At 41.3% G+C, this 114,431-nt stretch carries 114 protein-coding genes, 2 pseudogenes and 1 CRISPR repeat array (2 of these 117 only partly in view); of the genes and pseudogenes, 56 read left to right on the top strand and 60 right to left on the bottom strand.

Annotated features, from left to right (window positions below):
- From ACR5KR_RS16040 to ACR5KR_RS16025, 4 genes are all read right to left on the bottom strand, one after another.
- A protein-coding gene (locus ACR5KR_RS16040; protein WP_445631493.1) for a ribonuclease HII crosses the window boundary here: on the bottom strand, positions 1 to 40 show its start. The gene continues 617 nt to the left of window position 1, outside the view; only the first 40 of its 657 coding nucleotides appear in the window; it begins with the start codon at positions 38 to 40; its stop codon lies off the left edge, out of view.
- A gap of 23 nt (positions 41 to 63) precedes the next feature.
- Positions 64 to 2,208 (bottom strand): Rne/Rng family ribonuclease, encoded by a 2,145-nt coding sequence (locus ACR5KR_RS16035; RefSeq protein ID WP_448267180.1) that lies wholly within the window; start codon positions 2,206 to 2,208, stop codon positions 64 to 66.
- Between the two features lie 934 nt (positions 2,209 to 3,142).
- The gene (locus tag ACR5KR_RS16030; RefSeq protein ID WP_448267179.1) at positions 3,143 to 5,869 is read right to left on the bottom strand and encodes a TIGR03960 family B12-binding radical SAM protein; all 2,727 of its coding nucleotides are present in this window, start codon (positions 5,867 to 5,869) and stop codon (positions 3,143 to 3,145) included.
- Positions 5,870 to 6,020: 151 nt separating this feature from the next.
- Positions 6,021 to 6,350, bottom strand: a complete 330-nt coding sequence (locus ACR5KR_RS16025; protein ID WP_289795322.1) for an STAS domain-containing protein — start codon at positions 6,348 to 6,350, stop codon at positions 6,021 to 6,023.
- 470 nt (positions 6,351 to 6,820) lie between these two features.
- Between ACR5KR_RS16025 and ACR5KR_RS16020 the strand changes: the two genes are divergently transcribed.
- Positions 6,821 to 7,021 (top strand): hypothetical protein, encoded by a 201-nt coding sequence (locus ACR5KR_RS16020; protein WP_292724859.1) that lies wholly within the window; start codon positions 6,821 to 6,823, stop codon positions 7,019 to 7,021.
- 258 nt (positions 7,022 to 7,279) lie between these two features.
- The gene (locus ACR5KR_RS16015; protein WP_448267178.1) at positions 7,280 to 7,576 is read left to right on the top strand and encodes a hypothetical protein; all 297 of its coding nucleotides are present in this window, start codon (positions 7,280 to 7,282) and stop codon (positions 7,574 to 7,576) included.
- A 150-nt stretch (positions 7,577 to 7,726) separates the two neighbouring features.
- Here ACR5KR_RS16015 and ACR5KR_RS16010 read toward each other — a convergent pair whose 3' ends face one another.
- Positions 7,727 to 8,092 (bottom strand): hypothetical protein, encoded by a 366-nt coding sequence (locus ACR5KR_RS16010; protein ID WP_322683624.1) that lies wholly within the window; start codon positions 8,090 to 8,092, stop codon positions 7,727 to 7,729.
- A gap of 295 nt (positions 8,093 to 8,387) precedes the next feature.
- Here ACR5KR_RS16010 and clpS point away from each other — a divergent pair, with 295 nt between their 5' ends.
- The 4 genes from clpS to ACR5KR_RS15990 all read left to right on the top strand — a co-directional run bounded on the left by clpS (position 8,388) and on the right by ACR5KR_RS15990 (position 10,703).
- Positions 8,388 to 8,669: an ATP-dependent Clp protease adapter ClpS gene (gene clpS, locus ACR5KR_RS16005; protein ID WP_012410249.1), complete on the top strand. Its 282-nt coding sequence runs from the start codon at positions 8,388 to 8,390 to the stop codon at positions 8,667 to 8,669.
- 72 nt (positions 8,670 to 8,741) lie between these two features.
- Positions 8,742 to 9,575: a CPBP family intramembrane glutamic endopeptidase gene (locus ACR5KR_RS16000; protein ID WP_448267177.1), complete on the top strand. Its 834-nt coding sequence runs from the start codon at positions 8,742 to 8,744 to the stop codon at positions 9,573 to 9,575.
- Positions 9,572 to 10,111: a hypothetical protein gene (locus tag ACR5KR_RS15995; protein WP_448267176.1), complete on the top strand. Its 540-nt coding sequence runs from the start codon at positions 9,572 to 9,574 to the stop codon at positions 10,109 to 10,111. Before ACR5KR_RS16000 ends, ACR5KR_RS15995 begins: the two co-directional genes overlap by 4 nt.
- 31 nt (positions 10,112 to 10,142) lie before the next feature.
- Positions 10,143 to 10,703: a type IV pilin-like G/H family protein gene (locus tag ACR5KR_RS15990; protein ID WP_445631499.1), complete on the top strand. Its 561-nt coding sequence runs from the start codon at positions 10,143 to 10,145 to the stop codon at positions 10,701 to 10,703.
- A gap of 148 nt (positions 10,704 to 10,851) precedes the next feature.
- On the opposite strand, the gene ACR5KR_RS15985 is transcribed toward ACR5KR_RS15990, so the two are convergent.
- The 4 genes from ACR5KR_RS15985 to ACR5KR_RS15970 form a co-directional block, all read right to left on the bottom strand.
- Positions 10,852 to 11,094: a hypothetical protein gene (locus ACR5KR_RS15985; protein ID WP_448267175.1), complete on the bottom strand. Its 243-nt coding sequence runs from the start codon at positions 11,092 to 11,094 to the stop codon at positions 10,852 to 10,854.
- A 57-nt stretch (positions 11,095 to 11,151) separates the two neighbouring features.
- Positions 11,152 to 11,790 (bottom strand): pentapeptide repeat-containing protein, encoded by a 639-nt coding sequence (locus ACR5KR_RS15980; RefSeq protein ID WP_445631501.1) that lies wholly within the window; start codon positions 11,788 to 11,790, stop codon positions 11,152 to 11,154.
- Entirely contained in the window at positions 11,787 to 13,184 is a 1,398-nt protein-coding gene (locus ACR5KR_RS15975) for a DICT sensory domain-containing protein (RefSeq protein WP_448267174.1), read from the bottom strand. Before ACR5KR_RS15975 ends, ACR5KR_RS15980 begins: the two co-directional genes overlap by 4 nt.
- Positions 13,185 to 13,271: 87 nt before the next feature.
- The gene (locus tag ACR5KR_RS15970; protein WP_448267173.1) at positions 13,272 to 14,864 is read right to left on the bottom strand and encodes a photosystem II high light acclimation radical SAM protein; all 1,593 of its coding nucleotides are present in this window, start codon (positions 14,862 to 14,864) and stop codon (positions 13,272 to 13,274) included.
- A gap of 589 nt (positions 14,865 to 15,453) precedes the next feature.
- Between ACR5KR_RS15970 and ACR5KR_RS15965 the strand changes: the two genes are divergently transcribed.
- The 4 genes from ACR5KR_RS15965 to ACR5KR_RS15950 all read left to right on the top strand — a co-directional run bounded on the left by ACR5KR_RS15965 (position 15,454) and on the right by ACR5KR_RS15950 (position 17,879).
- Positions 15,454 to 15,849: a DUF1830 domain-containing protein gene (locus ACR5KR_RS15965; RefSeq protein WP_445631504.1), complete on the top strand. Its 396-nt coding sequence runs from the start codon at positions 15,454 to 15,456 to the stop codon at positions 15,847 to 15,849.
- Positions 15,850 to 15,981: 132 nt separating this feature from the next.
- Positions 15,982 to 16,443, top strand: coding sequence for a DUF4079 domain-containing protein (locus ACR5KR_RS15960; RefSeq protein WP_448267172.1), 462 nt, complete (start codon positions 15,982 to 15,984; stop codon positions 16,441 to 16,443).
- A 68-nt stretch (positions 16,444 to 16,511) separates the two neighbouring features.
- On the top strand, positions 16,512 to 17,078 hold the full coding sequence (locus ACR5KR_RS15955) for a hypothetical protein (protein ID WP_448267171.1): 567 nt from the start codon (positions 16,512 to 16,514) through the stop codon (positions 17,076 to 17,078).
- 27 nt (positions 17,079 to 17,105) lie between these two features.
- On the top strand, positions 17,106 to 17,879 hold the full coding sequence (locus tag ACR5KR_RS15950) for an ABC transporter ATP-binding protein (protein WP_448267170.1): 774 nt from the start codon (positions 17,106 to 17,108) through the stop codon (positions 17,877 to 17,879).
- A gap of 89 nt (positions 17,880 to 17,968) precedes the next feature.
- Here the strand turns inward: ACR5KR_RS15950 and ACR5KR_RS15945 are convergent, their stop codons facing one another.
- Complete coding sequence (locus tag ACR5KR_RS15945) at positions 17,969 to 18,742, bottom strand: response regulator transcription factor (protein WP_445631508.1); 774 nt, start codon at positions 18,740 to 18,742, stop codon at positions 17,969 to 17,971.
- Positions 18,743 to 19,324: 582 nt separating this feature from the next.
- Between ACR5KR_RS15945 and ACR5KR_RS15940 the strand changes: the two genes are divergently transcribed.
- The gene (locus tag ACR5KR_RS15940) at positions 19,325 to 19,573 is read left to right on the top strand and encodes a DUF6761 family protein (RefSeq protein ID WP_194042008.1); all 249 of its coding nucleotides are present in this window, start codon (positions 19,325 to 19,327) and stop codon (positions 19,571 to 19,573) included.
- 346 nt (positions 19,574 to 19,919) lie between these two features.
- On the opposite strand, the gene grxD is transcribed toward ACR5KR_RS15940, so the two are convergent.
- The 7 genes and pseudogenes from grxD to ACR5KR_RS15905 all read right to left on the bottom strand — a co-directional run bounded on the left by grxD (position 19,920) and on the right by ACR5KR_RS15905 (position 24,878).
- Positions 19,920 to 20,243, bottom strand: coding sequence for a Grx4 family monothiol glutaredoxin (gene grxD, locus ACR5KR_RS15935; protein WP_445631509.1), 324 nt, complete (start codon positions 20,241 to 20,243; stop codon positions 19,920 to 19,922).
- Positions 20,244 to 20,348: 105 nt separating this feature from the next.
- On the bottom strand, positions 20,349 to 20,606 hold the full coding sequence (locus tag ACR5KR_RS15930) for a BolA family protein (RefSeq protein ID WP_292776142.1): 258 nt from the start codon (positions 20,604 to 20,606) through the stop codon (positions 20,349 to 20,351).
- Between the two features lie 226 nt (positions 20,607 to 20,832).
- Positions 20,833 to 21,441, bottom strand: coding sequence for a hypothetical protein (locus ACR5KR_RS15925; protein WP_448267169.1), 609 nt, complete (start codon positions 21,439 to 21,441; stop codon positions 20,833 to 20,835).
- An 808-nt stretch (positions 21,442 to 22,249) separates the two neighbouring features.
- Entirely contained in the window at positions 22,250 to 23,005 is a 756-nt protein-coding gene (locus ACR5KR_RS15920; RefSeq protein ID WP_448267168.1) for a lysophospholipid acyltransferase family protein, read from the bottom strand.
- Between the two features lie 112 nt (positions 23,006 to 23,117).
- Complete coding sequence (tadA, locus tag ACR5KR_RS15915; protein WP_448267167.1) at positions 23,118 to 23,603, bottom strand: tRNA adenosine(34) deaminase TadA; 486 nt, start codon at positions 23,601 to 23,603, stop codon at positions 23,118 to 23,120.
- Positions 23,604 to 23,942: 339 nt separating this feature from the next.
- Positions 23,943 to 24,257 (bottom strand): annotated as a pseudogene (gene grxC, locus ACR5KR_RS15910) (glutaredoxin 3).
- 48 nt (positions 24,258 to 24,305) lie between these two features.
- Positions 24,306 to 24,878, bottom strand: a complete 573-nt coding sequence (locus tag ACR5KR_RS15905; RefSeq protein WP_445631514.1) for a DUF981 family protein — start codon at positions 24,876 to 24,878, stop codon at positions 24,306 to 24,308.
- Positions 24,879 to 25,234: 356 nt separating this feature from the next.
- Here ACR5KR_RS15905 and glpX point away from each other — a divergent pair, with 356 nt between their 5' ends.
- The 4 genes from glpX to ACR5KR_RS15885 all read left to right on the top strand — a co-directional run bounded on the left by glpX (position 25,235) and on the right by ACR5KR_RS15885 (position 29,096).
- Positions 25,235 to 26,272: a class II fructose-bisphosphatase gene (gene glpX, locus ACR5KR_RS15900; protein ID WP_445631515.1), complete on the top strand. Its 1,038-nt coding sequence runs from the start codon at positions 25,235 to 25,237 to the stop codon at positions 26,270 to 26,272.
- 240 nt (positions 26,273 to 26,512) lie between these two features.
- Complete coding sequence (locus ACR5KR_RS15895) at positions 26,513 to 27,799, top strand: glutamyl-tRNA reductase (protein ID WP_448267166.1); 1,287 nt, start codon at positions 26,513 to 26,515, stop codon at positions 27,797 to 27,799.
- A 99-nt stretch (positions 27,800 to 27,898) separates the two neighbouring features.
- Positions 27,899 to 28,459 carry a DUF2087 domain-containing protein gene (locus ACR5KR_RS15890; protein ID WP_445631517.1) on the top strand — a complete coding sequence of 187 codons (561 nt, stop codon included), beginning with the start codon at positions 27,899 to 27,901 and terminating at the stop codon, positions 28,457 to 28,459.
- Positions 28,460 to 28,505: 46 nt separating this feature from the next.
- The gene (locus ACR5KR_RS15885) at positions 28,506 to 29,096 is read left to right on the top strand and encodes a Uma2 family endonuclease (RefSeq protein ID WP_445631518.1); all 591 of its coding nucleotides are present in this window, start codon (positions 28,506 to 28,508) and stop codon (positions 29,094 to 29,096) included.
- Positions 29,097 to 29,184: 88 nt separating this feature from the next.
- Here the strand turns inward: ACR5KR_RS15885 and ACR5KR_RS15880 are convergent, their stop codons facing one another.
- The 4 genes from ACR5KR_RS15880 to ACR5KR_RS15865 form a co-directional block, all read right to left on the bottom strand.
- Positions 29,185 to 29,760 carry a Uma2 family endonuclease gene (locus tag ACR5KR_RS15880; protein WP_448267165.1) on the bottom strand — a complete coding sequence of 192 codons (576 nt, stop codon included), beginning with the start codon at positions 29,758 to 29,760 and terminating at the stop codon, positions 29,185 to 29,187.
- 62 nt (positions 29,761 to 29,822) lie between these two features.
- The gene (locus ACR5KR_RS15875; protein ID WP_448267164.1) at positions 29,823 to 30,386 is read right to left on the bottom strand and encodes a YfbM family protein; all 564 of its coding nucleotides are present in this window, start codon (positions 30,384 to 30,386) and stop codon (positions 29,823 to 29,825) included.
- A 132-nt stretch (positions 30,387 to 30,518) separates the two neighbouring features.
- On the bottom strand, positions 30,519 to 31,301 hold the full coding sequence (locus tag ACR5KR_RS15870) for an ABC transporter ATP-binding protein (protein WP_445631521.1): 783 nt from the start codon (positions 31,299 to 31,301) through the stop codon (positions 30,519 to 30,521).
- A complete protein-coding gene (locus ACR5KR_RS15865; RefSeq protein WP_445631522.1) occupies positions 31,291 to 32,424 on the bottom strand; it encodes a branched-chain amino acid ABC transporter permease in 1,134 nt (377 codons plus the stop codon). Before ACR5KR_RS15865 ends, ACR5KR_RS15870 begins: the two co-directional genes overlap by 11 nt.
- 303 nt (positions 32,425 to 32,727) lie before the next feature.
- On the opposite strand from ACR5KR_RS15865, the gene ACR5KR_RS15860 reads away from it, so the two are divergent.
- From ACR5KR_RS15860 to ACR5KR_RS15850, 3 genes are all read left to right on the top strand, one after another.
- Positions 32,728 to 32,925, top strand: coding sequence for a hypothetical protein (locus ACR5KR_RS15860; protein ID WP_322715232.1), 198 nt, complete (start codon positions 32,728 to 32,730; stop codon positions 32,923 to 32,925).
- Positions 32,926 to 32,986: 61 nt separating this feature from the next.
- Complete coding sequence (locus tag ACR5KR_RS15855) at positions 32,987 to 33,244, top strand: cytotoxic translational repressor of toxin-antitoxin stability system (RefSeq protein WP_251959737.1); 258 nt, start codon at positions 32,987 to 32,989, stop codon at positions 33,242 to 33,244.
- Between the two features lie 272 nt (positions 33,245 to 33,516).
- Positions 33,517 to 35,103 carry a glucose-6-phosphate isomerase gene (locus ACR5KR_RS15850; protein ID WP_448267163.1) on the top strand — a complete coding sequence of 529 codons (1,587 nt, stop codon included), beginning with the start codon at positions 33,517 to 33,519 and terminating at the stop codon, positions 35,101 to 35,103.
- A gap of 256 nt (positions 35,104 to 35,359) precedes the next feature.
- On the opposite strand, the gene ACR5KR_RS15845 is transcribed toward ACR5KR_RS15850, so the two are convergent.
- From ACR5KR_RS15845 to ACR5KR_RS15830, 4 genes are all read right to left on the bottom strand, one after another.
- Positions 35,360 to 36,019: a Nif11-like leader peptide family natural product precursor gene (locus tag ACR5KR_RS15845; RefSeq protein ID WP_445631524.1), complete on the bottom strand. Its 660-nt coding sequence runs from the start codon at positions 36,017 to 36,019 to the stop codon at positions 35,360 to 35,362.
- Positions 36,020 to 36,673: 654 nt separating this feature from the next.
- Positions 36,674 to 38,233, bottom strand: coding sequence for a DUF1802 family protein (locus tag ACR5KR_RS15840; RefSeq protein ID WP_448267162.1), 1,560 nt, complete (start codon positions 38,231 to 38,233; stop codon positions 36,674 to 36,676).
- Positions 38,234 to 38,235: 2 nt separating this feature from the next.
- Positions 38,236 to 40,209, bottom strand: a complete 1,974-nt coding sequence (locus ACR5KR_RS15835; protein WP_448267161.1) for a P-loop NTPase fold protein — start codon at positions 40,207 to 40,209, stop codon at positions 38,236 to 38,238.
- A gap of 55 nt (positions 40,210 to 40,264) precedes the next feature.
- Complete coding sequence (locus ACR5KR_RS15830) at positions 40,265 to 40,909, bottom strand: hypothetical protein (protein ID WP_448267160.1); 645 nt, start codon at positions 40,907 to 40,909, stop codon at positions 40,265 to 40,267.
- A gap of 331 nt (positions 40,910 to 41,240) precedes the next feature.
- Between ACR5KR_RS15830 and ACR5KR_RS15825 the strand changes: the two genes are divergently transcribed.
- Together ACR5KR_RS15825 and ACR5KR_RS15820 are read left to right on the top strand one after the other, a co-directional pair.
- The gene (locus ACR5KR_RS15825) at positions 41,241 to 41,723 is read left to right on the top strand and encodes a hypothetical protein (protein WP_445631529.1); all 483 of its coding nucleotides are present in this window, start codon (positions 41,241 to 41,243) and stop codon (positions 41,721 to 41,723) included.
- A gap of 90 nt (positions 41,724 to 41,813) precedes the next feature.
- On the top strand, positions 41,814 to 42,206 hold the full coding sequence (locus tag ACR5KR_RS15820; RefSeq protein WP_448267159.1) for a translation initiation factor: 393 nt from the start codon (positions 41,814 to 41,816) through the stop codon (positions 42,204 to 42,206).
- A 105-nt stretch (positions 42,207 to 42,311) separates the two neighbouring features.
- On the opposite strand, the gene ACR5KR_RS15815 is transcribed toward ACR5KR_RS15820, so the two are convergent.
- The 5 genes from ACR5KR_RS15815 to ACR5KR_RS15795 form a co-directional block, all read right to left on the bottom strand.
- Positions 42,312 to 42,620 (bottom strand): hypothetical protein, encoded by a 309-nt coding sequence (locus tag ACR5KR_RS15815; RefSeq protein ID WP_448270209.1) that lies wholly within the window; start codon positions 42,618 to 42,620, stop codon positions 42,312 to 42,314.
- On the bottom strand, positions 42,617 to 42,832 hold the full coding sequence (gene ndhO, locus ACR5KR_RS15810; protein WP_194042991.1) for an NAD(P)H-quinone oxidoreductase subunit O: 216 nt from the start codon (positions 42,830 to 42,832) through the stop codon (positions 42,617 to 42,619). Before ndhO ends, ACR5KR_RS15815 begins: the two co-directional genes overlap by 4 nt.
- A 110-nt stretch (positions 42,833 to 42,942) precedes the next feature.
- Complete coding sequence (locus tag ACR5KR_RS15805) at positions 42,943 to 43,827, bottom strand: DNA-formamidopyrimidine glycosylase (RefSeq protein WP_448267158.1); 885 nt, start codon at positions 43,825 to 43,827, stop codon at positions 42,943 to 42,945.
- Positions 43,828 to 44,078: 251 nt separating this feature from the next.
- Entirely contained in the window at positions 44,079 to 44,294 is a 216-nt protein-coding gene (locus tag ACR5KR_RS15800) for a photosystem I reaction center subunit IV (protein WP_094349537.1), read from the bottom strand.
- Between the two features lie 307 nt (positions 44,295 to 44,601).
- Positions 44,602 to 45,186 carry a PAP/fibrillin family protein gene (locus tag ACR5KR_RS15795; protein ID WP_448267157.1) on the bottom strand — a complete coding sequence of 195 codons (585 nt, stop codon included), beginning with the start codon at positions 45,184 to 45,186 and terminating at the stop codon, positions 44,602 to 44,604.
- 244 nt (positions 45,187 to 45,430) lie between these two features.
- On the opposite strand from ACR5KR_RS15795, the gene ACR5KR_RS15790 reads away from it, so the two are divergent.
- Both ACR5KR_RS15790 and mraY read left to right on the top strand, forming a co-directional pair.
- The gene (locus ACR5KR_RS15790) at positions 45,431 to 45,673 is read left to right on the top strand and encodes a DUF3134 domain-containing protein (RefSeq protein ID WP_322711499.1); all 243 of its coding nucleotides are present in this window, start codon (positions 45,431 to 45,433) and stop codon (positions 45,671 to 45,673) included.
- A gap of 79 nt (positions 45,674 to 45,752) precedes the next feature.
- The gene (gene mraY / locus ACR5KR_RS15785) at positions 45,753 to 46,856 is read left to right on the top strand and encodes a phospho-N-acetylmuramoyl-pentapeptide-transferase (RefSeq protein ID WP_445631533.1); all 1,104 of its coding nucleotides are present in this window, start codon (positions 45,753 to 45,755) and stop codon (positions 46,854 to 46,856) included.
- A gap of 194 nt (positions 46,857 to 47,050) precedes the next feature.
- On the opposite strand, the gene ACR5KR_RS15780 is transcribed toward mraY, so the two are convergent.
- From ACR5KR_RS15780 to ACR5KR_RS15760, 5 genes are all read right to left on the bottom strand, one after another.
- Positions 47,051 to 48,802: a diguanylate cyclase gene (locus ACR5KR_RS15780; protein WP_448267156.1), complete on the bottom strand. Its 1,752-nt coding sequence runs from the start codon at positions 48,800 to 48,802 to the stop codon at positions 47,051 to 47,053.
- A gap of 130 nt (positions 48,803 to 48,932) precedes the next feature.
- Positions 48,933 to 49,436: a MogA/MoaB family molybdenum cofactor biosynthesis protein gene (locus ACR5KR_RS15775; RefSeq protein WP_445631535.1), complete on the bottom strand. Its 504-nt coding sequence runs from the start codon at positions 49,434 to 49,436 to the stop codon at positions 48,933 to 48,935.
- Positions 49,437 to 49,537: 101 nt separating this feature from the next.
- Entirely contained in the window at positions 49,538 to 49,879 is a 342-nt protein-coding gene (gene psb28, locus ACR5KR_RS15770; RefSeq protein ID WP_445631536.1) for a photosystem II reaction center protein Psb28, read from the bottom strand.
- 103 nt (positions 49,880 to 49,982) lie between these two features.
- Positions 49,983 to 50,435, bottom strand: a complete 453-nt coding sequence (dtd, locus tag ACR5KR_RS15765) for a D-aminoacyl-tRNA deacylase (protein WP_445631537.1) — start codon at positions 50,433 to 50,435, stop codon at positions 49,983 to 49,985.
- 363 nt (positions 50,436 to 50,798) lie between these two features.
- On the bottom strand, positions 50,799 to 51,923 hold the full coding sequence (locus ACR5KR_RS15760; RefSeq protein WP_448267155.1) for a CobW family GTP-binding protein: 1,125 nt from the start codon (positions 51,921 to 51,923) through the stop codon (positions 50,799 to 50,801).
- A gap of 137 nt (positions 51,924 to 52,060) precedes the next feature.
- Here ACR5KR_RS15760 and cysS point away from each other — a divergent pair, with 137 nt between their 5' ends.
- The 3 genes from cysS to ACR5KR_RS15745 all read left to right on the top strand — a co-directional run bounded on the left by cysS (position 52,061) and on the right by ACR5KR_RS15745 (position 56,656).
- Positions 52,061 to 53,506, top strand: coding sequence for a cysteine--tRNA ligase (gene cysS, locus ACR5KR_RS15755; RefSeq protein WP_448267154.1), 1,446 nt, complete (start codon positions 52,061 to 52,063; stop codon positions 53,504 to 53,506).
- A gap of 110 nt (positions 53,507 to 53,616) precedes the next feature.
- On the top strand, positions 53,617 to 55,056 hold the full coding sequence (locus tag ACR5KR_RS15750) for a TldD/PmbA family protein (RefSeq protein ID WP_445631540.1): 1,440 nt from the start codon (positions 53,617 to 53,619) through the stop codon (positions 55,054 to 55,056).
- Positions 55,057 to 55,309: 253 nt separating this feature from the next.
- Positions 55,310 to 56,656 carry a TldD/PmbA family protein gene (locus tag ACR5KR_RS15745; RefSeq protein WP_448267153.1) on the top strand — a complete coding sequence of 449 codons (1,347 nt, stop codon included), beginning with the start codon at positions 55,310 to 55,312 and terminating at the stop codon, positions 56,654 to 56,656.
- Positions 56,657 to 56,802: 146 nt separating this feature from the next.
- Here the strand turns inward: ACR5KR_RS15745 and ACR5KR_RS15740 are convergent, their stop codons facing one another.
- From ACR5KR_RS15740 to coaD, 4 genes are all read right to left on the bottom strand, one after another.
- On the bottom strand, positions 56,803 to 57,417 hold the full coding sequence (locus ACR5KR_RS15740) for a hypothetical protein (protein ID WP_448267152.1): 615 nt from the start codon (positions 57,415 to 57,417) through the stop codon (positions 56,803 to 56,805).
- 50 nt (positions 57,418 to 57,467) lie between these two features.
- Entirely contained in the window at positions 57,468 to 59,000 is a 1,533-nt protein-coding gene (locus tag ACR5KR_RS15735; RefSeq protein WP_448267151.1) for an AAA family ATPase, read from the bottom strand.
- Positions 59,001 to 59,292: 292 nt separating this feature from the next.
- On the bottom strand, positions 59,293 to 59,961 hold the full coding sequence (locus ACR5KR_RS15730; RefSeq protein ID WP_322696300.1) for a DivIVA domain-containing protein: 669 nt from the start codon (positions 59,959 to 59,961) through the stop codon (positions 59,293 to 59,295).
- A complete protein-coding gene (gene coaD / locus ACR5KR_RS15725; protein WP_445631546.1) occupies positions 59,871 to 60,422 on the bottom strand; it encodes a pantetheine-phosphate adenylyltransferase in 552 nt (183 codons plus the stop codon). Before coaD ends, ACR5KR_RS15730 begins: the two co-directional genes overlap by 91 nt.
- Before the next feature lie 295 nt (positions 60,423 to 60,717).
- Between coaD and lgt the strand changes: the two genes are divergently transcribed.
- From lgt to ACR5KR_RS15695, 6 genes are all read left to right on the top strand, one after another.
- Entirely contained in the window at positions 60,718 to 61,593 is an 876-nt protein-coding gene (gene lgt, locus ACR5KR_RS15720; protein WP_445631547.1) for a prolipoprotein diacylglyceryl transferase, read from the top strand.
- Positions 61,594 to 61,905: 312 nt separating this feature from the next.
- On the top strand, positions 61,906 to 62,664 hold the full coding sequence (cobM, locus tag ACR5KR_RS15715) for a precorrin-4 C(11)-methyltransferase (protein ID WP_445632105.1): 759 nt from the start codon (positions 61,906 to 61,908) through the stop codon (positions 62,662 to 62,664).
- A 22-nt stretch (positions 62,665 to 62,686) separates the two neighbouring features.
- Positions 62,687 to 63,127 (top strand): hypothetical protein, encoded by a 441-nt coding sequence (locus ACR5KR_RS15710; protein WP_445631548.1) that lies wholly within the window; start codon positions 62,687 to 62,689, stop codon positions 63,125 to 63,127.
- 84 nt (positions 63,128 to 63,211) lie between these two features.
- Positions 63,212 to 63,565: a phenylpyruvate tautomerase MIF-related protein gene (locus ACR5KR_RS15705; RefSeq protein ID WP_445631549.1), complete on the top strand. Its 354-nt coding sequence runs from the start codon at positions 63,212 to 63,214 to the stop codon at positions 63,563 to 63,565.
- A 79-nt stretch (positions 63,566 to 63,644) separates the two neighbouring features.
- Positions 63,645 to 64,736 (top strand): 23S rRNA (adenine(2503)-C(2))-methyltransferase RlmN, encoded by a 1,092-nt coding sequence (gene rlmN / locus ACR5KR_RS15700; RefSeq protein ID WP_445631550.1) that lies wholly within the window; start codon positions 63,645 to 63,647, stop codon positions 64,734 to 64,736.
- A gap of 485 nt (positions 64,737 to 65,221) precedes the next feature.
- Positions 65,222 to 65,677 (top strand): hypothetical protein, encoded by a 456-nt coding sequence (locus tag ACR5KR_RS15695; protein WP_445631551.1) that lies wholly within the window; start codon positions 65,222 to 65,224, stop codon positions 65,675 to 65,677.
- Positions 65,678 to 65,769: 92 nt separating this feature from the next.
- On the opposite strand, the gene ACR5KR_RS15690 is transcribed toward ACR5KR_RS15695, so the two are convergent.
- Both ACR5KR_RS15690 and uvrC read right to left on the bottom strand, forming a co-directional pair.
- Complete coding sequence (locus ACR5KR_RS15690; RefSeq protein WP_322728673.1) at positions 65,770 to 65,949, bottom strand: replication restart DNA helicase PriA; 180 nt, start codon at positions 65,947 to 65,949, stop codon at positions 65,770 to 65,772.
- 789 nt (positions 65,950 to 66,738) lie between these two features.
- Positions 66,739 to 68,616 (bottom strand): excinuclease ABC subunit UvrC, encoded by a 1,878-nt coding sequence (gene uvrC / locus ACR5KR_RS15685; protein ID WP_448267150.1) that lies wholly within the window; start codon positions 68,614 to 68,616, stop codon positions 66,739 to 66,741.
- Between the two features lie 661 nt (positions 68,617 to 69,277).
- Between uvrC and ACR5KR_RS15680 the strand changes: the two genes are divergently transcribed.
- Positions 69,278 to 69,457 carry a hypothetical protein gene (locus ACR5KR_RS15680; protein ID WP_335006579.1) on the top strand — a complete coding sequence of 60 codons (180 nt, stop codon included), beginning with the start codon at positions 69,278 to 69,280 and terminating at the stop codon, positions 69,455 to 69,457.
- 21 nt (positions 69,458 to 69,478) lie between these two features.
- On the opposite strand, the gene ACR5KR_RS15675 is transcribed toward ACR5KR_RS15680, so the two are convergent.
- From ACR5KR_RS15675 to ACR5KR_RS15645, 7 genes are all read right to left on the bottom strand, one after another.
- Positions 69,479 to 69,901, bottom strand: a complete 423-nt coding sequence (locus tag ACR5KR_RS15675; RefSeq protein ID WP_445631554.1) for a response regulator — start codon at positions 69,899 to 69,901, stop codon at positions 69,479 to 69,481.
- Between the two features lie 669 nt (positions 69,902 to 70,570).
- Positions 70,571 to 72,190 carry an NF038130 family PEP-CTERM protein gene (locus ACR5KR_RS15670; RefSeq protein WP_448267149.1) on the bottom strand — a complete coding sequence of 540 codons (1,620 nt, stop codon included), beginning with the start codon at positions 72,188 to 72,190 and terminating at the stop codon, positions 70,571 to 70,573.
- A gap of 403 nt (positions 72,191 to 72,593) precedes the next feature.
- The gene (locus tag ACR5KR_RS15665) at positions 72,594 to 73,826 is read right to left on the bottom strand and encodes an LL-diaminopimelate aminotransferase (RefSeq protein WP_448267148.1); all 1,233 of its coding nucleotides are present in this window, start codon (positions 73,824 to 73,826) and stop codon (positions 72,594 to 72,596) included.
- A gap of 222 nt (positions 73,827 to 74,048) precedes the next feature.
- Complete coding sequence (locus ACR5KR_RS15660) at positions 74,049 to 74,384, bottom strand: thioredoxin family protein (RefSeq protein WP_322696316.1); 336 nt, start codon at positions 74,382 to 74,384, stop codon at positions 74,049 to 74,051.
- Between the two features lie 174 nt (positions 74,385 to 74,558).
- Positions 74,559 to 75,335 (bottom strand): PspA/IM30 family protein, encoded by a 777-nt coding sequence (locus ACR5KR_RS15655; RefSeq protein ID WP_448267147.1) that lies wholly within the window; start codon positions 75,333 to 75,335, stop codon positions 74,559 to 74,561.
- A gap of 161 nt (positions 75,336 to 75,496) precedes the next feature.
- Positions 75,497 to 76,243, bottom strand: coding sequence for a PspA/IM30 family protein (locus tag ACR5KR_RS15650; RefSeq protein WP_445631558.1), 747 nt, complete (start codon positions 76,241 to 76,243; stop codon positions 75,497 to 75,499).
- A 298-nt stretch (positions 76,244 to 76,541) separates the two neighbouring features.
- Positions 76,542 to 77,903 (bottom strand): hypothetical protein, encoded by a 1,362-nt coding sequence (locus ACR5KR_RS15645; protein ID WP_445631559.1) that lies wholly within the window; start codon positions 77,901 to 77,903, stop codon positions 76,542 to 76,544.
- A gap of 257 nt (positions 77,904 to 78,160) precedes the next feature.
- Here ACR5KR_RS15645 and ACR5KR_RS15640 point away from each other — a divergent pair, with 257 nt between their 5' ends.
- Both ACR5KR_RS15640 and ACR5KR_RS15635 read left to right on the top strand, forming a co-directional pair.
- The gene (locus ACR5KR_RS15640) at positions 78,161 to 78,715 is read left to right on the top strand and encodes a DUF721 domain-containing protein (RefSeq protein WP_445631560.1); all 555 of its coding nucleotides are present in this window, start codon (positions 78,161 to 78,163) and stop codon (positions 78,713 to 78,715) included.
- 427 nt (positions 78,716 to 79,142) lie between these two features.
- A complete protein-coding gene (locus ACR5KR_RS15635) occupies positions 79,143 to 79,454 on the top strand; it encodes a hypothetical protein (RefSeq protein ID WP_335234149.1) in 312 nt (103 codons plus the stop codon).
- Between the two features lie 127 nt (positions 79,455 to 79,581).
- Here the strand turns inward: ACR5KR_RS15635 and menB are convergent, their stop codons facing one another.
- Complete coding sequence (gene menB, locus ACR5KR_RS15630) at positions 79,582 to 80,415, bottom strand: 1,4-dihydroxy-2-naphthoyl-CoA synthase (protein ID WP_448267146.1); 834 nt, start codon at positions 80,413 to 80,415, stop codon at positions 79,582 to 79,584.
- 187 nt (positions 80,416 to 80,602) lie between these two features.
- Between menB and ACR5KR_RS15625 the strand changes: the two genes are divergently transcribed.
- A complete protein-coding gene (locus ACR5KR_RS15625; RefSeq protein ID WP_448267145.1) occupies positions 80,603 to 81,427 on the top strand; it encodes a DUF2887 domain-containing protein in 825 nt (274 codons plus the stop codon).
- Positions 81,428 to 81,670: 243 nt separating this feature from the next.
- Here the strand turns inward: ACR5KR_RS15625 and ACR5KR_RS15620 are convergent, their stop codons facing one another.
- Entirely contained in the window at positions 81,671 to 81,808 is a 138-nt protein-coding gene (locus ACR5KR_RS15620; protein ID WP_448267144.1) for a hypothetical protein, read from the bottom strand.
- 100 nt (positions 81,809 to 81,908) lie between these two features.
- Here ACR5KR_RS15620 and ACR5KR_RS15615 point away from each other — a divergent pair, with 100 nt between their 5' ends.
- Positions 81,909 to 82,577, top strand: a complete 669-nt coding sequence (locus ACR5KR_RS15615; RefSeq protein ID WP_448267143.1) for a hypothetical protein — start codon at positions 81,909 to 81,911, stop codon at positions 82,575 to 82,577.
- A gap of 109 nt (positions 82,578 to 82,686) precedes the next feature.
- Here the strand turns inward: ACR5KR_RS15615 and ACR5KR_RS15610 are convergent, their stop codons facing one another.
- On the bottom strand, positions 82,687 to 82,869 hold the full coding sequence (locus ACR5KR_RS15610; protein ID WP_448267142.1) for a hypothetical protein: 183 nt from the start codon (positions 82,867 to 82,869) through the stop codon (positions 82,687 to 82,689).
- Positions 82,870 to 82,924: 55 nt separating this feature from the next.
- A complete protein-coding gene (gene menD, locus ACR5KR_RS15605) occupies positions 82,925 to 84,685 on the bottom strand; it encodes a 2-succinyl-5-enolpyruvyl-6-hydroxy-3-cyclohexene-1-carboxylic-acid synthase (protein ID WP_448267141.1) in 1,761 nt (586 codons plus the stop codon).
- A 167-nt stretch (positions 84,686 to 84,852) separates the two neighbouring features.
- Here menD and folB point away from each other — a divergent pair, with 167 nt between their 5' ends.
- Positions 84,853 to 85,221, top strand: coding sequence for a dihydroneopterin aldolase (folB, locus tag ACR5KR_RS15600; protein WP_335006609.1), 369 nt, complete (start codon positions 84,853 to 84,855; stop codon positions 85,219 to 85,221).
- Between the two features lie 975 nt (positions 85,222 to 86,196).
- A complete protein-coding gene (locus ACR5KR_RS15595) occupies positions 86,197 to 87,480 on the top strand; it encodes a diguanylate cyclase domain-containing protein (RefSeq protein WP_448267140.1) in 1,284 nt (427 codons plus the stop codon).
- Between the two features lie 131 nt (positions 87,481 to 87,611).
- Here the strand turns inward: ACR5KR_RS15595 and ACR5KR_RS15590 are convergent, their stop codons facing one another.
- On the bottom strand, positions 87,612 to 87,992 hold the full coding sequence (locus ACR5KR_RS15590) for a calcium-binding protein (protein ID WP_445631584.1): 381 nt from the start codon (positions 87,990 to 87,992) through the stop codon (positions 87,612 to 87,614).
- 301 nt (positions 87,993 to 88,293) lie between these two features.
- Positions 88,294 to 89,286 (bottom strand): DUF1517 domain-containing protein, encoded by a 993-nt coding sequence (locus ACR5KR_RS15585; RefSeq protein ID WP_448267139.1) that lies wholly within the window; start codon positions 89,284 to 89,286, stop codon positions 88,294 to 88,296.
- Positions 89,287 to 90,302: 1,016 nt separating this feature from the next.
- Here ACR5KR_RS15585 and ACR5KR_RS15580 point away from each other — a divergent pair.
- Positions 90,303 to 91,511, top strand: a complete 1,209-nt coding sequence (locus ACR5KR_RS15580) for a glycosyltransferase family 4 protein (RefSeq protein WP_445631586.1) — start codon at positions 90,303 to 90,305, stop codon at positions 91,509 to 91,511.
- A gap of 242 nt (positions 91,512 to 91,753) precedes the next feature.
- Positions 91,754 to 92,608: a class D beta-lactamase gene (blaOXA, locus tag ACR5KR_RS15575; RefSeq protein WP_448270207.1), complete on the top strand. Its 855-nt coding sequence runs from the start codon at positions 91,754 to 91,756 to the stop codon at positions 92,606 to 92,608.
- On the opposite strand, the gene thiS is transcribed toward blaOXA, so the two are convergent.
- Positions 92,605 to 92,817 (bottom strand): sulfur carrier protein ThiS, encoded by a 213-nt coding sequence (gene thiS / locus ACR5KR_RS15570; protein WP_445631587.1) that lies wholly within the window; start codon positions 92,815 to 92,817, stop codon positions 92,605 to 92,607. The genes blaOXA and thiS overlap by 4 nt on opposite strands.
- Before the next feature lie 123 nt (positions 92,818 to 92,940).
- Positions 92,941 to 94,056, bottom strand: a complete 1,116-nt coding sequence (locus ACR5KR_RS15565; RefSeq protein ID WP_448267138.1) for a thiamine phosphate synthase — start codon at positions 94,054 to 94,056, stop codon at positions 92,941 to 92,943.
- Between the two features lie 633 nt (positions 94,057 to 94,689).
- Here ACR5KR_RS15565 and ACR5KR_RS15560 point away from each other — a divergent pair.
- The 4 genes and pseudogenes from ACR5KR_RS15560 to ACR5KR_RS15545 form a co-directional block, all read left to right on the top strand.
- Positions 94,690 to 96,573, top strand: coding sequence for a DUF1565 domain-containing protein (locus ACR5KR_RS15560; protein WP_448267137.1), 1,884 nt, complete (start codon positions 94,690 to 94,692; stop codon positions 96,571 to 96,573).
- Positions 96,574 to 96,920: 347 nt separating this feature from the next.
- Positions 96,921 to 97,214 (top strand): hypothetical protein, encoded by a 294-nt coding sequence (locus ACR5KR_RS15555; protein ID WP_448267136.1) that lies wholly within the window; start codon positions 96,921 to 96,923, stop codon positions 97,212 to 97,214.
- 10 nt (positions 97,215 to 97,224) lie between these two features.
- Positions 97,225 to 97,380 (top strand): hypothetical protein, encoded by a 156-nt coding sequence (locus tag ACR5KR_RS15550; protein WP_448267135.1) that lies wholly within the window; start codon positions 97,225 to 97,227, stop codon positions 97,378 to 97,380.
- Positions 97,381 to 97,401: 21 nt separating this feature from the next.
- Positions 97,402 to 97,626 (top strand): annotated as a pseudogene (locus ACR5KR_RS15545) (PIN domain-containing protein); the annotation flags it as partial.
- 134 nt (positions 97,627 to 97,760) lie between these two features.
- Here the strand turns inward: ACR5KR_RS15545 and ACR5KR_RS15540 are convergent.
- Entirely contained in the window at positions 97,761 to 97,910 is a 150-nt protein-coding gene (locus ACR5KR_RS15540) for a hypothetical protein (RefSeq protein WP_448267134.1), read from the bottom strand.
- 60 nt (positions 97,911 to 97,970) lie between these two features.
- Here ACR5KR_RS15540 and ACR5KR_RS15535 point away from each other — a divergent pair, with 60 nt between their 5' ends.
- From ACR5KR_RS15535 to ACR5KR_RS15525, 3 genes are all read left to right on the top strand, one after another.
- On the top strand, positions 97,971 to 98,213 hold the full coding sequence (locus tag ACR5KR_RS15535) for a hypothetical protein (RefSeq protein ID WP_448267133.1): 243 nt from the start codon (positions 97,971 to 97,973) through the stop codon (positions 98,211 to 98,213).
- Positions 98,213 to 98,638: a type II toxin-antitoxin system VapC family toxin gene (locus tag ACR5KR_RS15530; RefSeq protein WP_448267132.1), complete on the top strand. Its 426-nt coding sequence runs from the start codon at positions 98,213 to 98,215 to the stop codon at positions 98,636 to 98,638. The genes ACR5KR_RS15535 and ACR5KR_RS15530 overlap by 1 nt, the downstream gene beginning before the upstream one ends.
- Positions 98,639 to 99,192: 554 nt before the next feature.
- Positions 99,193 to 99,450, top strand: a complete 258-nt coding sequence (locus ACR5KR_RS15525; protein WP_448267131.1) for a DUF7219 family protein — start codon at positions 99,193 to 99,195, stop codon at positions 99,448 to 99,450.
- 191 nt (positions 99,451 to 99,641) lie between these two features.
- Here ACR5KR_RS15525 and ACR5KR_RS15520 read toward each other — a convergent pair whose 3' ends face one another.
- Positions 99,642 to 100,268, bottom strand: coding sequence for a DNA-directed RNA polymerase subunit alpha C-terminal domain-containing protein (locus ACR5KR_RS15520; protein ID WP_448267130.1), 627 nt, complete (start codon positions 100,266 to 100,268; stop codon positions 99,642 to 99,644).
- A 635-nt stretch (positions 100,269 to 100,903) separates the two neighbouring features.
- Here ACR5KR_RS15520 and ACR5KR_RS15515 point away from each other — a divergent pair.
- On the top strand, positions 100,904 to 101,317 hold the full coding sequence (locus tag ACR5KR_RS15515) for a hypothetical protein (RefSeq protein ID WP_448267129.1): 414 nt from the start codon (positions 100,904 to 100,906) through the stop codon (positions 101,315 to 101,317).
- A gap of 331 nt (positions 101,318 to 101,648) precedes the next feature.
- Here ACR5KR_RS15515 and ACR5KR_RS15510 read toward each other — a convergent pair whose 3' ends face one another.
- The gene (locus ACR5KR_RS15510) at positions 101,649 to 102,878 is read right to left on the bottom strand and encodes a TetR family transcriptional regulator (protein ID WP_448267128.1); all 1,230 of its coding nucleotides are present in this window, start codon (positions 102,876 to 102,878) and stop codon (positions 101,649 to 101,651) included.
- A 256-nt stretch (positions 102,879 to 103,134) separates the two neighbouring features.
- Here ACR5KR_RS15510 and ACR5KR_RS15505 point away from each other — a divergent pair, with 256 nt between their 5' ends.
- From ACR5KR_RS15505 to dusB, 3 genes are all read left to right on the top strand, one after another.
- Positions 103,135 to 103,992 carry an acyl-CoA desaturase gene (locus tag ACR5KR_RS15505; protein ID WP_448267127.1) on the top strand — a complete coding sequence of 286 codons (858 nt, stop codon included), beginning with the start codon at positions 103,135 to 103,137 and terminating at the stop codon, positions 103,990 to 103,992.
- Positions 103,993 to 104,113: 121 nt separating this feature from the next.
- On the top strand, positions 104,114 to 104,923 hold the full coding sequence (locus ACR5KR_RS15500; RefSeq protein WP_448267126.1) for an Rpn family recombination-promoting nuclease/putative transposase: 810 nt from the start codon (positions 104,114 to 104,116) through the stop codon (positions 104,921 to 104,923).
- Between the two features lie 75 nt (positions 104,924 to 104,998).
- Positions 104,999 to 106,054, top strand: a complete 1,056-nt coding sequence (gene dusB / locus ACR5KR_RS15495; protein WP_445631598.1) for a tRNA dihydrouridine synthase DusB — start codon at positions 104,999 to 105,001, stop codon at positions 106,052 to 106,054.
- 1,034 nt (positions 106,055 to 107,088) lie between these two features.
- Positions 107,089 to 108,723: a CRISPR direct-repeat array (repeat unit 37 nt; unit sequence GTTTCAATCCCTAATAGGGATTTTAGTTAATTGCAAT).
- 301 nt (positions 108,724 to 109,024) lie between these two features.
- On the opposite strand, the gene ald is transcribed toward dusB, so the two are convergent.
- Positions 109,025 to 110,116, bottom strand: a complete 1,092-nt coding sequence (ald, locus tag ACR5KR_RS15490; protein ID WP_448267125.1) for an alanine dehydrogenase — start codon at positions 110,114 to 110,116, stop codon at positions 109,025 to 109,027.
- A 480-nt stretch (positions 110,117 to 110,596) separates the two neighbouring features.
- Between ald and ACR5KR_RS15485 the strand changes: the two genes are divergently transcribed.
- From ACR5KR_RS15485 to ACR5KR_RS15465, 5 genes are all read left to right on the top strand, one after another.
- A complete protein-coding gene (locus ACR5KR_RS15485; protein ID WP_099099534.1) occupies positions 110,597 to 110,767 on the top strand; it encodes a hypothetical protein in 171 nt (56 codons plus the stop codon).
- A 366-nt stretch (positions 110,768 to 111,133) separates the two neighbouring features.
- On the top strand, positions 111,134 to 111,427 hold the full coding sequence (locus ACR5KR_RS15480; RefSeq protein ID WP_292776335.1) for a hypothetical protein: 294 nt from the start codon (positions 111,134 to 111,136) through the stop codon (positions 111,425 to 111,427).
- 78 nt (positions 111,428 to 111,505) lie between these two features.
- Positions 111,506 to 112,570, top strand: a complete 1,065-nt coding sequence (locus ACR5KR_RS15475) for a WD40 repeat domain-containing protein (RefSeq protein ID WP_448267124.1) — start codon at positions 111,506 to 111,508, stop codon at positions 112,568 to 112,570.
- A gap of 682 nt (positions 112,571 to 113,252) precedes the next feature.
- Positions 113,253 to 114,305, top strand: coding sequence for a permease (locus ACR5KR_RS15470; protein ID WP_445631603.1), 1,053 nt, complete (start codon positions 113,253 to 113,255; stop codon positions 114,303 to 114,305).
- A gap of 109 nt (positions 114,306 to 114,414) precedes the next feature.
- Positions 114,415 to 114,431, top strand: partial view of a TIGR03943 family putative permease subunit gene (locus ACR5KR_RS15465; RefSeq protein WP_445631604.1) — the start only. Its footprint extends 757 nt past the window's final position; 17 of the gene's 774 nt are visible here — the first part of the coding sequence; its start codon is at positions 114,415 to 114,417; its stop codon lies off the right edge, out of view.

The raw sequence follows: 114,431 nt of genomic DNA, 5'->3' as shown, positions 1-114,431 counted from the left end.
AAGTGGATTGTTCCAAAGGCGTTGGCGATGTTTCTACCATAAATTAAATTAATTAAAATTAAATTAATTATCCTCGATCGCTGAAGAACGACGGCGGCGGCGACGGCTGGCTGTGGCGCTACTATTAGCTTCACTTTCATCTGCGATTTCTTTGGCCGCAGCAGCTTTTGCAGACAAGCGTCCCGAAGGATTCACAGTTAACTCCGATGGTGGTTCAGTTGTCTCTTCGAGCAAAGATTTTTGTTCTGGCTCAATAACTTTTGGTGTCGGTATTTTGCTTGCAGTTATTTCAGGTGTTGCCTTTTGGGCAATAGTGATTATTTCAGGTGTTGCTTTTTGGACAATAGTTGATTCTGAGGTTGATTCAATTGGGGTCGTTGGTTTTTGACCGGGCTGAATCACATTAATAATCACAGACTTGGTATTTTTAACCTCTTGCTCTAACTTCACTAAGGGAGATATTCCCATCAAGGCAAATATATCCTGTTCTTGGAGGCTCATTTCTACAGTTCTAATCTCCGGTGGTTCTACCACTGGCTTAACTGGTTCTGCCTTGATAATTTTAGTGCGCTCTACTCTTTCACTCCAGCCTGGTTTACCAAGGGTGGGCGAGGGAATTTCTGGTGCAACTCCTAGTTCTGGTTCTACATCCAGGTCTAAATCTGGCTCGTTAACAAAAGCCAGGGGATTGGGAACAATCCGAGCTTCATCTTTCCCGTTTAACCCATTGACACCAATTCGACTGCGGCGAGTTCGGGTACGGCGCTTATCATTAAGTTCCTGATAACTAGGATGATTGATCAGATTTAGGTTGCTCAATTCCGAGTCGCCGTCAAATCCTTCCCCAAATCCATCATAGGTTTCTCGTGGTTCCGGGATACGCGCAGATGGCTGACGTGGTTCTCGGTGAGGCAAGGATACAAAACGCTCGCGCTCTGGTGTCTCTGTAGGTATCGGTAATCGGTTTTCGAGTTCTCCAGGCAGACGCACGGTATGTCCTAAACCGCCACAGGTGGGGCAAGTTTCACCAAACAATTCATAAATATTTTGGCCCTGACGTTTGCGGGTCAGTTCTACTAAACCCAGTTCGGTAAGTTGGGCAATCTGGGGACGAGCTTTGTCTGCTTTGAGTGCTTTATTAAAGTGTTCGAGAACTTGTAGTTGGTCGCGTCGCGATTCCATATCGATAAAATCAACGACGATCACCCCAGCGATATTTCGCAGACGCAACTGGCGAGCGATTTCTGTTGCTGCTTCACAGTTTGTCCACAAAACTGTTTCTCTAGCTGTTGCCGATCGCGTAAACGAACCTGAGTTAACATCGATTACGGTTAATGCCTCCGTCGGCTCGATGATAATGTAACCGCCAGAAGGTAGGTCTACCCTTGGTTTCAGGGCTTCTCTAATGGCAGCAGTGATGCGGAAGTACTCTAAAATTGGGGAGCGATCGCGATGATGGTCAATCAACAATCCCTGCGGTGTTTGACCGCCACTCCAATTCTGCAAGTACTGTTTGACGCGCTTCAAACCAGTACTGGAATCTACCACAATCCGATTGACATCCGCGCCGTACATATCCCGCAATACGCGCTGGATAAAGTCATCGTCTCGGTTGAGCAGTGCTGGCGCACGGGTAGAATGGGCTTCTTGCTGGATAGCCTCCCATTGCTTTTGCAGCAACTCCAAATCTTCCATAATCGCTTCTTCGGGTTTACCTTCTGCTTCTGTACGCACAAGCAAACCCATTCCCGCCGGCTTGACCAAAATCGCCAGCGCTCGCAAGCGGTTGCGCTCACTTTCACTTTTAATCCGTCGGGATAAATTTACGCCTCTGCCGTATGGCATCAGTACTACGTAGCGTCCGGGTAAAGTAATATTCCCCGTGAGCCTGGGACCTTTTGTCCCCGTTGGCTCTTTCATTACTTGCACCAAAACTTTCTGTTGTGGTGCAAGTAGTTCTGTAATTGCCGCTGCGGTACGCTTGAGCTTCAATGGTCCCAAGTCGGTAACATGAATAAAACCGTTGCGCTCTGGGTCGCCAATATTCACAAAAGCCGCATCTATCCCAGGTAATACGTTTTCTACTACTCCTAAGTAGATATCACCTATTTGATGATGACCCGTAGCAACAACGAGTTCCTGTATTTGATCTTCAGAAAAAACCGCAGCAATTTGGTGCTGCTCCGCGATGATAATTTGTTTCGGCATTCAATTTCCTCAAAAATTGGCAGCACTTATAGGTTTGAGGTTTGTTGTATCAAGTCCGGTTAATTACTTAATAATTCAAAACTAATTGCGTCTTTGCATCAGTTTGAATTCCCAGTGTTTTCTCGGTTTGATATTATACTTTCGCTGTCCTCGCAACCCTCAAAAGGCGCTACTGATAATAAAAATCGCAAATCTGAGCTTCTAAGTTAAATAGCTATTGGCGCTCTTAAGAGCGTTTTTACGGCTGATTATTCCAGAACTGCTGCATATCGTTTAAGCTATTAAATCAACCGTTCGTGGTTGATTTGTGATGCAATACTCTCAAATCTTGAGAGTTCTGAGTTGAAGTTCTAAATCCTGAGTGAGCATTGTAACTCAGGATGTTTTCTTTGAGAGTAACCTATTGAATTCGTTAAGAAAAAGAAACTATTTCTATTTTCCATTCCCTGGATTTATCTTAGGGTTATACTCAGCAGACACAGTTGCTACCCTGCCTTGAGCCGCTCTAAACTAAGACAAGCACCGCTTTGCGCGTCTCGCGAACGTCTACAAGTAAGCAGAACCGACAGCAGTTGCTTTAACTCTAAAAAAGTAATGCACTAGCTCTTGGGCACTACGTGGATTAGACATTCAGCAGTTGTTTAAAAAGCATGAATTTAGAGAAGCTAACCGAGCCTGCTGTTAGTTACTGATTCACAAGGTAGCTATATAGATGTGCATTCTTTTATCTGCTTTTTGTTTGTCTAGGATAAAATCCTAGAAGTTGCACTCTAATATCTTTACTTTCGCCCCCTGAATACCAGGGTAGTGAACCAGCTAATTCAATGCAGCGCCAGAAAATTTCTCTTCACCCTATTCTAACGCAACCTTGCTAAAAATCAATTCCTGTGAGCTGCCATTTTAGGACAACTACTAGCGAGTTGCCCTACAGGGATTATACCCCTAAAATTAGCCGATTGCGGTGGATGTGCAGGAGTTGAAATTCTACACCAGCCACTGTCTCTAGCATAAACAGGATTTGTTCGGGACGCAACAGCAAACCGTCCTGGCGATAGCTACCTAAATAACGGATTACAGATGACATAGATTCTGCAATGCTATTGTGGGTTTCTACTAATTCCAGTTCAAATAAGCGATCGCGCAGATTTATTAACTGGCTCTTGCCTGATTTAGTTGTTTGCTCGTACCAAAGTTCCTCTTTTGCTTTGATTGTATCAATCCAGGTTTGCCATTGTATGGGTGTTGTTTCTGCTAGTGCTGTTACAGTAATTAAATACTCTGCGGACTCTAGCAGTTGGGTAGCGGCACTAGCTTTTAAATCTATCTGCTCCACATTATATATAGGTATGTCTGTGGGCATTTCATGAGCCAACTTTCTGAAGAAAGTATCAACTTCCACTGGCACAGTTAACTCAAAATCTGCAATTTCACCGCTGCTAGTAGCCCCTAGAGCCAAAGCAGTTGCTAGAGAAATCCGTGGCATTGGATGAAACCCACCAGTAAAAGCAATTGGTAAGCCGGATCGCCGCACAATTCGGTCAAACAGACGGATTAAATCAAGATGGCTCATTAAAGCCATATTACCTTGTTTCCCAAACCAAACTCGCAGTCTTTGCGCCTTAGTTGTGTTGGGGACAAATTCGCCAGCAAATTTTGGGATAACAGGTGATTTAATCACCACGTTGTGCCCAAAATCAGTGCCACAGACGCCACAATGAGAACAACCTTCAAAAGAGCAGTCTGGTACAATTGCAGCTTCTAGAGCGCGTTGCAAGTCTTCTTGGAGCCACTTTTTGTCAATCCCGGTATCAATATGATCCCAAGGTAGGGGAATATCGAGGGAGTGGGAAGAGACGCAATTAATGGCGTCTGTACTAGAGAGTGAGGAGTTAGGAGTTAGGAGTTGGGTATTTTCTTCATCTTCTGTGCTCCTGGGCGCCTCTGCGTGAAACAAATTCCATTCGCCATTTTCTACTTGGCGGTATTTCCAATCTAAATCAGCTTGGGCGATCGCAGATCCCCAAGCGCTAAAAGCTCGATCTAAATTTTCATACCAGGAATCCATACCTGCACCCAATTCCCACGCCAGGCGGACTACTTTGCTCAAGTTGCGATCGCCTCGTCCCACAAAATCTTCCATTGCCGAAATGCGGACATCGGTAAAATTTACCTTCACTGCCTTGATTCGGCGGAATTCTTGCCGCAACAGGTTTTGTTTTCGCTTAAATTCAGCGGTAGAAACTGAGTGCCACTGGAATGGTGTATGGGGCTTGGGCGTAAAGTTAGAAATTGTCAGGTTAAAGTTCAGGGGTTTTCTGCCCTTACCCCGACATTCTCGCTGTAGCCAGCTTACCGTTTCCGCAATGCCCACAACGTCAGCATCGGTTTCACCTGGCAAGCCAATCATAAAATACAACTTGATTTTATCCCACCCTTGCTCCCAAGCGGTTTTTACTCCCCGCAACAATTCTTCATTCGTCAACCCCTTATTCACAATGTCTCGCATCCGCTGAGTACCAGCTTCTGGAGCAAAAGTCAGTCCACCTTGGCGCGTACCTCCCAGGATATTGGCAATATTCTCATCAAATCTGTCTACCCGTTGGCTTGGTAGAGTCAGAGAAATATTTTCATTTTTTAAGCGATTTTTGATTTCCATCCCCACTGCTGGTAGGGACAAATAATCAGAACAACTCAAAGATAGGAGGGAAAACTCATTGTAACCAGTTGCCCGCATACCCTGTTCAATTGCTTCTACAACCTTATCGGGTTCTACATCCCGTGCTGGTCGAGTCAGCATTCCTGGTTGACAGAAGCGACAGCCACGAGTGCAACCACGCCGAATCTCAATGGTCAAACGGTCATGCACCGTTTCTACATAAGGAACTAACCCAATGGAATATGCTGGTATGGGAGTTGCAACCCGTCGCAGAATTCGCTTCGGCACATCTGGACGAAGAGGGTGAACTGAGCCATCCTCTGCCATATCGTAAAACTGAGGCACATATACACCTGGTATCTGTGCCAAATCCAGTAACAGCTGTTCCCGACTTAATCCTGCTTGTTTGCCTTCTTCTAACACCAAACCAATTTCTGGCAGCAGTTCTTCTCCATCTCCAAGGGCGATAAAGTCGAAGAAGTCAGCATAAGGCTCAGGATTTGATGTCGCTGTTTGCCCACCAGCAAAAATCAACGGAAAGTATGACTGGGTATCGATAGATTCCCTGACTCCCTGCCCCTCTGCTCCTCTGCTTCCCTGCCTTTCTTGCCATGTCAAGGGAATTCCAGCCAAATCCAACATTTCGAGGATATTAGTTGCACCCAGCTCGTAACTGAGGCTAAAGCCTAAAATGTCGAATTCTGTCAGCGATCGCTTTGACTCTACCGCAAACAATGGCGTATTAGTTTCGCGTAGTTTGGCTGCCAGGTCTTTTCCTGGGAGGTAGGCGCGATCGCACAATTGACGCGGTTGGGCATTCAAGATGTTATAAAGGATGATGTGCCCTAAATTAGATGCACCGACTTCATATACTTCTGGGTAGGTTAAAACCCAACGTATTGCTGTCGTATCCCAATCTTTGTGTACCGCTAACAGCTCGTTACCTAAGTAACGTGCTGGTTTTAAAATATCCGACGTTATTAATTTTTCAACTGCAACAACCACTGTGCTATCTTCTAGCTACCTTAATTACAGCTACCTAAACCCAACATTAGCATTGAATTAGGTCTTCTAACAGATTTTATCGTTGCAACTTACAACTCCTTTACATAAAGTCCACTTAATTATTGCTCGAACCTTTGTCTTTTACATAAAGTTATATTTGGGTCAATTTGGCTTCAGCGTCTAATATTTCAAATACCCTATCGAGTTGCGTCAGTTCAAAAATCATTCTAATTTGTGGGGCAACAGCGCTAAGTTGACAACTTCTTCCTAAAGTAAGAGCCAGCTTGTGTGTAGATAACAATGCCATCAACCCCGCGCTGTCTAAGGATTCTACTGCTGCGAGGTCTACTACCAAGGTGGAAATACCATTTTGCGCCAACGCTGTAGCCATATCTCGTTCAAATTCCAAGGCGTTTGCAGCATTTAAACACCCTTGGGGGCGAATAACTGCAATCTTGGGATAGTTAAGCACTGCCTGCATAGTTACATCCTATTAAGAATTTTGAAGCGTCAAGCTAAGGATTATTTGAACATAAACTCTATTTTGTTGCATCGACCATACGTCTTAGCTCTCTTTGCTGAATCTTTATTGCTTTAGGATGTCTGTTTAAAGATTGTTATAATTCCAGGTTAAAATGTGTTTATATATACTTTTTTTTTATGTCACTTCAAAAACAATCAACTATAGACGGCCATAAAGCAGACAATCTATCAGTAACTATGCTGAGAAAGCTTGCTTAGTCTATAACTAAAGCTAATTTAGCCAAGTCTTAACAGTAGGTTAAATCTTACACTTTAGCGTTGCTGATGGCATACAGCAAAGTCATAGTGAATTATCTCTCTAACTAATTAAATTGTGATATATATCACTACTAAGTTAGTATTTGATCGCTCTTTATACTGAGGCCAATCTGGGATTATTAGTGTCATATTACAGTTGGGTTATTACTTATGAAAACTCAGTACGCTATTCGTAAATTGGTAGAAAAAGCTCTTGACATTAAAAAACTAACTCCTGAGATAGAGAATGAAATCAACTCAGAACTGACGGAATTAGGGTACATTTCTGATGTTGATTACGAAGCCTTAGAATTATTAATGGCAGAGATGGATGCTGGGCGAATCCAGTTGGTTCCTAGTCTGGGATTTTAAAATAATTCATAATGACGCTCTTTCTACGTTCGTGCAGGGTGTCGCAGACAGAACTTCTGTGTAGCTTGCTTCTCTGTAAGAAGACGCGGACTCACTAACGTAATTCGTAATTAAATCTAGCAAGGGGGATAAAAGGGCGATATGATTAGCTAGTATTTTTCGATGAGGTTGATTATTTAAATACTTAAAGTGGCGTAAACTGTACTAAAAAACCTCTACATTGTGCATTCTATCGAAAATCGCCATACAGTTCGCTAAATGCCTAAAAAAATTCCTCCCAATCTGTTTGCTGAATTTGTCTACAAGTGGAATGAAGTCGTTGCTAAGGGAGTTGATATCATCAATATGGCTACTGGCGAGCCAGATAAACTGACTTCTAGTCATATCCTTCAGGTGATGCATGAAGCGATTGACGACGATGCTAACCACAATTATCCACCTTACGACAAGGACGAAATAATTTCTGGTGCGAAGGATGTAGCGATCAAATTTCACAGTCTTCAACGCATGAAAAATGCTGGTATTCGCTACAGTGAGGAAGATGTTGAGAATTAGAGACTGGGGGCTGGGAAGACAAGGGGACAAGGGGACAAGGGGACAAGGAAGACAAGGAAGAATTATTCAAGAAGTCTCTATATTGTCTATTCCCAATGCCCAATACTTCGGCTCCGCTCAGTACAAGTGCCCCACGCCCCATGCCCCATCCTAATCCCCAATCACCAATCCCTCTTGATATGCTTGCCAAAGTTGGTGAATAAACTGATTAAGTTGCTGCTTGGCGGCTGAATCAGGTTCAGTTTTTGGTTCTTTCGCTAAAAGTTGGCTCAAGAAGGTAATTACTTCTGTGTCTAATGCTGGGCGAAATAAATTGGCAGGCCAAAGTAAGTCAGATGCGTCTCGCAAATCGGTAATTAGGGGTGATTCTTCTATGAAAGTAACCATTAATAAAGGACGCACCCAGCACAACTGGCGGGAAACTACAAATTGAATGACTTCTGCATACAGGTTCCTGTCGCCATACTCTAGAGATACAATTTGTCCCGTTTGAAGAAAATCTAGGCTCATGTCCATCTTGGGCAGGGGCAAGGATTGTTTTGCTTGCAACTTTCTTAATCTTAAAAGTGAAAATGCGCTACGTTTAAGAAAAGCTTCTGTAAGATTAGGGTAGCACTCTTACGGCAGCCATGTCTTAGACGTGTGCCTTAGCAAGTGGCTACGCAAAACTAATACAACCAATCCCTGGCAGCAAAGGGTTTTCCTAGCATAGTATCTGAGCAGAAATACTATAGAATAGGAAAACAACTGTTGAGCGATCGCAAAACAGAGACTTTGTTGTAGTGAAGTAACGAGAAAAGAGCAAAGAGCCGTGTCAGTTGAAACTATTCAAAAGCCTTCCACAACCCGCAAGCTCGCGCCTCGGTATCGCGTTTTGCTCCATAACGACGACTACAACTCTATGGAGCATGTTGTACAGTCGCTAATAGCCACTGTACCTAGCCTTACCCAACCCCAAGCTGTGAGCATCATGATGGAAGCCCATACTAACGGGCTAGCTTTAGTCATTACTTGCGCCTTGGAACACGCTGAGTTTTATTGCGAAACATTGATAAGTCACGGTTTAAGTAGCACGATTGAACCTGATGAATAGTCATTGGTCATTTGTCATTTGTCATTGGTCATTAGTCAAAATATAGAGTGTTGGCTGGTGACTGATATTAGTATGAAAAAAAACCTTGTCCGTTTAGCTGAACGCCCTGCCCCTATTAGGCTGGGTGCTTTTATTTTGACTTTATTGTTGCTATGGTTGCCATTGGCTACACCAATATACTTACTAGTGGATGATTCAAACTTAGAAAGTATATTGACATTAGTGATATTATATGCAGTATTTATTCTCCTCCTGAGATTATCGGGTAAATATGTCTACCAGCAGCCCCAAATTCTGCGGCATTATGGCTTAGAATTCACGCGGCAAAACGGTGTGGATTTAATGCGTGGCTTGGCTCTGGGGATAATTAATATTTTGATACTTTTTGGGGTAGAAGGTTTGTTGGGTTGGTTGGTGTGGCAACAACCGAAAGTTTTTTTGCTGAAAGTTGTTTTAGAGGGTTTACTTGTTGGCTTAGGTGTTGGATTTGCTGAGGAGTTGTTATTCCGAGGCTGGTTGCTAGATGAATTACAACGAGATTACAGTCTGCGTGTGGCACTGTGGACAGATGCAACTGCGTTTGCTACATTGCACTTTATTAAACCTTTGGAGGCAATTATTCATACACTGCCGCAATTTCCAGCTTTAGTACTGCTGGGATTAACGCAAGTATGGGGAAAGCGTTGGCGGAGGGGACGCTTGGGTTTTCCAATTGGTTTACATGGTGGTTTAGTTTGGGGTTACTACATTATTAATGTAGGTAAATTAGTGAAATATTCTGGTGAAGTTCCTGATTGGGTAACTGGTGTGAATAATAATCCCCTACAAGGAGTGATGGGGGTGTTGTTAATGAGTGTACTAGCTTTGGGGATACGGGGGCGAACTGAGCGATCGCGTCATATATGAAAATAAAAATATTAATCGTATCAGCTTTAGTACTAATTATTCCACTAAGCTTCCTTTTTACTGGGTGTAATAATAAAGACGAAAATAAGGCAATGGATGAAAAGATATCAAAACTTGAGAAAGAAGCAGAAAAGCATATTATATATAAGATTCAGGAGCAACAGAGTTACTTCTCCAAACACAAAACCTTTTTTAAACCTCCTGATGAACCAGGAACTAAATATGGTTACTTTCCACCAATTTTCGGAAGAGAAATTTGTTATGGTTACTATACTGAGATAAATGCTGACGTTATCTCTAAGACAACTACTGATGCTGTTTATAGCTATGCCGTTCAAGACTATTGTAATGGAAAGTGGGGCTTTGAGCTTAAGTCGTATGTTGGAGCAGTCTTTGCTGTTCCCATTACTGGAGATAAACAACTGAAAACGCTAAGTATTGTTTGTAAAAGCGTTGAAAGTTTTGCCCCACCCTCTCGCCCAAAATACATTAACGGCATAGTAAAATGCCCCAATAAGACAACGAAAGTATATTAACGCGAGGAAGGACTGAGCGATCGCGTCATATATGAAAATCAAAATATTAATGTTATTTTATAATATTATTTTAATTAACTTGCTTGTCGCTGGATGTGCTGAGATATATTCACCAGGTGAGGAACCACAATATGAAAAAATTGCAGAAGATAATATTATATCTATGATTCAGACTCAAAAAAACTACTTTTCAACCCATAAAACTTTCCTGAAACCACTTGATAAACCATTAAAATCAAATTCATCTTTTTTCAAAACTGAAAAATGTTATGGTTACTACACTAAAACTATTCCTGAAATTAATGGTACATCAACTGTAAACGGTATTTATATTTATGCAAGACAGGAAGCATGTGATGGCAATTGGGGCATAGATTTGAGTTCTTATGTCGGTGGTGTTTTTGTAATTCCTGTTATTGATGCTAAAGAAATAAAAGTGGTAAATATCGTATGTAAAAGTACTGGGCCAGGATATGCACCCTTAAATTATCGACCATACTATACAAATGGTTTAGTAGATTGCCCTCCAAAAGCCGAAAAAGTATATTTAGAAACTGAATTATTTAATAAGAAAAACGATGACGCAATCTAACACTATTAAACAGCAGCAAGTGCAAAGAATATTAGAATTATTTGCGAACAAAAATTTTAACAATACCTAAGAATACTGCAAAACGGCGAAGCAATAACCTTCGGATGGGAATAAAACGATCGCCATAATTCACATTGGGCGATCGCACCTACGCCACATTTTTGACTGAGATAATTCCTTCACCACACCACTGAATCAATAACCATCTGTCAGAATCTTTATCCAGTGCTGACTTGAGACGGAAATTAAAAACCTCTTGCCATACCTCTACACCATACTGGGATACAAAATCTGCCTCCAGTTCTTTGAACTGTTCCCATTGCCGATTTGCGATCGCAGTCAACATGGAAATCATGGTGGTGATTGAAACTTGGGAGGCGACGGTTGTCATTCTGGGTAGTCCTCAACAATACAACTAATCGGCATAGGTAGTTTTTGAATGCAATATTTACGCCGATGTCTCAACCACAGTACCCACTACACACGCCTTATTCAAATTAACGCCGCTCAAATTTGCACCTTCTAACTCTGCACAGAGTAAATTCGCCCCCGTCAAATTCGCCCCTGCCAAATTCGCCCCCCGCAAATCAGCCTCTTCCAGGTTTGCTTCACTCAACAACGTCCCTTGCAAATCGGCGCGACTCAAATCTGCACCTTTGAGATTTGCCGCTGTCAGGTTTGCACCGCGCAAGTCAGCACCGCGCAAATCAACGCCTTGCAAGTTCACATTCATCAAATTAGCACCACTCAAGAAAGCACCCACCAATGACACATCACTAAGTCTGGCTCCCATCAAGTTAGCGCCACGCAAATTGCTACCCCGCAAGTCAGCACCGGTTAAATCTGCTTGCATCAAGTTTGCTCCCATTAAATTCGCCCGCAAGTCAGTTTGTTGGAGGTTCGCCCCCATTAAATTTGCCCCCTCCAAATGCCCTCCTTCGAGTTTGGAAGCAGCAAAATTAGTGCCAACAAGGGTAGCACCAGCAAGATTAATCCGGCTTAAATCCAGTCGAGAGAGTTCCTCGTCTTCTAAATTTGCCCCTGGAAGTTGTTTGAGTTTTCCTAATTTAATGGCTTCAATGTTCATGTAAAGTAACTACCAATCTGCTCACTTATCTTGCTGTGGCTGTCCCATTGAGAATCAAGTATCCAAATGCCGGCGCTGACTTTGGGTGTCATGATAGGTAAGTCGAGTCCCTGTTGTAAACCCATCACCAATAAAGTTAGGGTATCTACAAGTTTAGGGTCAAAGCGGGTAGATTGTTGCTGTCTGCACTCATCTAAAGCTTGAGTAAATATCTGTTCCCGGCTTTGATTTGACGATTTTCGCTCATTGACTCGCCACTGAAAGTCTGCCAATAATGCCAAAATCCTCGACTCTAGGGGAATTTCATCTCCAGATAAACCTGCTGGTTCCCCTGTGCCATTCCACCACTCGCTTTGGTGAGTAATAATTTGGGCAACTGCTCGTAATCGTGGCATGGTTCGCAATACTTGCGCCCCTGGTACTAAGGGACAAGTTAAGGGACAACTAGGGGCATCTTCTTGGTAGCGTGTGGATATACCGTCAGTGAGAACGCTTTCTGCTTTCTGTAACGGATCTATGCGATGCAACAAAGCCGCCAAGCGCAATCTTTTAATCTGCCATGCGGGAAGATCCAAAAGCTGGGCGATCGCTTCAGCAAGTCCTACCACTTCCGCAGCTGCCATTGGATTGTTGACATCTGCCATATCCATTAGTTGCGCCATTCGCAAAAAGGCTTGGATTTCGTTGGAAACCAAGTTGCGATCTAGGGTTTGTTGGTGAGACGCTGTTGGGATGGATAAATTATCTTGCCCAGTCTGGAGGTAATCTACTACACGTGAGACAACTGCACCTAAATTTTCCGATCTCGCCATTGACGGGACAATTTGTTGTTTGTCGGCTGTGAGTTTTTCTGCCAGTTCTGGGTTGTATTTTTTGATGTGAGCGATCGCTATTTCTGCTGTCTCTTGTACTAACTCCGGCTCAAATGTCCACAAGCCATAGAATTTACGCTCTAAGTCCGATGTCGGTACTCCAGCGCTGCCATAGTCAGCCTCTGATAATTCTTGACAAATTACCATTGCTGTGTATTTAGGCGATAAAATAATTAAGTGCCACTCTTGCGCCACTGGATCGCCTGCATCTAATCCCACTAAGTCTACATTGGGGAGCTGGCTGGTAGGATGTTCAGCAAAGCCAGATTCAGCAGCAGCCATAATGGCAATATGGCGGCTGTACTGGGCGATGTCTGCATATCGTTCAGCTTCTTGTAGATACCATTTCCCCTGTTGAAAGGCTGTGATGACTAAGGGTGTACCGTCATCGGCTAAGATATGATCTTCTAAAGCGTGGCACAGAGCAACTAAGGTATTTTTATAGTAAACACCGAATCGAATTGGCCTGGTGGTATGGCGATGGGCTGTTTCTAGCTTTTGTAGTATTGAACCTTCTAACATGGGATTTGGTAAAAATAACCGCAGAGGCACTGAGTAAGAAAGAGGGAGAAATTCAAAATTCTGAATTTCTTCATATTTTAGTGTTTTCTAGGATACACCTGCTAACTGTTTTTCTTTCGTCTCTAATGGTGCTGTCAGTGCTGCTTCTAAGTCAGCACAACCCAGCTTTTCTTCTAAGATGTTCATGACTTCGCGTCCGAAGTCGTTGGGATTTTGTTGCCAAGCTTGCAAGCAGACTTCGCCGAAGAATGAACCAAGGGGTTCGGGATTCCAGAGAAGTTTTTTGGCTGTCCACGGCATCAAACTCATTGGATCGTACCCTGGCTTGAGGATGCCTTCTTTGAAAGCATATTCTTCCAAATGGGTATGGGGTTGTAGTCCAATAAAGAAGATAGCAGGTTCGACTTTATCAGCACCAAAAATCCGTTCTAGTTCGCGGTGGTAAGCGATGGTTTGGCGGATGGTTTCGGGACGTTCGTCAATCACATTAAAGGAGTAGTTGACGGAAACTAAGTCGTTGAAACCAGCGGCTTTTAAGTCACGGCAGTTTTGCAAGACGGTTCGCAGGTTGTAACCCATCCGCATTTTCCGCACAAGTTCTTGAGAACCACTGGTAATCCCGATTTCAAAGTAGTTCATTCCGGTTTTCGCCATCAACTCACACAATTCCGGTGTCAAATTGTCGGCTCTGATATATGCTGCCCAGTGGATATCTGTCATACCAGAATCGACGATTTTTTGCAACAATTCTACAGCATCGGCGATAAATTTTTTCGCGGGGATGAATTGAGCATCGGTAAACCAGAAATTGCGAATGCCGCGATCGTATAATTGGCGCATCTCAGCAACTACTTCATCTGCTGGGTTGATGCGTACTTGTTTGCCTTCGACGACGGTGTAGACGCAATAACAACAGTTGTGGGGACAACCACGTTTAGTTTGTACACCTATATAAAAGTCTTGCTCTTGCAGGTAAAAGTTAAATTCCGGCCAGATGCTTTCGATATAGTCGTAGTTACAAGCTGTTTTTTCTATTGGGGTGGGTTGTTCGTGAATTAGCCGTTGACGTGGTTGAGTTTCTCCGGCAACGTAACAGCGTTCATCTCGAAAATCTCTGCCACTTAGAAGTTTTTCCAGCAGGGTTTCGCCTTCACCCACAGAAATAATTGTTCCTTGGGGTAAACTTTTACCCAATTGTTCATAAAATACACTGACTGCACCACCACCGACAACTACGCGAGCATTGGAATTATATTTTTGGGCACGCTTTAAACCGCGTTTGATTAAGCTCTGGTTTCGCCACAACTCTACATAATAAGCGATGAAGATTCGCAAACCGCCCAATCCGCCGCGTAGTTTTAATAAAGGATTCTTGGCATAGTAAAATTCAAAGGCGTTTTGCAACGGGTTGCCACCACGTCCGCCAACTGGGGCATAAATTTGAATATCCCGCCAAGAAAATACTAGCAGTGTCGGTTTAAATTCATCAATACAGCGATCCAGAGCTGAACTGTAATCTAAAGGTGGCACTGTTCCCAAATCAAAGATGCGCTGTTCAATATTAGGAAACTGCTTGTGCACATGATCGCTTAGGTAGACAACCCCAATAGGAAAGATGGGGTTACAAGGAAGGCGAACGTAAAGAATTCGATTTTCCATCATCTGTGTTTTAACTTCCATCTTGCCAATCTGTGGAGAAAGCGAGAAAAACATTCAGCTTTCAAGTGTGTGCTTGTTTTATTTGGTTTTATCGATCGCAATCATGCTTGACATTTCAGCCGATTATTGATAGCCGCTAACCTGCCGTTAACAACTGCCAAAAACGCTAAAATTGCTGTGCATAAAACATACATGGAATCTATAGAGAGCTTTCTGAAGACATTTTTTCATATAGCTTTACCATAACATTGAGTTTATTCATTAAGCGATGATCCCTGCCGATTAATCCTGGGATAGATGAAAGAGCAAAACTCACTTCCTCGCTATGCTAAAAGCTAGGGGATCGTTATTATGTCAATTCCCTAACAATCTGCTTTCAGAGAATAGAAACTTTTATACCAGCAAAAAATCTCAAAAACTTTTCTTTATAGTGTATAATTCCGAAAAAGGTGTGAATAATTACAAAATTTTCATAACTGAAAATATATCTTTAGACAGAAATAATCTACAAAGACTCAGTTGGTATTCGCAGTTACAACAACTGGGGATCAGTGGGTGTTAGGCTTGGCTAGTGTAATGTAAAATTGTGGCGTAAAGCTCCTCAGCAGTTATGGCTCAAATATTAGATCCTCTACCACCTGAGCAATCAGGAAAAATTCTCTGCTGCTACATTAATGCCACGAGCAAAATACAGGTAGCTCGCATCTCCAATATTCCCAACTGGTATTTTGAAAGGGTTGTTTTCCCTGGACAACGTTTAGTTTTTGAAGCTCCACCAAAAGGTCAAGTGGAGATTCATACAGGGATGATGGCAAGTGCAATTTTATCCGATAAGATTCCGTGCGATCGCCTGATGCTCGAAGAACCCAGTACTAATGAGTTTGATACAGACTCATCAGATGAAAAAGACCCTTTTAATACCAAACTAATGGTGCAGCAAATTAATACAAAAATTGGAGATACTACAAAACCCTTGCAAATCCTTGGTTTAGCCTCGGTTGATTAAAAAAACAATTTTATCTAAATTTAAGGGTTGCTAATTTAGCAGCCCTTTTTGTTTACTTTTTGTTTATTATTTATTGGGTATGGGGCATTGGTTATTCTCATTGTCTCCCTCATCTCATCTACAATCATTCTTATGAATCTGCCTTCATTTCTTTGGTTGTGGAAAATAGCCGCCTGGTCGATGGGGTTGTCCCTGCTGGCATATCTAATGTTAGCAATCACCGGCGTTTGGATGTTTCGGGCGAGAACTTCGCAACAATTTCCTTTTATTACGCCATTTATGGGCGGTAATAAAGGGGTGCGATCGCTTCACTATACAATGGGCATCAGCATGGTAAGTTTAGTGCTACTACTGCTAGCGATCGGCATTGTTGGCACTTTAGGGCACTTTGGTTCTTTAGGTCACTCGTCACACCTGGTCTCAGGATTGATAGTGGTAGCATTAGTTTTACTATCTGCTTTTAGCGCCACCCAAATTAGTGCTAGACGACCTTGGGCTAGACCCTTACACATCGGCGTAAATATTATTCTATTTATAGGATTTGCCTGGGTATCCCTTACTGGTTGGATTGTAGTGCAGAAGTATTTACCGTGAACTGCCATACATCAACTACCAGGGACATAGACCTATCCTACAATGAAGAAAAGCATTGTAATTGAGCCGTGACAGCAAACTCAGCCTATATCTCAGCTTCTGTTTTTCGTCTATCTCCTTTGATTCGGATAACGTTGCTGAGTCTATACATAGCACTCACAGTCCCATTACCCTTTTTATCGCAGGTAACAGCTGCACCCGTACCTCCAGAATTATTGTGGATAGGGATTGGCATCGGTTTAGTTGCCTTGTACGCGGTATTAACTGAACAAGTAATGGTAGATGACGAGGGAATTCAAGTTACTTACCCCGCCTGGGTGCCTCACTTTTTTCGTAAAGGCTGGTCTTTACCTTGGTCACAAGTCAAAGAGTTAAAACCCCGCAGTACTGGCCAAGGAGGGCTAGTTTATTACTTCCTCAGCCAGGATGGGAAAGCTTATTTACTACCGATGCGTGTAGCTGGATTTGCCCGTTTGGTGCAAATTGTCCAAGCAAAGACGAGTATTGACACCACAGATGTTCGCCCTTTAGCGCAGCCTTGGATGTACCTGATTTTACTAGTATTCACTCTGCTGCTACTATTAGTCGATGGCTGGGCGATCGCTACAGCTTTAACTAGTACACAATTAACTTAGGTTATTTCTCTGCAATCCTCAGTCCCGTTGAATACAGCAAAAGCCACACTCAGGCTAGAGCAAGTTAATCTGTTTACAAAGCTGAAAACCCAACTTCCCGGCAATCAGCAAGGGTATCCCATATTGCGAGATATTGACTTGGAGGTATTTCAGGGCGATCGCATTGCCATTGTAGGCCCAGTAGGCGCTGGGAAAACTTCGTTATTACGCCTCATCAATCGCCTAATTGAACCCACGAGTGGTAAACTCTATCTTGAAAATCAAGAATATCGCCAAATTCCCGTCATCCAGCTACGGCAGATGCTTGTACTTGTATTGCAAGAGTCAAAGCTGTTGGGGATGACAGTTGGGCAAGCCTTGGCTTATCCTTTAGTTTTGCGTGGTTTACCCAAACAGACAATTCAGGAACGAGTCAATCACTGGACAGACCAACTGCACATTCCCCATGAATGGTTAGGGCGAACAGAGGTGCAACTTTCTGCGGGACAACGAGAACTAGTAGCGATCGCTCGTGCCTTAGTCATCCAGCCTAAAATATTACTATTAGATGAGCCAACCTCTGCCCTCGATCCTGGTACGGCTTCTCATCTAATGCAAGTCTTAATCCAGTTGAGTCAAACTCATCAAACCACGATTGTGATGGTAAATCACCAACTGGAGTTAGCCCAGATGTTTTGCACTCGGTTATTACACCTACAACAAGGTCATTTACTCGCAAATCAAAGAGCCTCGGAGATAGACTGGATTGAATTACGAAAAAGCCTGATTCAAGCAGCAGCTCAAGACGATTTTGGATTTTAAATTTTGGATGAGACAGGAATCAGGAATCGTTTTCTTACTCCCCCTCACCCCAGTACTCAATGTCCAATGCCCCATGCCCAATGCCCCATTCACACCTGACTACTAGTAAGTGTTGAACGTTGATTATTAAATCTCTCTCTAGCTAACTTTGTTGTTTGTGACAGTGAAATATTCGTATTCAAAATTTCCATGTTAAAACGGTATCCAACATTACGGATAGTTTGAATCAAATTGGGTTGCCGGGGATCGAGTTCAACCTTTTTCCGCAGCGATAAAACGTGAGTATCAATGGTACGAGGGTTATCAATAGCGTCAGGCCAAGCACGACGCAGCAATTCCGATCTACTTAGAGGTACTCCTCCAGCTTGTGCTAAAACGTACAGTAAACTGAATTCTTGAGGCGTTAAGTCAATAAACTCCCCTTGAAAGCGGACGCGACGCTGAACTAAATCTATTTGCAAAGTGCCATAATCCAAATAAGCTGGTGCAATAGGTGTGCGCTTCCGCCGAATCAGTGCCTCTACCCGTGCCAAAAACTCTTGCATTCCAAAAGGTTTGCTCAGGTAGTCATCTGCACCCGCCTTTAAACCTGCAACTATATCAGCTTCACTATTACGCGCAGATAGCATTAAAATTAGAGGTTGCTGCTGACGATGCAACCAACGACAAAACTCAATGCCATCACCATCAGGCAGGTCTGCATCTAAAACTACCAGTGTTGGTTGATGGCTTAAAAATACTTCCCTTGCTTGATAAATACTGGCAGCTTGATGCACGCGGTATTCCAGTTGTTGCAAGTGCCAACCCAACAACGATCTCAAATGGGGATTCCCCTCAATGATTTCTATACAAACCGAACCCACGGCGGCAAGACCCCTTAGCGTCGATGACTTTCAAAGTAACAAGCCCATCTCTAAGGTTTTGTAGCCTTTGTTACTTCAATTGCAATTAACTTTACATTTCCTAATAAAATGAGTGGCAATATCTTTAATCTATGCCTTGCTGATAGGCGATTAGAAATATTATTAAATTTTTATTAAATTTCTCGAAAGTGTTGTTAGACTTATAAAAAGTTCTTTTAGCTTAACATTTTGCTTTTAGATGGGTGTTATATGACAAATATCTAGAACCCAACTAGCTAACCCTGCTACAACAGCTTTTCAACTTGATGATGAAAGTCAATTTTATCGCAAAAATTTAGTGCTTCATCCAGGAATATAACATCAATACAATTGGGCTGTTGATTGTGAAAATCAAAAAAATAACTTAGCAGTTAACTAGAATCGATGTTTTCTGGAATAGGATTAAAGTAGCTTGTAGCTGCTATGAGGGTAATACCCAAAGTAGATGTGTTGACCTTGAGTTGATGCCAAAGTGAAATTACACTTCACTTTTTAGCGTGAATCATTTACAATTCTCATTCCAAAGAGATTAATACAGCAGTTATGCTCCAAGACACACAAACCATCCGCTATTACCAAAGACTTACCGATGCCTTCATCGAGCTATGGAATCGCGGTTATCGCACGGATGATATGCGGATGTATTTGGATGGATATCTAGCCGCACTGCGACATAGCAATGTCATTGAACCTTATCTGATTCATCGCCTAGAAGAGGAGGCCAGCCGCTTCTTGTACGATGGATCGAACTTTGCAGTACCGCAACCACAGCCACAACCCGATTACTACTAAGTACCATTTGCCTGGTCGTTGATAGTAACCGTTAATTACCGCAGATGATTATAGCATATTATCTGTATTCGTCAACGGGTTGTCGTGGTGTGAAATTTTGGAGATATTGTATTGATTAAACGCATCCCCTCAGCCCTATATTGGTTTTGCCAATTAGACTGAGGGGATTGTTGTTTAGCAATAAAATCAAGTCCAACAAAGAGTATTTTTGTCATAAACCGATTAAAAAACCCTTGAAAGGGGAAATAAATAGTATCTCTCCTTTCAAGGATATTAAAAACGGCACATTAACTCGATTGCGAAGTGCAAATTCAGCAACATACCCTTTAGTTTGGCTAAAGAGAGCTTAAGAAGCTAATGCTACTTCTACCTTTTCTTGCAATTCACCTTTTTGGTACAGTTCAATCAAGATATCAGAACCGCCAAGGAATTCACCATTAATATATACTTGGGGAATTGTCGGCCAGCTAGAGTATTCTTTAATACCTTGACGAATTTCCGGGTCTGAGAGAACGTCAACCGTCTCAAAGGGAACTCCCAAGGTATTGAGAATCTGCACAACATTGTTGGAGAAACCACATTGGGGCATTAACTTGTTTCCCTTCATAAAAACTAAAATCTTGTTTTCTTGTACCAAGCTATCAATTTTGTCTTTGAGTTCTGGTGTCATGGTAATTATGTTTCCTATGTTGCATTAATAGAGTGAGGAGTGAAGAGTGAGGAGTTAAAAATTCATAATTCATAACTCTTAACTTCTAACTTCCAACTCCTAACTTTAGGAACTTGCTGTTGCTTGCCAAGCTTCGGGAGTGTATGTTTTCACCGCCAAGGCATGAATCGCTTCAGTTGACATCGCTTGACCCAACGCACCATAAACTAACTGGTGCTGTTGCACTAGTCCTTTACCTGCAAAGTGCGATGAAACTACTGTTACTTGATAGTGGTCGCCGCCACCAGTCAAGTCTTGCACCTGAACCTGTGCGTCTGGCAGTTCCGCCTTGATCATTTCCTCAACCTGTTGCGGACTAATCATCGCAATTCCTGAAAAAACTTACTTTTCTATTATTAACAGATATAGAGCAAATGCCTGTGCCAACTTCAGGCTTTGGCAAGGCTGTAGATACACGCGCCTCTAAGGTGTATTTTTGAGAACGCTCAGGTTTTGGCTGCGGCGGATAGCTCTATCCTAGCACTGGGGCGTTCCCAAGCGACTGGTTAAGGAAATGTGGGTAGGGAAAAACAGGTAACAAAAATTTAATTTATTTTTTTGGGGATGAGGAAGATGAACTACCACCTTCTCTGGGATAGGGAGAATCAACAAAACCCAACTCAAATAACTGTTTATAGGCTTTCTTGCCTAAATCCCGCGTCGGGTTTTGACTCTTAATTATTTGAATCAACAATGGTACAGCTAATTCTGGCTGATTTTGTGCCCGATGTACCAATGCTAGCTGAAAAGTGGCTTCATCTCGCTTTTGGGCTGTTAATAGAGCTTTTTGACGCTGAGAATCAGAAACTCTGTTGTCAATTCCCGAAAAGCTAGAATTTAACTCTTGATAAAAATTAGATAGCTGATTATAAACTTGACGTGCTTCTTGCAGTTTCTTAGCAGCTAAGGTGTAGTTTTGAGCAGAAACAGCTTGTTCTGCATCTTTTACTAAGCGATCGCCACCTGCAATGCTCAAAAGGCTGTTATTTTCGGTTATGGGGCGGAGGTTATTAGGATCGTTGGGGTCAATGAGTTGTGGTTGGCTGGTAGTGCCTGGTGACTGTAATACCTGAGCATTCACAGGTGATAGCAGGCTGAGGACTGCTATAACTGATAAAACAGTACGGTGCATCAAGGTAACAGCGACAGCAGTGTTCATGGGATCAATTAGTGCGACAACTATACAAAAGAGTTATGGAAACTTCGGGTATCTTAACTCTGTTTTGGTCTTGGACAAAGCAAAGTTACATCCTAAGTATCTCTGATTTAGACTAAAAATCAGTTTAATAGAGTTCCCATTACCCCTGTATACTAATAAACTTATATCGCTGTGATAAGTGATACCTACGGGAGAGTGCGTCACCGTCTGCTTAACTACCAGCTTTCCTCCCCAATAATTAGACTTCTTGCATAAGTCGGGAAAAGGGGAAGGGGGAAGGGGAAAAGGTTCTGCAAAAGTCCCCTTCCCCTTTAACCAAAACCTTTTCCCCCAAGAGTGCAAAAAGCACAAATGCCAAGAGGTATATTATCTCTGGTTAACTGGGATATTTGGCAGGAGAATTTTTCCAAAGCATTGCTTGAAGTTTTTGCGTAGGCGTAGCCCGCACTTCTGCTGCGCTCAGTGACCGCCGTAGGCATCGCACCAAATTATTTCAGATTAGCGATGTCTTCAGTCGGCGCTTCCTAACTTTTATTTAACTGTCTGACCGAATGTGAAAATATTTATCATCAAGCAATTCAGTAGTTTGCAGACAATTAATTAGCTATTGGCTCAAAAAAATGCCAATTTGGCTGAATATATTATTAATAGAGCGTAATCTATATATATACATCCTCAAAGGTTGCAAAATACTACTGATGTTTTGTGACTTACTCAGGATGAATATAGCAGTTAGTAATTAGTGTCAAATATTGGATTTTGCAGTTTCTTAATTATGCACGGTCAATAATTATGAGGTTTTACTAAATCAAGAATTAGTAATTTCTGCAAATGCGTGATTAGTAACTTTTGTTTCTTGATGGCTCAATTGTTGCAATGCCTTTGCTAAATCAGTTGTGATGCTTTTTGCATCTTGTTTTATACAGCCATTCATGTAATCTGCGACTCTAATTGGGGAGCCAATGTCAATACTAACATCTGTACCCCAATTGGGATAAGGTTGGCTGTAGTTAATTCCTATGGGTATAATTTTCACTCCCAGCCCGGAATGACTAGATTCAGCACTCAAAGCAAGACGAGCAATTCCCGGTTTCAACTGATGAACTTGGCCATCACGAAAAATGTTGCCTTCTGGAAAGATTACCAGGCTTTTGTGCTGCTGAAGTAGCTCTACTCCATGTCGTAGCGTGCGGATTGATGGATGCTTAGAATTTACAGGAAACCCACCCAAACGTTGGACAAACCAGCCTTGCAAACCTTGGCATTCGTCAACTGTTACCATAAATCGCAAGTCTTGCTTTCTCAGACAAGCGGTAGCGTAGGGTACAAGCAAGGCATCCCAACGCGCCCGATGGGTAGGCGCGAGAATCACAGGCCCAGTTGTGGGGATATTTTTTTGTCCGGTTATTCTAATTTGTCCAAAGAATAATGGTAATAGGCAGTGACGCCCTAATAAATATGCCAGAGGACTTAACCAAGGAGAAACCCTTGAGGTAGTACCAGCTACCTGATGATTTGCTGGTGTGTGCTGGCAGGTATCGGATGAAGAGTAAAATTCCATCATGACTGATGCAGCTGATTGACGGGTAAAATTTAACGAAAAGTCTGATTAGTTACACCGTAGATTCTCTTGCGTGACTTGTCTGGTACTAGATGGACAGTTTTACCTCTGTCCGTTAGTTTACTTTACCTCGCTTAGTAGCAAACCAAGCTTGTAATTGTCGACGACAAGCTGACTCTAGAATGCCTCCGATTACTTGAAGACGGTGATTAGAAGCAGCGCTATCGGGTATGTTAATAACTGTACGAATTGCGCCAGTTTTTGTATCGTCTACTCCATATACCAGTAGTCCTAGTCGTGATTGGACGATCGCACCTGCACACATCGGGCAAGGTTCGAGAGTTACGTAGAGGGTGCATTCATTAAGATGCCAATTTTGTAAAGTTGTTGCAGCTCTCTTGAGAGCGAGAATTTCCGCATGAGCGGTAGGATCTTTGTCACGCTCTTTTCTGTTTTCTCCTTGTGCTAGCAATTTGCCTGTTGAATCAATGATAACAGCACCTACAGGGACTTCACCTGCATCTCCTGCTGTTTTTGCTAATTCTAAGGCATAACTCATCCATTGTTGATGTATAAGATATTCTGTGTATTTAGTTAGCATATTCTTATCAATATAAAAATTTCAAAATTCCACACATTTTCTAGGATGAGTATCTCTCCTATCTAACAAGAAATAAAAAGCATATAGCCCGCAGCTAGAAGTCTGGGGCTAAACTATAAATCAAAATTCTTAAATTTAGCGTTACCAAGCCAGCCATTGGGGGCTAATTTGATTTCTAAATCAATACGCTTGGGTTAGCGCCAAAAATCTTAAACTGCGTAGGTTGGGTTGAGGAAGGTAGCAAGATCCCAAAGGCTAACCCAACATTTTCGGGACTTTGTTGGGTTGCGCTTTGCTTAACCCAACCTACAATTTTCCTTAACTGAACCGTATTGATTTCTAAATAGCGACTTGGGCTAAAAGGGGATCGAGTTGACTTTGTGTGTCTAGCTGATAGAGGTCATCGCAACCGCCAATGTGCTGGTTATTGATAAAAATTTGTGGTACGGTACGTCTTCCGTTAGCGCGTTCTGCCATTTTAGCTCTGGCTGCTTCGTCACCGTCGATTTTATATTCAGTGAAATTTACACCTTTCCACCACAGCAGCATTTTGGCACGAATGCAGTAGGGGCAAGTTTGTCAGGTATAAAGTTCGACGTTGGCTTTGAATCGCTCTGGATGGCGATTTAAGAGGGGATTAAGAAAGTCCAGCATATTGATCTTAAGCAATGTTTTAACTATGTCTCTAGCCTAGAACATTGCTTACCGCATCGGCGCTGGAACCCACTTTTGGAAACCCTCTAAATGACTCCAGTAAGCCAAATATCCAGTCAATGCCCAAATTAAAGCGGCTACTATCAGCACTGCTACGCCAATTAACCGCCAGGTTCGGTTGGGTTTCCAATAGAGGGTTGGCGCTGCAAAAATACCACCTAAGCCAGTTAAAATAAAGCCGATTCCCGATAAAAGCGGTTGCTTAGTCAAATTCAAGTTGATGATGCGAATACCCACTACGATCGCAACTACACCAGCAAAGAAGCCGTAAATTGCGATTGTCAACAAATCCCAACTTTGAGCAAGAGAAATCGCAGCCGCCACAAACAAGATTCCAAATAGGATACTTGTTTCACCGAAGGCAATATTGAAGCTACCCATTATTGGCCAGGTGAAGCTCATGTGTAAACCAGTTGTGAGTGCGATCGCACCCGTAATTCCGAAACCGGGAATCCACTGTCTCTGATTAGAACTATCTATACCACGATACACATAGTCAGCCAGTAGAAATAGCCCAGCTACCATGTTGATTAACATCAGTGTGATGTAGTCGATAAACACGATTAACCTCTGAATTTGACAAGCTTTTTACTTTGCGTCTCGTTTTTTAGTTTTTAGTGAATTCACCAGCTTTTTTTCTTTATTATTTTATACCTAAAGATAAACACTGAATAAAAGCAATGTTTTAGATATACACTGCTACCTATTTGTGCTAGTTCTTAACTTAGTTGCTTTTGAACACGCTTTATACTGGAGTAGTTAGGGGTGAAAAATGAGGATGTGTTAACTGGCACTTTTCTAACGAGTTAGCAGTAAAACTTAACTTTCTTCCACGTGTATCCGCCCTTTGGTAGACTTGAAAACTGAAATGGCCAGATAAAGCAGCGGAAATTCAAGCAGTTGAGAGGGCAGACTCTGTGGAAAATACACTTGGGTTAGAGATTATTGAAGTAGTAGAGCAAGCGGCGATCGCATCCGCAAAGTGGATGGGTAAAGGCGAAAAAAACACTGCTGACCAAGTAGCTGTGGAAGCTATGCGGGAGCGGATGAATAAAATCTATATGCGGGGTCGCATTGTGATCGGGGAAGGCGAACGCGATGACGCGCCGATGTTATACATCGGGGAAGAAGTTGGTATCTGTACCCAACCAAATGCCGAAGCTCTCTGTAACCCCGATGAATTAATCGAAATTGACATCGCCGTTGACCCCTGTGAAGGTACGAACTTGGTAGCTTATGGACAACCTGGTTCGATGGCTGTCTTGGCAATTTCTGAAAAAGGTGGATTATTTGCTGCTCCTGACTTTTACATGAAAAAGTTAGCAGCACCTCCCGCCGCTAAGGGCAAAGTAGACATCAACAAGTCAGCAACAGAAAACCTCAAGATTCTCTCTGAGTGTCTAGATCGCTCGATTGAAGAACTCGTGATCGTGGTGATGAAGCGCGAACGCCACAACGATTTAATTAAAGAAATCCGTGAGGCTGGAGCGAGAGTCACCCTAATTTCAGACGGTGATGTGGGTGCAGCTATAAGCTGCGGTTTTGCTGGAACTAATATCCACGCGCTGATGGGTATCGGTGCGGCTCCTGAAGGTGTAATCTCGGCAGCTGCAATGCGTGCTTTGGGTGGACACTTCCAAGGTCAACTGATTTACGATCCCGCAATCGTAAAAACAGGTCTGATTGGAGAAAGCAGAGAAGCCAATATCGATCGCTTAAAGTCTATGAATATCAATGACCCCGATAAGGTCTATGATGCTCATGAATTGGCATCTGGTCAAACTGTTCTGTTCGCTGCTAGCGGCATTACCAGTGGTAATCTCATGCAAGGTGTACGTTTCTTCAACGGCGGAGCCAGAACTCAAAGCTTGGTAATTTCTAACCAGTCAAAAACTGCTCGATTTGTTGATACAATTCACATGTTTGGTGAAGGCAAGACTCTCCAACTGAACTAATTTTTAGGGGATGGGGAATGGTAAAAGTAGAGGTGAAGCATTAGGAAATAAATCTTTCTAGAAAATGGAAAAATAGTCAACCAAATGCTTCATCGTTACACTAGTTAGTAGTTAGTATTTAGTGATTAGTTATTGTTTATTAGTTGGAAAAATTATCAACCAATAAACAAAAATTCCCCATTCCCTATTCTCACTCAATGCCCTATTTTCAACTACCAACTAGTAACTACGATTTAGCAAATGAATATAGCAGTGGTGGGGTTAAGCCATAAAACAGCCCCAGTAGAAGTCCGGGAAAAACTGAGCATTCCAGAACCACAAATTGAAGGTGCGATCGCTCAACTGGCCAGCTATCCCCATATTGATGAAGTTGCAATTCTTAGTACTTGTAACCGTCTGGAAATTTACATTGTTGCCAGTGAAGCAGACCAAGGTATTCGGGAAGTAACGCAGTTTCTTGCGGAATACAGTAAATTACCCGTGCTTTCTCTGCGACAACACTTGTTTATGCTGCTACATGATGATGCAGTGATGCACGTTATGCGGGTAGCAGGTGGTTTAGATAGTCTGGTACTCGGAGAAGGTCAAATTCTGGCTCAGGTGAAGACTACTCACAAACTGGGACAGCAATATAGCGGTATAAAAACCATTTTGAATCGATTATTTAAACAAGCGCTGACAGCTGGTAAGCGGGTTCGCACTGAAACGAGTATTGGTACTGGGGCTGTCTCTATCAGTTCGGCAGCTGTAGAGTTAGCACAGATAAAAGTGGCAAATTTGGCAGCTTGCCGAGTGGTAATTCTGGGTGCTGGTAAAATGTCGCGCCTCTTGGTGCAACACCTAATTTCTAAAGGTGCTGTGGAAATTAGTATTGTAAATCGCTCTCGCGATCGCGCCCAAGAATTAGCAAAGCTGTTCCCTCAACAACCGATCAAAATTCATCCACTATCGGAAATGATGAGCGTAATTGCCGAAAGCGATCTAGTGTTTACAAGTACTTCGGCAACAGAGCCAATACTTGACCGTGCCAAATTAGAAATGGTTTTAGAAGTTCAGCGCTCTTTAATGTTATTTGATATTTCTGTGCCGCGTAATGTTCATGCGGATGTAAATGAATTGGAAAATGTGCAAGCGTTTAATGTGGATGATTTGAAGGCTGTTGTAGCGCAAAACTACGAAAGCCGTCGCAAGATTGCACAAGAAGCCGAGCGACTCTTAGAAGAAGAAGTGGAAGCCTTTGATATTTGGTGGCGCAGTTTAGAAACTGTTACCACTATTAGCTGTCTGCGAAATAAAGTAGAAACCATCCGCGAACAAGAGTTAGAAAAAGCTTTGTCGAGATTGGGTTCGGAATTCGCCGAAAAACATCAAGAGGTGATTGAAGCATTAACACGGGGAATTGTCAATAAAATTTTACATGACCCGATGGTGCAATTGCGATCGCAGCAAGATGTTGAAGCTAGACGGCGCTGTATGCAAACTCTGCAAATGCTGTTCAACCTCGATGCAGAAGAACAATTTAGTTAAATTTAACAACAAAATCCCCAGCTTCTGTGAAAAGTTGGGGATCTGAGCTTTCAATTAGATATACTTCTAATTAGATATCTATCTAATTAGAAGTTAGTTATGCAACCAGAGCAATTTAATATCTTACTGCGCTTTTTCAAGGCATTAGCGGATGATAGCCGATTGAAGATTGTAGGTATTTTGGCGAATCAGGAGTGCAGCGTTGAAGAATTGGCGGCGCTACTGCAACTTAAGGAACCGACGGTATCCCATCATTTAGCGAAACTTAAAGAGCTAAATTTGGTGACAATGCGTCCTGAAGGTAATAGCCGTCTATATCAATTAGATAGTGAGGCTTTGCAAAGCATTAGCAAGGAAATTTTCACACCTGAGAAGATAGCATCCTTGATTGAGGATGTGGATACTGAAGCTTGGGAAAGCAAAGTGTTGAAAAACTATTTCGAGGGTAATCGCCTCAAAGAAATTCCTGCTAGTCGGAAAAAGCGCTTAGTAATTCTCAAATGGTTAGCAAACCAGTTTGATATAGGAGTCAACTACCCTGAACGCCTGGTAAATGATATTCTCAAACGCTACCATATCGACTGCGCCACCCTGCGACGAGAGTTGATTGCTTGCCAGTTAATGCAGCGAGAAAATGGGATTTATTGGCGTATAACGTAGATATGAAAGATGAATAAGCAACCCCATAATCATAGGTCGTATATTTATGCAATTAGAAACACAAAAATTATATTACACACCTGAAGAGTATTTAGAAATTGAAGAAAAGGCAGAATACAAAAGCGAATACCGTGATGGAGAAATTGTACCAATGACGGGTGGCACTACAAATCATAATAAAATTGCAGGCAACTTTTATGCTTATTTGAAGTTTGGGTTGAGAGGCAATAATTATGATGTTTATATTGGTGATGTGCGTTTATGGATACCCCGTTATCGGCAGCATACATATCCTGATGTGATGGTGATTGAAGGACAACCTATTTATACAGGAACCAGCACAACAACGGTTATGAACCCGATGTTAATTGCTGAAGTTTTATCTAAATCGACTAAAAATTATGACCAAGGCGATAAGTTTCTTTATTATCGCTCTATTCCCGAATTCAAGGAATATATTTTAATTGACCAATATCAATATCATGTGATGCAATATGTAAAAACTGCGGAAAGTCAATGGTTATTTACTGAACTTGAACATGAATCTGCAATTTTATCGCTGCAAACAGTTGATTTTCAAATTGAATTGCGCGACCTTTATGAGCAAGTCAATTTTGCAGAAAATAACGAAGATTAAAAAATAAAGCTTTGATTCACCCCGGATGCTGATTTATCCAACAAAATTAACTTGGAATTGTTTAGGGAGTAGCTACCAAAATCCTTCACTAAATTTGTATTTCTTCCTCGGTAAAGATAGGAGGCCACAATTCAGTAATGGGTAATTCCCAACCGGGAAAAAGTTCTGGTATAGTTAAAATTTCGCCATTTTCTAAAACTGTCGGTTCACCTGTAGAGCGATAAATTGTAACTGTCTCTTCATCAGGGTCAATTAAAATACCGACGATCGCTCCTAGTTCTATAAATTTTAAAATCTTGGCTACTATAAGTTTAATTTTATCGCTCTGAGATTTAATTTCTACCACCAAGTCAGGGACAAGTTCTCCAAAGTAACGAGGACTTTGGAGAAGTCGGGAAGCACGAACAAAGGAAACATCGGGTGCTTTGAGGTTTGTATCTGGCATGATAAAACCGCCAGCAGAATCAAAGACTCTTCCCCAGCGACGAGGATTTATCCAAGCAAAGAGAAAGGCGATGAGACGACTACTGATTTCGCTGGATACAATATCTGACGGGCCCATGACTGAAATTTTCCCATTTTCGAGTTCCAGCTGGTAATCTAAACCTGCTTCGGTAAAAGCGGTTTGAACTTGCTCTAAATCTTTGACTGTCATCATTGACATAAAAAGCTTTTTCCACTGAGATATACAACTCGATTTTAACAAGAGCCAAATTTGCAAAAAAATTAATTAGATGAGAGCAAAACAATATCACCTTCTTTTGCAGCATTCTGAAAAAACTCTACCAATTTTGGATATAGTTCAAACAATGGCTCTATCTCCTCTTCTTCCCATCCTCCAGGGCTAGGATTTGGGTAAATTTCCGCTTCATTAAATACAGTAGAATTAAATCGCCTCTTCAATTCTTCAACAGAAATTTGACTTAAAGCATTGGCAACATCTCGAACCTCTTCAAGTGTGAGATAGCGTACAAATCCGTAACCCGCTTCAAACTGTGTCGGCGTACCTCCCATGACTACATTACAAAGAGGCGGTAATGCTTGGGTATCACCTTCCAAACTTGACTCTCCAGTGAGAAGAAAATGTAGTGCGTGCCAATCTTCAAGGCTGAAGTAATGTTCATCGCTTCGTTGCTCTTGTAATTGGGCAATCATTGCCTGTGGATTACTAAAATCAAAAACTAAATTATCTAAATCAGGATTAAAAAAAGATGCTGCTGCTTCAGTATCATTCTGAATTTCTGCAAACTTTTGTGGCGTAATGCGTTTATAGCTAGCTGTAATACCCATAATATTTACTCTAATCTAAACACCATTAATAGTGTTAACTTGAACTTTGGACAAGTCACAGTATTTATGTACTTTTATTTGTCCAAAGTCAAATCACTAAATACATTGCATAAACAGAAAGCTAATCACATTCTATTTTCCCAAATAAGCTTCTAGAACTTTGGGATTAGTTTGAATTTCTGCGGGTGTCCCGTCAGCCAAATTCTGTCCTTCGGCAAGTACCCAAACGCGATCGCACAAGGACATAACCACATCCATATTGTGTTCAATAATCAGAAACGTCATCCCATCTTGGCGGTTCCAAGTAATAATGCGATCGCAAATATCATCAATCAGTTTCGGATTCACCCCAGCCGCCGGTTCATCCAACAAAATCAACTTGGGATTAGTCATCAGCGCCCGTCCCATTTCTAGCAGCTTGCGTTGTCCACCAGACAAGCCACCAGCGTAATCGTGTGCTTTTTTTGCCAAGCCTACTGATTCTAACAGGAACATTGCCCGCTCTTGCAGTTGCTTTTCTTCCTTAGCTACGATGTGCGGTTGCAACTGCACCTGCCAAAAATTTTCACCCGTTTGTTTTTGCGCCGCCAGCAGCATATTTTCTAACACCGATAACCGCGAGAGAGTTCGTGCAACCTGAAAGGTACGGATTACTCCCTGCTGGGCAATTTGATATGGTTGCAAGTTGTGAATCGGTTCGCCGTCAAAAATGACTCGTCCCTTATCAGGGCGGATGAAGTTTGAGAGTAAGTTAAATAAAGTAGTTTTACCAGCGCCATTGGGGCCAATCAAGCCCGTAATGCTGCCTTTAGCAACTTCGATTCTGGCCTCATTAACTGCTTTGACACCACCAAAGCTTTTAGAAAGTCCACTGGCTGCCAAAAGGGGAAGTGGAGATGAATAGTTATTTACCAAGGGTGAGTTCCTCTTTTTTCCCTAAGATACCTTGAGGACGCCAAATCATCAGTACCATCAAAATTAATCCGATTACCATGATGCGAAATGCGCCCAAACGTGCTTCATCAAGGGAAACGATTCTGGGTAAGACTTCTCGCGTCAGGGCATCGTAAGCAAAGAAAATTACTGCACCTAAGATTGTGCCAACATTATTCCCAGAACCGCCTAAAATCACCATAATCCAAGTGTCAAAGGTGATCTGCGGTTGAAAATTATCAGGGTAGATAGCGCCCAGTTGCCAAGCGAAGAAAGCACCAGCGATACCTGCGATCGCACCGCCTAACATCAGAGATTGTAATTTATACCAAAAAACATTTTTTCCCAGCGCTTTAGGAATTTCTTCATCTTCGCGGATGGCTTTGAGAATTCTACCCCAAGGCGATCGCACCAAAATTTCTAACCGCCAGTATACAAATGCTAAAACCAACAGCAACACCAGCATTAAACCCGCTTTTGGGTTGTAATTATACAGTCCAATCGCCCCAGAAATATAAATCGCTACCGCCAAAATTGCTAACACAATTCCCACACCCAAGCGGGATATAAATTCTTGTTTGCTAGTCGTCCTTTTGCCTAAATCAGTAGTCCGAGATATTTGAGTGGTGCGAATCCATTGCCACAAAGTAAAGAAAGTTACAGCAGCCAGCAGGGTTAAAAGCCCAATCATGATTAATCTGACAAACAAACTTGGCTCTGTGGATAGGGGTATGGGGTAACTTTGTACACCAAACGCCCCAGAAATCCAGGTGTCACCCACAGGTAATTCCTGATTATTCACCACCAAACGAATTAATTCGCCCGTACCAATGGTGACAATTCCTAGATAATCTTCTCGTAAGCGGAGAGTTACAAAACCAATTATCAAACCCAACAAAGCAGCGACAATTGCCCCAGCCAGTGCTGATACAAGTAAGGGTACACCCTTTAAGCTTAACAATACCGTTGTATATGCTCCCAGAGTCATGAAAGCAATATGACCAAAGTTAATTAATCCCGTAAAGCCCCACTGTAAATTCAGTCCTAGTGCGAATAGAGCAAAAAGCGCCGTAGAAATTGCTAAGAAAATTAGATAGTCAACCATATTAAATTATTTGGGAATTGGTCATTTGTCATTTGTCATTTGTCATTTGTCATTTGTCACTTGTACTGAGCGAAGCCGTTGGCGCAGCCTCTCGTAGAGAAGTATTTGTCATTTGTCATTGGTCAATAGTTATTTATTATTCTCCCCTGCTCCCTGCTCCCTGCTCCCTGCCCCCCTGCTCCCTGCCCCTCTGCTCCTCTGCCCCCCGCGCCGGGCGAATAAATTTTAGCGTAGCTTGAGCGGAGCTAATTTTATGGGAATACTATTTATTGTTGGTGTTTGGTGGTAGGGAATAATTAACGTATGAATTTACTGCGACTTAGAATGCATCACTTAATCGAGCAATTAGGCGATGACGATTTGCAAGACATTTGGAATGTTCTTGAAGCATTATATTATGACTTTTATATGCTCAAAGCGATACAAAAAGTCAAGCGATCGCAGCAACCGTGGGATATCTTAACCCATGAAGAAGCTGTAAGACTGTTGATGTTTTTTTAATTCAGCAGCGCTTTTGAGCTAGTGCCAGTGGCCCCTCAAGTTTTGGTGAAGGTAACGCCCAGTGAGTCTGGAAATGCGCTATGCCAGGTCTTTTTTGCTAGACCTGAAGAATTTAGAACCTGCCGCCTACGAGCGGGTGCATGATTTTGTTTTTATTGAATTAGCCCAAAAGTGGCAGTTGAGCGATCTAAAAGAACTGCGACAGCTTGATAGTGAAGGCATTTTTCACCGCTTCACCCTAGACAATTATCTGATTGGTATAGAAATTAGGGGTGAAATTGTGAAATTTCTGCGTGTCATCCCTATGCCAGATGTTTAAAGTCAAAAGTCAATCAATTTTGGATTTTGGAATTGCGGATTTTGGATTTGTTCCACCCACATTCGCTTTCTTGGCACATTCGCGGTAGCGTCTGGTAAAGAAGTGCGGGGCATCAACCGAAATAATTTTTAATCTAAAATCTAAAATCTAAAATCTAAAATTGGCACGGTCAAGGGAACACTTAAAACTGTAAACTGTATAAGGCTAGGCAGGGATCGCTATAACCTTACATTAAACTGGTTTTTGAAAAACACTTTATTTGAGATTTCCCTATGGATGCTAGGGCACTTTGGCAACGATACCAAAACTGGTTGTATTTCCACGAGGGATTGGGACTGTACTTAGACATAAGTCGGATGCGGTTCGATGATGCCTTTGTGGATTCGTTGCGGCCGAAGTTTGACAAGGCGTTTGCAGATATGGCTCAACTAGAGAAGGGTGCGATTGCAAATCCTGACGAGAACCGCATGGTTGGACATTACTGGCTGCGAAATCCTGATTTAGCGCCAGCTCCAGAACTTACACAAGAAATAGTTCAAACTCTAGAACAAATCGAAGCCTTTGCGGAAAAAGTCCAAACAGGTGCTATTCATCCTCCTAGAGCAAGCCGCTTCACGGATATTATCTCCATCGGCATTGGTGGTTCCGCTCTCGGCCCCCAATTCGTCGCAGAAGCTCTCGCTCCTGATTTTCCGCCCCTGAAAATTCATTTTATCGATAACAACGATCCCGCAGGTATCGATCGCGTTCTCAATCATCTACGGAATAGCCTCGCCAGCACTTTGGTATTGGTAATCTCCAAATCTGGGGGAACACCAGAACCCCGTAACGGCATGATTGAAGTTAAAAAAGCTTACGCCGGACACAATTTGGAGTTTGCCCAGTATGCGGTAGCAATTACCAGCGTTGATAGCAACCTCGATAAGCTGGCCAAAGAAGAAGGCTGGCTGGCCAGATTTCCGATGTATGACTGGGTAGGAGGACGCACCTCAGAAATGTCTGCTGTGGGGCTAGTACCAGCAGCATTACAAGGCATTGATGTTCGCGCTATGCTAGATGGCGCCAAAGAGATGGATGATGCTACCCGCGTCCCAGATATAAAAAATAACCCAGCAGCCTTGCTTGCTTTGTCTTGGTACTTTGCAGGTAACGGAAAAGGCGAAAAAGATATGGTTGTTCTACCTTACAAGGACAGCTTATTTTTATTCAGTCGCTATTTGCAACAGCTGGTGATGGAATCCTTGGGTAAGGAAAAAGACTTAGATGGCAACGTTGTTCATCAAGGTATTGCCGTTTACGGCAACAAAGGCTCAACAGATCAACACGCTTATGTCCAGCAGTTACGCGAGGGTGTAGCGAATTTCTTTGCTACCTTCATCGAAGTGTTGGAAGATCGTCAAGGCCCATCCACTGAAATAGATCCAGGAGTTACATCAGGCGATTATCTTTCCGGTTTTCTCCAAGGAACCCGACAAGCGCTTTATGAAAATCACCGCGATTCGATTACAGTCACGATTCCCCAAGTTAATCCTCGAATTGTAGGGGCATTAATTGCTTTGTATGAGCGTGCTGTTGGTTTATATGGTAGTTTGGTCAACGTCAACGCCTATCATCAACCAGGCGTAGAAGCTGGCAAAAAAGCTGCTGCTTCCATTCTTGATTTACAAACACGAGTGATAGCAGTGCTACAAAAAGAAAAAACTCCCCTTACTCTTGACGAACTCGCCGAGAAAGCAGGCGCATCAGACCAAGTTGAAGCAATTTACAAGATTTTGCGTCACATCCATGCCAATCAGCGGGGTGTAGTTTTACAAGGCAATCTTCAGAAACCCGGTAGTTTGACCGTTTCTGCTAGCTGATAACTCTAATCTAAATCTTAGATTTTGTCTAGAATTGTTGTTGAGACAACAATTTTTTATTGTGAAGCATCCTAAATAGAAGATATATCTTCTGTCTAGGATGCTTCACCGTATAATTCGTAATACTTCTCTACGAGAGGCTGCGCCAACGGCTACGCTCAGTACAAGTTCGTAATTCGTAATTAAGTTTTATCACTCAATACCGTTTCGTCTAAGTGTTGCTTTCTTCTCTTCCTTTGCCTAATTACGAATTATTTTAATTATGAATTGCCATCAGGCGTTGATTAAAGTAACTCTTGGGTAAAAAACAGCGATCGGGTAAAAAAGGATTGTTGAGATTTTGACATAAGAAAGTGCTGGGTTTATCCCGATGACAAAATGGTGGCACGATTCCCCAATGTTCTGCTAGCCAAATCCAGTATCCTGTTTCAATTCTGCCGTAGCTTGATACTGTGAGAATTTCTCCAACGCTGTTGTTAATAGATACTAAATCTGATGATGATTTGATGTCAATTAGCAGCCAAGCTAACTCATCAGCAGAAAAGTAATAGCCATTTTCGGCAGCAATATCGACGAATTGCTGCGGATCTTTAGCTATTAGTAATTCTTCTTTGAGAGATGGCGTTTTTTGGGCAACATCGAAAAGATCCCAAATCTGTCTTCTCGTAACTAGAAACCAGCCAAGTTCTTCTGCGGTCAAATTATAACCGTTTTCTCTTGCTAATTTGAGAAATGGCTCAAGGCTATCGGTTTCTGCTAGTTGACTTTTCAACTGGAAAGTTTGCTCTACTAGTGACAAGAAATCAATAATCTTTTGCCATGTCACTTTGTCAAAGTTTTTGTTAACTTTTATTTTTTCTTTCCAATAGATGTATTTATCTTCTTTAAGAAAGAAATTCCAAATTTGATAATACATGGGTCATCTTGCCTAAGTTGTAAACTTGGTAGAGGTTTATGATTAATGAACACCAGTGTAGTAAGTATAATGTGTTTCTTCGACAGTACTAAATCTGTAAATGAAATTACACAGTGGTTAAGTATGAACTTATTGTAAAGTTTGTCACCATAAATAATATTTACTGAGGGAAACATGAAAGATTACGATGCCTTGGGGCGGTCTGCAACTAAGATTTTTATTGCTTCTCATAAAATAAAATTAAGTCAAGAGATAGTATTAATTATTCATGAAGCAATTAATTGTAAAGCAATCTGTACTTTAGTTATTTTGAAGCGAATCAGATATTCCTACGGGGAAGAAAGCTAAGTATAGCATCTTGTAGAAAAAAGATTAAGTATATTTTAAATTTATGTACAGGTATAATTACATAGATAAATCAAGCGTTCGCCTTTGTCTTCCTCTAAAATAAAGTTAAGGCAGCATTAAAAAATGGGATTATTGAATTATCAGGCTGTGTATATTAACTTTGAGATAAATAGAATCGCGATCGCTCAAACTTCAGTTATTTTTAAACGAATCGCCTACTCCTACGGAGAAGCAAGCTAGCAAGAGCGTCTCGTAGAGAAGACGCAGAGAACTTAGAGGGAAGAAAAGAGATATATTGTACTATTTTTAGTTAATAAGTAAATCGCGGAGAAAGTAAAAGCGATCGCTATTCCCACTACTACCTTTAATTCGCCCCAAGTAACCTGTTAAAGGTGAGGAAAGTTCTATCAGTAAATCGTGAACAACTTCATCATTTAGGCGGGGATTATGAGTAGCATTGTAATGAACACGAATTTCTGTAACTGTGAAACTTGGATGTGTAGCTTTTGAAGTTTCGTTGTCTTGTTCAGAGAGTTCTTTGGCTGCTGTGATGATCTGCGATCGCAATTTAATCTCTCTCTCAGCTTTATCAATATATTCATCAATTTTATAGTCAATTTGCCCAGGTTCTAGATATTGCTGTAATTCGACTAAGTTAATAGCACCTGGATATTTTGCTTTTAATTCAACGAGTTTTTGTAAAGTCATAGCATTTATAATACTTACTTCCCATTCTTTAGCAGCTTTTAGTGTATCTGTCGATGGATTACCAGGGCCAATTACTAACTTAGCTGAAGTTAATACTTGAGTTTTACCTAAGTGCATTCCACCAAGTTTGAGTAATTCCTCAACAGTACGACTCGGAATAAGCTTACCCGCTTTACACTCACAAACAATAGCGTAAGGTTTTGAACAATATAAATCTAAGCCTCCAGCGCCACCTTTGAAAGCACTTTCAACTTTGAAGCCTAAAAACTCCAGGCTTTGACGTGCGATGTTTTCAAAATCTGTACCAGCTTGGTAGTTGCTTTTTTTCTCATCTTGTTCGATACTGCGATCGCCCAATTTTGCAATATCATTTATCCAAGCTAAATTTGCATTGGGTTGTTTAATTAGCTTGTCACTACTCCAACCCAAAAATACTTTGATATCGTCGTCTAATTGTTTGGCGGCTGGTTGGCTAATGGTTAGGGATGCGATCGCACTCTGCAATTCTTCCAATTTAGGGTGGAGTGGAGGTTCTAGCTTTTCTAGTTGATGCTTGCGTTGGGCGAAGGTGCGATCGTTTAATACTGGTATTGCGTCAGAAGCACCAATATTAGGTAAACCCACAAATTTACCTAGTTTTTCTTCAATATTTGGATTAGCTGCAACTTCACAGAACTCAGGCAAATTATAAACACGTAAGTAAGCCAAAAAAATATGCGGTTGTTTCTGTAATATTGCCTCAAATGCTTCTGGTTTCCATATTGTTAGCTGAGACAAAATATCTAAATTTTTAGTTTTATCAAGTATTTGGCAACCTTCACATTTAGCCCAAGCTTTAATTGAAACTGTCTTATGAGGTAAAAGGGGTAATTGTAACTGTTCTTGATTTTGAAGCAACCTTATTTGCTTAGGTTGTAACAAAATACCTTTGCTATTTAACTGTGTCAAAGCACTTTGGGCAATAGGTAAAAAATTTGGGTGGTAGTATTGCTTGATTGAAAGCTGATTTGTTGAATAATCAAGGGGGTAAAGAGCAAATCTTTGCCCATTGTTAAGCAATTTACGAGGCATTGCCACAATGATTCGACCTTGTATTAAAGCTTCAATATCGGCAGCAGGTAAACACAAGGCATTATAAATTAAAATTAATTCACTCATGTTTAACTAAATAACTCGTTCAATTCATCTGAGTCATCTATTTCACCCATATTTGAATAATTGAGGAAATTATCTATTAGTTGGATATCTTCTTCATCATCAACGGTAGGTATATTTCCAGATGGATTACTTAAAATTTCTCTAAGCAAAACATTATCAAACGTTATCTTATTCTTACTGATAACATCAAAAATATGATCTTCTGTTAATTGATAATGTAACCGCTTTTGATAGACAGCTAAAAGTCCTATAATTGGACGAATTTGCTCTTTTATCAAATCGATATGTTCACCACCTTTTTCTGATATAAGTTCGTTCAGCAGTTTATATGCTTCTGAATTTTTCTTCATTTGTTCTATCTTGGATTGTGAACGAAGCAAACAACCACGAGTAAGTTCAAATGTTTCATAGTCAATCAAGCGTTTTAAAGCAGCTGTTAATGTAAACTGAGAGTACTGTATTACAGAAACCCCTATTTTTACTGGTTTCGCATTTTCACTACCAATAATTTTGAAGTTTATAAAAATTTTATCCTGTGATCTAGGTTTATTCTGTGATTTATGTTGGATATCGCTTGTAATCTCTTCAATCAAAACTCCTTCTAAAGTCTGACCTTTCAAAGTATCAAAGCCGAAGTACAGAGCTTCAGCAATTAAGGAACTATCCTCTATATAATCTCCAATATCTGACTCGCATTCCTTTTGAAATGCCAGTTCAAACCTCTCAAATGGATCAGATGGAAGAGGTTCTTCATAAATTTTAAAATTGTCTGCACACCATCGCAAAGCTTCCCTTACGCTTGGTTTACTTACTTTGCCATATTCCTTCAGCTTACTTTCTTCAAATGGATAGAGTGGATAAGGAGGAATTAATTTTTTTGAGATGTAATACTCTTGCAACCAAACAGTAACTAATTCAACTATAGAATCACCACTAATGTATTTTAATTCTATAGGTTTTCTTTGTGTGTACTTTGAAATTCTATCAGGTGTACCACCTGACATTGAGTTTACCTTGTCTCTCCATGTTTCTGGCAACATTACTGTCAGAATAACAATCCCTTGACTAAGTTCACAATTTTCGAGAGTATCATGAAGAATTTTGACTAAATTAGCAATGACGCTTTCTGTTGGCAATCCATCATCAGTAGAATTGTTTTTAACATCTATTTCGTCAAAACAAATGACAACTGGGTTATGGTAACTAACCAAGTTTAAAATTTGCTGAATATTTTTAAGAGCTTCAGCTTCTCTATCTTGATTTGTTTTGCTAGGATTTGGTAATCCTAACTCCTCAGCATTAAACTCAGCTAATTCTTCACCAGATAACCATTTAATTGCAAAAGGTAATTGAGTTTCTGAAAGCGTCCACAAAATAGCCCAAAGAATATAGAGGTCTGCATTAGGTTTGTTTTTAAGAACTTGTTTTTGCAGAGCATTCATTAAGTTTTTATTTTGGGCCAAACTATTTGCATAGGCTTGATCAAATCTTTTGACTAACTCTGCTGGAGTGGGAGAATTTTCACTTCTACCTTCGTTTGCTATGGCTGCTGCTACTTCTTGCCACTGCATAACCCACTGACTACCAGTTTTGCTTAAACTATCTGCCAAGGTTTGCTGGAATTGGTACTTAACCAGATTTAAATCTGTATAGTTATTACCGCCCGCATAGACGAATAAAGCGCCACCTTCTTTTTCGAGATGATGACGAATACGGCTAAGGAGGTGGGTTTTACCAACTCCCTGCTGTGCAGTTATAGCAATTGAAGTCACCTTGTCTTGACTAGATTGACTTGTTCGCACTAATTCAATTGCTCGAAAAACTGCATCAGAAGCATGGGCATTTAAGGTAGATACATCTGGCGATTTTTTTTTCCAAATATCCTGTTCTTTGACAATGCCAGCATTGATAAATGGATTATGGCTTTGAATAGCAGCATTGACAGCTTCTATGGGAGACGTAGGGTTATTCGTCATAGTGATTCTGTAAGTTGTGAGTTAGTACACAGGGAATGGTTTAGTAAGAATCTGATTAATTCAAGCGCTTGGCGTAAGAGCGCAATCCTACTCCAGGTATGGTGATTGAGTCGTCACGTTTATCAGAATTAAAGTCTTGTATCTCTCCAGTCATCAGCTGAAAAATATCATCAGCTTGCATTTCCAGTAGCCACTCACTGAATTCTGTACGACTGACCTGATCGCCTATTTCTCTCCTGATGCGATAAATTGGCACCAGATCGTCTAGGTTGTAGTTTCGGTTCAACTTGTCGTAGACTTCCAACGCCACAGATTTAAACTCGTCATAAGAAGCGATCGCACCCTTCCGATTAACTGGTACATCTGCACCAACTACCGCAACATCAATCTGACTAATCCATTTCACCAACGCATTCGCCGCCCAAGTTCCGACAATCGTCCCTTCAAACTTAAACTTGCCACTCCTCAAACCCTCACCCAATACCTCTAAACCTTTGCCAGATGTCAGAGAGTATCCCTTTTTGGAAATTGCGATCGCACCCTGCTTCTGTAATTCCTCGAATATGCCCTGATAATCTGCTACCCTCTGGCTTTTGGCTACAATTCGCTTAGTGAGTTGACTTTTCTTAACTTCCTGCTGCGTTCCTCCCAAATCCCACAAAGCCAAAAGAAGACGAGTGCTAGTATTTTTTGATGTCATATTGAGTGTACTTTTTGACAAAAAGCATCATAGTAACTGTATCTTTGTAAATTATTTATGCACAAAAAATAACCGAGAAATTGCTGAATATTTCAGCTAAATAGATTAATAAAGAATCAACAATATATTTCCTTAGGATGAATGCAGTTTCTCTCAAAGGCGGGATGGAATACTTGAGAAAATCGCCGATTATGAACAGAGAAACGCTGTAGCTGCGCAGTTGTAAATTGAGTGGTATATGTTTTTTCAATTCCCAGGGAAATAACAGGAATTCCAACTTTGTTTTTGCAACAGCAAGGCTTTTAGCAAATACAGGTGAGAACGAAATCCAATGAACACAATATATAAAGAACGTAAAATAGTTTCGCGTCTATTTGCAGTGCTGCTTTCGGCATTGCTAATGGTTCCCTTGCTGAGTAGCTGCGGAGGCGGTTCCCAAAAAGCTAATGTACCACCACCTGTTGATGATACCGTCGGTAGAACAGTGAGCGATCGCCAAACCGAAGCGAAAAAGGGCTTGTCTACAGGACAGAAAGTTGCTATTTTGGCGGGTGCTGCGGGACTTTATTACCTCTATAACCAACATAAAAATGCTCCCCAAGATGGAGCGCAAGGTAAGTACTATCTTTCCAAGAACGGACGTGTATATTACCGTGATGCTGAACATCGCGCTCACTGGGTAACGCCACCAGCAGAAGGAATTCGAGTACCAGAATCTGAAGCACAAAAGTATCGGGAATTCCAAGGCTATAACCGGAGTGCTACAGGTCGCGATCTAACTGGTATAACTTCATCCGCAGCTCCAGCACTCTAGATCGGTGAAGCGTGTGTATAAAGCGGGTTTCCCGGAGGATAACGCCGATCGCGCCCGTCGGAAACACGAACTTAAATCAGGAGACAGATTATGGTAAATGAATTTTTCCGAAAGGCGAAAGACTTACTTTTGGGATCGAACAGCGAGCAAGCCGATCAAGATGCCGAATTCCGCGATCGCAATGTACGTCCAGCTAGCGAAGATCCCTACGGCGATCCCGCAGACCCGGCATCTTACGGCAATGTTCGCCCAGCTAGTGAAGACCCTTACGGCGACCCCGCAGATATCGCATCTTACGGCAATGTTCGCCCAGCTAGCGAAGACCCTTATGGCGATCCCGCAGATATTGCGTCTTACGGCAATGTTCGCCCAGCTAGCGAAGACCCTTACGGCGACCCCGCAGACACAGGGGAGTTTGGTGATGTCCGCCCAGCCAGCGAAGACCCCTACGGCGACCCCGCAGATCAGGATTACCGCCGTTAACGCAAAACCAATCTGGTGATATTGGTTTTCATAAGGTTTGGAATAACAAATAAGGCAGTGGGATTAGAACCTACTGTCTTTTATTTTGGCTGCTATTTATACAAATTACGAATTACGAATGATTTCTTGCGATCGCTCAATATTTTGACGCACAGATCGAGCCGAAGTATGCAAACCCTCTCTTTCTTCATCAGTCAGCGTCAATACCAAAATACTCTCAATTCCACCGCATCCCAACCGACAAGGAACGCCAATTACAACATCTTCTAAACCGTATTCACCTTGCAGATACGCCGCCACAGGCAACAACCGCGACTGATTTAATAAATAAGATGCGATTTTTCTCAGCAATAATTCAGGAGTCAGAATAAATGCTGAATTCTGACTTCTGACTCCTGAATTCTTTTTACTTATTTAAACTCTTCGAGTTGATCCACACGTAACCAAATATTAGGTGTTGGCACTTTCCCAAACTTAATCAAGGCGTAATCACCTTTAATATCGACAATTTCGCCCTTGGTTTCAAACAAATATGAAGGAAAGCGAGCATCACTGGCTTTAGCCTCCAGACTGTTTTCTAGTTTCTCGCGCACAGCGCGAACCATATCTCCTTTTTTAACTGCCATAAGTTCCTCTCTCAAATTAACGTCTTTCACCTGCATTTTAAAAGAGTTCCGAGTTAGAATTCTTAACTCTTGTAAAGACCCGATTAATCGCGTCTCTTGTACAGACGCGATTAATCGCGTCTCCTAACTCCCCCTAGCGTTTGACACTCAAAGCAAAAATGACTAGATCGCCCAGCTAACCTGATCCGTTGAATTGCTGTACCACAAACTCGACAGGGTTCTCCAGCGCGGTTATAAACCCAGGCTACACCACCATAATTGCCATTAGTACCTTTAACATTCAAAAAATTACTAAATGTCGTACCACCAGCCTCAATGCTGGTTTCTAACACCTGAATTATCGCTGTTCGCAAACGTTCAATTTGCTTTAGCTGCAAATCTATACACAAGGTTTCAGGTAAAATTCCACTCTTAAATAATGCTTCATCAGCATAGATGTTACCTAATCCCGCCACCACGGATTGATCTAGTAGCGCAGTCTTAATCGGACGGCGACGGTTTTGGAGTTTGTTTGCTAGATATTCAACAGTAAATTCTGATGAAAATGGATCTGCTGCCAGTTTTGCCAAACCAGTGATAATGCTTTCTACAGCAACACCAGGCGGAACCCACCATATTTTACCGAAGGTTCGCTGGTCAACAAAGCGTAATTCTTGTCGATCCCCAAAGAATAATCTAACCCGCGTGTGCTTGTGTAATGGTTCATCTCTATCCAGCCATAATAGTTGACCGGTCATTCGCAAATGAACCCCTAGCCAGCCGGAAGACGAGGAGAGTTCGGCGAGGAGATATTTACCGCGACGATGCCAAGTAGCGATGGCTGCGCCAACCCCTCCGGGGTACGCATTATTTTTAATTCCATTAACAAACTCACCAACAGAAAACGGGTAGGCGATGGTGCGATCGAGCAACACATCTCCTCCCGTAATTTCTTGGTTGAGGGTCAATTGATTTAGACCCCTTCGGACTGTTTCAACTTCAGGCAGTTCGGGCATTCAAGCTGAGTTAAGCAGGCAATTGTGATTTATTTGAGGGTTCGAGCTAGAAAAGATGGGGTAGTAACTTACATAGCCGTAGATGGCTCGTATTACTACCCAAAAGAAACCGTAAATACCCGCAGGGCGGCTCTCGTAGATTAGGGTAGGCTAGGACAAAGAATGAATGAACTGAAATTTTCAGACTTCATACTTCAGACTTAAGACTACCCTTCATCATCGCATCAAACAACCCCCTTGTAGCTTTGCTGCTATTTTTTCGGTGCTTTAGCCTTTGGTGCTTCAACCTCGACTAATTCATCCTGGGCAAAGTTGTTGGTATTGATACCAGAGTAATTGACCTTTTCAAAGCGGACAATTACAGGGTATTTGATGCCGCTTTGGTCGATGGAAGCCACAGTTCCTAGATCCTGAAACCAGTAGGATTCAGGGCGGAGAATACGTACTTTAGAACCACGTTGAACCATGATTATTTTCCCTTTTAGTTATCAATCGCCAATCTAGAGGGCTAATTGATTTCACTCTACAACCTCAAGGTCGCAGCAAGAGTCTTTGTTAAGTTATTTGTCTGAATTGAGGAGCGGGCATTGGATTAGGGGAGAGGTTACAGGTGAAAGGTGATAGGGAATAATCTGTACCCTGTAACCTGTACCCTATTCCCTTCTTCACTCCCGACTCCATACCACATCCAAAATTACAAAAGGTATTAAACCCTACTTGACAAGGTAAACGTTATAGTGTACCTTCATTCGCAAATAGCTATTTTGTAAAAGCTTATGTTTTAGTTAAGACAAACACACTTCCCTCATTACCTCTGCCGATCCGTAGGTCGTTATCTATATAAGTGATATCTAACCAGCCTTGCTGTTTGTCACTGTTTATGGCAATATCAATTCCGGGAAATTTTCTACCTGCTTCAATTTGTTGGATAAAAGTTACCGGAGAATTGTATTCTATTAAACGTTGTAAGCCGATAATAGAACGCTCAAATTTTACTTGGACACGCCGACCTGAAACTGGCTCAAATTTAGCAGCAACGCTGACTAATCCTTCTAAATAAGGTAAGCCATAAATCTCAGCTATGTTGTAAACACTGGTAGTATCTACCCGGATATACTGATAGATTTGACCTAGTTTACATAAAGGTAAACGATCTAAGTTTAAAAGAGCCTTGCTATTGGTGTATAGTAATCGCCAATTGCCATCTAGCAAATTACTAGCTTCCACCGGACGGGGTGTAGGATTAAAGTCTTCTAAATAGGCGATCGCGATTAAGATAGCCTGTTTCTGTTCTTCGGTCGCCAGTAAACCGCGATTAGTAAGTGCGATCGCATCCATAAGAGCCGCTTTTGGCATCATCGCCTGTCACCTCAAAAATCACTCACTTTCCATCAGCATAAACAAGATATTAATGACATATATGTACAGCCATAAAAATTACTAAGAATCGCTTGACTTAAGCCTTATGCTTATTAAATAAAAAAATTTCTATCTGAATGCGGATTTATCAACTAAAGGGTTGAAAAGATAACTAAATTAATCCGTGTCAAGTGATAGACTCTAAATGTCAACTTACGTAAACCTTTTCTTGTCCTCACTCGATATGTTGAACTCTCCATTACGTGAAGAACCCCGTAACCAGCGAGCCGATGTCATCCCCCTAAAGCCAGAATCTTCTTTGTTGGACTGGTTACAAAACAACGGTCGCATCATCGCGCGTGACCTTCACGAACCGGATTTTCAAGCTGACGAAGAAGGAATAGACTCCTTAATGGGTGTAGAAGATGGAATTGGCTACGACCTCGATGATGATGAAGATGATGATATAGGAATCGCTGAGAATTAGCCTTTTCAGGCTATGGAATTGGTAGTATCCCTAGTTAATGGTATTCAATTTTATAAGTGTGGAGTGAAGGTAAACTTCTGTGGACGCTAAATTATCTCCTGAGCAAGGATTAAACATTTCTGGAATCGCTCTAGCCTCTTTATTAGCCGTAGGGTTAGGTACAACAGCATTTTTCTTGGATTCGATGGCCAATCGGCTACCTTGGCAAAGTATGTCGTTAACCCTGCCATTACTGTTGTGTGCATTGGGTTCAGGTGTGGTGGGCTATTGGGTAATACCTTTACTTCAAGCACTTAAAACTGGACAAATAATTCGTGAAGATGGGCCTCAAGCTCATCTCAAAAAGGCAGGCACTCCCACAATGGGTGGTATATTTTTTATACCTGTATCTGTGTTGCTTGCCTGCATATTGTCTAACTTTTCTAAAGAGGTGCTTGCAGTTTCGGCTTTGACCATCAGCTATGGATTGATTGGCTGGCTCGACGATTGGCAAATTCTGCGCCGGAAATCAAATAAAGGTATATCTCCACAAACAAAACTGGCTTTGCAGGTGAGTTTTGCGGCTATGTTTTGTCTATGGCTGATGTTTAATCAACCTTCTAATATTACAAATATTGCTTTGCCTTGGGTGAGCTTCACACTACCATTAGGATTTCTATTTTGGCCTTTAGCAGGTTTTGTGCTAGTTGCAGAAAGTAATGCGACTAATTTAACAGATGGTATTGATGGCTTGGCAGCAGGAACAGTAGCGATCGCACTTTTGGCATTAGGTGCTTTAGTCGCACCAACAGCACCAGGATTGATGGTTTTCTGTGCTGCTTTAAGTGGTGGGTGTTTAGGTTTCTTAGCCCATAATCGCAACCCAGCCCGCGTTTTCATGGGAGATACTGGTTCCCTGGCACTAGGAGGAGCTTTAGCTGCTGTAGCACTATTAACAAATACCTTAGTAGGTCTGTTTATTCTCAGTGGTATCTTCTTTGTAGAAACCCTTTCGGTGATGGCACAGGTAACTTATTACAAAGCCACGAAGGGCCCCGATGGCAAAGGCAAACGCCTCTTCAAAATGGCACCTTTACACCATCATTTAGAACTTACTGGCTGGTCAGAATTACAAGTGGTTGGAGTGTTTTATATAATCGCTGCTATATTAGCTACTATTTGTTTAGCGATCGCTCCATTCTAAATGTTTTAAAAACTGCTTGAATATAAAAAACAACTCCCACATCTTCAGGGAGTTGTTTTTTTATAGGCAAATTTATAAGTTTCTGATTTCTATGCCAACACAAGCGCAAAGGATAGTTATAGAGTCAATCGAAAATCTAAAATCTAAAACCTAAAATTGTTTGACTGCTTGCGGTATTCTAAATTCTTTATTCTTCAATTATAGGTATTTATATATTCTCTAACTCGATTCTTTCCTGTTCGCTTTGCCTCAAGCATCGCTTGATTTGCCCGATTTAGAAAATCTTTAACCGTAATTCCTGGTTCTGATACAGCTATTCCAAAAGAAGCGGTGATGCTTTCGAGGAGCCGATCGCCGTCCTTCAATTGCATTTGTTCAATATCTACCCTTAATTGTTCTACTCGCTTTCTGAGCGTTTCCAGTGTCATATTAGGCATGACAATCACAAACTCTTCACCACCCCATCTGCAAGCAATGTCAAAGGAGCGAATAGATTTTAACAGTAACTTTGCTAATCCCTGGAGAACAATGTTGGCAGTCACGTGTCCGTAGCGCGAATTGTAAGATTTGAAGTTATCGATATCAAGAAAAATAATACTAAGAGGTTGTCCCGATCGTTCCGCTTCAGCTAATCTTTGTTCCGTTATGGTTTCCATATAGCTTTGATTGAATAGTTGGGTCATCCCATCCCGCAAGTTTTCATAGGTTAGACGTTGTTTGATCGATAGATTATTCAGTGCAATGCCTAATGTTCTAGCAATAATCTCAGAAGTTTGTCGCTCTTCTAGACTGATTTCTTCAAGCGCATCGAGGTGTAAACTGCCAACTACTTCGCCTTGTGCAAACAATGGAATGCACAAATGTGTGCCGCTAACAGGCTGTATTAAGTGACTGCATATTAGTCCTGAATTACGAGGCGATAAAAGATTTAATTTTCCTCTCCGCAAAGCCCAACAATCGGATAGTGAAAATATTTCTTTACTTCTTCTTTCACCTCCCCAAAAACTATTCATCTGAACATAATTTTTAGAATTAGCAATTATATAAATAGAACCACTCATATTCGGAAATAGCTTGGAACACGTTAAAGCAACTACTTGATACACCTCATCTTCAGACTCGCAGGAATAAAGCATCTCCGCCATATCTGAGAGATATATAAGTTCTCGTTTTTTTGCTTCCAATTTCAGTGTCTTTTCTTCTAGCTGCCGATTTAAGTCAGTTAACGATCGCTGTACTTCTATGGATTCTGTAATATCAATACTGATTCCCCCAATCCGGTAAGCACCCGTTGCGTAATCACTAAACGGAAACTTAAACGATAGCCAGTAACACGGCTGATTGTTACTAGATACTTTTACCTCTTCAATTAGCTTCAAAGGACGTAGAGTCTTCAAAACAACTCGATCGTTCTCCATAACCTGCCGCCCCTCTTCTGGATCTGGCAAGAATTCACTATCAGTTTTTCCCAACCATTCTTGTGAATCTACAGAAAATCTAGACTGTATTTCCTGGTTGTAGTAAAGCACTCTAGATTGTTCATCTTTGATATATGCTGCAAATGGCCCCTGATCTAGGAATAGCCGTTGCATCTGCTGGCTACGTTGCAGTTCGCGGGTATCTTCTTGATATCTGGCGATCGCCTCTACAATTTGATAAGCGGTTGGCATTAGGTAGAGTAAAGCAGATAAAGAAATAAATGCCATTACATCAAGCACACCTAAGTGCAGCAGGGACACTGCCATATGTGGCTCGAAGATCGTCAGAAGGTGATGAAATCCGCAAAATAGTACGAATCCACCTGATAAGAAAAAGGCTAGCCAAAACTTAGGAGGGATAGTTGCCTTAGTTTTGGCAAAGAAAACCCCTATGATTATGGGGATACCAAAGTATGAAAATGCAGTAATGCTATGAGCAATTATGCAATTCCAGTAAATAGGTTCCATTGCTGACCTGATATTAAAATTTCATCCGTTTCACTATAATTCTGGGTAGTCTCAAGGTGTAAGTGGATAAAGGATGATTTCAGTGCTTCATACCTAAATTTTATGGTAGCTTTCTGAAAGGTTGCTCATTTCAACCCTTACAAACCTGACTTACCAGGTGAGTGAGTTCGGGTAAAATCAGTTTTTCCATCGCCAGTCGCACAGCATTACTGGAACCAGGAAGCGAGAAAATTAATTTATCTTGATAAACACCAGCAACAGCGCGAGAAGCGATCGCCCGCGAACCAATTTCTTGATAACTTAAAAAACGAAATAACTCACCAAATCCCGGCAAAGTTTTCTCTAGTAACTTCTCAATAGCATCATAGGTGGTATCTCTTGGTGCAATACCTGTACCACCATTAAAAATTACAGCATCCAAATTTGCGCTTTTGCCCAGATTTTCTATCTGCTCTTGAATTTGTGTCGGTTCATCTTTGATAATCGTGTAGGCTCCTACAGCATGGTTAGCACCAAGGAGTAACTGCTGAATTAGCTGGCCACTTTTGTCTGTTTCCAAAGTGCGTGTATCGCTGACAGTAACCACAGCACAAGTTACTAAAACTCCAGGCGAGTCTGGATGGGGTTGTGGCATTATATGTCACTCATGAACTTTTAATAATGAATAATTGGGCATGGTAAATGACGCATTGACAGTTACCAATGCCCGATGCCCGATGCCCTATGCCCTATGCCCTATGCCTCATTTTTACTCAATCCCAGATCGTTTTCTTCAGCATACCGCTCCATGAAGCGCATAAAGCGATCCCATTCTTGGGCAGATTTCATTATGTAAAGTGCTTCTAATTCTTCCGGTTTCCCGTTAATAAATTTAGCTTTAACTTCACGGGTAATTATCTCGCCTTCTTCGTCAATCAAGTACATTCCGGTAATATCTTCGGTAGTACCTTGATCTAAAATTTTCGGATTCGTAAAAATAAAGGTCGCTGTACCACTATCTCCAGTACGCGATCGCGTTAAGCGCACATCTGGAATTACCTCTTCGTCAAGACCTCTAGAAAACTGGATTTTCGCCATGATGAATGAATTTAAACTTTGGTGATGGTTAATTTAATATTCTCTCATCAATTAGAACACCACGGTCTAGAAGCTACTGTGATTCAGTTTTTAGTGTATATACTTAAATTGCTTCTTTTTCAAGTAACAAAGTTACGGGGCCATCGTTTTCAATGATAACTTGCATCATTGCACCAAATTTACCAGTTTCTACCTGCAACCCGCTAGCTCTTAACTTGATAACAAAACGATTATACAAATCTTCTGCCGATTGGGGAGCGGCTGAACGGTCAAAAGAAGGACGGCGACCTTTGCGACAGTCACCATAAAGGGTAAATTGACTGACTACTAACAAATCGCCGCCAATTTCTTGTACAGATTTTTGCCAACGGTCGTCTCCTCCTTCGTCAGGAAACAGCCGCAACTCTAAGCACTTACGCACCATCCAGTCAATTTCAGCATCAGTATCGGTATTGGCTATACCTACGAGCAAATTTAGCCCCCGCCCAATTTTACCGACAATTTCATCATTCACTGTAACTTGAGATGATTTGACTCGCTGGATAACAACGCGCATTTTAATCAGAACATTTATCAACGTTTTGATTTTAGAGCAATATATACAGTAGGGAATAGGGAATAGGGAACAGGGAACATGGAATAGGGAATGGGGAATAAGGTTTCAAGTCTCTTGGTATATGACTTTTTTATGAAATTTTGTACCTCATTTCCCTGAAATCTGCTGTAAAAACAACGAGTGTCTACCACCCGATAAAAATTCTTAATGTTCGATAAAACTTGTGAGTTTCTTGCTGAAACTTTCTGTATTCAGAAAGCGATCGCTATTCTCTCATTTTACTTAAAATTGATGGCGGAGCCATTGAGAATACATTCCCAGGTTCCACCTGGGAACGAGTAGTAAGTTTCTAACTTCTAACTTTTATTTGCCAAACCCTTTACCGCGAGAGGTTGAAGGTAGACAAATGCAGTTTTCGAGTTGACTAATTAAAGTCTCACGATCCAAATTTTGACCAATCAGTACTAACTGGTTTTTCAGTTGGCCTTTCCATTCATCATCATCCAAGGTGAAGCGTTTACCACAAAGGTGGAAAATATGACGCTTCGGGCTTTCATCAAACCACATAATCCCCTTGGCTCGGAAGATATTTGAGGGTAGCTGATTATCTAAGAAATACTGAAACTTCCTAATAGAAAAAGGCTTGTCACTTTGGAAAGAGATGGAAGTAAAACCATCATTTTCTAAATGGTGAGAATGATGGTGATGACCGTGATGGTCATGGTCATGGTCATGGTCATGGTCGTGATGATCGTGACCGCATGTTGAGTGGTCATGGTCATGGTCATGGTCGTGACGATCGTGATGGTCGTGTTCATCCACCACTGTGTCAAAATATTTATCAGACTCAAACAGACCAACACTCAAAATTAAAGGAAGTGGCACTTGCGATCGCGTCGCGCGGATAATTCTTGCTCCTTCCTTGACTTCGTTAATTTTTCTTTCTAACTGGTTCAAAGTGGCTTCATCAACCAAATCTGCCTTGTTCAGCACAATTACATCACCATAAGCAATTTGGCTGTATGCTGCTTCCGAGTTAAATAAATCTAGGCTGTAATTAGCCGCGTCTACCACGGTAATAATTGAATCCAAGCGAGTTAAATCTCGCAATTCTGTGCCGAGAAATGTTAAAGCTACTGGTAGCGGATCTGCCAATCCAGTTGTTTCCACTACTAGATAATCTAGATTTTCTTGGCGTTCTAAAACTTTGTAAACTGCATCTACCAAATCATTATTAATAGTGCAGCAGATACAACCATTATTTAGCTCCACCATGTTCTCACCAGTGGAAACAATTAGCTCGTTGTCGATGCCAATTTCGCCAAATTCATTCACTAGAACAGCGGTTTTTAAACCCTGTTGGTTGTTGAGGATATGATTGAGTAAAGTCGTCTTGCCGCTACCGAGGAAACCCGTAATAATTGTTACTGGCATTCCTTGTTTGGGCGTATCCATTGCCGAAGATTCGGGTGTAACTGCTGATTGCATAGCGCTGTTATCAAATAGTCAAAAAATAGTAATGTAGCGCAGATAGTCCAGAAAACACTAGCATAGGGATGCTGGACTGTCATCCCAGCTGCTTTACTTTATTATTACGTATCTCTCTATTTCAGCATTACTCTGTTATGACCCTAACCCTTTACAATACCCTCACCCGTCGTCAAGAACCGTTTGAAACAGTCGAAACAGGCAAGGTTAAGATGTATTACTGCGGCGTGACGGTATATGACTACTGCCATTTGGGTCATGCTAGAGCTTGCATCGTTTGGGACGTAGTACGCCGATACCTCCAGTTTATCGGCTATGAAGTCCGATATATCCAAAATTTTACTGATATTGATGACAAGATTCTTAATCGAGCCTGTGTTGAACATTCATCAATGGATATGATAGCCGATCGCTTTATCAAAGCATATTTTGAGGATATGGCGCGGTTGGGGATTAAAGAAGCCGATGAGTATCCCCGCGCTACTCACACGATGAATGGCATTCAACGGTTAATTCATGAGTTGGAAAATAAAGGTTTTGCTTACCCATCTGAAGGCGATGTGTATTATGCAGTACGGCAGTTTGCTGAGTATGGCAAGCTTTCTGGACGCAAGTTAGAGGATATGCAAGCTGGGAAAAGCGAGCGCGTCAATGTAGAAGATCCAGAGTACCAGAAAAAGAAAGACCCCTTTGATTTTGCTTTGTGGAAAGCAGCAAGACCAGGAGAGCCAGCTTGGGAATCACCTTGGGGTGCAGGTCGTCCGGGGTGGCATATAGAATGCTCGGCAATGGTGCGCGATCGCTTGGGTGATACCATCGATATTCATGCTGGTGGTGCTGACTTAATTTTTCCTCACCACGAAAATGAAATTGCCCAATCTGAGGCTGTAACAGGAAAACCCTTAGCGCGTTACTGGTTGCATAACGGCATGGTGAAGGTAGATGGTGAAAAAATGTCCAAATCTTTGGGCAACTTTACCACTATTAGAGACTTACTGGATCGAGGAGTTGACCCGATGGCAGTACGGTTGTTCGTGCTGACCGCTCAATATCGCACACCAATTGATTTTACCGACGAAGCGATCGCCGCAGCAACCAATGGCTGGCACACCATTAAAGAAGGTTTACTCTTCGGCCACCAATACGGTGAAAAACTAGGATGGGGAGTGGAGACTACCTCACTACTTCCTGAAACTGTTGAACGCTTTCAAGAAACCGTAAATAACGACTTTAATTTTCCTGGTGGGTTAACAGTGCTGTTTGAATTAGCCAAAGAACTGCGCCGTGAGGGAAATATTCTTGTGCATGAAGGGAAAACCGAAACTTCCCCTGATGAGTTACAGCGTCAATGGCAAACTCTCGTCACTTTAGCTGGAGTCTTGGGTTTAGAAGCCGAGATAGAAGCCGAAACTCAAACAACTAATGGTTTAAGCGATGTAGAAATTGAGGCGAAAATTCAGCAAAGGCAAGAAGCACGTAAAGGCAAAAATTTTGCCGAAAGCGATCGCATTCGTGACGAACTTCAAGCACAAGGTATTACGCTAATTGATAGTCGTGATGGCACGCGCTGGCATCGGAATTAGGGAGAGTGGAGAGTAGGAGTAGGAGGGAAATATCCTCTCCTTTGTACCATTCCCCATGCCCCATGCCCCATTCCCCATTCCCATTCTTTATTCTTTATTCCCCATTCTTTATGTGGTCTGAACTCAAAAAAGCGATCGCTAGTTTCGATATTCCCGCAGATTGGATTGGTATTAGAGCCGTAAAGGAGACTTCTACTACCCGTTCAGTCCGTGACGCCTTACCCCAACTAAACGGCAAATCCTTCACCGTCGGAGCTATGCTGGAAGTTTTGGTGAATGGCTGTCTGGGTTACGCAGCTACTAACTCCCTAGAATTATCTTCCCTGCAAACTGCTGCTCAAACAGCCTATAACCAGGCATTAGCAGCCAGTGAATGGTGGATACATCCCTTCCGTGAAAGTGAGCGCCCTAAAGTCGTTGGTGAATATAAATCTCCCTTTCTTAAGCCATTGGATGCTCTAAGTCCAGGGGAAATCAACGATTTACTGGTTCGTATTTGCCAAACGCTCAAAGTTGACGACAAAATTGTGCAAACCATAGCTAGTGCTAGCACAACTGAGCGAGAATCTTGGTTTATTAGCAGTAACGGCTCAGAAGTCTATCAAAAAATCCTATCTATAGGCACGAATTACGGAGCTACTGCCCAAGATGGAGCGGTTGTACAACAGCGCAGCAACAACGGCTCGCAAGCAAACTGTTACCAAGGCGGACTCGAACTCTTAAAACAAGAAAACTTATGGCATCGGGTGCGGCAAATAGGCGAACAAGCAGTAGAACTATTGACAGCAGAAGAATGCCCAACCACCCGTACCAATTTAGTTTTAGCCCCAGATCAAATGATGCTGCAAATCCATGAAAGTGTTGGGCATCCCCTAGAAATTGACCGAATTTTGGGAGATGAGCGTAACTATGCTGGGGGCAGCTTTGTTAATAAAAGTGATTTTGGCAACCTCGTATATGGTTCGCCGTTGATGAACATTACCTTTGATCCTACCGTGGCTGGTGAATTTTCTAGCTACGGCTTTGATGATACCGGTGCTGTAGCAACGCGGGAGTATTTGGTTAAAGAAGGTGTACTGCAACGGGGTTTAGGCAGTCTGGAAAGTCAAGCAAGAGCAGGTGTAGCAGGAGTTGCCTGTGCCCGTGCTTGCTCATGGAATCGACCAGCGATCGATCGCATGGGTAACTTGAATTTAGAGCCTTTAAACGGCACTTTTGAAGACATTATTGGCGAGATAGAACACGGCGTTTACATGGAATCTAACCGTTCTTGGTCAATTGACGATCGCCGCTACAAATTCCAATTTGGTTGTGAGTACGCTAAATTAATTGAAAACGGTAAACTTACCAAAACCCTTCGTAATCCCAACTATCGCGCCACAACACCAGAGTTTTGGCATAGTTTAATTAAAGTCGGAGATGCCACAAACTGGCAAATGTATGGTACTCCTTATTGTGGCAAAGGAGAACCAAATCAGGCCATTTGGGTAGGACACGGTTCACCTGTTTGTGTATTTGCTAATGTCGAAGTTTTTGGTGGAGGAACTTGAAAAATACAATAGTTATGAGTTGGTAGTTAGGAGTTTTAAATTAAGTAAATAGGCATAATTAACATCAAATAAAATCCTAGCTTGTAGTAAGCGATTCATCCCTCAAAAAAATGATTATCAGGACTAAAGTCCTTACTCCAAACTTTAATTTATTTCCGCCTAGCTACTTCTAAAAATTATTTTAACTCCTAACTCCTAACTCCTAACTCCTAACTTTCTCCCTCTCTTTATTCCCTATTAATTTTTAATATCCATGAAAATTGAAGAATTATCTGCGTTAGAAGTCAGCTTTAATCGACTGATTGAAAGTCTGCTGATCAAAAAAGCAGAAAATGAACAATTCACTGTAAGACTTAGTAGTGAAATAAGTCAATTTACTCGTTTTAATCATGCGAAAGTGCGTCAGACTGGTTGTGTTGCTGATGGTTGGATAGAACTAACTTTGATGCAAAATCAGCGCAATAGTGTTCGGCAGTTTCCTTTTACTGGAAATTGGGAGGTAGACTGGCAGTTAGCATATAGTGCTTTGCAAGAACTACGTGACGAACTTATTCTACTACCTGTCGATCCATATCTAGTTTTGCCATCAGGAAATAATCTCAGTAGAGAAATACATTCTGGAAATTTATTGGCGGCTAAGGCAGTAGTCCCGACTGTACTTGAACTAGTTGCTGAATTGGATTTTACAGGGATATATGCAGGGGGAGTGATAATTAAAGCTTATGGTGATTCTAGCGGTCAAAAACATTGGTTTGCTACTGATTCTTTTACCTTAGATTATTCTCTATTTTCCTCATCTGGACAAGCAGTTAAGGGCACATTTGCCGGGAGTAATTGGGATGAATCTAAATATATAGCCAAAATTAGCGAAGCTAAAAAACAACTAGAATTGCTTGCTCACCCAACAAAAGAACTGCCACGGGGACAATACAAAACTTATTTTGCACCTGCTGCTGTTGCAGATTTATTATTAATGCTTTCTTGGGGAGCGGTAAGCGAAGCTGATATCCAACAAGGAAACAGTGCTTTAGCTGCTTTATCGCGTCAAGAAAAACAACTTTCTCTAAGATTTAGTTTAAAAGAAAATTTTCAGCAGGGATTAGTGCCGCGATTTAATGAATTGGGAGAAATGGCAGCACCGGAGTTACCTGTAATCGAAAAAGGACGTTTGGTAAATACTTTGGTGAATTCTCGCACTGCTAAGGAATATCAAAAAATTGCCAATGGCGCTAATGGTTCAGAGACTTTACGAGCGCCAGAAGTGAGTCCGGGAAATTTAGTATTTGAGCAGATTCTTCCGAGTTTAGATACAGGATTATATGTATCTAATTTGCATTACTTGAATTGGAGCGATCGCCACACTGGTAGAATTACAGGTATGACTCGTTATGCTTGTTTTTGGGTGGAAAATGAAGAAATTATTGCACCCATTGAAAACCTGCGTTTTGATGAAAGTCTCTATCGCTTCTGGGGAGATAAGCTAGTAGATTTGACCAATTTTCAAGAATTCATTCCCGAAGTAGGAACTTATGAAAGTCGCCAGCTAGGAGGTAGTTTAGTTCCCGGTATGCTGGTAAAAGATTTTACTTATACCTTGTAAGTACATCGTACAAAGATGCAGATAAATTATTAGCTTATTTGCCTCTTAGTATGAGATTAACTTAATAATTTTGATTTGATGATTTTAATTTTACTATTTTTGAATATAATGCAAATACTCAAATCATTTAATATTAATTATTATAGTTAATTATCTTCTAACTCAAAACACCAACCTTGTATTTCTATAACTTCTTTAATTTCAGTTTCCAATATTTGAAAAGCAGACAAAGCCCGTAACGCTGAAAAATCATTGATGATTTCTGCTAGTCTGTGAACACATCCATTAAGCTTATCCGACGAGAATTGCTTGAGCCGCCGACCTGTTAACCCACTAGCTTTACATAGAAGTTCATGAAGAATATCTTTAGGATCAGGTAATTGTTCAAGTTTATGAATATTTGGCAATTCTAATGGCTCACGCCCACGAGGATTACCCGCAGCTTTCCGTAGAGCAGCTTCGTCAAATAAAAGCCATGCTTCTTGCATACGTACAGGAATAACACAAACATGAGGTGGTACTATCAGTGATTGTTTAACTACTTCTACTGCTTCTTGAATTTCAACCACACGATTTTCGCGTGGTTCTTTTTCTGCATCTCGGTGAATAAATAAAAGATCGCAAGGATAGAGTTCTACGCTCTTGATGATACGTGGCGATAACTTTTTAGGTGGTTTAGGTAAGCGTCGCAGATCAGCCCAATTAGATTGAATAGCACACTCAACCTGATTTACCCGTAATAACCAATTGAGAATAGGCATCAGTGCTTTGTCTGAGCTACCGTCAGACAGAAAGGTGTAGCAAAGTTCTTTCATGTCAATTGAGTAGGGAAACCAGGAATTAGTGGTTGAAGATCATTTCTATCTATAACTCGGCGTTTTGGGATTGGTATTAGTTTTGATTTTTGGGAGCTTTTTATCTTTCCATTGCTATCAGGCTCTAATTTCTCAATTACTACCGGATTTAGATAGGCAAGAAGTTTCCCTTTAGGAACAAGTGTTGTTCCTAAAGGCTCTTGCTCTCGCCAAGTATCAGGAAGACAACCAAAAGAAACACGTTTAAACCGTTTTTCCAAAACTACTGTTTCCTTTAATTCAGCAACTAACAAGCTTTCATCAGGTACTTGCATCACTACAGATGGTGAGTGAGTGTTAATAATCACTTGGCGGAGTGGGTTATCTATACCAATAGCTTCATTAACATCAGTGGCGATATCTTGAAGCAATTTCAGTATTTTGGGAATACGCTCAGGATGAATGCCGTTTTCTGGTTCCTCTAAACACAAAAGACCTTGTGCTTGTGAGTCCAATTCCAAAACTGCCAAAGCCAAAAATCGTAGGGTTCCATCTGATAACGCCCTCGCTGGATGTGAAGTACCATCTCTACCAATCACCATTAATGTGAGAAGTTCCCTACGTTCATCTCGATCAATTCCTACTTCACCCACATCATCAATTAGTTCTGCTAAAAGATTAGCAACTTGGCTGTAAACTTGTGCTTCGGCCTCATCCTCAGAAACTCCATCTAGAGAATAATTTTTATTTAACCTTGCTAAGTGATAGAGTGTTGCAGCCAAGTGAGAACCATCCATGTCTAATTTTGTAGGCGCTGTAAATTCGTCTGGTTGACGTAGTGCTGAAGGTTCTAATTGAAGTAATCGCCAAGATTGCATTTCTCTTCGCGCTAGTAAGGCTGTTGGACTTTCAGCAGCATTAGCAACAGAAAGTACTGTTCGAGGAAGATTTGCAGCTAGTCGAGATAGAGGTTTTCCTTTAATACCATCTTGATGTAGCTTAATCACAGTCTTATCTTTATCAGTCTCAGTTGAAATAAATGGTGAAGTTCTTCGTCCCTTAATTGCGGATTTACGCCACTCAACACTGTGAGGAAACAATAAGTTTTTTCTTGCATCACCAAGGTTGATGTGAACTAACTCTTCTTTGATAATTTCCAACGACCCTAAAGACCGTAAACTATCATCTGAACGATAAGCTAGAGTTAGAGAGTAACGAAGAAAAGTAATACTAGCTTTTGCCTGTTGTCCCAAATCATCTACGCCTTCCTCTGGTACTATCATTTCTGCCTCAAAAGACATTTTATCTGTATATTCATGACTAACTCGGTGAAATAGACTACGCACATCCGCTGTTCGACCTTCTTCATCTCGCACAGATAAGGCAGCGTCAATTAGCGTTCGATCGGCGATCGCACTCAAGAACCTAATAGCATCAAATAAGTTAGATTTACCGACCCCATTAGCTCCGGCTACACAAGTAAATGGCCCGAAGCGAACATCGACATCGACGAGGTTCTTAAAACCAGAAACTTTTAACCTAGTTAGCATAATATTCCTCTGTTGGCAGAAAACATTGCAAATGTGCCAAGCAGACGTGGCTCACAAACAGAGTAGACCTTCTTGTTCTAGTTTGACTGTACAATCTGAGAAATTTTGGATTTGGTTGGATAAAACCTGCTTATATAGTGATACCCGCAACTAGCTCAATCAGCTGTTGCGCCTCTAGCAAAGCTTCTTTTCTACAAACGCGATGTGTAAATTGCCTCTCTATGAGAAAAATACATCAAACCGTCTTTCTACAATCCTGTCAGCCCAAACTGGTAAATGCTACGACTACAATTTATCTTTTCTTACCTGGAGGTGAATTGCGCTGAGTGAGGTTATCAATTTGCAATTGTTGCCGGCCGTTAGTGATAACTTGCAACATCTGTTTGAGATCCTGCTCGATATTTCCCAAAATTCCATCGGCATAAGCATCAGCACCATCTTCAATTTCTTGAGCATGAGCGATCGCATTTTGTCGCATCAGCTCTAACTCTTGCTGACAAGCATACCGCTTGCGGTCAATCTCGGCGAGGGTTTCTTGCATTATTCCCTCACACTCTTGTTGCACTTGTCGCCGCAGTCGTTCAGCTTCTTGTTCCGCCTGGTGAATAATATCGCTTTCAGCTAAAATTTGCGCTCTTTTGGCTTGTGCAGCCTCAACAACCTGCTGTCCATACTCTTCCGCTTCTAGCAGAATTTCGTCCTTTTGGTCGAGAACTGCTGCTGCTTCTTGAAAAAGTGATGGTAAAGCCAGCCGAATGTAATCAAGCTGATCTAGCAGCTTTTCTTCATCTATGAGTGTGCGTCCCGTCAGCGGAATTCTGAGACTAGAGAGAACCATTTCCTCTAGGCGGTTGAGTTCCTGCTGAATATCTATGCTTCCCTCTCCACCGAGATATTCTTGAGAGGGGGGATTGCTTCCGTTGAGATTGGGTTCAACATTGGAGATTTCTGATTGTAGCATTGGTATATATCTAGGGCAATGTGTGGGGGAACGAGATGATCGATAGAGCCACCAAACCTTGCAATCTCTTTTACCACACTACTACTTAAAAAACTATACTCATTTGAGGTTGCGAGAAAAACTGTTTCTATTTGGGTAGAAAGAGTTTTATTGGTGTGAGCCATTTGCAGTTCCACTTCAAAATCTGACACAGCCCGTAAACCCCGGATCAAAACTTGTGCTTGTTGCATTTGAGCATAATTGACGGTAAGACCATCAAAGCTGTCTACTTTTACATTAGGTAGATGTTCTGTAGAAAGACGGATTTGATTTAGCCGTTGCTCCACACTAAAAAGTGGCATTTTGTTAGGGTTCCGTAGTACGGCGACAATCACCCGCTCAAACAGCCGACTACCGCGCCCGATGAGATCGAGGTGTCCCAAGGTAATGGGGTCGAAGCTACCAGGATAAATAGCAATCACAATTTTAAATATATCAAAGTTGTTTAGGTGATTATATCGAAACTATTTTGTGTAACTTACTCAAATCTACCATCTTGCGCTCTCAGTAAGGATGGTAAACCCAATTGTTTTAGTGGCACAAGTTATGCTCAACTAAGCGTTAGGAACTAGACTCCTAAATATGAATACTGGATTTTTACCTACGTCCCCACAATATTGTGGAAGATTTAAGTGTAGTTACAGTATTCGAGACACAAGAAACTCCGTACTTAGCAAAGTGCGCGGGTAGTTAACGAACTTTTCTAGGTAATTTTTCATGGCACTGGATTTTCCCACTTTGCCCTTGGCGTTTCAATTTACTTCTCCAGGACCGATTCTGGTGAAAATAGGGCCACTAAGTATTCGTTGGTACGGCTTGTTGATTGCCACAGCAGTTTTAATTGGCGTCATCCTTTCCCAGAATTTGGCAAAGCGCCGCAATGTTAATCCTGAGTTGCTAGGCGATTTGTTCTTTTGGTTGTTGATTGGGGCAATTCCTGGCGCACGGCTATATTACGTTTTTTTTGAGTGGTCAAAATATGCCCCAACTCCAGGAAAAATTTTTGCGATCTGGGAAGGCGGTATTGCCATTCATGGAGCGATTCTTGGTGGCGTTGTGGCTGCGTTAATCTTTGCCAAAATCAAGCAGGTTTCTTTCTGGCAATTGGCAGATTTAGTAGCACCTTCGCTGATTTTAGGGCAAGCGATCGGACGTTGGGGCAATTTTTTTAATTCTGAAGCTTTTGGCGATCCGACTGATTTACCCTGGAAGCTCTATATTCCACCAGACCATCGTCCTTTAGAATATGCTAGTTTCGATTACTTTCATCCCACCTTCCTCTACGAATCTCTATGGGATTTAATGGTGTTTACGCTGCTAATAACGTTATTTTTCCGGTCTTTATCCGGTAAGCCACGTCTGAAGGTAGGCACACTGTTTCTCATTTACTGGCCAGCCTACAGCTTAGGACGCCTATGGATTGAAGGCTTTCGCACTGATAGCTTGATGCTGGGGCCATTACGGATGGCGCAAGTAGTCAGTAGTCTAGGAATTCTATTGGGATTAGTTGGATTAGCTTGGCTTTACTTACTCAAACGCCCTTTACCCGATGTAGTTCCTACTGCTAAGGGAAATGGGGAGAGGGGGGCATGAGAGGGACAAGGGGACAAGGGGACAAGAAGAATAACTATGCCCTATGCCCAATACTTCGGCTTACCTCGGCTCCGCTCGGTACGAGTCGCTCAGTACAAGTGCTCAATTCCCAATGACTAAAAAATAAAAAATGCCCCAGAGTATTCTCTAGGGCTTAACCAGGGTGCATCTACCATTACTCTCTACTAGGGAAAGAGGGTAAATCCGGAAAGATACTGAGAAAATATCAAAAAGATTTTTTGAGGGATTGCCGTGTGTTCTTTTAAAAGTGAATATACAGAAAATGGGAGTGATAAAAAAACACTATATGGTATAGAACCATCTGTGTATATTGTCGGTGCTGGACCTGGAGATCCTGATTTATTAACCGTGAAGGCACAGAAATTACTGGCTGTTGCTGATGTAATTTTATTTGCTGATTCTTTAGTACCCGAACAAATTTTAGAACTTTGCCGAAAAGATGCGGAGATAATTAGGACTGCGAATCAGACTTTAGAAGAAATTTTGGCGATTACTCTCGATAGAGTGCGATCGCAACACAAATCTCTCGTCCGTCTCCATTCTGGCGATCCTAGTCTCTACAGCGCCATCCACGAGCAAATGCACCTCCTAAGAGAGGCAAATATTCCTTTTGAAGTCATACCTGGTATTAGTGCCTTTCAAGCTGCTGCTGCCAAACTCAAAGTAGAACTGACTGTCCCTGGTTTAGTTCAAACCATTATCTTGACACGCATCAGCGGACGTACAGAAGTCCCCATCGCTGAAGAATTAGCCACTCTTGCAGCACATCAGGCTAGCCTCTGCTTGTATTTAAGTGCGCGTCACGTCGAAAATGCCCAAGCTAAACTACTCGAACACTATCCAGCCGAAACCCTAATTGCGATTTGCTTTCGCATCGGCTGGCCTGATGAAAAAATCAAGGTTGTCCCTTTGAATCAAATGGCTGAATGTACTCATCAAGAAAAACTAATTCGCACAACACTTTATATAATTAGTCCAGCCCTCTCGACAACAAAAGGGCGATCGCGTTTATATCATCCCGAACATAGTCACCTATTTCGCTCAGAATAGTCCAAAAAATATAGCAACAGAGATGTCAATACCGAAAAAAGGTACAAGAAAAATAATAATTGATGGAGAACCATTCATCTGGCTAATCCGAAGACAAGCTACTAACTCTCAAGCAGACTATGCTGATGGACATCTCCATGTTGCCGTAGAACACGCTACTGAGCCTGGCTCAGTATTAGTGATTATTACTGATACGCTTCATCCACAAGGGTACAGCCTTATTAATAGCAATCTCGTGCCAATACAACTTCAAGATGCATCAGGAGAGGTTCGGGTTTGGAGAATTGAGCGGAGGTATGAAATAACCGCAGTTACACCAAAAGACGTAGCGTTATGGATAAAACAAGCTATGCAAATAGGATGGTTGCCTAGAAAGTCAGGTATAACCTTTAAGGTTAACGTTATTGGCAGTAGTATGAAAAAAGCTGCAACTAGGGAAAAAATACCCTTAAATTTTTATTAGCAAAAACTTTTAGAATATTAAACTGTACTCTGCTTTTAGATAAGCTTAAGAGTGTAATAAAATCCAAAATTCCAATTTGGTACTATGCCATTAATTAAAGTGCAAACTTCTGCATCTGCTCCTCAAAAAGCTGAAATTGAGTCGATGCTTTTAAACCTATCAGCCAAGTTGGCGAAACATTTGGGAAAACCAGAATCTTATGTAATGACTGCTTTTGAGCCAGAAGTTCCTATGACTTTTGCAGGAAATACAGACCCAGTTTGCTACATTGAAATTAAGAGTATTGGCACGATGAAGCCAGAGCAAACGGCAGCAATGAGTCAAGACTTTTGCCAGCAGATTAACCAAACTCTAGGTGTGCCGAAAAATCGCATTTATATAGAGTTTGCAGACGCTAAAGGGGCAATGTGGGGCTGGAACGGCACAACTTTTGGCTAATTTACCGTCTTCTTTGGTCAAGGCTAACTTTATCTAGCAGGTGTAGGATAGAGATCCTACATCAACTCTTGATTTTTTTATGTCTGCTACGCCTCTTGTATCTCAGGTTGACTTCAACTCAGAAAAATCAGAATTAATCCCTCCCCTTCTAGGTGCTTCTCTGGCAGAGTTAACTACTTGGGTGCAGCAACAAGGACAACCTGCTTACAGAGGAAAGCAGCTGCATGAATGGATCTACGACAAAGGGGTGCGATCGCTAGCTGATATTTCTGTATTTTCCAAGCAATGGCGGCAAGAAGTGGCAGAAGTTCCAATTGGGCGCTCAATTTTACATTACCGCTCTGAGGCTCCCGATGGTACAGTGAAATATCTTTTACGATTAACAGACGGGCAGATTATTGAAACTGTAGGTATCCCCACCTTTGCAGAAAGAGGAGAAGGCCCAAAAGCCCGTTTGACAGTTTGCGTCTCTACTCAGGTGGGTTGCCCAATGGCGTGTGATTTCTGTGCTACTGGTAAGGGAGGCTACAAACGCAACCTAGCACGGCATGAAATTATCGATCAGGTGTTAACTGTGCAAGAAGATTTTCAGCAACGGGTTAGCAATGTGGTGTTTATGGGACTGGGCGAACCGTTGTTGAATACTGAGAATGTTTTAGCAGCTTTGAAATGTCTCAATCAAGATATCGGTATTGGGCAGCGATCGCTTACAGTTTCGACAGTGGGTATTCGCGATCGCATCCGTCAGTTCGCACAAAATAATTTGCAAATCACTTTGGCTGTAAGTCTCCACGCCCCCAATCAAGCACTACGAGAAAAACTCGTCCCTAGCGCCCGTGCCTATCCTCTGGAAGATTTACTGGCTGAATGTCGGGAATATGTGGAAATCACTGGCCGCCGCGTTACTTTTGAATATATTCTCCTGGCTGGTGTTAACGATTTACCAGAACACGCATTGGAACTTTCAAAATGCCTGCGAGGATTCCAAAGTCATGTGAATTTGATTCCTTATAATCCTATCCAAGAAGTAGATTACAAACGCCCTAATCGCGATCGCATTCAAGCATTTGTCAACGTTCTTAAGCAACAAAATACTGCTGTTAGTGTCCGTTATTCCCGTGGTTTAGAAGCCGATGCTGCTTGCGGACAATTGAGAGCAAGTAAAAATTAAACTTGTTGCAGTCTATTCTATGAATGAATATCAAACCGCAGATAAACAGAGATATGTCTTCAGATACATCTCTGTTTATCTATGGCGTAAAACCGCTTGAGATCCCTTTGTTAACTTACCCACCGCAGGTAGATTTACGGTAATCCGGCAAACCATGTAAAAAATTTCAATGTATAATTTAATTAAAATGAATATCTAATGAATATCTAATAAGCAAGAGTTTTATGAAAAATCAAGAGAATGCACTGGATATAACCTTGATTTAGAAAGCTATTCCCAACGCACTAATATTTAGAACACGTCGCCGACTGAAGAATGTTGGCGTAGTCAGCCGTAAGTATCGCGTAAGCCCATAACGCTAAATAAGACATTAGCTTCAGTTAACTATTGCAAGCCCCTATATTGATGTATAGGGAAATTTTGTTGACATTTTAAGGGTTTAGCGATCGCTCAACCTAACTTATAACAATTGAGGAAATAATTGTATGTTGAATCGCTTATCGTTGGTTAAAGTATGGCTACCATTGATTGTGCTTGCCAAAGCTTTATCGATTAATTCTCCTGTTAATGCCCAAATAATTCGGACGAATCCCCAGACGCAAGATTCACTTCAAGAAAGAGTCAGACAACAACAGGATCGGCAAAATCAGCAAACACAAGAACGAATGAATGAAATATGGCTACGACAAAATTTTCAACAGCCACAACAACTACAACAACAACAGACAATACAACAGCAAGAATTTACACGACAACAGCAAGAAATCTTCCGCCAGCAACAATTGAGACTACAACAGGAAGAAACAAGACTACAACAGCAAGACTTTTCACGACAGCAACAACTAAGAATACAACAGCAACAACTTAGACAAGATCAACAAATTAGACAACAGCAACAATTTAGGTTACAAGAACAGATCCGACAGCAACAACTCAGATAACAGAATAATCTGTAAAGTCTTTAAAATTTTTGACAAGTAACTTTATTATTAGAAATTAGAGAAAACATTCTCTAATTTTTAATTTTTATTATCTAGCGCTGTGCATAAATTCCTGGTGCATAAGCCTCAATTACTTTGCCAGTGCGAGTGCAACTAATCATCAAGTAGTCACAACTAGAGCATTGTGTTCGAGTTAATTGACTATCAGTAATATAATAACGTTCTGCTTGGCAGCCGCAATTTGGGCAGTAAATCTTTTGTACTGTCTGCATTTTAAAACCCCTGGTTGTAAGTATTTTTTATTGGAGAGAACTGCCAGTTAAAGTAGCAATAATTTTGGTTTGAACCAACTTAACAAACGACTTTAATATTGGCTAATTATTTTAAACAAAATTTCAGATTTGAAAAAGTTTTCGATATCCTTTTTGATATCTTTGTATATTATCCTATGATTTAAGTGATTTTACCCTCTTACTTTAGATACATAAATTATCTTTAAATTAGATACTGCTTAGAGATTTACTGATCCCTATGACGAATGCCTTGAGAGAGGCTTATTTATAGTCATCTTGGGCAGATGCAAAAAAAAGCCGTTCTTGTATTCAAAAATTAAACTACAGAAAATACTGTATATTTAGTAACAAAATATTTATCTTAAGGATTAGTTAATATTTGCTAGCAAGATTAGACCTCTTGCATAAGTCGAATAGACCCCCCTTAATCCCCCCGATATATTGGCGGAAACTTAAAATCTTGCCCCCTCCCCAATACATACGGGGAGGGTTGGAGAGGGGTGATTCAAGGATTTTTGCAAGAGGTCTATTTATGAGGTGAAATTCTGGTATGAAAATTTAATCAAAATTACCATAGTTACGAAATACCGTAAATTTACGGTATTTACACATCTTAAATTCTCGCAGACAACCTTAACAGAATCCTCTGCGAGAGTGGAACTAATACTTTGTCAAGCTAGTTTGAAAGGTTTGTAGTAAGGACTTTAGCCCTTACTACAAACTTGTTTATTCATACATCAATTGAAATTTGACAAACTACTAATCTCCTCAAGCAGGATGAAAATAGTCGTAAATTTCTTGAGCCAAACGCGGCCCGATTCCTGGAACCTCGGCAAGTTGCGGGGTTGTCGCTTGCCGAATATAGTCAACTGAGCGAAAATGCCCTAGTAGCTGCTTTTGTCGATGATGTCCTAAGCCAGGAATTTCATCTAAACGCGATCGCTTCAATTTATCACTGCGTTGTTGACGATGAAAACTCACTGCAAACCGATGCGCTTCATCCCGCAGTCGCCGTAACAACTGTACCCCTGGTTGTTCTGCATCAGTTGTCAAGGGTTTAGATTCTCCTGGTAAAAAAATCTCTTCTCGCTGCTTTGCTAAACTTACCACTCGTAAGTCTTCTAATAAATTCATCTCTTGCAAAACGGCGACAACCGATGATAACTGACCTTTACCACCATCAATCATGATTAAATCAGGCCAGTCAGGATTACCCAAACGTGCTAATTGCTGATCTTCCGCATATTTACGGAACCGCCGCTGGATGACTTCAGCAAGACTAGCAAAATCATCTGAATGTCCTGCTGTCACCGTAGGATTTTTAATTTTGTAGTGGCGATAGTGCTGCTTTGCTGGTAATCCGTCGATAAACACGACTTGCGAAGCTACAGCATTTGACCCTTGAATATGGGAAATGTCATAACCTTCAATGCGGTGAGGTACATCTGGTAAATCGAGAATGGTGGCTAAATCTTGCATTGCTTGGTGATTGCGATCGCCAAATTTCTGCATTCTTTGCAATTCATACTGAGCATTTCGCTCTACCATCTCAATTAATTCTGCTTTAGTTTGGCGCAAAGGAGTCAATATTGTGACTTTTTTGCCTTTACGTTGAGTTAAGACATCCGCTAATATCTCAGTATCTGGTAAATCATGTTGTACCAAAATCTCTAAGGGGATTTCTACGGAATCAGCAGTTTGATAATGTTCCTCTAAAGCTCGTTGTAAAATAGCTCCTGGTTCGGCGTGAGTATCCGCCACAAAGGCTAAACGTCCAACCAATTGCCCAGCGCGAATCTGGAATAGTTGAATGCAGGCGTGTTGTTCGTCAGCCGCTAGTGCGATCGCATCCCGCGAAACAGTATCATCTGGTAAGGAAACTTTCTGATCAGCTGTCAGCGACTTTAACCCAGAAATTTGATCGCGAATCCGCGCTGCTGACTCAAAATTCAAGTTCTCAGCGGCTGCGTTCATCTGTTGGGTCAAAATATCAATCAATTCCTGGGTTCGACCTTGAAAAACCATCGCTATTTTTTGGACAATTTTGCGATATTCTTCTGGTGAAATCATCTGTTGACAAACACCTGGACAACGCCCTAAATCAAAATTCAAGCAAGGGCGGTCTTTAAAAAGTGGTTGAGGTCGTTGTCGTTGTGGAAAAATACGCTTGCAGATGCGGACAATTTCTCGCAATAAACCAGCATCAGTATAAGGTCCGTAAAATTTATCCTTTTCTTTACCGAATTGGCGTTTACGGGTAATAAAAATTCGCGGATAATCTTCTGACCAAGTAATGCAGAGATAGGGATATTTTTTATCATCTTTGAGCAACACGTTAAAGTATGGCTGGTGCTGCTTGATCAAATTGGCTTCTAGCGCTAAAGCTTCAGCTTCAGTATCAGTGACGATGAATTCAATTTCTGTCACTAACTTGACCATCGTGGCGATCCGTTCAGTCTTGTTGTAGCCATCCCGGAAATAGGAACGGACACGCGATCGCAATTTACGTGATTTACCTATATATATAATGCGATCGCTCTTGTCCCGCATGAAATAAACCCCCGGTTCCGGTGGAATTTCGGCTAGACGGTTTTCTAGTCGTTCTGGCTCTTTAACCAGTGGTAATATTTGAGTAGATATTGTCACAACCAAAATTAGGTAATCTTTCTCTATTTTAAGAAAAATTATTTTTTTGTGCCGATTTAATAAATTATTTATCAAGTAAATATAAAGTAGTAGTCATGAGTGGCATCTACCAGAACAGATGAAAAAGGGGCTGGGGACTGTGGGAGAATAATAACCCCTAACTCAGCATTCAGCACTCTTTACTCATCACTCTCAAGCCAGGTAGGCTTTTAGCCCGCATAAAGAAAAGTCTGTTGTAGTCACTTCTTTGGCTTCCAAGGTAGAGGCTCACTTGCCAAAAAACTTACTGCAAGCAGTATAACTTTGGAGCGGACGAGAGTTTGTCTAGCTGCGGCCTTAGCCATTGGCTGCTACTGTCAGAATAAAAACTTTGCTTTTTGAATTTATAATTAATATTTTTAAATCGATCGTACTTTATTATTTGAAACTTTATAGTTTAGATTAGATGCTCGTATTTCTATATTGACTTCAGTTTTTTATTCATCAATAATATGTTTGTATATTGCTTGTATAAATATCACATAAAATTTTTATTTATTGATAATATTTATGTTTATTTATTGAATTTATAATATTAAGCGAATTAACGGATTTAGTCAGTTAATTTTACGATTATGATTGAAAAATATTTATTATGATGATTTCATACAAGAGCTAAATTATGAATTTACAAGACTTTGAAATCCAGTATCGTGAAGCTATGGCTGAAACTCTTAATGAACTGCAAACAGCAGTTTTGTTATTAGCGCAAGTACAACAGAAAATCTCAACAATTGGCAGTTCTGTACAAAGTCTTAGCGAGTGCGTTGAAGAGTTTATTGCCGAACAAAAAGCGGAATAAACACACAATTAGCAAAAAAGTTTATCTGTGGCGACAAGAAAACTGTTCTTCAATTGCAAGGATGAGATCCTTGAGTTTTAAAGGTTTGACAAAATAGCTACATGCACCCAAACTCAGAGCTAGTTCTTGATCTGCTTTAAAAGCAAAGGCTGAAACCACAATGATAGGTATTTTTGACAAATCAGGTTTTTGCTGGACTTGTTTTAAGAGTGAATAACCGTCAATATCTGGCAATTTCAAGTCCAATAACATTAAATCAGGCTCGAATTTCTCTATGGTTGAGAAAAAAGCAGAACCTTCTGATAAACTTTGGACTTCATAACCACAGTAACTTAGATAGTCACTAAGCAACATCCGATTAAGGTAATGGTCTTCAACTAGTAAAATTCGTCTAACTTTGTGTGACTGCAATGGCTGATTTATATTGAGTAATTGTACTGTCATTGCTACCTATTATCTGATTATCTTAATTAAAAGCTAGTAATTATTACCATAAACTAAAACAGTAGTGCATTTAAAGAGTGAAACAAATAGAAATTGTACTTATACGATTTAAATCCAAAATATAAATCAATCAAATTTAGCTGCACTATAGGAATCCGCTTTGATTCCTAAAATTATTTGCGTAGGGAGGGAACGGGGAACAGCGAAGAAGGAATAAAAGTGTACTAAGTTTTTTTCAAAAATCAAACACGAGTCATATACAATACTAAAATGATAGTATTATTAAATGTAATTAAATCGAAAATTAATCTTTTTTTTACTAATTTTTTATAATCTAGAGTATTAAGTTAACTTCTTTTTTACAAATTTAGTTGCCTAAATTTTATGAGTAAAACTACTTAAGTAATACTGGTACTAATATTATGGTAACAGCCCTTGCTGAAGCTGTGAGGGTAAGCAATACTATTGTTGTGCAAAATCCATGTTATAAACAAATTAACTCGCTAGGCACATACAGATGTACAATTTTGCAACCGATTCATTTGTTGCAAGTATTTTTAGAAATAGTATAACCTAGAAGATTAAATTTATTATAGCTGCAAGAAATTATTCATCAAAAAAGGGAGCTGTTAGCTCCCTTACTTATTTTTTGGAATGGAAACCGGAGTTTCAACCAGATACTTTTTTCAATTTGCGTCGGGTAGCAAAGACACCAGCAACACCCATAAGACCAAGTATTACTGATGGTTCTGGTGCTGAGACATACTCAGGTGTTGACCAAGTATAAATTGCACTATAGGATACGCCATCATCAGAAGCAGTAATACCGGATGCTGTGGGGTTAAAGCTATAGGCATAGTAAGTTTGACCACCAGTAACTACCTTAGCAATTTCACTAGCCGCAATTTCACCTTTATATGCATTTAATGCAGCTTGCAGAGTCAGTACATCTTTAAATGATGTGAGTTGAGAGATTTGACCTGGTAGCTGATTTTTGAAAGTATTTAAGTCACTAATTTGACCCGTCAGTTGAGTTTTAGTGGTATTTAGTGAAGTGATTTGACCCGTCAGTTGAGTTTTGGTAGTATTTAGTGAAGTGATTTGACTCGTCAGTTGAGTTTTGGTGGTATTTAGTGAAGTGATTTGACTCGTCAGTTGAGTTTTGGTGGTATTTAGTGGAGTGATTTGATTCGTCAGTTGAGTTTTGGTGGTATTTAGTGAAGTGATTTGACTCGTCAGTTGAGTTTTGGTGGTATTTAGTGAAGTGATTTGACTCGTCAGTGTTTGCCTTGTTCCTGCATTGGCTGGAGTGTTAGGAATTGCGTTCAGCTGTGTTTGCAGTGATGCAATTTGTCCAACAGTTGTGTTCAGTTGTGTTTGTAGTGATGCAATTTGTCCGACAGTTGTGTCTAGTTGTTTTTGCAGTGGTGCAATTTGTCCGGCAGTTGTGTCCAGTTGTGTTTGTAGTGGTGCAATCTGTCCGGGAATTTTGTCTAGTTGTGTTTGCAGTGTGGTAGTCTGTCCGGGAATTTTGTCCAGTTGTGTTTGCAGTGTAGTAATCTGTCCGGGAATTGCATCCAGTTTTGTTTGCAGTGTGGTAATCTGTCCGGGAATTGCATTCAGTTGTGTTTGTAGCTGTGGAATTAAACTTTCAACTTGTGAAAGGGTTGGTGAAGTCGTTTGTTGAGGAAACTGTGATTTAATTGCATTCCACTTTTCATCAACTTTAGTAGAAATAGTTGTTGCAAGTTTAGTCTTTACATCCAAGTGACCAACTAACTTCAGTTCCACCCCGCCATTTTGACCGAATTGGAAACCACCAATGTTAGGATCTCCCATGCCCAAGGAAGGAAAATAACTAGTTACTAGTGATTTACTGTCGGCTGAAAACCCGTTCCATACTGATTGAAATGGTGTGTAGCTACTCAATAAATCGCCTAGCCATTGCGAACCAAAACTATTCCAGTCATTAGCAGTGACACTACTAACGGTAGCACTGTAGTTTCCTTTTGTGGCGGTGAAGCCAACATTAGAACCTGGGGTTTCGCTACTATACCAAAGCTCAACGTTAGAACTGGAGTCGTTATCTGTCAAAGCTTTGATCGCAGCTTTAGTACCACCTTGGGCATTCCCTTTAATGAAGGTACCATTTGAGCCACCAGTGTAAGTGTTAATTTCTCCATTATTATCGAAGCTAAAAGATGTAGCGTGTGCTGGGGCAGTAGCAAGAGCGCTCACACCAATAGCCATTGAGGCACCAATTACAAGTGTCTGAAAAGTCGTTTTCATTGTTTTCAAGTCTCTGTCAGTTTGGAAGTTAAGTTTTAAACTACTGTCGTTTTTAGGCTTGGGCTGTCTTGACCACGGGCTTTTTGGCAATACTGCTGCTTAAAAGCACGACCTGTATTGTTAGCCGTCTTTGGTATCTGAGCGTACAAACCCAGTTTAAGAAACTGAGAGACCTGATTGGGTGAAGTTACTGCCGATTCTCAATAAAAAGATGAAGAATGTTTTGATAATTTTATAAGTTTAATTACTTATTTTAAGCATTTAGCATAGTTACAAAATTTACTACATAATATTTTCAAATTCAGTACAATACGGTAGGGACACATAAATGTGCGTCCCCACCGTATGTTCCATTAGTAAACTTTGCCACTACAAATCCTTGGCGTTGAGCTTGAGAAGAAATTTAATGAAGAAACTCAGCCATTCTTTCTACAGCAATTTCTAACAAAGGTGGCTCATGCACCAAGGCAAAACGGACATACCCTTCTCCAGATTTGCCAAAGCCAGCACCTGGAGAAACTGCTACACCAGTTTGTTTGACTAGCTGGGTACAAAATTCTACAGAGTTTTCACTCCAAGGTGAGGGCAATTTTGCCCAGATGTACATTGTGGCTTCGGGAGTAGGAACATTCCAGCCAATACGGTGTAAAGCATTGATGAAAGCATCACGCCGCCTCTGGAAGGTGATAACAGCAGATTTTACGCCAGATTGAGGGCCAGTTAAGGCAGCGATCGCACCATTCAAAATTCCCCGATACTGATTAAAATCAACGGCGGCTTTTACCTGGCGTAAGGCGTTAATTAACTGAGCATTACCGATGGCATAGCCAATGCGGAAGCCGCCCATATTGTAGGACTTGGAAAGGGTGAAAAATTCAATCGAGACGCTTTTTTCTGGATCAGCTTGCAGAATTGAAGGGACTAGGGATTTTGGATTTTGGATTTTGGATTTTGAATTGGGAAAAGAATTGCTCCACTCCCCAGTTTCCCCAAATACCAAATCTACGTAGGGAAAATCGTGAACCAACACGAGATTGTGTTGTTGACAGAAGGCGACAGCTTCTTGGAAGAAAGATAAAGGTGCGATCGCAGCGGTGGGATTATGAGGATAACTTAATACCATCATTCGCGACTGCGCCAAAACTGGGACAGGAATATCAGCAAAAACTGGTAAAAAACCATTTTCTGCCAGTAGTGGCATCGGGTAGATTTGACCGCTAGCTAGGTAGACTCCTCCCGCATGGGATGGATAACCTGGATCGAGCAACAGGGCAAAATCTCCTGGATTAAGTATTGCTAGGGGTAAATGGGCTGTGCCTTCTTGAGAACCAATTAGAGGTAGTACCTCAGTTTGAGGATCGACTTTGATACCAAATTTTTGTTCGTACCAGTTGGCCGCGGCTTCGCGAAATCCAAGGGTACCGTTAAACAACAGATAACCGTGAGTAGTGCGATCGCCAAGAGACTGGGCGATCGCCTCAAGAACGTGGGACTCGGCTGGTAAATCAGAAGACCCCAAGGATAAATCAATTACCTCTCGGCCAGCGGCCAAAGCGACAGCCTTGGCTCTGTCCATATCAGCAAATACATTCGATTTTAGGGGTTGTAAACGTTTTGCAAACTGTATGTTAGTCATTTGTCCTTTGTCATTTGTTCTTTGTCATTTGTCCTACCCTGCGGGAAGCCGCTGGCGCATCTATGTCATTTGTCAAATGACCAATACTTCTCTACCAGAGGCTGCATCAAGGGGAACGCTCAGTACAAGTGACCCATGACCAATACTTCGACTTACCTCGGCTTTGCTCGGCACGAGTCGCTCAGTACAAGTGACCAATGACTAATGACCAATGACCAATGACTAATTACTATTTAAGTGGGTATCTAGGAGAGCAAGTAATTTCTCTTTGCCGATGACTCCCTCGGTGGATATCAAAACTTCTTGGTCTTGAAATAATCTGAGGGCGGGTACACCTTCCACTTGATACTGCTTAACAGTCAGTGGGTTGGGGTCAATTTCCATTTTAACGACTTTGAGGCGATCGCTATATTTGCTAGCAGCTGAGTTAATCAGGGGCGACATCAATTGACAAGGGCCACACCAGGAAGCCCAAAAATAAACTAATACAGGCTGCTCGGCTTTTAACACTTCGGTTTCAAACTCAGCATCGGTTATGGTGATTACAGCCTTACTCATTGTAGTCTCCATCAGGTGGCGATCGAAGTTGGCACACACAATACTTTATCCCAAAGTTGTCAATAGTCCATAGTTAATAATTTATAGTTATTAGGATTGTTAACTATTGACTAATGACGTAAAATCCCACAGCCAACAGGTGTGGGACTAGCTCAAATAAGTTTTCTGTCAATTTTACAGTTGATCCAATTGCTTGCGTAAGGAATCTAACTCAGCATCAACCACCTCATTAGATTTAGGAGCAGTGGTTTGTTGTTGCGGTGGCAGTTGGGCTTGATTTTGGGGAGCGGCAGGTGGTAACATCTGGGCTTTCAAAGCTGCCAATTCATCATCAACATCGCTACTACCTTCCAATCTAGCAAATTGACTTTCTAAATCGGCACCTGCTAACTCTTGCCCTGCCTGGGCCCGGGCTTCTTGCATCAAGACTTTTTCTTCCATCCGCTCGAAGGCAGACATTGCACTACTAGTATTCATCCCACGCACCATGCCTTCGAGTTGCTCTTGGGCTTTGGCAGTGGTGATTCTAGCTTTGAGCATTTCTTTCTTGGTTTTAGCCTCAGAAATTTTGCTTTCCAGCTGGATTAAGTTGCGCTTGAGGGTATCAACTTGAGTGCTTTGTATATCTAAACTAGCTTTGAGAGATGTGCTGCTGTCAGTATAAGTTTTCTTACGCTCTAGAGCTTGTCGTGCAAGATTCTCATCACCTTTTTGCAGCGCTAGTTGGGCATTGCGTTGCCACTTATTGATTTCATTTTGGGCATCATTGTACTGTTTCTCACTGCGTTTTTGGGCGGCGATCGCTTGAGCTACTCCCTGACGCAGCTGTACCAAGTCTTCCTGCATTTCCAGGATGGCTTGCTCTAGCATTTTTTCGGGGTCTTCGGCTTTGTTAACCAGGTCGTTGAGGTTAGAACTAACTACTCGCTTAATGCGATCGAATAATCCCATAACTTTGTTTTTCCTTGTGTGATTTACGCTCTTTGTTGGACAGTTAGCTTTTTTACTTTTTTATAGCTACCTATTTCAATGTAATCTTTCCAGTTTGAATCAGTACCTCCTAACAACTCTTAATTGTTAAGATATGCCAAACTGGGGTAATTAGTCGAACTTCAAGAATCCTGAGTTTTGGGTAACTGCTGTTGGGGAGGCTGCTCTGTCTTTTGGTCCTCAGTTAGGATTTTGTGCTGTGTGTTTTCTGACTGCTTGAAAACCTGCACCTTCATCGCTGCCAATTCGGTATCTACATCATTAGATTCTAAAGAAGTAAATTGTGTTTCCAAGTCGTCGCTACTAAGTTGAGCTATGGCTTCTGATTGAGCTTCTATCTGTGAAACTTTTTCTTCCATACGCTCAAAGGCACTCAGACTGTTATTAGCAGAAACTCCGCCGAGCATTTCTTGGAGGCGATAAGACGCTTCAGCAGAACGCGCGCGGGCAATATACATATCTTTTTTAGTTTTCGCCTCGGAAATTTTTAACTCTAGCGATCGCATATCCTTTTTTAGCCTAGCAACTATCTCGTTTTGCTGCTCTATCTGCGAACAGAGGGCTGTAGTAGTTTCTTTATAGGCTTGGCGCTTAGTCAAAGCTTCACGTGCTAGAGGTTCATTGCCTTGTTGCAGCGCTAATTGGGCGCGGCGATACCATTCTTCCGTTTGCGACTGAGCGGCCGCTGCTTGTCGTTCGGTGCGTTTCTGGGTAGCGATCGCTTGTGCTACACCCTGCCGCAACTGCACCAGATTTTCCTGCATTTCCAGGACAGCTTGCTCCAAAATCTTTTCTGGATCTTCTGCACCACCGATCAAACTATTGAGATTAGCGCGAATCACCCGCAGAATACGCTTGATTAATTCCATATCGGCTCTCCAACGAAATCCAGTTCTGAGTGCTGAGTTCTGAGTGCTGAGTGCTGAGTGCTGAGTATAATTATTCTTTTTTGTCACAGGGTAGTTATGAGTTATGGAGTACTGAGTGCCTAATTAAAGTTTTGAGTATAATATTTTTTGTTGTGAGGTCGTAAACAAACAATATTTTGTCTCTTTGTCTCTACCACTCAGCATGGGCTAAACCTGCTACCACTCAGCACTCAGCACTCCCTACTCAGCACTTATTGGCTCAGGACTGTTATCTCATGGTATCGTAGATTTTTGCAATTCATGGCTGCTGAACTCGTGCCTTGATTCCCTTCGCTTCTAACAGTTTCATCTGTTGTTTTACTTGCTCTTTAGTTTTAAAAGCACCCAGATAAATCAATTCTTTGTTAAGCGATAAATAAGCATCAGGAATTATTTGCCGTGCTGAGGCAAAAGCTGCTCCTTTATTATCTATCACTACATGATAAAACCCATCTGTTCCTGGTTTGATTTCTGTATCTGGCTTTGGTGACGTTGCGATTGGCTTGGGCGAGGTTTTTGTCGGTGAAGTGGAAGGTAAAGAAAGAGGAGGCAAGGATTGTATTCTCGGTACTGGTGCTAAGGCGATCGGGTTGGTCGGTTGGGCTGTATTGGGGTTAGACAATGCCCCTTGAGGATTTGCGGGGTTTTGGGGAACAACTGGATTAGGCACTACTGCGGGGGTTGGTTGGACTTTGGGTTTTAAGCCAACTACATCATTGGGATCTCTTACTTCAGGAAACTCTTCAGTAGCTAGATTGGGATATTTGGGTATAGATGTGCTTGGTGGCTGAATTTGAGGTTGGACATTACTCCCAACTTCCTCAGTATTTTCTGGTGTGGGGGAGGAGTTGCCGTTAAATAAATTGCCTAAATTCCATTGTGGCAAGCTTTTGGGATTGAAGACTGCATAACCCAAGATCAGACTAGCTACCAATAGCAGCAACATGGAGCCAATACCCAAAGGTGATAGCAGACTATCGTTAGAATTGCTTGGTTTCTTGGTGGTTTCTGGTTGTTCTTCTGTCAGACTTCGCAGCAGTGCTTCACTAGACTCTAAATAGTCATCTGGGTGCTTGGGGCTATCATCTGTCTGCAAGTGATTTTCGCTTTTAGTATTTTTAACGATTGCTGGCACGATACTGCTATTAAAGTTGGGTGGGGGTGGTGGAAGTTGAGTTTGTGTTTTGGCTGCATTGGAGGTAGAGGGCGCATTCAGATTATTCAGTTCCTCAATTGCCGTAGTTGGTGCTGGATTCATCTCAGGATTCACAGCTACAGATGCGGGTGAAACATCAATTTTTGCCGTAGCTGGCGCTGGATTCATCTCAGGATTCACGGGTACAGATACAGGCGATACGTTGGTTTTAATTTCCGTTGCTGATGACTGAGTTGCGCCCAATATTGTCGAAATGGTACTTAACGGTTGGGGTTGTCCGCTGATGTAACTTGCAACACGGGACTGCTTAGATGACACCAAACCAGTTCGCGTGCGTCGGTATCGAGCTAACTCTTGATCTAGTGGCACCTCTAAACTTGCTAGTGCTGCTGCTAGTACTGGTTTCAATCCAGGTGTTTTAGACGATTGATGAGTGCTGGAGTCGTTCAGGGAGTTTTGAGTCATTGCCTTTTTGCCTCAAACGTAGATTACTGGAATCAACTTTTAGATAGATATATTTTGTGATAATAGTAGCGGAAATTATTTAAATAGATAGAGTGGGCATTGGGCATTGGGCATGGAGAAGAGACAAGGTAGACAAAAAAGAGGGGGGAGACTTGGGAGAGACTTGTTCAATAATTTCCCCTTGTCCTCCTTGTCCCCTTGTCCCCTTGTCTCCCCTGCTCCCGTGCTTTCCACTCCCACACTCCCCACTTTGAACGATGTCGTTGAAATCAATTAATGATGTTTTAAGGATTCTGGAAAAGCAATCGAAATGGCAGGAGCAACCATTTCAACGCCTGCTCAAGTGTTGGGCAGAAGTTGTTGGCCCAGTAGTTGCCGCAAATACTCGACCATTATTAATTCAGCGTGATGTTTTGTCGGTAGCAACTTCTAGTGCTGCTTGGGCGCAAAACCTGACTTTTGGTCGCACATCTCTACTTTTAAAGTTGAATAAAAAGCTGCCAACGCCTTTGGTTGATATTCGCTTCTCTACTGCTGGCTGGCAGAATCCGTTGGTGGAAAGAAAACAGCAACAAACGGTTTCGCCTCATGAGCATCCCAGTTACCTTGGTGATGAGATTAACCGCCCCGATCCTATACCTACCAAGGATGTAAATGCGGCTTTTGGATATTGGACAAAGATTGTGCGATCGCGATCGCATGGCTTACCCTTTTGTCCCCAGTGCCAATCTCCCACCCCTCCCGGTGAACTCCAGCGCTGGGAAGTCTGTTCTGTCTGTGCTGCTAAACAGTTTTCAAAGCAAAATAGTTGAGCGATTATTTGTTGAGCAAAGTTTATCCTGAAATAACTTGCTGCTATTACATCAAATTTTTATGATTCTTGAGAAAAAGTATAATTTGCCGCTGAAATATGCCAAATGTGGTATGCAAAGCAGACTATTTATGTGAAATTCTATGCCTTAAGCCATCCTTAAGGAGGAATTTAAAAGGCTGAATAAATCAAAAGCTTTAGTTTTAGTCTTGATCCCTAATAAGTTTTAGACGATACCTATATATAACTGCTTTAGGAATTATTTAAATATATAACAAGATTATAAAAATATCCTGAAGTTTATTTTTTACTTGGGATCGCTGAAACCTATAGAAAATAATGACTTTTTGGCTTTTCTCCGTCTTTATATATAGAAGCAGAATATAAAGATGAAATTCAGCCAGAAACAACACTAAAGATGAATCCGAATGAAACCCATTAAAGTTTTAGCATCTGCCTGTAGATATTGCCGTCATTACCAGCCAGAAGGTCGCCGTGGTGGAACGTGCCAGCAGTTGGGCGCACCAGTTCAAGCGACTTGGAAAGCTTGCTCTTTGGCGCTTCCACCTTTTGCACCTTCTTGGGAAACCTTAGAAGATGCTTGGGGTTTACCAGATGCAGCTCCAGTTTTAACATCTTGTCAATCTTTAGCTTCAGATTTCGATAATGCTGTTGCTCCTCTAGAGGAAATAGCTGCCTCCATATCTGAACAGGTAAAAACTAAAGCAGTGGTTATTTAGTCATCCATTATTACTGGACTGAGTTTGTAGTCTGCTTAAAATAAGATTTGTTTTTAAGATTTTTAGTGCTGTAAAAGTTGATATATACAAAAATCGCACCTTACTATAGGGTGCGATTTTTGCAATTCTAAGGTAGCCAAGGAAAAGAGCGAAAATCTGGTGGACGCTTTTCAAGAAAAGCTTGTTTGCCCTCAGCTCCTTCTTCTGTCATGTAATAAAGTAGGGTGGCGTTGCCAGCAAGTTCTTGTAAACCAGCTTGTCCGTCACAATCAGCGTTAAAAGCAGCTTTAAGACATCGAATTGCGATCGGACTTTTTTCTAAAATCTCTTGCGCCCATTGAATCCCTTCCGCTTCTAGTTGTTCTACTGGGACGACACAATTAATTAAGCCCATTTCTAAAGCTTGCTGTGCATCATATTGGCGGCAGAGAAACCAAATTTCTCTAGCTTTTTTTTGTCCCACGATGCGGGCAAGATAGCTGGCTCCAAAACCACCGTCAAAACTGCCGACTTTCGGGCCCGTCTGTCCGAAAATGGCATTATCGGCAGCGATGGTAAGGTCGCAAATTAAGTGTAGGACGTGTCCACCACCGATTGCATATCCAGCTACTAAAGCAATCACCACTTTCGGCATGGAACGAATCAGCCGTTGTAAGTCCAGCACATTCAAGCGAGGGATGCCAGTATCGTCCACATAACCCGCATGTCCCCGCACGCTTTGATCGCCACCAGAACAGAAGGCATATTTACCATCAGTGTGTGGTCCATATCCAGTAAATAGGACAACACCAATACTAGTATCTTCACGAGCATTAGAGAAAGCGTCATACAGTTCAAAGACTGTTTCAGGACGGAAGGCATTGCGTTTATGGGGACGGTTGATGGTAATTTTCGCAATGCCATCAGTTTTTTGATACAGAATATCTTCGTAGGTTTTGGCAGTTTGCCAGTTAATTTGCATTGGTATGGGGTGCGCTGTTGTTTGAGAATTTTATCGCGGACGTAGGGACAAGCGATACCTGCGGTGGTCACTGACTTGTACTGAGCGCAGTCGAAGTAGCTAAGTCGAAGTGTGGGTTACGTCTACGTTAAAATTGGTATCCCAAGCCTTTACAATCTGGTAATCGTCTGGGTGTTAAGGAATATAAATGCGACGTGACACCATCTTCTACAAATTATTTAAACAATTTCCCGGTTTGCTGTTTGAATTAGTAGATGAACCACCCCCAGAAGCAGAAAACTACCAGTTTGAATCGGTTGAAGTGAAAGAAACCGCGTTTCGGATTGATGGAGTGTTTTTACCCCCCGCGAATGCAGTTTCCAAAACCGTCTTTTTTGCAGAAGTCCAGTTTCAGAAGGACGAAGACTTATATCACCGCTTCTTTAGCGAATTATTTTTGTTTCTCTACCGACACTCGATTCGTTACGATGACTGGTTTGGAGTAATAATTTTTGGTTCTCGCAGCCTAGAACCTTCTTCCCCTTCGATTCACCGCGCTTTGCTGGAAAGTGGTCAAGTCAGGCGGGTTTATCTGGATGAGTTGGGAGATTTGCGACAACAACCTTTGGGATTGGGTTTGATGTTGCTGACAAATGTTACTTCTGAAACAGAAGCAGTTGAAGGTGCGCGGTTTTTGTTGGAGCAAGCACAGCAACAATCGGAGCAAGCGATAATTGATTTAGTGACGACGATAATTGTCTACAAGTTTTCTAACCTTAGTCGAGAGGAGATTGCAACGATGTTGGGACTGAATTTGGAAGAACCACGGGCTATTCGGGAAGCGAAGGAAGAAGGAGAAAGAAAGGTCGTTTTACGACAGTTAAAGCGACTTGTGGGTACAATTCCTGATGCGCTTCTGTTCCAGATTCAAGGGTTATCGGTGGAACAGTTGGAAGCTTTAGGTGATGCTTTGTTGGATTTCTCTACTCTTGCTGACTTAGAAGGATGGTTACAAGGTGAAGTAAGCGGGTAAGTTTCACGCACAGCAGAAGGGCGATCGCATCCGCTAAAATTCTCATAGCTAAATCTGAGGCTGGAAGAAACACGAGTATATCAGGAAGCGGTGGAAAGAGGAGTGCGATCGCTCCTCCTGCAACTGTTAAAACGACTATTTGATGAAATTGCTGAGGAACTGTGGAAACGTTAGCTTTGGCATTATTGGAATTGAGATTGCGATCGCTGACTTGGAAGGGTAGTTACAAAATCAATCAGTAAATTACTGAGTTAATTTTCTCGCTTTTCTAATATTTTGAAGCCTCATATTCTCAGCAATAAGCTCTTGAGCGCGAGCTTGAATTTTTGCTAGACGTGCTGGTGGAAGTTTTTCCATTACATCACTTAGTTTTGTTGCCATAATTTCATTATCCTTTTTATTTCAGTTCATCGATATAAAAATAATATTACTGGGAATACTATTATTAGGATTTATTTTCTTAGTAAAAGGATTTAAATATATGGATGACCTTAAAATTTTACTAAATCGTGCCTCATTTGAGGAGAGGAAAGCATTGGCAGAGATTCTTAAGGCAAAACAACCAACAGCCGATTCTATCGTTGATCGTCTATGTGAAAAGAGTCAAGATGCTGTCAGTTATGTATTTAATGAAATATTTGATGAGCGTCCAAGTTATCAAAAAATAGTTAGGCGTGCTGCTAAAAAGTTAAACATAAAATGTAGTAAATATGAATCTGCTAGTGCAATGGAGATCAAAATTGCACAGAAAGTTATGGAAACAATCTTGGAGAAAATGACCCCAGAGCAAAAGCAAGAAATAGAACAGCAGTTACGAAAAACAGCATCAAAATTTGATAAAGGAGGTGAATTATTAGGAAGTACTAGTATTTTTCTTGCTTTGACAGGCGCTCAATTGTCTGGTTTTGGTATTTACTTACTGGCTTCAACAACATTGGGTACACTTACCGGAGTAATAGGGGTTACTTTACCCTTTGTTGCTTATACAACAATGTCAAGTGCAATAGCTGTGATTATCGGGCCAGTTGGTTGGATAGGTGCAGGATTATTCACAGTATGGCAGTTGGCAGGCCCTAGTTATAAGAGAGTTATTCCAGCTATTCTTTATATTTGCGCCCTCAGAGCAAGATTGGATGGTGGTTTTGCTTAATTTTTTCTATACTTTCAAAATATGTGATTGTCTAGACTGATTGTTTTAGTTGGGGTTCATCTTTCAAATAAGCTTTAACTACAGAATGTATAGCTATTTCGCCTCAACCTTAATGACGAACATCTTTAACCTTAGTTATTTTGTTATCCACTACAACTACATACACTCCTCTAATAAGTAGATTTTGTACCATCCACTTGTCTTGAACTATAAACAATTCGTAACCGCTGCCTTTTACATATTCAGTAGCTTCTTCAACTGTTTTTCCAATCAAAATTCTTTCATCTATCATGACTTTTTGATTTTAATTTTCTAACGCTGAATTATTATCTTCACTTACAATATAGTTAAATTGCAATATTTGCGCCAAACTTCCGTAAATTATCCTGTCGCCACTTGGCATCTTTTTTCCGATTTGTCTGCAACTCTAAAACCCGAATTCCCTTAGCTGGAAGCGGGTTTAATCTTTGCTGTAATTGCTGCCAAGAAGTTATCAATTCATGCTGCACATTATAAGTGGCGCACAACTGAGCAAAATCAATATCCTGGGGAGTGCCAAAAAACTCTTCAAATGGTGGATCAAATTTTGCGATGGGTAACATTTCAAAAATCCCACCGCCATTGTTATTGATTAAGACAATCGTGAGATGTCCGACAAACTTATTGCGGATTAAAAAACCATTAGTGTCATGCAACAGAGCTAAATCTCCCGTTAAGATCACACTACTTTGCTGGCGATGGGCAATTCCTAAAGCTGTGGATAATGTGCCATCAATGCCATTTGCACCCCGGTTAAAGTACGATCGCACTCCTAAATTATTTGGTTTCCAGAAATATTCCACATCTCGCACAGGCATACTATTGGCAATAAACAGAGGCGTTTCTGGCGGTAAAATCTGAGAAATTAACCAAGCTGCTTTACTTTCAATGATTTCATCTATCTCCGCCATCGTCTGGTCAACAACTAACCTGACTTTAGCTTCCGCATCGCACCATTGCTGCAAATAGTCTGAGGAGAAAGATAAATTTATCTCCTCTGCCTTTATCTCTTCTACAGATATCCGTAAATGCGTCGTCCTCCCGTGCAAAGGGTCAAGGTTTTGGTCACTAGGATCGATTACCCAGCGTCGCGGTTGGGCTGCATCTATCCAGCTACGTAGTTCTTTACTCGTAGGCATTTCTCCCACCTGAATCACCATTTCGGGCGCTAACTGCTTTGCTAGTTGCTGATTTCGCAAAATTAGATCGTAGGTGGAAATCAAATAAGGGTTGAGTTCGGCATAATTTCTGACTGGGGAGAGTCCCTCAGCTAGCACAGGCCATTTGAGAGTTTGGGAAAGATGCGCGATCGCTCTACAATATTCCTCTGGTTGCTGTGGTTGGGCAACACCTGCGATGATGATACCGCGATCGCATTCTTTCCATTCTTGGGGAATGGGGAATGGGGAATTGGGAATGGGGAATGGGGTAGTCCTTGTTATTCCTGCGAAAAATTCTTCTGGGTGAAACTGCGATCGCAAATAGCTCAAATCATTTCCATCAGGCAGAGGTGCTAAGGGATCGCGAAAGGGAATATTCAAATGTACTGGCCCCTTTGTAGGATTTTGCGCCCTTTCCCAGCTATGAATTACCGTTTGTCGCAGATAAGCTAGCATTCCCAGATCGGCACAGGGTAAGGCTAACTCTGTTTGCCAATTTGGGTAGTTTCCATATAATCTCAATTGATCTACAGTTTGCCCAGAGTGACAATCTCGCAATTCTGGCGGTCTATCGGTAGTTAATATCAACAGTGGTACGCGACTATATGAGGCTTCAATGACTGCTGAATAAAAATTTGCTCCTGCTGTACCAGAGGTGCAAACTAGTACCACTGGCCGTCCGGTTGCTTTAGCTTGTCCCAAGGCGAAAAAGGCGGCGGAACGTTCATCGAGAATGGAAATTGCTTCAATCTCAGGTGCTTGTTGAGCAAAGGCGATCGCTAAGGGTGTAGAGCGCGATCCAGGACAAATGATGGCACAAGTCAATCCCAATCGCTTTAGCGTCTCTGTTAAAATATAAGCCCAAAGTTGATTAACATTCCTATAAGCGATCGGCATTAAATCAAACATAGCTATAAAACAATCTTAAATTTTAGATTTTGTCTAGGGAAATTCAATTTAAAATCCATCAATGCGGTGTTGGGTTCCATCACCGCCACGCGAGTTTCTGGGAAAGAAAATCTCCAAGCAAACTTGCTGAACTTTCTACAAAATGCACAATTTGCTCTCAAACTTTTATGGACTGCATTCATTTAACGGGAATTCGCGGCTATGGCTACACTGGGTATCTACCAGAAGAACAGGTGCTAGGACAATGGTTTGAGGTAGATGTGAGGTTATGGTTGGATATCTCCACAGCGGCCAAGACTGACGCGATCGAAGACACTTTAGATTATCGCAGCGTCATTAGCTTGACACAACATCTGATCAAAACGTCTAAATTTGTTTTGGTGGAGAAATTGGTAACAACGATCGCAGATTCTATCCTCCAAGAGTGCGATCGTGTAACAAAAGTCCAAGTCACTCTCAGCAAACCTGCCGCACCTATTCCAGACTTTGGTGGCAAAATTAGCATTGAACTGACTAAAATCAAGTCCAACCTTTAATTCACAAAATGTGTTTTTTTCAATATCTATCAGATAGCAAAGAACGGGAGGTTTATGTGGAGCTTGGAAGTGTCTCACAATGAGAATCTTTCCTGCCATTGGCACCAGTACCTATTGATTACCAAAAAACTAAAAAATCCCGCGAGCGGCTGATGAACATTTAACTTACATATTTTCAGAGGAGAGGAATTGTGATTAAGTATTAACCAGAAGCTCTAGAGCTAGTATTTTATTTTTAAAATACGCTTAGTGGCGTGGCAAGGCTAAAATAGTGCATTAAAAATATCTCAGCTATTGATATTTGAGAAACCTAACTAATTTTATCTTGCACATATTTAGGCTTACCATGCTATTACAATAATCCTGATATTTTTTAATTATGATTATTGTATTAATCTTTCTAATTAATCCGAGTTGACTGTTAATTAAATATTTCAGATAGCTTTAGACCGTAATCTAGACCCATCTGATATAAAATATATTTGCAGGTAAAGCAGCATTAAACTTTTTAATTATAGGGGAAGATTAATTATTACTAATTAAGTGAATGTAGATTAATATATGACATCCAAAACACTCTAGATTTTTTTTTAAATATTAAAGTAATCTCCCGTGATTTTATGATAAATTTTCTTGATTAATTTGTATATAGATATTATACTTAGTATTTATACTTTCCCAAGAAAAATTCTTGTATACATTTTAAAATCAGTTTTTGAGTGCTTGATAATTGCATTCTAATTTTAATTTGATGTTAGTAGCATCATATTAGCTACATAAATTAATCAAAATTAGTTTTGATAAGCATAGAAATTTCCGGAGATTAATAACATGATGCTATTTACTCATTAGTCAGTATTAATATCAAGCAAGAATACAGGATAGTTAGAGATTGTTTATGATAAGATAAGCACTTTTGACTTGAGTTGACACTGACAACAAGAATCTGAACCTTAGCAAACAGGTTATTGTAACATGTTCGCCCGCAAAATCCTAGTTGTTGAGGATGAAAAAAACCTAACCTCAAATATTAGAAAAAGTTTACAAAAATTAGGTTATTTAGTATCAGAAATAACTGAATATGGTGAAGAAGTAATAAAAAAGGTAGCAGAAACTCATCCACATTTAGTATTAATTGATATCTGTCTAGCTGGAGAAATAGATAATCTCCACGTAGCGGATATTATCCAGAATCACTTTCATGTGCCTGTAATATATCTAACAGAGTGTTCGGAATATCAAACATTACATAAAAATCAACTAAGTGAGCCTTTTAGTTACATAGCCAAACCATTTCTTGAAAGTGATTTACATTTTGTGATTGAAATGACACTGTACAAACATCAGACAAAAAAAATATTAGACGAAGAAAAACAGAGGTTGATGACAATTATTAATAGTATGGGTTGTGCAGTGATTGTTACCTATGCAAATGGTTGTATTGAAATGATGAATCCCATAGCAGAACTAATCACTGGTTGGAAGCAAAGTGAAGCGTTGGGGAAAGATTTAATAGAAGTAGTTAACTTAGTTAATAAAGATGTAGGAGAAAAAATTGAAAATTTGGCCACTTATGCAATCGAAGCAGGTAAAATTTTAAATTTACCAGAAAACTGTACATTGATTACCAAAGATGGTAAAGAAGTAGCGATTGGGGATAATGTTGCACCTATCCGCGATCGAGATGGCAATATTACTGGCGCGGTTTTAGTTTTTCAAGACATTACTAAACGTAAGCAGACAGAGGCGCAACTGATCCGCAATGCATTTTATGATGGGCTAACAGAATTACCGAATCGTGTTTTATTTTTAGATCGGCTCAAACAAACTATTGAACGTAGCAAACGCAGAAGCGACTATTATTTTGCAGTTTTATTTTTAGATTTAGATGGTTTCAAAGAGATTAACGATCGCTTTGGGCATGGAATAGGGGATGATTTTTTAGTAGCGATCGCTAGACGTTTAGAGTCATGCTTACGTAGTGGCGATACTGTAGCACGATTTGGTGGTGATGAGTTTACTATTCTTTTGGAGGATATTAAAGACATTTCCGATGCTACCAATGTTGCCAAACGTATTCAAGACTCCTTAAGATTGCCAGTTAACCTGAATGGATATCAATTATCTGCTACCGCTAGCATTGGTATTACTTGGAATTTTAGTAATTATGAGGAGCCTGCAACTCTACTGCGGGATGCTGATATTGCGATGTACCAAGCTAAACGGCAGGGAAAAGCTACTTATGCCATATTTAGTTAAGAATAGAATATGCCACTCTAGGCGCTACTAAGGTTATGGTATGAATCGAGAAGCCCGATAATTCTGTCATGGAAAAAACCGAAAAACAGAATTCAGGAGTTAGTAGCCCATTCTGAATTCTGCATTCTTCTTCAAAACTTATAACCTCTAGCAATCCAATAGAGCCAGTCTGCGATCGCTTCTTGAGTTTCACTGTCAACATCAATGGCTGCTATTTCAGATAATTTCGCAGAATATACATCTTCATCCTTACCATTAATATAAGCCACTTCGACAAACATATCTTTTAAGCACTCGTCATCTGGGGCCATTCCCAATACTTCCACTTGTTTCTCCTCGACAGCACCTGATTTGCGTCCCTTCTTAGTCCATGTAGCCAAAAAGGGAAAATTCAGAGTCTCTTCGAGGTAGTAGTACCAACCCATAGCTCGGTCTTCTTTGTCTTCGGCATCTACAACGATCTCCGTTTTAATGCGATGCTCTCGGTTTTCGTCGGCTTCAACACTAGGCATAAGATAACACTTTGCGTATAATTCATTTTGATAATACTACCAAAATGTTTCTAAAATCATACTTAAATATATCTATGATGTCCGCTTAATTACTTATTAACCTCCCAAAACCCCACCCTTTAATCCCCTGTTTGCAAACTCTTGGGGCCGGGTGGGGTGAAATGGCTGTGGGAATCATAACTAATTATCTGGAAACGATCTAAACTCTACAAAAAACCGCTTGTCATTGACAAACGGTTTTCTAGTTATTGTTCTTAAGGGGAACTTATTCGTTGCACTAAGATGCAAAATTTCTCAGAGATTAAACAAGTCTCAAATCAGGATAATTCGCTAACACATCATCAGATGTGAGGGTATCATTTTCAGCTTGCGGAGTCCAAAGAACTTCAATTGCTAGAAGCTTGTCGCTAGGAATACTACCAATTTGCCGTAAAGCTTGACGCAAATCATCAGCACTATTAATAGCTGTGGGGATTTCAAACTTACCTAGTGTCGCCGCCAGTAAGGTGACAACAATGTATTCACCAGGGCCTTCGGTAAATAGACGGGTGGGGTTGTCGAGTTCGCCAGCCGGAGGTAAAGCATCCTTGGCAAGGGCTGCTCTTAGCTGGTTGTTGACATTAGAAAGAGTTTCTTCGCTAAACTTGCTGCGTTCTGCCAGTGACAGCCGATTAAACTGACCTTCAGCTGAATTTAAACTGGCTTGTTGAGTGCCACCGCCTGCATATACAAAGTATTCCGGATGGCGGAGTAAAGCTAGACTGGCTTCTTGGAGAATTTCTGCTCTGCCTTCGGGGGTGTTAGTATCAGCAGTTTCAGCAATGTGGTTGAGTTCATTTTGCAATTCACGGGCTTGAGCTAACAAACCTACTTGCAAACGAGTTACAGAAACAGGAGAGTTACTGCTGTAATCTGCTTCTGGTGTTTCACCGCTAGAAACGCGGCGGAAAGTTTGCAATAAGAAATTAGCGATCGCAAAGAAAATTAAGATGCTAAACAGACCACCAAATCCTCCGCCAATACCCCAGAAAGGAAGTAGGAAGGGAAAGCCAAAGCCACCACCAAAGCCACCACCATAACCACCGGGATAGTATCCGCCTCCGCCAGGAGGTGCATAAGTGCGCGGTGTATAGGTACGGCTAGAAGGCGCTCTAAAGGAGCCACCACCGATACGACCCCCACTGCGGGCTGCTAACGCGCCGTCAGCGTGACCAAGAGCCAAAGCTAACACCAAGCTTAGGGCTAGGAAGGTTTTGAACAGCGGTTTGATGGTTTGTTGTAGTTTTTTACGCATAAGACAATCGCTTGAAAAACGAAGTTATTATTTATGATTTCTCCCGATGGTGGGAGCAGTGTTCCAGGATCTTGCTAACGCTAGCCCGTAACAAGCAAGTTTGTAGCATTCACGTAGTATTACCTTTTAGAGGCTACATATTCAATTTACCGCGTCTTATCTTGGGTAAGTAGCGATCGCAGGGGGGATTTCTCGACTGGGGAACCGTACCTGAAGACATGTTTATTTTCCCAGAAATTGCGATGTCTACGATGGTCACTGACTTGTACTGAGCGCAGCCGAAGTAGCTTGTCGTACTCCTTTCCTGCGGAACGCTACGCGAACAAAGAAGCAAGCTAGCAAGAGCGTCTCCAAGAGTTGTGCGGGCTACGCCTACGGGCAATGGTCTGCTATGCCTCAGACTAGTTTCAGACTACAGTTTTGAATTATACAGATGATTTTAATTTTTAGTGATTATTTTGACTAATTTTTTAATCCTTCACTGAATAAGTACTACTTCTGAACTTATTTTATGATTCAATATTTAGCACGGACAAAACGCCTAGCTAGCACCAACAGCACTCATTAATACATTTGGAGGCTTCTAATTTACGTGTGCGTAGAAAGCTAGGAAGTGTCTGTAATCCTTATAATTTTTCACAATAGACATCATGTTGCGACTAAGTAGTTAGAAAAATTTTGGCATTTTGGCACAGGAGTTTAAGTGTTTAGGATATTTTATTAAACGTAGCTAAATTTCGGAATTTTCGCCGCAGATGTTTACTGAGCATTTTCGCTACAAGTATTAGCTTTGATTTTTTGTTCATTATGCACAGAAACTCTCAAAGAATGAGAAATGTGCAACAAAAATAAAATTAACACAATAAAAAACAATCTTTCTGGCTAATCTTCTGAAATAGGCTTCAAATTTGTCTACCAAATTCGTTTTAAAAGAAATAAAATAATAATGATGGCTTTGAAAGTAATTCTAATTGTAAATATTAAAAACTATTTGAAATATAGTCATCAACTTGATTATGGAACATATTTCTCAACTAACAGCCGAAATCAGAGACAAAGCTGCATACCCAGATATCCTAGTCATATCCCGGATCTTTCTACCGAAAGAAGCTGTAATTGGGGAATATATCTACAATCGTTGTCTGCAAGATCCAGAACGAATAATTGTACTGGCAGCTAGTTGCTCGGGAGATCGAGTATTTGATAAGAGTCAACAGTTTCCTGTGTATCGCTGGTATTATCCTAAATATTGGCGTAGTGGCTATGTGGGAAATATCCTAAAACCTTTGGTCAATATCGTTTGCTCATTTGTCCTAGCAATTAAACTCTATTTTCGCTATCACTATCGTTACATAGAGTGGGGCCACGGTTATGATTTCCCTTCACTGTTGCTATTGAGCTATTTGTTACCTATTCGCTTTTTTATCTATCTGCACGGCAACGATCTTCTTTGCACTTTACACAATCCCGTGCTGCGATCGCTATTTAAATTAACACTTCATAGAGCTGAAGGCATTGTTTGTAACAGTTCTTATACAAGAGATTACCTAAGAACTGCTTTCCGATTAGATACTCCTACCCACGTCATTAACCCCGTAATCAGACCAGAAAAATTTGGTAATAATGTAGCCAGTCCCAGTAGCCTTGATGATTTACGGGTTCGCGTGCGTCAGACGTACAACATTCCCGAAACAGCAATAGTGATTCTCTCCATCGGCAGGTTAGTAAAACATAAAGGTTTCGACCGAGTAATTGATAACATCCCAATATTGCTAACTTTTGGGGTCGATGTCCACTATATACTCTGCGGGCAAGGGCCAAGTGAGTCGGAACTGAAATCTCTGGCGCATCGTTTGCGAGTAGATAAACGCGTACACTTTGCTGGATATGTGCCAGAGCGGGAATTAGCAGGTTATTATGCAGCTTGCGACATATTTGCTATGCTGACTTTATCAGATACTAAACCTAATAATATGGAAGGTTTTGGTATGGCTTATTTAGAAGCAAGTTACTTCGGCAAGCCGATAATTGCCCCTCGTTTAGGTGGTGTTCTAGATACAGTTCAGCATGAAGAAAATGGGATACTGGTTAATCCCAATTCTGGTTATGAAGTTTTTCAAGCTTTCAATCGGTTGTGCAAAGACCAACAACTACGCGAGCAACTCGGTCGTAAAGGTAAAGAATTAGCCAAGCGTAGAACTCTCCATCGATCGCTTTATAAATAAGATGGAAAAAATGCAATTTGGGGAAATGATTTGATTAAATAAACAGGATTGAATCATCCAATTCAAAAAATACCAAAAAGGGCAATTTACTAAAAGTCATATTTCTGCATAACCTTTAACCAATTGCTTCATAAAAGAGCGAGATTACAGTGTAAAATCTCGCTTGTGATGCGATTAAATGTGCCATGAAAAATATCTGGTTTAACATAGAGCAATTCCTTCGGCGTTACGCAAAGCACCGAATGCAATCTTTCGTGTTTACAGTCATTGGATGTCTTGCTGTAGTTAGTGTGATTACCTTTGGGGCAATGTATGTTGTAGCTCAACCTGCTTCAACTTCCTCTGAACGTCCCGCTGTGAAAGCACCAAATTTCGGGCGACACTTTCAAGAATTTGGGCGTGAAGGCTCTATCTTGATTTACGACTCAAAAAATAACCGCATCTATGAACACAATCCTCAACGTAATGCAACCGCCATTACTCCAGCTTCAACATTCAAAATTTTTAACGCGCTAGTAGCACTAGAAATAGGTGTAGTTCCTGATGATGTGGCGGTTCTCACTTGGGATGGAATTCACCGAGAGATTGATGCCTGGAATCATGATACAAATTTGCGTCAAGCCTTTAAGGATTCAACTGTTTGGTTCTATCAAGTACTAGCACGTAGGGCTGGATATGAACGGATGCAGCAATTTATTAATAAAGTAGGCTACGGAAACCGTCAGATTGGCACTGTTGCAGACATCGATCGTTTTTGGTTACAACCGCAGTTATTACAAATTACACCCCAAGAGCAAATTAAGTTTTTGCAACGATTATATCAAAGCGATTTGCCTTTCTCACAACGGACAATGAGTCTTGTCAAAGACATTATGGTACGCGAACAAACTCCAGACTACACACTGCGAGGAAAGACGGGATGGTTAACGAGTACTAAACCGAATGTTGGTTGGTTTGTGGGTTATTTAGAGCAAAACAAAAACGTCTATTTTTTCGCAACAACCCTTGATATGCAAAAATCGGAAGATGCACCCGCCCGCATTGAGATTACACGACGTAGCCTTAAGGATTTAGGCTTGCTAGCTCAAATCAACTAACCACCACCAACAATAGTTACCACTTCTAAGCGATCGCCTGGTTGCACTTTTGTTTGCGGCCAAAATTGTCGGTGTAAAATTTCGCCGTTATACTCCACAGCCACCAAGCGGGGGTTAAAACCCAACTCTTGAAGCAAATCGGGTAAAAAAGTTTGAAACGAACAGTTATGGGTTTCCCCATTTACCTGAATCGTAATCTCATTAGACATAATATGTGGGAACTGGGGGCTAGAGAATGGGGTATTTGGTATTGGTTACTTACTTTGGACAAATGACAAATGACAAATACTTCGACTTCGCTCAGTACAAATGACAAATGACAAATGACTCTTTTAAAGTTCTGGTTTAATGCGATTGAGTTGAGAGAGCAAATATTGCGTTACTAGGGTAGGCTGTTCGGCTTGCATGAGCGATCGCACCACCGCTACACGTTCGGCTCCAGCATCGATCGCATCATTGATATTATTGGCATCTATTCCCCCAATCGCAAACCAGGGAATTGAGCAATTTTTGGCGGCATAGCTGACATATTCTAGCCCTGTTGCTGCCTTACCTACTTTCGTGGGAGTTTCATAAACTGGCCCTACGCCAATATAATCTACACCTTCAGCAATTGCTGCTTGCATTTCTTCTTTATTTGTGGTAGAAAGACCGATCAGACGTTGCGAACCCAGTAATTGCCGAGCAACAGCAATAGGCATATCTTGTTGTCCCAGATGCACGCCATCAGCATCGACAGCTAAAGCTACATCCACGCGATCGTTAATAATAAACAAAGCACCGTAGATGTGGCATAACCGCCGTAATTTTCTCGCTTGTTCTAGACGCAAAGAATCATCGGCGGTTTTGTCGCGGTATTGTAAAAGTGTTAATCCGCCTTTGAGTGCAGCTTCGACAGTGTTCAACAAATTTTCACTAGGGGAAGTCACAAGATACAAACGCGATCGCCACAACAATTGATGGCGCTGATGACCCATTAAACTACTTTCTAGGGTATAAACCTGATAGCGCATCTGTTTACAAGCTTTAGCCATATTTGGTTGGTAAAGCTTGCTGTATTCTTCCAACACCCGTAATGCTTCTTCTATCCGGCAAAAGTTAGCTTGCAAAACCGATTTTATACTAGCTCGTTGTTCTTCTTGAGGATGGGTTAACTCAGTCCCAAGATCGCCTGGTGTATCTCGCGCCGCTCGTAATTCTGGGGTATGCCACTTGGCGACCTCTTGTCGCAGCCGTTTGCATTCAAGAGCCAACTGGGCATTATTCAAACCAAATCGGCACCATTCCTCGATAATTCGCAAGCCCTCACGAGCGCGGTCTAAATTGGCATCTAAAATGCGGTAAACAACTTGCTGTGTTTGCTCTTTTTGGCTGTATGGCTCGACCATCACAACAACCCCATTAGTGCTTTCATCGAAGTGTGAATTATCATAAGTCCTAGTAACCATAAGTTAAATAAGATTGCTTTTTTTACTAATTTTTGCGGAATCTACGCAAAATAACGTAGTAGTGAGGGTTACGGTAAATTATCCCATGTTCCTATAGACAGTGATAAGGGTAGTTTGAGGCTACAGTTTCGCACTGAGCTTAGTCAAGTGTTTTACGATAGACAACGAGCTTACAAAAGACTGGCAAAAGGGAATACACCAGAAAATTCACAATTGAAAAATAATGTAGAGACATAGCAGTGCTACGTCTCTACAAGGGTTCTGGATAACACATATTTAATTTCACTTTTATATCTTAGGACTTACGCAAGTGTTACAAAAAAATCGGATTTGTAGTTTGTAGTAAGGGCTTTAGCCCTTATTTTGAGGACTAAAGTCTTCACTACAAACTGAAGATAATATGCCAGTTGCGTAAGTCCTGATATCTATTAAATAAATGATATAGGCACAATTCATGAATTGTGCCTACAAATTATTTTGGGCAACGCACAATTAATTTCTGGAGATGTCTAATATCATTTATTACTATGTATTAAATATCGCCAATCGGTGAATATATGAGTAATATTATCGACATAATACTCTCTAGGGAGTATAAGAATTTATGATTACTTATAAGGAGTGGTGTTAAATATGATTCTTACTCGTATGTTTACTGAGTACCCTAGAGTAAATATTCTGTTGGCAAAGCTGAAGTTTCTGAAATCATCAAGGCTTTTATTTTTTAGTTTTTCAGTATTATCTTTTATTCTAGGGATGGGGGCGGCAAGTATAGCGTTTCTGGGTATCAGTTTGGATAGTGCGATTGCTCAGATTCCATCGACACCAAATTCAGCACCTCTAAATCAGAAAACACCTTCTCAGGCTAATGTGCTATTTGTCAATCCTGGTGTTGGAGATGACAAGACAGGCAATGGCAGCGAATCCGCTCCTGTAAAAACGATTACCCATGCATTGCGATTAGCTAACGCCAATGTTGTAATTATGCTCTCTACGGGCACTTATAGCGCCGAGACAGGAGAGGAATTTCCCTTAATATTGAAACCGGGTATTTCAATTCAAGGCAACCCCAGCAATCAAGGTAAAGACATTATCATTCAGGGAGGCGGTGATTACCTGAGTCGAAGCTTTGGCGGTCAAAACGTCACAATTGTTGGAGCAAACCAAGCCTTGCTCACTGGGGTAACGGTGACGAACTCTAATCCTCGTGGTTACGGTTTATGGATTGAATCTAGCAATCCGGTAGTCGCAGAAAATACATTTACTGGCAATACTCAAGATGGAATTTCCGTTAGTGGTAATGCTGCACCTACCATTAGCAAGAATTACTTCGATCGCAATGGAGCCAATGGGATCACAATTGCTGGTAACTCTAGTCCCCAAGTCAAGGAAAATGTCTTTCACCAAACAGGTTTTGGAATTAATATTGCCCAAAATGCTGCTCCTATAGTTATAGGTAATCAAATTCAAAACAATAGATCGGGAATTATCGTACAAGCAAATGCCCGCCCGATTTTGCGGAATAATTCTATTCAAGATAATAAAGAAGATGGTTTAGTTGCGATCGCTCAAGCAATGCCAGATTTGGGTAGTGCATCCGAACCTGGAGGTAATACATTTCAAAATAACGGCCGCCACGACATTAACGCCAGTGCTGCTAAACAAATGATTTCTGCTGCTGGTAACAACCTTGTGAGCGATCGCATCACTGGTAAGGTAGATATTAATGGTACAACAGCACTAGCAACCCCAAATTCTCAACCAGTTCCCAACAACGTATTACGACAAATACCACCAAGTGGAGAAATCACCTTCTCGGCTCCCGAAACCTCTGAAACTACTAATGGGCAAACCAGCAGCATTTCAGTAAATAATCCTGTTTCTGGGCAATTAAATAGTCAACTGCTGCCATTAAGGCCAGCCAATAATGTACCGCCTCCCCCCCCTATATCCAAACAACCACCAACTTCTAGCGTCGCCGGATTTCCTACTCCTAGCAGCTTGTCAGGTAGACAAATACCAATTAACGCACAGCCACCTGATACACCACAGTTAAATTACGTGCGGATCGATCCTAATACCGTTGAGTTTACTGCCCCTGAGTCCCCATCCAATTCAGTTGCACCTGAGCCACCAGTTGCAAGCATGAGGAATCAAAAACAGCAGCCATTACCAATACTAGAAACTGCTGCTCCTGGTGCATCAGAACTTTTACCACTTCCCAATCCCAATATCCCCATTGTTAATACTCGCAATCTGCAAACAAGTTCTGCAAGTATTGCCTATGGTGGTAACTCTGCAAGACAATTTGGTATACGTTATCGCGTAGTAGTGCCACTAGCAACCGATCGGGATCGAGATTTAGTGCGATCGCTTGCTCCTGGTGCGTTTCTCACAGTTTGGGATGGTCAAAGAGTTATGCAAGCAGGAGTATTTAGCAGTGAATATAACGCTAAAGAAATGCTGAAAACACTCTCTAATAAAGGTTTAAGAGCGATTATGGAGCCGTTGAATTAATTGGGTATGGGGCATTGGGCAAAAGAGGTGAAGGATACTTTCACGCTTCGATCGCCCCTGAATTCAAATAGCATAGAACCAGATAACAATTCAAAATTCAAAATTCAAAATTCAAACATTTTAGACATTACATAAGGGGATTTAGCGAGAAACGCGGTCTTGGGCAAAGCCCAAGTGGAGCGATTTCTCAAGACAAACCCCGACTGAAACTGGTGCTAAATATAGATTGCAGGTTCTTAAACCCTTGAAATTACGATAACCACAAGACCACACTATGACTCCACAACTCGAAGCTGCGATCGCTGGCATCTCGATATATATTGAGATAGTTGAGATTAAGACGCACTATGACTCCACAACTCGAAGCTGCGATCGCTGCCATCCAACTGCTTTCATCTACAGAACGTCAACAACTGCTGCAAATCCTTACCCAAAGCAATTCATCCTCACACTCTCAAACCGATCTTCAAAATCTTAGTAATCAGTTTTGGCAAGACACCACGCTCAAGCAGCTACTCGCCACCCAGACCCCTATTACCGTTGATAACCTCAAATATCTCGCTGCTGACTTTTGGCCTGAAGAAGATTCCATTGAGGATTTTCTCACCTTCCTGCGACAGCAGCGCCAAGAGGCGATCTAACCAAACTGCCATGAGTCTTCTCCTGATTGATACTGATATCGCTTCCTTCATCCTCAAAGGTAGTGATTATGCCGACCCTTACTTGCCACTTTTGAGTGGTCAGGAATTGGCACTGTCATTCATGACCGTCGCTGAACTGTTTCAGTGGGCAATTTTGCGTCAGTAGGGCGATCGTCGCCTCACACAGCTAGAACAATACCTGTCGAATTACCTGATCGTTCCAGTCGATCAATCCCTTTGTCGAGAATGGGCACAGGTTCGTGCCAATCGACAAAGCGCGGGACGACCAATATCTCCACAAGATGCTTGGATTGCCGCAACGGCTCTACGCTACGACTTACCGCTAGTAACTCACAACATCAAAGACTTCCTAGAAATTCCCAATCTACGGCTTATTACCCCTTCACCTTAATACCGCATTTGTATTCTTAACTTCTTGACAACTTGTATTTATTAATTCGTTGCAGTCAACCTGGCGAATCTGAAGGTCAAATCCTTTTCATTCCTTTTGTTGATTATCATCGGCGATCGCAGGTCAAAATAAAATCAATCGATTTGAGAGAGCGATCGCTTTTCTAATGTGGAGGAGGCAATCGCGGTTTCATCAAAGGAGCGATCGCACAGTATATGAGAAGAGATATTTCCGCGATCGCACACCCTTATATCTGCTAAGTGTACCAAGTTTTTTTTACGCAATCAAATAGGAGTCCTATAATTATTCACTATACAATAAAATCATCGCCCATTTTATATCTGATGGCAATGTCTCATTTGTGTGAGCAAATTTTACAAACAGTAGAAGCATTATCGGCAGAAGAGCAGCGACAGGTTTTGGACTTTGTAGAGTTTCTACGGGCAAAACGTCACAAGCCAAAAACTATGGAATCTGAAATGGCTTCCCAATCGTTTTTTGAAGTTGCCCAAGCTGCAATTGGGGCGGGGGAAGGCCCTGGCGATCTTTCAACAAATCCAGACTATATGCACGGCTACGGTCAGTAATGCTCCATCAAGTGATTGTTGACACAGGTGTTTTGGTGGCTTTAATTGATCGACGCGATCGCTATCACACTTGGGTAACAGAGCAGTTGATTCAGATTGCACCACCTTTGCTAACTTGTGAGGCTGTGATTTCAGAGGCCTGGTTTCTGTTGCAACGGGTGAATAATGGTCGGGAAACGCTGCTTCAACTTCTGGCTCAACGGCAAGTCGTGATTCAATTTAATTTGGATGCGGAGTTGACAACAGTATTGGCATTGCTGACTTGCTATCAATCTGTGCCAGTCTCTTTGGCAGATGCGGAATTAGTAAGAATGGCAGAGCTTTATCCCAATAGTTTTGTTTTCACTCTCGATAGTGATTTTCAAATTTATCGCAAGAATCGCGATCGCCCAATTCCTCTGCTCATTCCTCAGTCAGGAGTTTGAGAAAATTGGTGAAAAAGCAATGCACCTCAATTAGAGGCTGAGTTAAAACGGCGTATTAATCAAGCTAGTTAACATAAAACCCGTTACTGACATTCCAGTAACGGGGTTTTTTCAATTTAGCAGCTTGACTCAATGTGAATTTTGGGACTTGCCTTTATTCAGCAACGCCGATATTCCCGCGATCGCACACCCTTATATCTGTGCTGATTTGCCGACTTGCTTTTGGATACAGCAGGCTCAGTTTTTTCCGTTTTACCAATTACTGAGAAAGTGATTGCCCTATTAGACTTGCCCCTTACCCCGATTAATCTATGATGGCGGGTTATTTTCGATAAGCTCACTGCGCGAACCGACGAAATGTAAACCGTTCTAGGGGTGTGTTCCACCTTATAGCCCAATCGTGTAGTACAATTCTTGAGTGAATATTACTCACTCCCAGAAGAGATTTATCTGTTTTACGATCGCAGCGATGGACAGGTCAGGTAATTTAGATGTTAATTTAAAGAACAACCTTAAAAAAATCAAGTTTCAATTTTAGCTAAGAAGATTTTTATATGGATGACTACGATCGGACAGCTAAAAACAATTTCCTCTACGAGCGCTATCGATATCTTGGTAAGTTTACGCCTCAAAGTTTTTTATTCAATGCTAATCTTCAAGAATTTTCTCAACGTGTTTGTTATCTGTGCAATCTACAGACTTTGGGAAAACTTTCTTCACAGGAGTGCTATGAGGAAATTGAGTCACTCTGGCAGAAGTTAACACTGAGTTTTAAGGCGCTACAAACTGATGACAAAGACGTAACTGAATAATTGATTAGACGTGGGAGCGGCGGCAAGTTTGGCGAGGCTGTCCCCAGTTAAGGAAGATGTCGGGAAAGTGGAATTTGATGACATCAGCAATTAGGAGGCTGGGAACAAGCTGAAAGCCAAAAAGAGCGCCTTTTAGACCAAATGCAGGCAGATGTTTACAATTCAAAGCGCGTAACTTTCGGAATCACTGCTCACAGAGAAAGCGTATGTTCCAGGTCTGGAACTGGTAACTCAATCCCTCGGCTTTGCAGTGCTTCAACTATCTGAGATACAGATTTATTTCCCAGATTTTTCAGCGTTCGCAAGCCTGTGACACTATATTTCTTTAAATCTTCTATTGTGTTAACTTGTGCTTCTTTAAGCGCCGTATAAGTATTTTTTTTCAAATTCAATGACTCAATACTGTTTTCATCAACAACGCCATTCGGTTTATTATCCCCATTTATTTCCTCTACGGGGTGTACATTACTATTGGCAACCTCAACAAGCTGATTATCCGACGAGATTGAGTCTATGCTTTGAGGTAAGCTGATTTTGTCAACACTGTTTACATTGGCATCAACAACACCATTCGGCTTATTGTCCTCAAGTATTTCTAGAACTCTATCTATTTTTGCTAGTTGCTCATAAACAGTATTTACACTCACAATCGGTTCTACACCAGCATCAACAGAGGCTAACCAGTCATTTTTGATTAGGTTGGATAACTCTGATTTTATATAGTTAGGCTTCAATCTACCATCTGTAATTAACTTTTCGACAACAGAATGTGGCACACGGAAGCTTACAATAGGCGATTCCTTGGTTTTTTTTCCCATATCTTTCTACCTTGTCAACAATGTACACATTCAATATAGCAATATGTATACAGTGTTGACAATATGGGCAAATCATCACGTCTGCCTTTTGCCTTCCCTCAACCAAGATCGCCTTCGCCGTAAATCGGGTTAAGGCCAGAAAACTCATCATCTAATACCTCAAAACGACTTTTAAGTACCTCAAAACGACTTTGGAGTACCTCGAAACGACTTTGGAGTACCTCGAAACGACTTTCAGGTACCTCGAAACGACTTTCAGGTACCTCAAAACGACTTTGGAGTACCTCGAAACGACTTTGGAGTACCTCGAAACGACTTTCAGGTACCTCAAAACGACTTTGGAGTACCTCGAAACGACTTTCAGGTACCTCAAAACGACTTTTAAGTACCTTGAAACGACTTTCAGGTACCTCGAAACGACTTTTAAGTACCTCAAAACGACTTTCAGGTATCTATTGCTTATTTAATGTCACTTTTTTGACAAGTTTAATAAAAACCTCAGTACAATCAACTAAAAATAATTAGGTCGCTCTTAGTTTGCTTTAATTTTTCCGAATTATCTCTCAGAGAAGTTTATTGTTGCATTGGCTAGAGTACATGCAGTAATCCTATAACTTCCTTCAGGAGCGCATTTTATGGCACGACTAAAACGCAGTTCACGCACTCTCGAAAACGCTCTCCGTCGAATTGCAGGAATGCGATCGATTAGCCCGACGCTAGAATTTGGCAACGGATTAAATTTGACAGACTACGACAGCCGCATCCAAAACTTGCAAACCCAGCTATCTACATACAACACTTTACTCTCTACTCTGGATGAAATGGCAGGTCGCCTCTCTCTAATTGAAGAAGAATTGCGTGGCTACTCTGAAAATATGTTAATGAGTGTAGCAACCCATTATGGCAAAGACAGTTTGCAATATATCCAGGCGGGAGGCAAACCACGCAAGAAATTATCACGCCGTTCGAGCAACACCCAATCCCCATCTGAGAGTACAGCTACAACCTTGAATGGTGCAAACAATGGTAAAAGAACCTCTATTGTTTGATTTTAATTGTTTAACTGCATGATGCTAATACCAATTCAATTAATGATTGCAACATATCCTTGGCTAAAGACGCGATAAATCGCGTCTCTACAAATGATCTATTTGTCGCATTCTTTTTTCAAATTGGTATAATGAATTCTTAATTACGAATTACGTTAGTGCAGCGTTAGCGACGCAGGAGCGTCATTACGAATTACGAATTACGTTAGCGTAGCACATTACGAATTACGAACTTGTACTGAGCGTAGCCGAAGTATTACGAATTACGAATTATTCGATCGCTGGCTCTGCGTCGGAAAACTCCACCTGATACTCCTTATCTCCCCACTTCCTATCCTGGCTTATGATCCAAACGGGTAGCTTGCTCTAGGGCGGCTTTTTCTTTGGCTCGGCGGACATAGGGTTGTAATTGGGTGCGATCGCAAGCTGTAAAAATACTCAAATTTTCTAAGGTGATCCCCCGCATTAACATTTCTACGCGCCAAGTTTGTTGTGCTTGGGCGATCGCTGGCGTTTGTCCTTGGGGAGTTAACAATCCCTCGCTCCATACTTGCCAACGTGTCTCAAGTTCTGATTCTGAGATGGGTGTACCTGTTTCATTCAGAAACATCGCTGTTTGAGTATCTTTACGACTTTTCAGCCATTTGAGTAAGGGATTATTAGTAAAGGAACCGTAGCGTTTGCCCAAAATCCATTGATTCACAGGCACTTGACGAACAAATCCGGGGATTGTGATTTGCAGGAAGTGCCCTTGACTATCGTAAATTTGGTGCGATCGCTCCAAGCTAGTTATTTCTGTAGCGGATAACCCAGCCCCAAATAATACGTAAGCTAAGGCATAATCTCGTACTCCGAATTTCCTGGCTTGTTGCAGAATTTCGTGAACCAAACTAGCTGGTAAATCAGCTACTTCTGTGGTAGTGAATCCTCCTTGTAAGGAGTTTATTGCTGATTCTGTTGAAGATGACATGGCTCCATGTAAAAACAACTCCACCAAATTTTCCAGAAAATCGTCCCGATCCTCCCAAAGTTCGTGAAATTCGCTGGTGAACTCAATTACTGCATATCCCAAAATCATCCCATTCAGCAAACTGGCTAATTTTTCTGCGGGTAAATAAGTATTTAGGTGTCCTTGCTGAATTACAGTAGCTAAATACTGAGCTACATAACGGTTTGCCTCTGTGACTCCCCTGCCTAGTGCGCGGCGATTTTCTGCCGGGAATTGGTCGGCTTCACCTACCACAGATCGGACGAACTCTGGTACTCGTTCTAATGCATGTAAGCTATCACTTGCATAATCTTTCAGAGCTTGGTAAACATTGCCGGGAGGTGTTGCCCGCCGTACCAGCGATTCACCTAAATCCTTGAAGGCTGCGGACTCTTCCAGTACAGCTAAAAGTAATCCATGCTTATTGCCAAAATTCCGAAATAGTGTCACTTCATTGACTTCGGCTTTTTCGGCAATTTGGCGGGTTGTGGTAGCGCTTACTCCCTGAGCAGAAAACAACTCAAGTGCAGCTTGAATCAGGCGTTGACGAGTGGAAATGAGTTGAGATGACATAGAAAAATGCAAGTGGCACTTGCAGGGGTATCAGAGTTCTGCTAGCATAACAAATGTAAGTGATACTTGCTTTACTCTACCCTACGGGTGACGCTCCTGCGTCGCTAGCGCTGCGCTAACGCCAGTCGCTAATGGGGGAAACCCCCAAGACCGCGCTGGCTCACTGTAACTAACTAGTAAGAGGTTGGATAAATCCTTAGTCGGATTATGCCCAAGAAAAAGTAAATCACTTCATGATCCATCAACAGGAATTTTTATGACCGCAAATTTTGGGGCGATCGCCCCTGAGAGAGGCAATTCACCTCGACTCAGTTGGACGAATGTAGTATTTTTTGCTACATTTCATGCCTTAGCACTTCTGTCTCCTTGGTTTTTCTCCTGGTCAGCATTAGGTTTGCTAGTGTTTCTGCACTGGTTATTCGGGAGCATTGGTATTTGCTTGGGATATCACCGACTACTGAGCCATAAAAGTTTCCAAGTTCCTAAGTGGTTAGAGTATGCGATCGCCCTGATTGGAGCGTTGGCTTTACAAGGCGGGCCAATTTTTTGGGTAGGTGGACACCGCCAACATCACGCCCACACAGAAGATATCAATTTAGACCCTTACTCTGCCCAAAGAGGCTTTTGGTGGAGCCATATATTGTGGATTTTCTACCCACGTCCAGAATTTTTTGACTATGACACCTATAAAAAATATGCCCCTGATTTAGCCAAACAACCCTTTTATTGTTGGCTAGATCGCTACTTCTTGCTATTGCAAATACCCTTCGCACTGCTCCTATATGCATTAGGAGGATGGTCTTTTGTATTCTATGGAGTGTTTCTCAGATGTGTCTTGCTTTGGCATTCAACCTGGTTTGTGAACTCAGCATCACACCTGTGGGGTTATCGCACCTTTGATGCCAATGATGGCGCTCGTAATCTTTGGTGGGTATCCCTCGTCACTTATGGAGAAGGCTGGCACAACAACCATCATACTTATCCCCACATGGCAAAATCTGGGTTTTCTTGGTGGGAAATTGATGTTACTTGGTGGAGCATTTTAGTTTTGCAGACTTTGGGTTTAGCTAAAAAAGTTGTCTCGCGTCCCCCTCAAGGTGCAACTCACGGCTAAATTGCAATTAAATGATCGTGAATTTGTTATGCCGATTGCTTCTTGCAGTCGGCTTACTAATTTTTATCAGTAGTGTTTCACGGTAAAATCTAACGGATTAAATCACCGTAGTACATCAAGTGTGAAAACTGACAGCATTTTTTATCGCCTTTTTCAAGAACTTCCTAGCATCTTTTTTGAATTAATTGGCAATCCACCGCAAACGGCAGAGGGTTATCAATTCTCTTCAATTGAAATCAAGCAAACGGCATTCCGTATAGATGGTGTTTTTCTGCCAACACAAGGAGAAGAAAATCCGATTTATTTTGTTGAAGTCCAGTTTCAAACTGACACAGAAATTTATTCCCGCTTATTTTCAGAAATTTATTTATACTTACGCCAAAATAAACCGAAAAATTCTTGGCGAGGAGTAGTTATCTATCCCAATCGCAGTTTAGATACAGCAGATATCAATAATTACAGTGAATTTTTCACCAGTCAGCGCGTCAGTCGCATTTATCTTAATGAATTAGGTGAGACTGCATCATTGCCAGTTGGAATTGCTACGATGAAATTAGTGGTCGATGAACAGGAGACAGCAATTATAGCTGCTAGGCAGTTAATAGAAAGAACCCAGCAAGAAATCAACATCGAATCACAACGGCGGCAGTTACTAGAATTGATAGAGACAATATTAGTTTATAAGTTTCCAACGATGAGTCGAGAGGAGATTGAAGGTATGTTTGGGTTAAGTGATTTGAAACAAACACGAGTTTATCAAGAAGGTAAGCAAGAAGGCAAACAAGAAGGAGTGCGTGAGGAAAAGTTTAGAACGATCCCTTTGTTGTTGAGGCTGGGATTGAGTTTTGAAGAAACCGCGAAAGAGTTAGGTTTGAGCCTAGAAGAGATTCAGCAAGAAATGCAAAAACAGCCTCCAAGTCAGGATATGTAACCTACAATTAGCACTGCTCGCAGATAACCCTAACATTCCGACTATTTTCCATTTACACAATTTTTAATTTTTTGTATGATTTCGCTCTCTCCTATTCTCCAAGCTAGACTCTCCCAACCCCTCAAAATTGGCTCTTTCGAGGTGAAAAGTCGGGTTCTCCAGTCGCCTCTATCTGGGGTTACAGATATGGTGTTTCGCCGTCTAGTGCGTCGCTATGCCCCAGATTCGATGATGTATACCGAAATGGTGAATGCTACGGGGTTGCATTATGTCAAGCAGTTACCCAAAATCATGGAGGTAGATCCCAACGAACGCCCAATTAGCATTCAACTATTTGATTGCCGTCCAGATTTTTTAGCAGAAGCAGCAATCAAGGCAGTTGCCGAAGGTGCTGATACTGTTGATATTAATATGGGTTGTCCGGTTAATAAAATCACTAAAAATGGTGGCGGTTCTTCATTGTTGCGGCAACCAGAAGTAGCAGAAGCAATTGTGCGAGAAGTGGTAAAAGCTGTTGATGTACCTGTGACAGTAAAAACTCGTATTGGCTGGAATGACAACGAAATTACTATTCTCGACTTTGCCAAGCGGATGGAAGATGCCGGGGCAAAAATGATTACGGTACATGGACGCACCCGCGCCCAAGGGTACAATGGCAATGCTCGTTGGGAATGGATTGCGCGTGTCAAAGAAGTGCTTTCTATCCCAGTGATTGGGAATGGAGATATTTTTTCGGTTGAAGCGGCAGTGAAATGTTTAGAACAAACTGGCGCTGATGGTGTGATGTGTTCGCGTGGAACTTTGGGTTATCCGTTTTTGGTGGGAGAAATCGATCATTTTCTGAAAACAGGAGAGATATTACCATCGCCAACCCCGATTCAGCGCTTGGAATGTGCAAGAGATCATTTACAAGCCTTGTGGGAATATAAAGGCGATCGCGGTGTACGTCAAGCTCGTAAGCACATGACTTGGTATGCTAAAGGTTTCGTCGGTGCTGCCGAACTCCGAGGACAGTTAAGTTTAGTTGAAAGAGTAGATCAAGGTTTGGCAATGATTGACCAAGCAATTGAAAAATTAGCTAATGGTTATGAACTAGAGGAAGAAGCAGAAGGTAGTTTGGTAATGCTTTAAGAAGTTGATTTTAACCTAGCTTGGGGTGATATTGGTGGTTGCTAAAAGTGAGGCGATCGCTTGGACACTCGTACTTTATTTTATGCATTGGATGGAAGTTAAGGATATTCGCTAGGTAGTTCGCCAAATTACTTTGACTAGTTTCACCCACCGATTTAGCTAAAGAATTATTTATCAAAGCGCAGGAGTATTTGCAATCGGTATTAAAGCTACTTTTGCTCATAAGTTTACAGGACTAAGAAATTGTTTGAAAAATGCTATATTGTAATTTTTATCAAATTATTACCCCCCTTAGTCCCCCTTATAAAGGAGGGAAATAATAAAATCCGGTAATCATGATTTTTCAAACATCCTCTAAACAATCTATCTTATAAAAACAGCAATTCATCGAGCTATTAATGTGATAAAGGTTCATCGATTTTTCAAAATATCTATTCCCATTTGTTTAACTTTGATATGTATTATCATCTTGGTTAACTTTCAACAACCAGATAATAAACGGGCAAAATTTTGTGGTAGTGTCGAACCTCTTACTCAAGTCAAAGTTAATAATTATGATATTAATGGAATTGTCTTACGTGAAGGAACATTTACTAAAAAAATCTCTTTTGATAGCACTAGAAAACTAAACATAATCATTTTTCCCAAAGCGCTTTCTTCTTTGATTTGGTCAAAAGTGAGCCAATCATCAATTCAATATATAGGCCAAGGTGGTGATGATGATTGGAAAGAATGGTTATATCCTGATTATTTTTATTTGCTTGAAGTTCCTGCACAAGCAACAGCCTTGGCTTTTAGCAGACTTTGCTATCGCAATGGAGATGTTGATGTTGAGCCTATCAAAAAGGTAGAACAAATTTCTTCGGGAAAAATAATAATCAATAATAAAATTTATCTTTCTGTTTCATCTCCACTACCAATGACTAATTTATATAACGTCATTGTCAATACTGGAAGTAATCGTCGGGATGCACTTGGTACTCAAACAGAGGTATATTTCACAACAACCCCTAATTCAGCTTCAAATCCTAACCGTTTCAATCCCTAATAGGGATTTTAGTTAATTGCAATTCGGGATAAGTGCTAGTTTATCTTCAATATTGGTCGTTTCAATCCCTAATAGGGATTTTAGTTAATTGCAATCCTTGCGCTCAACCTCAAACACGGCATCAGTCAAGGGTTTCAATCCCTAATAGGGATTTTAGTTAATTGCAATACAACGCCAAGCTACACACCCAAGCAGAAGCGATGTTTCAATCCCTAATAGGGATTTTAGTTAATTGCAATTTTCATCTGATGCCAAAATATCACTAGGAATTGTGTTTCAATCCCTAATAGGGATTTTAGTTAATTGCAATCCGCCGTGGTCAACGCGGAAAGCCGCAAAGTTAGTTTCAATCCCTAATAGGGATTTTAGTTAATTGCAATATGCTCCAGGCGTTAGAAACACTTGGTTATTCAGAGGTTTCAATCCCTAATAGGGATTTTAGTTAATTGCAATTTGAGATGAATTCTGAAACGCAACGGCGACCGGGGGTTTCAATCCCTAATAGGGATTTTAGTTAATTGCAATTATTATCAAGTGCCTATGGAGCTACTTGAAATGTTGTTTCAATCCCTAATAGGGATTTTAGTTAATTGCAATCCTTAGTATCTGTTGCTCTGGATTCTGGTAGTTTCAATCCCTAATAGGGATTTTAGTTAATTGCAATATTTCAGCACTGGGTCTTAAAGAGGGAAATTTACAAGTTTCAATCCCTAATAGGGATTTTAGTTAATTGCAATTTGCCGTGTTACACGGCAGTTGAGACTTATGGGAAGGTTTCAATCCCTAATAGGGATTTTAGTTAATTGCAATCAGTAAAGGCGTTAGAAGATTGGGTCAGACATTTGCTTAATGTTTCAATCCCTAATAGGGATTTTAGTTAATTGCAATTTTGATTCATTTGGATTGTCAAATGTGAAAATTCCCGTTTCAATCCCTAATAGGGATTTTAGTTAATTGCAATTATTAATTGTCCGTGGTGTCCACGCATTATTTACAAGTTTCAATCCCTAATAGGGATTTTAGTTAATTGCAATTTCATCGCTCCCACAAAACTTACTTGGGCAAAGTAGCTGTTTCAATCCCTAATAGGGATTTTAGTTAATTGCAATTTGCTGATACTGCCAAAGATGAGGTGAAAGCGTTTCAATCCCTAATAGGGATTTTAGTTAATTGCAATTTAGGGGTGCAGGGGTGGAGGGGTGCGATCGCAGCAAATGTTTCAATCCCTAATAGGGATTTTAGTTAATTGCAATTTGCGCCAGCGGAGGCTGGAAAGCTTGCGTTGGTCTTTTTTTTTGTTTCAATCCCTAATAGGGATTTTAGTTAATTGCAATATTGGCTTTGTGCCGCAGCGCGAGGGGAAAAGCCGTTTCAATCCCTAATAGGGATTTTAGTTAATTGCAATTATACTTATCGGTCTTGACTTGTCTTTTGATTTTGTTTCAATCCCTAATAGGGATTTTAGTTAATTGCAATTTGAGAATTTTTTATTTTGAGGTAATTATGCAACAGCGTTTCAATCCCTAATAGGGATTTTAGTTAATTGCAATTTCATCCTGTGCTAATTGGCGATAAATATCAGCTGTTTCAATCCCTAATAGGGATTTTAGTTAATTGCAATCGCTGGCTTCTGAAAGCGTTGCTGTATTTGGTTTTCAAGGTTCAGTTGCGCGAATGAGTGAATCATAACACAGAGAATCGTCATGTCACAAGATGCAAATCGCTGAAACCCAGTCCCCATAAGGTGCGCGGATGGTTTGAAAGTACAATTACCCTCAAAGTCTTGTATAGAAGGAGCGTACAGCCTTTTTCGCTCCTTCTGATTTTGTACACCTACCCATCCGCGCATAAGGCAAGAAAATTAGTCTGATTGGCGATCGCTACCACCATTACAATAAGCGATCGCCTAATCCTGGCACACCTTAATTGACCAAATCAGGGAACACCTCTTGCACAGCAGGATGCACTAAGCGATGATTCTGCACATTCACACCCTTAGCCAAGGCTGGGTTAACCTCCAGTGCCAAAATTCCCAAATTCGCCAACTGGACAACATAAGGTAATGTACTATTATTAAGTGCTTGAGTTGCTGTCCAAGGTACTGCTCCTGGCATATTGGGAACGCCATAATGCACTACACCTTCTTCAAGGTATACGGGATTTGTGTGGGATGTTGGGTGTAAGGTTTCTATACAACCGCCTTGGTCAACGGCTACATCAACTATCACCGAACCAGGACGCATTTGTTTAACCAATTCGCGGGATACTAGTATTGGCGCTCTACGTCCTAACACTAAAACTGCACCGATGAGCAAATCGGCTTCAAGGACTGCGCCTTCAATATGAGCAGAGTTGCTGTAAAGCAATTCGACTCTAGAGCCAAACAGTGTTTCTAAGTAAGACAAACGCTCGACACTCACATCTAAAATCTGCACGATCGCACCCATACCTACGGCAATTTTAGCTGCTTCTGTACCGACAACGCCGCCACCTAAAATTACTACTTTGCCCGGTTTGACTCCAGGGACACCGCCTAAAAGTACACCTCTACCACCTTGCTGGCGTTCTAAGAATCTCGCCCCAAATTGTACTGCTAGCCGACCGGCAATTACGCTCATGGGGGTGAGCAAGGGTAATCTGTTTGCTCCAGGTTGTTCTACAGTTTCGTAGGCGATCGCAGTTGTGCCACAATCAATTAAATGCTCTGTCAACTTGCGATCGGCTGCTAAATGTAAATAAGTAAATAATACCTGCCCTTTTTGCAAAAATTTATACTCAGATGTCAGCGGTTCTTTGACTTTAACAACCAATTCCCGATTCCAAGCTTTTTCTGATGTGGGGACAATTTCGGCTCCAGCACTTTTGTAGTCGTCATCTGAGAATCCAGCACCATTACCTGCTTGTGTCTCGACGAAGATGCTATGACCATTTTCTCGCAGCACCCGCACACTAGAAGGACTTAACCCTACCCGAAATTCTTGATCCTTATTTTCCTTGGGAACGCCGATTTCCATATATAGCCTCTGATAATTTTTTTGTTTAACTGTAGCCTTCCAATCTCAAGCTTGCTACTTCCGTCTTCCTAGTTCCGTATTAGAGATAGCTGGATTAGAGATACCTAATTTCTGTTCTAACTTTCTTAATTCAATCTGAGTAGCCCAAACTCTTACCCTTGACTATTGCCCCAGTATTTATACAATATATAAAGAATAGTAACAATTTATTAAAAGAGCGATTGTATAGCTCCCTACTTAGGAAGCTTTTGCTGAATTTCTCAAGTCATCTTGGCATTCAAGCACTGCAATCAGCTTTTAAGTTAACCTGACTTTTCAACGTCATCTGAAAATTTCAAAGTCTCTCTTCTTTCAAGAGAGATTTAGAAAGGGGTTTTCCAGATACCATAAAAAGTAAGTAGCAATTATCCCCACTTTCTGCGACTTCTACCAGAAGTTTGATATCAAGTCCCGTTTGCCAAAAATAAGGTTTCTTAAAAAATGACACAAACACAACCAACAATTACACCTAAACTAGAAGAGCCTAAGTTTGGCTTTAACGAATATGCCGAACGCTTGAATGGTCGAGCTGCAATGATTGGCTTTGGTTTGATGCTGGTGATTGAATACGTCACCAATCAAGGGGTGCTATCATGGCTGGGTCTAAAGTAGTGCTATCAATAAGCACAATCCTAAAGTTGCAAGCTAGTAATTAAAAGAGTTTCAACCAGCTGGAACAACCAGTTGGTTTTGACTTCTATAATTGATAGCGGAGTACTTCGCCCTAGATAGATTAATTATACTTAATTCATAAATAACTGCCCTAGAATGTAAGCAAGAGAGGAATCGAAATACCTATTAGCGATTGAAATATCATAGACTTGCAACTAATATGTGCAAGGCGATTAATGAGTAAATTTCCTCCCCCTACTAAAAAAATCATAACTTAGTGTCTGCCTTGAATGAGAAAGGCAAATTATGGGTGAGGTATTCTTGGTAAATATACACAAAAGGTGAACTGGAACCAACCAAGCTGTGATGAATGCTGTATTACCTCGTTTTTTGAAGTCAACCTACCGAAAAGAGCCACTAATCAGTGTACTGATGACGATGGGCGTTATGGATGCCCTGATTGGCGGATTGAATGATAGCTGGTCGTTGTTTGCTTTTGGTTTGGGAACGGCAGGGATAGCGCTAGGCTTTAAGTTGTGGCGTCTCCAGCAGCGTCGTTCTTTACCAGAGGAGCCTGTAGTGCAACATTATTTGCCCTCTCGTTCTTCTAGTGCGCCTTTACCAATGTTAAGTGTTTCTAAGAAAAAACCACCTCTTTAAGATGTGCAGAGTTATGACTTAAAATAACTCTGCAAAATTTATTGGGTTTAACTGTATCTATAAAAGTGAGGAAAAAGAGTGAGTAGTGAGGGAAGAGGTGGCAGTAATTTTCTGCGGCCGTATATTATCCTGGCATTTATGGCAGTTGCCCTTCCAGTGAGTACCTGGGAAGGGTTTTATATTCATCAAGCTCATGCTGCCATTGAAGTAACGCCAAACTTCCCAGCTAACACCAACTTTGCTAATGCTCAACTACTTTACACACTCATCGGACATAACGGAACCATTAAATCCCTTGCTTTCACTCCAGATAGCAGAATTCTGGTGAGTGGAGGTGCAGAAAACGAGGGTGTAATTCGCCTGTGGAATTTAGCAAAGGGCAAAAAGTTGGCGACTATTAACAAAGCACACAAAGCAGCCGTAGAATCTTTAGTGATTTCGCCAGATGGACAAACCCTCGCTAGCTGTAGTGATGACGACACGATTAACCTCTGGAGCCTAAAAAATTTAAAATTTAGCCGCTCTTTTGTCGGACATACCAGTAACGTCTTATCTTTAGCGGTGTCTCCTGATAGTAAAGTTCTCGTCAGTGGAGCTTTAGATGGGATTCGGATGTGGGATTTGCTACAGCAGCGTCCTCTAGGGACTATAGTACGCTTTGATAATTTGATTTATACTCTCGCTATTAGTCCTGATGGACAGACCTTGGCTAGTGGTGATAATAAGGGTGTAATCAAGCTGTGGAATTTGAGTACTGGTAAATTAATCAGTGAATTGGCAGCTCATTCTAGTGCTGTTAGCGCTGTGCTCTTTACACCAGATGGACAAACATTAGTTAGTGCTAGCCACGATCGCACTATAAAACTGTGGAATATTAATACTGGAGAATTAGTCCGCACCCTTACAGGACATAATAACTGGGTAAATGCGATTGCTCTTAATCCCGATGGACAAACCCTTGCTAGTGCCGGTAGAGATGGAATTAAATTGTGGGATTTAACTACAGGTGAGTTAATAAATACACTGAATGGACATACAGACTGGGTAAGTGCGATCGCTTTTAGTCCCAATGGTAAAATTCTTGCCAGTGGTGGATTCGATCGACAAATCAAGATTTGGGGGATTCCAACAAAACGAAAGTAACAGCGATCGGACAAAATAATCGTCAAAGAGTAAACTATATCCCCCATTTCTTTTAAGAAGTCGGGGATATCATTTTGACGCTCCTTTCAAGGCTTTGTGACTTGCCATAGCTCAAATTCTCACTTCATGTAGAAACTTAATATCGCTAACGCCGAAAAATTCCCCCAATTATTTCCTGTTTCTGCTAAACTTTGGTCTTGCCTTTTTAAAGTTTTTGTAGTAAAAAATCAACCAAAGCTCAGATCGAATTTTGCTATAACTAGTCAAAATCAATGATGGTAGCAACCAACAGCGATGTCTACAACAGGCTACGCCTACCCCAAATTTTGAAGAACTGTGAATACTTGATGAAAATACAGCCGAACTAATATCTGATCCAGCAAATTACTGTAAGTATAAACATAGGTAATTTCAAATCATCTGTGCAGTTACTTGCCCTCTAGATGGGAACAATTTCTGAACTTAGACAATCTTAGAAATAATCGTCGTCAGTAAATGCACTCAGTTAAAATTCACGAACTCGTGTGAAGTCAAGGCTTGTAGCGCTTAACCGCTATTTTGAAGATAGGATAACTTGTTACTTAAATAATGTTTAATTTTCCCGAACTGCTTTTGATCCCCATTTCGATAGAATGACTAGGCAGAACCCTAAAACTAAAAACCGCTTTTGACTGCGACGCTCATGAATCAACTGAACAATGGTTTTACGCTATTTTTAAGTCTGCTAGTCGAGGCGATGCCTTTTTTGCTTCTTGGGGTTTTATTCTCCAGTTTGCTGCTGTTTTTTGTTGATGAGCGCAAACTAGTAGAAAAAATGCCCAAAAATCCGCTGTTGGGTGCTTTAGTTGGCAGTGCGATCGGCTTTTTGTTTCCGGTGTGTGAGTGCGGGAATGTACCGGTAGCGCGGCGATTCCTGATTCAAGGAGTACCCACACCAGTCGCAATTGGTTTTTTGTTAGCAGCACCAACAATTAACCCAGTTGTAATTTGGGCCACTTGGACAGCATTTCGAGATCAGCCAGAAATAGTAGTCTTACGAGTCGTATTTTCCTTAACAATTGCCACAATTATCGGCTATGTTTTCAGTTTTCAAAAGGACTTAAATCCCATAGTCCAACCTGCGATCGCTCGTTATATGAAGTTTAATCCACCCGCGCAGCCCCAAACCAAACGCCGTGGTAAGCCTTACCAAGGACAACAGGAAGAAACAGTACCGAATCTGTTGCAATCTGGGACTTATATCTTAGGAGGAAAAGCAGGTATCCCTCTACGGATAGATCCTAATTCAGTACTGCCTACCTCAGTCTCTACTGCTGATAAACCGCTAGCAGCTAAACTGCGTCTAGTTGTGGATAATAGCATCCAAGAATTGCGGGAATTGGGCGGAGTGATGATTTTAGGAAGTGCGATCGCTGCTGCTATTCAAGTCCTAGCTCCCCGTGAATTAGTTCTCAGTTTGGGTGCTGGACCCATTACCTCAATTGTGGTCATGCTGATATTAGCTGTAATAGTATCAATTTGTTCTACAGTCGATTCTTTCTTCGCCCTATCTTTTGCCTCAACCTTTAGCAGCGGTTCATTATTGGCATTTCTGGTGTTTGGGCCAATGATTGACATCAAAAGTGTTGGTTTGATGTTATCTATTTTTAAACCCAAGACTATTTTTTACTTATTTGCTTTAGCAGCACAATTGACATTTGTCTTTACTCTTTTCCTGAACTTGCACGTCTTTTAAGAAAATAATTGTCATTAGTCATCTGTCCTTTGTCCTTTGTTTAATGACCAATACTTCGGCAAAGCTCAGTACAAGTGACCAATGACTAATGACCAATGACCAATGACTAATGACTAACAAAAATCC

It is taken from the genome of Nostoc sp. DSM 114159 (assembly GCF_053470285.1).
Note: the sequence above shows the minus strand (reverse complement) of the source record. Positions and strands in the feature narration are given on the sequence as shown.

Excerpts from the sequence above, each read along its gene's own strand:
- ACR5KR_RS15930 (WP_292776142.1), bottom strand. The coding sequence starts at position 20,606 with ATGATTAGTCCGCAACAGGTTGAGGAAATGATCAAGGCGGAACTGCCA.
- ACR5KR_RS15665 (WP_448267148.1), bottom strand. The coding sequence starts at position 73,826 with ATGACTAACATACAGTTTGCAAAACGTTTACAACCCCTAAAATCGAAT.
- ACR5KR_RS15995 (WP_448267176.1), top strand. The coding sequence starts at position 9,572 with ATGAAAATAAAAATATTAATCGTATCAGCTTTAGTACTAATTATTCCA.
- ACR5KR_RS15550 (WP_448267135.1), top strand. The coding sequence starts at position 97,225 with ATGAGTCTTCTCCTGATTGATACTGATATCGCTTCCTTCATCCTCAAA.
- ACR5KR_RS15650 (WP_445631558.1), bottom strand. The coding sequence starts at position 76,243 with ATGGAATTAATCAAGCGTATTCTGCGGGTGATTCGCGCTAATCTCAAT.
- ACR5KR_RS15635 (WP_335234149.1), top strand. The coding sequence starts at position 79,143 with ATGAAACCCATTAAAGTTTTAGCATCTGCCTGTAGATATTGCCGTCAT.
- ACR5KR_RS16010 (WP_322683624.1), bottom strand. The coding sequence starts at position 8,092 with ATGGACATGAGCCTAGATTTTCTTCAAACGGGACAAATTGTATCTCTA.
- thiS (WP_445631587.1), bottom strand. The coding sequence starts at position 92,817 with ATGTCTAATGAGATTACGATTCAGGTAAATGGGGAAACCCATAACTGT.
- ACR5KR_RS15850 (WP_448267163.1), top strand. The coding sequence starts at position 33,517 with ATGGATGCTAGGGCACTTTGGCAACGATACCAAAACTGGTTGTATTTC.
- ACR5KR_RS15730 (WP_322696300.1), bottom strand. The coding sequence starts at position 59,961 with ATGCTACAATCAGAAATCTCCAATGTTGAACCCAATCTCAACGGAAGC.
- ACR5KR_RS15775 (WP_445631535.1), bottom strand. The coding sequence starts at position 49,436 with ATGCCACAACCCCATCCAGACTCGCCTGGAGTTTTAGTAACTTGTGCT.
- dtd (WP_445631537.1), bottom strand. The coding sequence starts at position 50,435 with ATGCGCGTTGTTATCCAGCGAGTCAAATCATCTCAAGTTACAGTGAAT.
- ACR5KR_RS15920 (WP_448267168.1), bottom strand. The coding sequence starts at position 23,005 with ATGATGGAATTTTACTCTTCATCCGATACCTGCCAGCACACACCAGCA.
- ACR5KR_RS15830 (WP_448267160.1), bottom strand. The coding sequence starts at position 40,909 with ATGACATCAAAAAATACTAGCACTCGTCTTCTTTTGGCTTTGTGGGAT.
- ACR5KR_RS15795 (WP_448267157.1), bottom strand. The coding sequence starts at position 45,186 with ATGATGCCAAAAGCGGCTCTTATGGATGCGATCGCACTTACTAATCGC.
- ACR5KR_RS15585 (WP_448267139.1), bottom strand. The coding sequence starts at position 89,286 with ATGCGTAAAAAACTACAACAAACCATCAAACCGCTGTTCAAAACCTTC.
- ACR5KR_RS15510 (WP_448267128.1), bottom strand. The coding sequence starts at position 102,878 with ATGTCATCTCAACTCATTTCCACTCGTCAACGCCTGATTCAAGCTGCA.
- ACR5KR_RS15560 (WP_448267137.1), top strand. The coding sequence starts at position 94,690 with ATGATTCTTACTCGTATGTTTACTGAGTACCCTAGAGTAAATATTCTG.
- ACR5KR_RS15980 (WP_445631501.1), bottom strand. The coding sequence starts at position 11,790 with ATGAACATTGAAGCCATTAAATTAGGAAAACTCAAACAACTTCCAGGG.
- ACR5KR_RS15885 (WP_445631518.1), top strand. The coding sequence starts at position 28,506 with ATGCAATTAGAAACACAAAAATTATATTACACACCTGAAGAGTATTTA.
- ACR5KR_RS15680 (WP_335006579.1), top strand. The coding sequence starts at position 69,278 with ATGAATTTACAAGACTTTGAAATCCAGTATCGTGAAGCTATGGCTGAA.
- ACR5KR_RS15875 (WP_448267164.1), bottom strand. The coding sequence starts at position 30,386 with ATGGGTATTACAGCTAGCTATAAACGCATTACGCCACAAAAGTTTGCA.
- ACR5KR_RS15610 (WP_448267142.1), bottom strand. The coding sequence starts at position 82,869 with ATGATAGATGAAAGAATTTTGATTGGAAAAACAGTTGAAGAAGCTACT.
- ACR5KR_RS16000 (WP_448267177.1), top strand. The coding sequence starts at position 8,742 with ATGAAAAAAAACCTTGTCCGTTTAGCTGAACGCCCTGCCCCTATTAGG.
- menD (WP_448267141.1), bottom strand. The coding sequence starts at position 84,685 with ATGTTTGATTTAATGCCGATCGCTTATAGGAATGTTAATCAACTTTGG.
- ACR5KR_RS15660 (WP_322696316.1), bottom strand. The coding sequence starts at position 74,384 with ATGAGTAAGGCTGTAATCACCATAACCGATGCTGAGTTTGAAACCGAA.
- ACR5KR_RS15960 (WP_448267172.1), top strand. The coding sequence starts at position 15,982 with ATGAATCTGCCTTCATTTCTTTGGTTGTGGAAAATAGCCGCCTGGTCG.
- ACR5KR_RS16015 (WP_448267178.1), top strand. The coding sequence starts at position 7,280 with ATGCCTAAAAAAATTCCTCCCAATCTGTTTGCTGAATTTGTCTACAAG.
- ACR5KR_RS15615 (WP_448267143.1), top strand. The coding sequence starts at position 81,909 with ATGGATGACCTTAAAATTTTACTAAATCGTGCCTCATTTGAGGAGAGG.
- ACR5KR_RS15640 (WP_445631560.1), top strand. The coding sequence starts at position 78,161 with ATGTCGTTGAAATCAATTAATGATGTTTTAAGGATTCTGGAAAAGCAA.
- ACR5KR_RS15480 (WP_292776335.1), top strand. The coding sequence starts at position 111,134 with ATGAATGCTGTATTACCTCGTTTTTTGAAGTCAACCTACCGAAAAGAG.
- cysS (WP_448267154.1), top strand. The coding sequence starts at position 52,061 with ATGACCCTAACCCTTTACAATACCCTCACCCGTCGTCAAGAACCGTTT.
- ACR5KR_RS15790 (WP_322711499.1), top strand. The coding sequence starts at position 45,431 with ATGTTGAACTCTCCATTACGTGAAGAACCCCGTAACCAGCGAGCCGAT.
- ACR5KR_RS15740 (WP_448267152.1), bottom strand. The coding sequence starts at position 57,417 with ATGCCTATTCTCAATTGGTTATTACGGGTAAATCAGGTTGAGTGTGCT.
- ACR5KR_RS15840 (WP_448267162.1), bottom strand. The coding sequence starts at position 38,233 with ATGAGTGAATTAATTTTAATTTATAATGCCTTGTGTTTACCTGCTGCC.
- ACR5KR_RS15940 (WP_194042008.1), top strand. The coding sequence starts at position 19,325 with ATGCTCCAAGACACACAAACCATCCGCTATTACCAAAGACTTACCGAT.
- ACR5KR_RS15625 (WP_448267145.1), top strand. The coding sequence starts at position 80,603 with ATGCGACGTGACACCATCTTCTACAAATTATTTAAACAATTTCCCGGT.
- ACR5KR_RS15505 (WP_448267127.1), top strand. The coding sequence starts at position 103,135 with ATGACCGCAAATTTTGGGGCGATCGCCCCTGAGAGAGGCAATTCACCT.
- ACR5KR_RS15860 (WP_322715232.1), top strand. The coding sequence starts at position 32,728 with ATGAATTTACTGCGACTTAGAATGCATCACTTAATCGAGCAATTAGGC.
- ACR5KR_RS15845 (WP_445631524.1), bottom strand. The coding sequence starts at position 36,019 with ATGTATTATCAAATTTGGAATTTCTTTCTTAAAGAAGATAAATACATC.
- ACR5KR_RS15745 (WP_448267153.1), top strand. The coding sequence starts at position 55,310 with ATGAAAATTGAAGAATTATCTGCGTTAGAAGTCAGCTTTAATCGACTG.
- ACR5KR_RS15835 (WP_448267161.1), bottom strand. The coding sequence starts at position 40,209 with ATGACGAATAACCCTACGTCTCCCATAGAAGCTGTCAATGCTGCTATT.
- lgt (WP_445631547.1), top strand. The coding sequence starts at position 60,718 with ATGGCACTGGATTTTCCCACTTTGCCCTTGGCGTTTCAATTTACTTCT.
- ACR5KR_RS15470 (WP_445631603.1), top strand. The coding sequence starts at position 113,253 with ATGAATCAACTGAACAATGGTTTTACGCTATTTTTAAGTCTGCTAGTC.
- ACR5KR_RS15530 (WP_448267132.1), top strand. The coding sequence starts at position 98,213 with ATGCTCCATCAAGTGATTGTTGACACAGGTGTTTTGGTGGCTTTAATT.
- ACR5KR_RS15655 (WP_448267147.1), bottom strand. The coding sequence starts at position 75,335 with ATGGGATTATTCGATCGCATTAAGCGAGTAGTTAGTTCTAACCTCAAC.
- ACR5KR_RS15780 (WP_448267156.1), bottom strand. The coding sequence starts at position 48,802 with ATGGAACCTATTTACTGGAATTGCATAATTGCTCATAGCATTACTGCA.
- ACR5KR_RS15645 (WP_445631559.1), bottom strand. The coding sequence starts at position 77,903 with ATGACTCAAAACTCCCTGAACGACTCCAGCACTCATCAATCGTCTAAA.
- ACR5KR_RS15535 (WP_448267133.1), top strand. The coding sequence starts at position 97,971 with ATGGCAATGTCTCATTTGTGTGAGCAAATTTTACAAACAGTAGAAGCA.
- ACR5KR_RS15515 (WP_448267129.1), top strand. The coding sequence starts at position 100,904 with ATGGCACGACTAAAACGCAGTTCACGCACTCTCGAAAACGCTCTCCGT.
- ald (WP_448267125.1), bottom strand. The coding sequence starts at position 110,116 with ATGGAAATCGGCGTTCCCAAGGAAAATAAGGATCAAGAATTTCGGGTA.
- ACR5KR_RS15485 (WP_099099534.1), top strand. The coding sequence starts at position 110,597 with ATGACACAAACACAACCAACAATTACACCTAAACTAGAAGAGCCTAAG.
- ACR5KR_RS15965 (WP_445631504.1), top strand. The coding sequence starts at position 15,454 with ATGGCTCAAATATTAGATCCTCTACCACCTGAGCAATCAGGAAAAATT.
- ACR5KR_RS15565 (WP_448267138.1), bottom strand. The coding sequence starts at position 94,056 with ATGGTTACTAGGACTTATGATAATTCACACTTCGATGAAAGCACTAAT.
- dusB (WP_445631598.1), top strand. The coding sequence starts at position 104,999 with ATGATTTCGCTCTCTCCTATTCTCCAAGCTAGACTCTCCCAACCCCTC.
- ACR5KR_RS15670 (WP_448267149.1), bottom strand. The coding sequence starts at position 72,190 with ATGAAAACGACTTTTCAGACACTTGTAATTGGTGCCTCAATGGCTATT.
- ACR5KR_RS15675 (WP_445631554.1), bottom strand. The coding sequence starts at position 69,901 with ATGACAGTACAATTACTCAATATAAATCAGCCATTGCAGTCACACAAA.
- ACR5KR_RS15805 (WP_448267158.1), bottom strand. The coding sequence starts at position 43,827 with ATGCCCGAACTGCCTGAAGTTGAAACAGTCCGAAGGGGTCTAAATCAA.
- ACR5KR_RS16025 (WP_289795322.1), bottom strand. The coding sequence starts at position 6,350 with ATGCAGGCAGTGCTTAACTATCCCAAGATTGCAGTTATTCGCCCCCAA.
- ACR5KR_RS15620 (WP_448267144.1), bottom strand. The coding sequence starts at position 81,808 with ATGGCAACAAAACTAAGTGATGTAATGGAAAAACTTCCACCAGCACGT.
- blaOXA (WP_448270207.1), top strand. The coding sequence starts at position 91,754 with ATGCAATCTTTCGTGTTTACAGTCATTGGATGTCTTGCTGTAGTTAGT.
- psb28 (WP_445631536.1), bottom strand. The coding sequence starts at position 49,879 with ATGGCGAAAATCCAGTTTTCTAGAGGTCTTGACGAAGAGGTAATTCCA.
- ACR5KR_RS15580 (WP_445631586.1), top strand. The coding sequence starts at position 90,303 with ATGGAACATATTTCTCAACTAACAGCCGAAATCAGAGACAAAGCTGCA.
- ACR5KR_RS15760 (WP_448267155.1), bottom strand. The coding sequence starts at position 51,923 with ATGCAATCAGCAGTTACACCCGAATCTTCGGCAATGGATACGCCCAAA.
- ACR5KR_RS16020 (WP_292724859.1), top strand. The coding sequence starts at position 6,821 with ATGAAAACTCAGTACGCTATTCGTAAATTGGTAGAAAAAGCTCTTGAC.
- ACR5KR_RS15985 (WP_448267175.1), bottom strand. The coding sequence starts at position 11,094 with ATGACAACCGTCGCCTCCCAAGTTTCAATCACCACCATGATTTCCATG.
- ACR5KR_RS15990 (WP_445631499.1), top strand. The coding sequence starts at position 10,143 with ATGAAAATCAAAATATTAATGTTATTTTATAATATTATTTTAATTAAC.
- ACR5KR_RS15750 (WP_445631540.1), top strand. The coding sequence starts at position 53,617 with ATGTGGTCTGAACTCAAAAAAGCGATCGCTAGTTTCGATATTCCCGCA.
- ACR5KR_RS15865 (WP_445631522.1), bottom strand. The coding sequence starts at position 32,424 with ATGGTTGACTATCTAATTTTCTTAGCAATTTCTACGGCGCTTTTTGCT.
- menB (WP_448267146.1), bottom strand. The coding sequence starts at position 80,415 with ATGCAAATTAACTGGCAAACTGCCAAAACCTACGAAGATATTCTGTAT.
- rlmN (WP_445631550.1), top strand. The coding sequence starts at position 63,645 with ATGTCTGCTACGCCTCTTGTATCTCAGGTTGACTTCAACTCAGAAAAA.
- ACR5KR_RS15970 (WP_448267173.1), bottom strand. The coding sequence starts at position 14,864 with ATGGAAGTTAAAACACAGATGATGGAAAATCGAATTCTTTACGTTCGC.
- ACR5KR_RS15705 (WP_445631549.1), top strand. The coding sequence starts at position 63,212 with ATGCCATTAATTAAAGTGCAAACTTCTGCATCTGCTCCTCAAAAAGCT.
- ndhO (WP_194042991.1), bottom strand. The coding sequence starts at position 42,832 with ATGGCAGTTAAAAAAGGAGATATGGTTCGCGCTGTGCGCGAGAAACTA.
- ACR5KR_RS15735 (WP_448267151.1), bottom strand. The coding sequence starts at position 59,000 with ATGCTAACTAGGTTAAAAGTTTCTGGTTTTAAGAACCTCGTCGATGTC.
- ACR5KR_RS15925 (WP_448267169.1), bottom strand. The coding sequence starts at position 21,441 with ATGAACACTGCTGTCGCTGTTACCTTGATGCACCGTACTGTTTTATCA.
- ACR5KR_RS15890 (WP_445631517.1), top strand. The coding sequence starts at position 27,899 with ATGCAACCAGAGCAATTTAATATCTTACTGCGCTTTTTCAAGGCATTA.
- grxD (WP_445631509.1), bottom strand. The coding sequence starts at position 20,243 with ATGACACCAGAACTCAAAGACAAAATTGATAGCTTGGTACAAGAAAAC.
- ACR5KR_RS15690 (WP_322728673.1), bottom strand. The coding sequence starts at position 65,949 with ATGCAGACAGTACAAAAGATTTACTGCCCAAATTGCGGCTGCCAAGCA.
- ACR5KR_RS15825 (WP_445631529.1), top strand. The coding sequence starts at position 41,241 with ATGAACACAATATATAAAGAACGTAAAATAGTTTCGCGTCTATTTGCA.
- ACR5KR_RS15880 (WP_448267165.1), bottom strand. The coding sequence starts at position 29,760 with ATGTCAATGATGACAGTCAAAGATTTAGAGCAAGTTCAAACCGCTTTT.
- ACR5KR_RS15975 (WP_448267174.1), bottom strand. The coding sequence starts at position 13,184 with ATGTTAGAAGGTTCAATACTACAAAAGCTAGAAACAGCCCATCGCCAT.
- ACR5KR_RS15710 (WP_445631548.1), top strand. The coding sequence starts at position 62,687 with ATGTCAATACCGAAAAAAGGTACAAGAAAAATAATAATTGATGGAGAA.
- ACR5KR_RS15820 (WP_448267159.1), top strand. The coding sequence starts at position 41,814 with ATGGTAAATGAATTTTTCCGAAAGGCGAAAGACTTACTTTTGGGATCG.
- ACR5KR_RS16035 (WP_448267180.1), bottom strand. The coding sequence starts at position 2,208 with ATGCCGAAACAAATTATCATCGCGGAGCAGCACCAAATTGCTGCGGTT.
- ACR5KR_RS15695 (WP_445631551.1), top strand. The coding sequence starts at position 65,222 with ATGTTGAATCGCTTATCGTTGGTTAAAGTATGGCTACCATTGATTGTG.
- ACR5KR_RS15555 (WP_448267136.1), top strand. The coding sequence starts at position 96,921 with ATGACTCCACAACTCGAAGCTGCGATCGCTGCCATCCAACTGCTTTCA.
- ACR5KR_RS15590 (WP_445631584.1), bottom strand. The coding sequence starts at position 87,992 with ATGCCTAGTGTTGAAGCCGACGAAAACCGAGAGCATCGCATTAAAACG.
- folB (WP_335006609.1), top strand. The coding sequence starts at position 84,853 with ATGGACTGCATTCATTTAACGGGAATTCGCGGCTATGGCTACACTGGG.
- tadA (WP_448267167.1), bottom strand. The coding sequence starts at position 23,603 with ATGCTAACTAAATACACAGAATATCTTATACATCAACAATGGATGAGT.
- ACR5KR_RS15895 (WP_448267166.1), top strand. The coding sequence starts at position 26,513 with ATGAATATAGCAGTGGTGGGGTTAAGCCATAAAACAGCCCCAGTAGAA.
- ACR5KR_RS15595 (WP_448267140.1), top strand. The coding sequence starts at position 86,197 with ATGTTCGCCCGCAAAATCCTAGTTGTTGAGGATGAAAAAAACCTAACC.
- ACR5KR_RS15520 (WP_448267130.1), bottom strand. The coding sequence starts at position 100,268 with ATGGGAAAAAAAACCAAGGAATCGCCTATTGTAAGCTTCCGTGTGCCA.
- ACR5KR_RS15525 (WP_448267131.1), top strand. The coding sequence starts at position 99,193 with ATGGATGACTACGATCGGACAGCTAAAAACAATTTCCTCTACGAGCGC.
- ACR5KR_RS15800 (WP_094349537.1), bottom strand. The coding sequence starts at position 44,294 with ATGGTTCAACGTGGTTCTAAAGTACGTATTCTCCGCCCTGAATCCTAC.